The 115343-nt window shown below is 57.7% G+C and carries 84 protein-coding genes, 1 tRNA gene, 4 pseudogenes and 1 riboswitch (2 of these 90 cut by a window edge); of the genes and pseudogenes, 54 read left to right on the top strand and 35 right to left on the bottom strand.

Going from position 1 to position 115343, the window contains the following annotated elements; translation table 11 throughout:
• On the bottom strand, positions 1 to 768 hold the beginning of the coding sequence (gene betA / locus ACWORE_RS06730) for a choline dehydrogenase (protein ID WP_455303352.1). Its footprint begins 951 nt before the window's first position; only the first 768 of its 1719 coding nucleotides appear in the window; the start codon lies at positions 766 to 768; its stop codon lies beyond the left edge, outside the window.
• A gap of 390 nt (positions 769 to 1158) precedes the next feature.
• On the opposite strand from betA, the gene betT reads away from it, so the two are divergent.
• Together betT and ACWORE_RS06720 are read left to right on the top strand one after the other, a co-directional pair.
• Positions 1159 to 3528 (top strand): choline BCCT transporter BetT, encoded by a 2370-nt coding sequence (gene betT / locus ACWORE_RS06725; RefSeq protein ID WP_455303236.1) that lies wholly within the window; start codon positions 1159 to 1161, stop codon positions 3526 to 3528.
• Between the two features lie 30 nt (positions 3529 to 3558).
• A complete protein-coding gene (locus ACWORE_RS06720) occupies positions 3559 to 5103 on the top strand; it encodes an aldehyde dehydrogenase family protein (RefSeq protein WP_455303235.1) in 1545 nt (514 codons plus the stop codon).
• Here ACWORE_RS06720 and ACWORE_RS06715 read toward each other — a convergent pair.
• Positions 5087 to 7342 (bottom strand): glucose PTS transporter subunit IIA, encoded by a 2256-nt coding sequence (locus ACWORE_RS06715; protein ID WP_455303234.1) that lies wholly within the window; start codon positions 7340 to 7342, stop codon positions 5087 to 5089. The genes ACWORE_RS06720 and ACWORE_RS06715 overlap by 17 nt on opposite strands.
• A 390-nt stretch (positions 7343 to 7732) precedes the next feature.
• Here ACWORE_RS06715 and ACWORE_RS06710 point away from each other — a divergent pair, with 390 nt between their 5' ends.
• The 10 genes from ACWORE_RS06710 to ACWORE_RS06665 all read left to right on the top strand — a co-directional run bounded on the left by ACWORE_RS06710 (position 7733) and on the right by ACWORE_RS06665 (position 20242).
• Positions 7733 to 8674, top strand: coding sequence for a prolyl oligopeptidase family serine peptidase (locus ACWORE_RS06710; protein WP_455303233.1), 942 nt, complete (start codon positions 7733 to 7735; stop codon positions 8672 to 8674).
• A 259-nt stretch (positions 8675 to 8933) separates the two neighbouring features.
• A complete protein-coding gene (locus ACWORE_RS06705) occupies positions 8934 to 11003 on the top strand; it encodes a glycosyltransferase (RefSeq protein ID WP_448234664.1) in 2070 nt (689 codons plus the stop codon).
• A gap of 76 nt (positions 11004 to 11079) precedes the next feature.
• Positions 11080 to 11517 (top strand): phosphatase PAP2 family protein, encoded by a 438-nt coding sequence (locus ACWORE_RS06700; protein ID WP_236881787.1) that lies wholly within the window; start codon positions 11080 to 11082, stop codon positions 11515 to 11517.
• Between the two features lie 82 nt (positions 11518 to 11599).
• Positions 11600 to 12637, top strand: a complete 1038-nt coding sequence (locus ACWORE_RS06695; protein WP_406605472.1) for a decaprenyl-phosphate phosphoribosyltransferase — start codon at positions 11600 to 11602, stop codon at positions 12635 to 12637.
• A 338-nt stretch (positions 12638 to 12975) separates the two neighbouring features.
• A complete protein-coding gene (locus tag ACWORE_RS06690; protein WP_406605473.1) occupies positions 12976 to 14106 on the top strand; it encodes an alpha/beta hydrolase in 1131 nt (376 codons plus the stop codon).
• Positions 14107 to 14349: 243 nt separating this feature from the next.
• Positions 14350 to 16386: an alpha/beta hydrolase-fold protein gene (locus tag ACWORE_RS06685; RefSeq protein WP_455303232.1), complete on the top strand. Its 2037-nt coding sequence runs from the start codon at positions 14350 to 14352 to the stop codon at positions 16384 to 16386.
• Positions 16387 to 16506: 120 nt separating this feature from the next.
• Positions 16507 to 17169 (top strand): hypothetical protein, encoded by a 663-nt coding sequence (locus ACWORE_RS06680; protein ID WP_406605475.1) that lies wholly within the window; start codon positions 16507 to 16509, stop codon positions 17167 to 17169.
• Positions 17170 to 17193: 24 nt separating this feature from the next.
• Positions 17194 to 18141, top strand: a complete 948-nt coding sequence (locus ACWORE_RS06675) for a cutinase family protein (RefSeq protein WP_455303231.1) — start codon at positions 17194 to 17196, stop codon at positions 18139 to 18141.
• A 667-nt stretch (positions 18142 to 18808) separates the two neighbouring features.
• On the top strand, positions 18809 to 19138 hold the full coding sequence (locus ACWORE_RS06670) for a hypothetical protein (RefSeq protein ID WP_455303230.1): 330 nt from the start codon (positions 18809 to 18811) through the stop codon (positions 19136 to 19138).
• Positions 19139 to 19156: 18 nt separating this feature from the next.
• Entirely contained in the window at positions 19157 to 20242 is a 1086-nt protein-coding gene (locus ACWORE_RS06665; protein ID WP_455303229.1) for a hypothetical protein, read from the top strand.
• Between the two features lie 117 nt (positions 20243 to 20359).
• On the opposite strand, the gene ACWORE_RS06660 is transcribed toward ACWORE_RS06665, so the two are convergent.
• The 6 genes from ACWORE_RS06660 to trmB all read right to left on the bottom strand — a co-directional run bounded on the left by ACWORE_RS06660 (position 20360) and on the right by trmB (position 25194).
• Positions 20360 to 21082 (bottom strand): oligopeptide:H+ symporter, encoded by a 723-nt coding sequence (locus ACWORE_RS06660; protein WP_455303228.1) that lies wholly within the window; start codon positions 21080 to 21082, stop codon positions 20360 to 20362.
• Complete coding sequence (locus tag ACWORE_RS06655) at positions 21004 to 21861, bottom strand: peptide MFS transporter (RefSeq protein ID WP_455303227.1); 858 nt, start codon at positions 21859 to 21861, stop codon at positions 21004 to 21006. The genes ACWORE_RS06660 and ACWORE_RS06655 overlap by 79 nt, the downstream gene beginning before the upstream one ends.
• A gap of 72 nt (positions 21862 to 21933) precedes the next feature.
• A complete protein-coding gene (locus ACWORE_RS06650; protein WP_296137062.1) occupies positions 21934 to 22455 on the bottom strand; it encodes a DUF3054 domain-containing protein in 522 nt (173 codons plus the stop codon).
• Between the two features lie 78 nt (positions 22456 to 22533).
• A complete protein-coding gene (locus ACWORE_RS06645; protein ID WP_406605480.1) occupies positions 22534 to 23769 on the bottom strand; it encodes a lysylphosphatidylglycerol synthase transmembrane domain-containing protein in 1236 nt (411 codons plus the stop codon).
• Positions 23759 to 24445, bottom strand: coding sequence for an NYN domain-containing protein (locus ACWORE_RS06640; protein ID WP_406605481.1), 687 nt, complete (start codon positions 24443 to 24445; stop codon positions 23759 to 23761). The genes ACWORE_RS06645 and ACWORE_RS06640 overlap by 11 nt, the downstream gene beginning before the upstream one ends.
• The gene (gene trmB, locus ACWORE_RS06635; protein ID WP_455303226.1) at positions 24442 to 25194 is read right to left on the bottom strand and encodes a tRNA (guanosine(46)-N7)-methyltransferase TrmB; all 753 of its coding nucleotides are present in this window, start codon (positions 25192 to 25194) and stop codon (positions 24442 to 24444) included. The genes ACWORE_RS06640 and trmB overlap by 4 nt, the downstream gene beginning before the upstream one ends.
• 265 nt (positions 25195 to 25459) lie before the next feature.
• Between trmB and ACWORE_RS06630 the strand changes: the two genes are divergently transcribed.
• From ACWORE_RS06630 to ACWORE_RS06600, 7 genes are all read left to right on the top strand, one after another.
• Positions 25460 to 25666 carry a hypothetical protein gene (locus ACWORE_RS06630; protein ID WP_303124231.1) on the top strand — a complete coding sequence of 69 codons (207 nt, stop codon included), beginning with the start codon at positions 25460 to 25462 and terminating at the stop codon, positions 25664 to 25666.
• Positions 25663 to 27162 carry a hypothetical protein gene (locus ACWORE_RS06625; RefSeq protein ID WP_455303225.1) on the top strand — a complete coding sequence of 500 codons (1500 nt, stop codon included), beginning with the start codon at positions 25663 to 25665 and terminating at the stop codon, positions 27160 to 27162. The genes ACWORE_RS06630 and ACWORE_RS06625 overlap by 4 nt, the downstream gene beginning before the upstream one ends.
• Before the next feature lie 32 nt (positions 27163 to 27194).
• The gene (locus tag ACWORE_RS06620) at positions 27195 to 27851 is read left to right on the top strand and encodes a DUF6802 family protein (RefSeq protein ID WP_455303224.1); all 657 of its coding nucleotides are present in this window, start codon (positions 27195 to 27197) and stop codon (positions 27849 to 27851) included.
• 231 nt (positions 27852 to 28082) lie between these two features.
• A complete protein-coding gene (locus ACWORE_RS06615) occupies positions 28083 to 29948 on the top strand; it encodes a phosphoenolpyruvate carboxykinase (GTP) (RefSeq protein WP_204087933.1) in 1866 nt (621 codons plus the stop codon).
• A gap of 80 nt (positions 29949 to 30028) precedes the next feature.
• Positions 30029 to 30763: an acetolactate decarboxylase gene (budA, locus tag ACWORE_RS06610; protein ID WP_448234644.1), complete on the top strand. Its 735-nt coding sequence runs from the start codon at positions 30029 to 30031 to the stop codon at positions 30761 to 30763.
• Positions 30763 to 32331 carry a glycoside hydrolase family 32 protein gene (locus ACWORE_RS06605; RefSeq protein ID WP_455303223.1) on the top strand — a complete coding sequence of 523 codons (1569 nt, stop codon included), beginning with the start codon at positions 30763 to 30765 and terminating at the stop codon, positions 32329 to 32331. Before budA ends, ACWORE_RS06605 begins: the two co-directional genes overlap by 1 nt.
• A 105-nt stretch (positions 32332 to 32436) precedes the next feature.
• Positions 32437 to 34119: an FUSC family protein gene (locus ACWORE_RS06600; RefSeq protein ID WP_455303222.1), complete on the top strand. Its 1683-nt coding sequence runs from the start codon at positions 32437 to 32439 to the stop codon at positions 34117 to 34119.
• Here the strand turns inward: ACWORE_RS06600 and ACWORE_RS06595 are convergent.
• The 6 genes and pseudogenes from ACWORE_RS06595 to ACWORE_RS06570 all read right to left on the bottom strand — a co-directional run bounded on the left by ACWORE_RS06595 (position 34108) and on the right by ACWORE_RS06570 (position 42645).
• A pseudogene (locus ACWORE_RS06595) lies at positions 34108 to 36377 on the bottom strand (3-hydroxyacyl-CoA dehydrogenase NAD-binding domain-containing protein). The gene ACWORE_RS06600 and the pseudogene ACWORE_RS06595 overlap by 12 nt on opposite strands.
• A gap of 63 nt (positions 36378 to 36440) precedes the next feature.
• The gene (locus ACWORE_RS06590) at positions 36441 to 37673 is read right to left on the bottom strand and encodes an acetyl-CoA C-acetyltransferase (RefSeq protein WP_455303221.1); all 1233 of its coding nucleotides are present in this window, start codon (positions 37671 to 37673) and stop codon (positions 36441 to 36443) included.
• A gap of 202 nt (positions 37674 to 37875) precedes the next feature.
• Positions 37876 to 39042, bottom strand: a complete 1167-nt coding sequence (locus tag ACWORE_RS06585; RefSeq protein ID WP_455303220.1) for an NAD(P)-binding domain-containing protein — start codon at positions 39040 to 39042, stop codon at positions 37876 to 37878.
• Positions 39043 to 39130: 88 nt separating this feature from the next.
• On the bottom strand, positions 39131 to 40441 hold the full coding sequence (locus tag ACWORE_RS06580; RefSeq protein WP_455303219.1) for an anaerobic C4-dicarboxylate transporter family protein: 1311 nt from the start codon (positions 40439 to 40441) through the stop codon (positions 39131 to 39133).
• A 188-nt stretch (positions 40442 to 40629) separates the two neighbouring features.
• Positions 40630 to 41952, bottom strand: a complete 1323-nt coding sequence (locus ACWORE_RS06575) for a DUF3068 domain-containing protein (RefSeq protein ID WP_455303218.1) — start codon at positions 41950 to 41952, stop codon at positions 40630 to 40632.
• A gap of 150 nt (positions 41953 to 42102) precedes the next feature.
• On the bottom strand, positions 42103 to 42645 hold the full coding sequence (locus ACWORE_RS06570; RefSeq protein ID WP_406605494.1) for a universal stress protein: 543 nt from the start codon (positions 42643 to 42645) through the stop codon (positions 42103 to 42105).
• A gap of 80 nt (positions 42646 to 42725) precedes the next feature.
• Between ACWORE_RS06570 and ACWORE_RS06565 the strand changes: the two genes are divergently transcribed.
• The 4 genes from ACWORE_RS06565 to ACWORE_RS06550 all read left to right on the top strand — a co-directional run bounded on the left by ACWORE_RS06565 (position 42726) and on the right by ACWORE_RS06550 (position 48183).
• Complete coding sequence (locus ACWORE_RS06565; RefSeq protein ID WP_455303217.1) at positions 42726 to 44453, top strand: VanW family protein; 1728 nt, start codon at positions 42726 to 42728, stop codon at positions 44451 to 44453.
• A 10-nt stretch (positions 44454 to 44463) separates the two neighbouring features.
• On the top strand, positions 44464 to 45324 hold the full coding sequence (locus tag ACWORE_RS06560) for a PrsW family intramembrane metalloprotease (protein ID WP_406605495.1): 861 nt from the start codon (positions 44464 to 44466) through the stop codon (positions 45322 to 45324).
• Positions 45321 to 46571, top strand: coding sequence for a phosphatase PAP2 family protein (locus tag ACWORE_RS06555; protein WP_455303216.1), 1251 nt, complete (start codon positions 45321 to 45323; stop codon positions 46569 to 46571). Before ACWORE_RS06560 ends, ACWORE_RS06555 begins: the two co-directional genes overlap by 4 nt.
• Before the next feature lie 97 nt (positions 46572 to 46668).
• Positions 46669 to 48183 (top strand): MFS transporter, encoded by a 1515-nt coding sequence (locus tag ACWORE_RS06550; RefSeq protein ID WP_455303215.1) that lies wholly within the window; start codon positions 46669 to 46671, stop codon positions 48181 to 48183.
• Between the two features lie 17 nt (positions 48184 to 48200).
• Here the strand turns inward: ACWORE_RS06550 and ACWORE_RS06545 are convergent.
• A tRNA-Gly gene (locus ACWORE_RS06545) sits at positions 48201 to 48274 on the bottom strand.
• Between the two features lie 197 nt (positions 48275 to 48471).
• Here ACWORE_RS06545 and dcd point away from each other — a divergent pair.
• Positions 48472 to 49035 (top strand): dCTP deaminase, encoded by a 564-nt coding sequence (gene dcd / locus ACWORE_RS06540; RefSeq protein ID WP_012730942.1) that lies wholly within the window; start codon positions 48472 to 48474, stop codon positions 49033 to 49035.
• Between the two features lie 70 nt (positions 49036 to 49105).
• Positions 49106 to 50503 (top strand): UDP-glucose dehydrogenase family protein, encoded by a 1398-nt coding sequence (locus ACWORE_RS06535; RefSeq protein ID WP_455303214.1) that lies wholly within the window; start codon positions 49106 to 49108, stop codon positions 50501 to 50503.
• A 19-nt stretch (positions 50504 to 50522) separates the two neighbouring features.
• Here ACWORE_RS06535 and ACWORE_RS06530 read toward each other — a convergent pair whose 3' ends face one another.
• The 3 genes from ACWORE_RS06530 to ACWORE_RS06520 form a co-directional block, all read right to left on the bottom strand.
• Positions 50523 to 51998 (bottom strand): YibE/F family protein, encoded by a 1476-nt coding sequence (locus ACWORE_RS06530; protein ID WP_455303213.1) that lies wholly within the window; start codon positions 51996 to 51998, stop codon positions 50523 to 50525.
• A 195-nt stretch (positions 51999 to 52193) separates the two neighbouring features.
• Positions 52194 to 53402 carry a pyridoxal phosphate-dependent aminotransferase gene (locus ACWORE_RS06525; RefSeq protein WP_455303350.1) on the bottom strand — a complete coding sequence of 403 codons (1209 nt, stop codon included), beginning with the start codon at positions 53400 to 53402 and terminating at the stop codon, positions 52194 to 52196.
• Between the two features lie 161 nt (positions 53403 to 53563).
• Positions 53564 to 55102, bottom strand: coding sequence for a hypothetical protein (locus tag ACWORE_RS06520; RefSeq protein ID WP_455303212.1), 1539 nt, complete (start codon positions 55100 to 55102; stop codon positions 53564 to 53566).
• 388 nt (positions 55103 to 55490) lie between these two features.
• Between ACWORE_RS06520 and ACWORE_RS06515 the strand changes: the two genes are divergently transcribed.
• The 9 genes from ACWORE_RS06515 (at position 55491) to ACWORE_RS06475 (ending at position 65843) form a co-directional block, all read left to right on the top strand.
• On the top strand, positions 55491 to 55784 hold the full coding sequence (locus ACWORE_RS06515; RefSeq protein WP_296137109.1) for a GlsB/YeaQ/YmgE family stress response membrane protein: 294 nt from the start codon (positions 55491 to 55493) through the stop codon (positions 55782 to 55784).
• A 291-nt stretch (positions 55785 to 56075) separates the two neighbouring features.
• A complete protein-coding gene (locus ACWORE_RS06510; RefSeq protein WP_406605501.1) occupies positions 56076 to 56669 on the top strand; it encodes a hypothetical protein in 594 nt (197 codons plus the stop codon).
• Positions 56670 to 56780: 111 nt separating this feature from the next.
• On the top strand, positions 56781 to 57206 hold the full coding sequence (locus ACWORE_RS06505) for a DUF488 domain-containing protein (protein WP_296137406.1): 426 nt from the start codon (positions 56781 to 56783) through the stop codon (positions 57204 to 57206).
• A gap of 520 nt (positions 57207 to 57726) precedes the next feature.
• Entirely contained in the window at positions 57727 to 59604 is a 1878-nt protein-coding gene (gene dnaK, locus ACWORE_RS06500; protein WP_455303211.1) for a molecular chaperone DnaK, read from the top strand.
• Positions 59601 to 60338, top strand: coding sequence for a nucleotide exchange factor GrpE (gene grpE, locus ACWORE_RS06495; RefSeq protein ID WP_455303210.1), 738 nt, complete (start codon positions 59601 to 59603; stop codon positions 60336 to 60338). The genes dnaK and grpE overlap by 4 nt, the downstream gene beginning before the upstream one ends.
• Positions 60339 to 60941: 603 nt before the next feature.
• Positions 60942 to 61970 (top strand): PTS sugar transporter subunit IIC, encoded by a 1029-nt coding sequence (locus ACWORE_RS06490; RefSeq protein WP_455303349.1) that lies wholly within the window; start codon positions 60942 to 60944, stop codon positions 61968 to 61970.
• Positions 61971 to 62770: 800 nt separating this feature from the next.
• A complete protein-coding gene (gene dnaJ, locus ACWORE_RS06485; protein ID WP_455303209.1) occupies positions 62771 to 64018 on the top strand; it encodes a molecular chaperone DnaJ in 1248 nt (415 codons plus the stop codon).
• A gap of 171 nt (positions 64019 to 64189) precedes the next feature.
• A complete protein-coding gene (locus ACWORE_RS06480; RefSeq protein ID WP_296137408.1) occupies positions 64190 to 64600 on the top strand; it encodes a heat shock protein transcriptional repressor HspR in 411 nt (136 codons plus the stop codon).
• Positions 64587 to 65843, top strand: coding sequence for a hypothetical protein (locus ACWORE_RS06475; RefSeq protein ID WP_455303208.1), 1257 nt, complete (start codon positions 64587 to 64589; stop codon positions 65841 to 65843). Before ACWORE_RS06480 ends, ACWORE_RS06475 begins: the two co-directional genes overlap by 14 nt.
• 71 nt (positions 65844 to 65914) lie before the next feature.
• On the opposite strand, the gene ACWORE_RS06470 is transcribed toward ACWORE_RS06475, so the two are convergent.
• The 5 genes from ACWORE_RS06470 to ACWORE_RS06450 form a co-directional block, all read right to left on the bottom strand.
• Positions 65915 to 69316 (bottom strand): pyruvate carboxylase, encoded by a 3402-nt coding sequence (locus tag ACWORE_RS06470; RefSeq protein WP_455303207.1) that lies wholly within the window; start codon positions 69314 to 69316, stop codon positions 65915 to 65917.
• A 73-nt stretch (positions 69317 to 69389) separates the two neighbouring features.
• A complete protein-coding gene (locus ACWORE_RS06465; RefSeq protein ID WP_455303206.1) occupies positions 69390 to 72992 on the bottom strand; it encodes a proline dehydrogenase family protein in 3603 nt (1200 codons plus the stop codon).
• A 128-nt stretch (positions 72993 to 73120) separates the two neighbouring features.
• The gene (locus ACWORE_RS06460) at positions 73121 to 74698 is read right to left on the bottom strand and encodes an alpha/beta hydrolase (RefSeq protein WP_455303205.1); all 1578 of its coding nucleotides are present in this window, start codon (positions 74696 to 74698) and stop codon (positions 73121 to 73123) included.
• An 11-nt stretch (positions 74699 to 74709) separates the two neighbouring features.
• Entirely contained in the window at positions 74710 to 75156 is a 447-nt protein-coding gene (locus ACWORE_RS06455; protein ID WP_455303204.1) for a hypothetical protein, read from the bottom strand.
• 71 nt (positions 75157 to 75227) lie between these two features.
• Positions 75228 to 75998 carry a TSUP family transporter gene (locus tag ACWORE_RS06450; RefSeq protein ID WP_455303203.1) on the bottom strand — a complete coding sequence of 257 codons (771 nt, stop codon included), beginning with the start codon at positions 75996 to 75998 and terminating at the stop codon, positions 75228 to 75230.
• Between the two features lie 71 nt (positions 75999 to 76069).
• Between ACWORE_RS06450 and ACWORE_RS06445 the strand changes: the two genes are divergently transcribed.
• Positions 76070 to 76900 carry a carbon-nitrogen hydrolase family protein gene (locus ACWORE_RS06445; RefSeq protein WP_455303202.1) on the top strand — a complete coding sequence of 277 codons (831 nt, stop codon included), beginning with the start codon at positions 76070 to 76072 and terminating at the stop codon, positions 76898 to 76900.
• A gap of 272 nt (positions 76901 to 77172) precedes the next feature.
• Here the strand turns inward: ACWORE_RS06445 and ACWORE_RS06440 are convergent, their stop codons facing one another.
• Positions 77173 to 77346 carry a hypothetical protein gene (locus ACWORE_RS06440; RefSeq protein WP_406605511.1) on the bottom strand — a complete coding sequence of 58 codons (174 nt, stop codon included), beginning with the start codon at positions 77344 to 77346 and terminating at the stop codon, positions 77173 to 77175.
• A 384-nt stretch (positions 77347 to 77730) separates the two neighbouring features.
• Here ACWORE_RS06440 and ACWORE_RS06435 point away from each other — a divergent pair.
• From ACWORE_RS06435 to clpB, 4 genes and pseudogenes are all read left to right on the top strand, one after another.
• Positions 77731 to 78449 (top strand): annotated as a pseudogene (locus tag ACWORE_RS06435) (ABC transporter ATP-binding protein).
• A 356-nt stretch (positions 78450 to 78805) separates the two neighbouring features.
• The gene (locus ACWORE_RS06430) at positions 78806 to 79753 is read left to right on the top strand and encodes a hypothetical protein (RefSeq protein WP_455303201.1); all 948 of its coding nucleotides are present in this window, start codon (positions 78806 to 78808) and stop codon (positions 79751 to 79753) included.
• Positions 79754 to 79788: 35 nt separating this feature from the next.
• Entirely contained in the window at positions 79789 to 80379 is a 591-nt protein-coding gene (locus ACWORE_RS06425) for a hypothetical protein (protein WP_406605514.1), read from the top strand.
• A 310-nt stretch (positions 80380 to 80689) separates the two neighbouring features.
• Complete coding sequence (clpB, locus tag ACWORE_RS06420; RefSeq protein WP_455303200.1) at positions 80690 to 83263, top strand: ATP-dependent chaperone ClpB; 2574 nt, start codon at positions 80690 to 80692, stop codon at positions 83261 to 83263.
• Positions 83264 to 83324: 61 nt separating this feature from the next.
• Here clpB and ACWORE_RS06415 read toward each other — a convergent pair whose 3' ends face one another.
• The 3 genes from ACWORE_RS06415 to ACWORE_RS06405 form a co-directional block, all read right to left on the bottom strand.
• Positions 83325 to 83585 (bottom strand): hypothetical protein, encoded by a 261-nt coding sequence (locus ACWORE_RS06415; RefSeq protein ID WP_455303199.1) that lies wholly within the window; start codon positions 83583 to 83585, stop codon positions 83325 to 83327.
• 439 nt (positions 83586 to 84024) lie between these two features.
• A complete protein-coding gene (locus ACWORE_RS06410; protein ID WP_455303198.1) occupies positions 84025 to 85014 on the bottom strand; it encodes a hypothetical protein in 990 nt (329 codons plus the stop codon).
• A 3-nt stretch (positions 85015 to 85017) separates the two neighbouring features.
• The gene (locus tag ACWORE_RS06405) at positions 85018 to 85752 is read right to left on the bottom strand and encodes an ATP-binding cassette domain-containing protein (protein WP_455303197.1); all 735 of its coding nucleotides are present in this window, start codon (positions 85750 to 85752) and stop codon (positions 85018 to 85020) included.
• Positions 85753 to 86045: 293 nt separating this feature from the next.
• Between ACWORE_RS06405 and ACWORE_RS06400 the strand changes: the two genes are divergently transcribed.
• From ACWORE_RS06400 to ACWORE_RS06365, 8 genes are all read left to right on the top strand, one after another.
• A complete protein-coding gene (locus tag ACWORE_RS06400) occupies positions 86046 to 86774 on the top strand; it encodes a sulfurtransferase (RefSeq protein WP_169302936.1) in 729 nt (242 codons plus the stop codon).
• A 179-nt stretch (positions 86775 to 86953) separates the two neighbouring features.
• Positions 86954 to 87074: riboswitch (glycine riboswitch) on the top strand.
• Positions 87075 to 87272: 198 nt separating this feature from the next.
• Positions 87273 to 90452, top strand: coding sequence for an aminomethyl-transferring glycine dehydrogenase (gene gcvP / locus ACWORE_RS06395; RefSeq protein WP_455303196.1), 3180 nt, complete (start codon positions 87273 to 87275; stop codon positions 90450 to 90452).
• Positions 90453 to 90521: 69 nt separating this feature from the next.
• Entirely contained in the window at positions 90522 to 91661 is a 1140-nt protein-coding gene (gcvT, locus tag ACWORE_RS06390; protein WP_455303195.1) for a glycine cleavage system aminomethyltransferase GcvT, read from the top strand.
• Between the two features lie 84 nt (positions 91662 to 91745).
• Entirely contained in the window at positions 91746 to 92144 is a 399-nt protein-coding gene (gene gcvH, locus ACWORE_RS06385) for a glycine cleavage system protein GcvH (protein WP_012730971.1), read from the top strand.
• A gap of 140 nt (positions 92145 to 92284) precedes the next feature.
• Entirely contained in the window at positions 92285 to 94090 is a 1806-nt protein-coding gene (locus ACWORE_RS06380; RefSeq protein WP_455303194.1) for a hypothetical protein, read from the top strand.
• A gap of 189 nt (positions 94091 to 94279) precedes the next feature.
• Positions 94280 to 94762, top strand: a complete 483-nt coding sequence (gene pyrE, locus ACWORE_RS06375; protein WP_455303347.1) for an orotate phosphoribosyltransferase — start codon at positions 94280 to 94282, stop codon at positions 94760 to 94762.
• Positions 94755 to 95474: a TrmH family RNA methyltransferase gene (locus ACWORE_RS06370; protein ID WP_455303193.1), complete on the top strand. Its 720-nt coding sequence runs from the start codon at positions 94755 to 94757 to the stop codon at positions 95472 to 95474. Before pyrE ends, ACWORE_RS06370 begins: the two co-directional genes overlap by 8 nt.
• 115 nt (positions 95475 to 95589) lie before the next feature.
• Complete coding sequence (locus ACWORE_RS06365; protein WP_455303192.1) at positions 95590 to 96945, top strand: glycoside hydrolase family 76 protein; 1356 nt, start codon at positions 95590 to 95592, stop codon at positions 96943 to 96945.
• A 48-nt stretch (positions 96946 to 96993) separates the two neighbouring features.
• Here the strand turns inward: ACWORE_RS06365 and ACWORE_RS06360 are convergent, their stop codons facing one another.
• A complete protein-coding gene (locus tag ACWORE_RS06360) occupies positions 96994 to 97401 on the bottom strand; it encodes a MerR family transcriptional regulator (protein WP_455303191.1) in 408 nt (135 codons plus the stop codon).
• A 9-nt stretch (positions 97402 to 97410) separates the two neighbouring features.
• Positions 97411 to 98274: an aldo/keto reductase gene (locus ACWORE_RS06355; RefSeq protein ID WP_455303190.1), complete on the bottom strand. Its 864-nt coding sequence runs from the start codon at positions 98272 to 98274 to the stop codon at positions 97411 to 97413.
• A gap of 847 nt (positions 98275 to 99121) precedes the next feature.
• Here ACWORE_RS06355 and ACWORE_RS06350 point away from each other — a divergent pair.
• The gene (locus tag ACWORE_RS06350) at positions 99122 to 99775 is read left to right on the top strand and encodes a hypothetical protein (RefSeq protein ID WP_455303189.1); all 654 of its coding nucleotides are present in this window, start codon (positions 99122 to 99124) and stop codon (positions 99773 to 99775) included.
• A 127-nt stretch (positions 99776 to 99902) separates the two neighbouring features.
• Here ACWORE_RS06350 and ACWORE_RS06345 read toward each other — a convergent pair whose 3' ends face one another.
• The 4 genes and pseudogenes from ACWORE_RS06345 to ACWORE_RS06330 all read right to left on the bottom strand — a co-directional run bounded on the left by ACWORE_RS06345 (position 99903) and on the right by ACWORE_RS06330 (position 107291).
• Positions 99903 to 101060 carry a GIY-YIG nuclease family protein gene (locus ACWORE_RS06345; protein WP_455303188.1) on the bottom strand — a complete coding sequence of 386 codons (1158 nt, stop codon included), beginning with the start codon at positions 101058 to 101060 and terminating at the stop codon, positions 99903 to 99905.
• Positions 101061 to 103072: pseudogene (locus ACWORE_RS06340) on the bottom strand (DEAD/DEAH box helicase).
• Positions 103069 to 105901, bottom strand: a pseudogene (locus ACWORE_RS06335) (DNA methyltransferase). The pseudogenes ACWORE_RS06340 and ACWORE_RS06335 overlap by 4 nt, the downstream one beginning before the upstream one ends.
• 463 nt (positions 105902 to 106364) lie before the next feature.
• Positions 106365 to 107291, bottom strand: a complete 927-nt coding sequence (locus ACWORE_RS06330) for a DedA family protein (protein WP_455303187.1) — start codon at positions 107289 to 107291, stop codon at positions 106365 to 106367.
• A gap of 285 nt (positions 107292 to 107576) precedes the next feature.
• On the opposite strand from ACWORE_RS06330, the gene ACWORE_RS06325 reads away from it, so the two are divergent.
• A complete protein-coding gene (locus ACWORE_RS06325; protein ID WP_455303186.1) occupies positions 107577 to 108662 on the top strand; it encodes an FUSC family protein in 1086 nt (361 codons plus the stop codon).
• On the opposite strand, the gene ACWORE_RS06320 is transcribed toward ACWORE_RS06325, so the two are convergent.
• The gene (locus ACWORE_RS06320; protein WP_455303185.1) at positions 108659 to 108946 is read right to left on the bottom strand and encodes a WhiB family transcriptional regulator; all 288 of its coding nucleotides are present in this window, start codon (positions 108944 to 108946) and stop codon (positions 108659 to 108661) included. The genes ACWORE_RS06325 and ACWORE_RS06320 overlap by 4 nt on opposite strands.
• A gap of 764 nt (positions 108947 to 109710) precedes the next feature.
• Here ACWORE_RS06320 and shbA point away from each other — a divergent pair.
• Together shbA and ACWORE_RS06310 are read left to right on the top strand one after the other, a co-directional pair.
• Entirely contained in the window at positions 109711 to 110322 is a 612-nt protein-coding gene (gene shbA / locus ACWORE_RS06315) for an RNA polymerase sigma factor ShbA (protein WP_296137193.1), read from the top strand.
• A 168-nt stretch (positions 110323 to 110490) separates the two neighbouring features.
• Entirely contained in the window at positions 110491 to 111600 is a 1110-nt protein-coding gene (locus ACWORE_RS06310) for a hypothetical protein (protein WP_455303184.1), read from the top strand.
• A gap of 47 nt (positions 111601 to 111647) precedes the next feature.
• On the opposite strand, the gene ACWORE_RS06305 is transcribed toward ACWORE_RS06310, so the two are convergent.
• Positions 111648 to 112016: a DUF5319 domain-containing protein gene (locus ACWORE_RS06305; RefSeq protein ID WP_296137416.1), complete on the bottom strand. Its 369-nt coding sequence runs from the start codon at positions 112014 to 112016 to the stop codon at positions 111648 to 111650.
• Between the two features lie 119 nt (positions 112017 to 112135).
• On the opposite strand from ACWORE_RS06305, the gene guaB reads away from it, so the two are divergent.
• The 3 genes from guaB to guaA form a co-directional block, all read left to right on the top strand.
• Positions 112136 to 113650: an IMP dehydrogenase gene (gene guaB / locus ACWORE_RS06300; protein WP_455303183.1), complete on the top strand. Its 1515-nt coding sequence runs from the start codon at positions 112136 to 112138 to the stop codon at positions 113648 to 113650.
• 124 nt (positions 113651 to 113774) lie between these two features.
• Positions 113775 to 114929, top strand: a complete 1155-nt coding sequence (locus ACWORE_RS06295) for a GuaB3 family IMP dehydrogenase-related protein (RefSeq protein ID WP_448234568.1) — start codon at positions 113775 to 113777, stop codon at positions 114927 to 114929.
• Between the two features lie 67 nt (positions 114930 to 114996).
• Positions 114997 to 115343, top strand: the 5' portion of a protein-coding gene (gene guaA / locus ACWORE_RS06290; RefSeq protein ID WP_012730993.1) for a glutamine-hydrolyzing GMP synthase. Its footprint extends 1228 nt past the window's final position; the window shows 347 of its 1575 coding nt (coding positions 1-347); it begins with the start codon at positions 114997 to 114999; its stop codon lies beyond the right edge, outside the window.

Here is a 115343-nt window from a genome sequence, read left to right as displayed (position 1 = left end):
GTGAGTGCGGCCGTGCCAGTAGTACTCGACGCCCACGGCCTTCGTGCCCTCGAAGAGAATGCGACGAGCATTCGCGCGGGTGCGCAGTTCCAAGTTCTCGCGATCGAGGACGGGGTGAAGGTACGCGCGGGCCGCGGACAGGCGACGCCCGCGATCAATATTCGCGTCGAATGGGCCGAAACCTTCCTGGCGGTACCCGTTCACATCCGGCGTGTAGTTATAGCCCGCCTGCTCGATGGACTCGAAGAACGCCTTGAACAGGGGCGATGTTGCCGGACCGCGCTTCATACGCAGCGGGCCATTGTGCCCACGGCGAGGATCATCATCAGGGGAGCCCAACGCCGTTTCCATGCGCTTGAAGTAGGGGAGGCAGTACTTCCAATCCCACTTTTCTAGCCCATCGCGCTTGCCCCACTTCTCGTAATCCATCGGGTTGCCGCGCTGGAAAATTTGCCCATTAATCGACGACGAACCACCGACGACCTTGCCGCGGGCGTGGTAAATCCGACGGTCGTGCATCTCCGGCTCGGGGACGGACTCGTATTCCCAGTCGTAATGCTTATTGCCGATGGGGAAAGAAAATGCGGACGGCATGTGGATGTAGAGATCCCAGAGAGAGTCATTCCTCCCTGCCTCCAGCACCATGACCGACGTCGAAAAGTCTGATGACAGCCGGTTAGCCAACACTGAACCGGCGGAACCAGCGCCCACGATGACGACGTCGCGGTGTTCCACCGTTGAACCGGACTTGGGGAAAAGCTTGCCAATCTTTGAGCCAGCCGATGCGGCTGCGGACTCCAGCCGAGAAGCAAACGAACTCACGTAGAGATCCTCCTTGCCTAGAATGCATACGTAGGGCGCCGATGTGGCGCGTGATGGACATGGGCATCGGGAATCACGGCGGCAAAAATAGCGCGGTAGAAATAGTGCAGCTTATTTTCGCGCACATTTTGGCCGTGAATCCCATTGATAATGAGTAATCAGAATATCAAAAATAGACGAAAAAACCAAGTTGAAAATGTGTATTTAATACCCTGAAAAAGCGTTTGAACAGTAGCTATACATATTGTGAAAACTCTTTTGAAATGTGACCGACTACATTTTCTATCTAAATTGTTTATACTCATACGGTCCCAGAAAAACTGAAGGAAGAGACGCATGGGCCGATTGGAGAGTTCTATTTCAGCCAGAAAGACGTCGACAATCCCTGACCATGAGGACGCAGACGACAATGGCGCCGACAATGGCACAGGGAAAAAAGACCCGACGAAAAATCAGGTAGCCGGCGGGTCTCAACCAACCAGGACCGTAGACCCGCCAGATGTGAACTGGCCGGTGTTTATCATTTCCGGCGTTCTCATCATCTGCATTGCGCTGTGGGCGATACTGGCGCCCGATAATGCACTATCCGTGCTGACGGACATCGTCGGAACAGTATCGAAGAATGCTGGATGGTTCTATATCCTCACCGCTACGTTGGCTGTGCTGTTCATGCTCGGTGTTGCCATCACCCGTGCGGGCCTCATCAAACTCGGGCCGGACCATGCGAAACCGCAGTTCGGCCTTTTCTCTTGGGCATCGATGCTATTTGCCGCAGGCATCGGCATTGACCTGCTGTTCTTCTCGGTGGCGGAACCGGTTTCCCAGTATTACCACCCACCATCAGGTGACGGTGAAAGTATTGAAGCTGCACGTCAGGCCGTTGTCTTCACCCTGTTCCACTACGGGATCACTGGGTGGGCTCTCTACGCCTTGATGGGAATGGCGTTTGGGTACTTCGCATACCGCCTGAACATGCCCCTATCCATTCGATCCGCGCTCTACCCGCTGATCGGTAAGCGGATCCACGGGCCCGCCGGCGATGCCGTTGATATCGCGGCCATGTTAGGCACGGTTTTCGGTGTTGCCACGTCATTGGGTATCGGCGTTGTTCAGCTCAATTATGGGCTGAAGGTCCTTTTTAACTTTCCCGAAAACTTAGGCTGGCAAATAGGGTTAATCGTGCTAGCCGTTGCGGTCGCCACGATTTCTGCAGTGTCCGGTGTTGATAAAGGAATCAAACGACTCTCAGAGATCAACGTGCTCCTCGCGATCGGACTGATGCTCTACATCCTGGTCACAGGCCGAACAGCCTTCCTCTTCGACGCCTTGGTCATGAATGTGGGCGAGTATGTCTCGAAGTTCCCGGGCATGACGATGGATACCTACGCCTTCTCCGGTGCTCAAGAATGGCTGAACTCATGGACGCTGTTCTTCTGGGCATGGTGGGTGGCCTGGGCCCCCTTCATCGGCCTGTTCCTGGCGCGCATTTCGCGCGGGCGCAGTTTGCGGCAGTTCGTTGTCGGTACGATGTCCGTACCATTTTTATTCGTCCTGCTATGGGTGTCCTTTTTCGGGAATTCCGCTCTGGACAAAGTTATTCACGGCGATAGCGACTTTGGCCACATGGCAGTCGATAAACCAGAGCGCGCGTTCTATCTCCTGCTCGGTCAGTATCCGGCCGGCATGGTGGTCATGGGGGCAGCGTCGCTGATCGGTCTGTTGCTCTACATCACCTCTGCGGACTCCGCCGCACTGGTCATGAGTAACTTCACGTCGAAAATTACGGATTCCCAGCAAGATGGACGTGCATGGTCCCGTATTTTCTGGGCCGCCGCCGTTGGTGTGCTCACCATATCCATGCTGTTCGTCGACGGTATTCCCGCTTTGCAAAACGCAACGATCATCATGGGATTGCCATTTGCGATCGTCATGTATCTCGTGATGTACAGCTTGTTTAAGTCATTGCGTTTGGAACTATTGCAATCCAAATCGAGTGCGCGTGCTTTGCACGGCGCAATGTCTAGCCGTGCTGCGCCTGCGGAAGCGGGAATGAACTGGAGGAAGCGCCTCAACCGCGCCATGTCATTCCCGTCATATACCCAGGTGGAGACGTACATTGATAACGTTGCCGCCCCTGCCTTGGACAAGGTGGCGAAGGCATGCAAGGAACGCGGCGCGGATGTCGAGTACACGCGATCAATCGTGGAGGGCCTGGGACTGGCTCAGCTTGACTTCCGCGTGAAGTTTGGGAGCGACAAAGACTTCCGCTATCAGATTTATCCGACGCAGTACCCGATGCCGTCGTTTGCCGGCCGCATTCATCTGGATAGTGACAGTGAAGAACTGTATTACCGGTTGGAAATCTTCACGCTTACCGGTTCACTGGGCTATGACGTTTATGGTTATACGGAATCTCAGCTCATTGAAAACGTTTTAGATTTGTATGAGAGGCATATGGAATTCCTTCACCTTCAATCCGATCTTCCGGGTGGGTCCGACTTGTCGGATAACGCCGATCCGGTCGTCGAATGGGTGGACGATTATTCCGACTATGCTGCGGACAGTGCCGCTACAACAGGCAGTTCTGTGAGAAGCGAGAAACAAGAGGAGGCGGATACGTCGGCCTCCACGGAGGAATCGACGGCAGCCAGCGACTCGTCCTCAGCATCATCACAGAGCTCAGCCTCTCCACAGAGCGAAAAATAACGATCACGAGAAAGTGAGTGCAGACACGTTATGTCGCAATCAACGACGCAAATGAAAACTGCCCCTACGCCGGCAGCCGAGCCGGAATCACTGTTCATCAATGGTGAATGGGGTTCTGCAATCGACGGTGAGACGCGCACGATCACCTGTCCTGCTAACAATCAGGCAGTGGGCGTGGTCGCTGAGGCGTCGACGAAGGACACAGACCGCGCTATCGCCGCTGCTCGTGAGGCTTTTGACTCGGGCGTGTGGTCAGGCTGGTCGGGTTTTGACCGCGGTCAGCTTCTCCTCGCCGTCGCGGACGGTATTGAGGAACGCAAGGATGAATTCGCGCTTGCGGAGTCCTTGGACACGGGTAAGCGTCTCATGGAATCCAATGCCGATATGGATGATATCATCGGATGCTTCCGTTATTTCGGCAAGCTCGCCGGTAACGACGCCGGACGCGTCGTTGACGCTGGTGATCCGTCGATAAGCTCGCGTATTGTGCGTGAGCCCGTAGGCGTGTGCGGGCTGATTACCCCGTGGAATTACCCGCTCCTTCAGGTTGCGTGGAAGGTTGCGCCCTGTGTGGCGGCGGCAAACACGTTCGTCCTGAAGCCGGCCGAGCTGACGCCTCATACTTCTATGTTGCTGCTGGATGTGATGGACAAGGCCGGGCTGCCGAAGGGTGCAGGGAACCTGATCACCGGTGCTGGTAAATCGGCGGGCGCACCTTTATCGAGTGACCCGCGCGTCGACATGGTGTCGTTCACGGGTGGCCTGGAGACCGGACGCCATTTGGCCTCTGAAGCGTCTCTCACAGTGAAGAAGATCGCCCTTGAGCTGGGCGGCAAGAACCCGAACGTCATTTTCGCGGATGCCGACTACGATGCCGCGTTGGATAACGCGATGAATGCTGCATTCGTCCACTCCGGCCAGGTGTGCTCGGCGGGCGCTCGGCTCGTCGTCGAGGAGTCTGTTGCGGAGCGATTCGTCACCGACCTTGTTGCCCGTGCGGAAAAGGTTCGCTTGGGTGGCCCATTTGATGAGAAAGCGGAGACGGGTGCGCTGATCTCGGAGGCGCACCGCGAGAAGGTTTCGAATTATGTGGCCCATGCGCGCGAACAAGGTGCCCGCGTCCGGTGTGGCGGTGCTTTTGGTACCGGCCCCACAGCCGACGGCAGCGCGTCATTGGATGATGGCTGGTTCTACTTGCCGACGGTGATCGATCAGTGCACCCAAGAGATGGACTGTGTTCACGATGAGGCTTTTGGCCCGACGGTGACCGTGGAGACATTCTCGACGGAAGAGGAAGCCATCCGCATCGCGAACGACACGAACTACGGGCTGGCCGGGGCCGTGTGGACATCCGACGCGGGCCGCGCAGAGCGCGTTGCTCGTGGGTTGCGGCACGGAACGATCTGGATTAATGATTTCCACCCCTACTTGCCGCAGGCAGAGTGGGGTGGCTTCGGCCAGTCCGGTATGGGCCGCGAGCTCGGCCCCACTGGCCTGGAGGAATACACCGAGCCGAAGCACATTTATCACAACACGACGCCGGCCGTGACCGGGTGGTTTAGCCCCGAGGAGTAGGTTTTTCGACGGAGAACAGTGGCCGCATCGTCGTGACCGATGCGTTCTCCGCCGGCTCGGATGCCATGGTGATCTCCATCCGTCGGCTATCCATCACCACCACAGGAACGGTGGTGGGACGGCCGGCTGCGGCGACGGCGGGTACGTCGTATGTCACGATCGGCTGGCCTTGAACAACGTGGTCGCCTTTCGCGGCATGGACGGTAAATCCTTGGCCGTTTAATTCGACGGTGTCGATACCTAGGTGTACGAGAACGCCGATGCGGTCGTCGGTCATGATGGCGAAGGCGTGTGGGAAGAGCTGCATGATGCGGCCACTGACGGGGGCGACGGCTTCGAGGACTCCCTGTTCTGGGCGGATAGCGAGGCCGCGGCCCACCGTTTCCGAAGCGAACGTTTTATCTTCTACCTGCGAGAGCGGGATCACTGTTCCGGGGATCGGCGCGCGGACCTCCAGTGGCCCATGGTTTTGGGGTTGTGCTGCGGGCGAGTCCGTGGATCCTTCCGTGCGCGTGCCGGTGGCAGCCCCCGCGAGAGCTGCGTTGATTTCATCTTTAAGGACATCGGATTCTGTCCCGAAGACTGCTTGAACGCTGGTCCCGATTTCCATGACCCCGGACGCGCCCAATGCTTGAAGCTTGTTCTTATCGACGGCGGCGGGGTTGTTGACTTCCATGCGGAGCCGGGTAATGCATGCATCCACGTTGGCGAGGTTGTCTCGCCCGCCGAAGGCATTAATCAGGTCTTCGGCCTGCGACGAAGGCGACGATGGGCTAGGTGAACCGTGTGTCGCCGCGCCACCTGCGGTGACACCGGTTTTGGCAGGGGAGGTCTTCGTCGAGTCGTTGTTTGCCGTCGTAGAGCCGGTGGCTGAGCCCGACTCATTGGTGTTGTCAGCTGCACCGACCGTCGTGTCCGCTCGGCCTGGCGTGTGGAGATTCCAATGCACGATGGCGAATCGGAATATGAGGTAGTACAGAACCGCGAATGCGAGTCCTTGAACGATAAGAAGAGGAATGTTGTGTGCAGCGGGCGCCGTGCCGTAGAGGATCAAATCGAGTAGTCCGGCAGAGAACGAGAACCCCAGGTGGATATTCAGCAGCTCCGCAATGGCGAGGGATAGTCCCGTGAGTACCGCATGGACAACGTAGAGGGAGAACGCCAGGAACATAAACGCGAATTCGAGGGGTTCGGTCACACCGGTGAAGAACGCCGTCAGTCCAGCGGCGGAGAGGATACCGATCGCCGTCGCTTTTTGGCCCTTCTTCGCTGTGTGAATCATGGCCAGCGCTGCTGCGGGGAGGCCAAACATCAAAATGGGATAAAAACCGGAGGTCAGTAGCCCCGCTGAGTGGTCACCTGCGGCGAAGCGGGAGAGCTCGCCGGACACAGTTCCGTCGGGTCCGTTGTAATCACCGTAAATAAACCACACGTAGGTGTTCAGAATGTGGTGAAGTCCCAGCGGAATGAGCATTCGGTTAGCAAATCCGTAAACAAACGCTCCTAATGCGCCCGTTCCACCGATGAATCGGCCAATCGCCGTCAACCCTTCGTTAAAGATGGGGTAAATGTACGACAGAACGAATCCGGTGATCAGCGTCGTTACTGAGACGACAATGGGTACGAATCGACGTCCACCGAAAAACCCGAGGTAGGACGGCAGTTTAATGTCGTGATACTTGTCGTAGAGCCACGCGGTGAGTAGACCGACGACGATACCGCCGAAAACGCTGTAATCGATGAGGGCTTGTTCGCCTGAGGAATCTTTGACTCCGTGGAGGACGAGCGGCGACATTTGTTTGAACACAGCACCCATCACGAGGTAGCCGGCGACAGCGGCGAGGGCTGTTGACCCGTCGGCCTTCTTAGCGAACCCAATGGCTACGCCGACCGCAAAAAGCAGCGGGAGCTGGGAGAAAAGCGCTTGGCCGGCCGCGCTCATCGCCTCGAAGAAGGGGCCGATGACGGGAGTTTGGATCCTTCCGAGGAGGTCATCTTGGCCTAATCGGAGAAGTATTCCCGCTGCCGGTAGGAGCGCGATGGGCAGCATGAGGCTTTTGCCCAACCGCTGGAGCTGGGAAAAGTCGGTTCTATGAAACCTCCGTTTCGACGCTGAGGGGGATGCTTCCGGTGAGGACGACGGTGACGTCGACGGGGCATCAGCCCTGGTGGGGAGCGAATCTGGCCGCTGGGTGGCCACAAGATTTTTACGCGAGGACGAGCGCGCGGTACTTGTCATACAACCTATGGTGGTTGCACCTAACGCGTGAATCAAGTGAGGTCTTCGTCACTCGAAGTGGAGTGTATTGACCTGAGCCGTACCGATGTAAGAAGCAGTAAGGTTTTATTTCCTCTATCCTTTTAGGAAAGCGATCTATCAAGGGTGCGAAGTCGGGACGAGACCAGTACGAAGCTGGTGCGAGGTCAGTGCCACATCGCGCCACCCGGGCGACAATCGAGCCTGCATGGGCCAAATGTAAAGGAAGAAGGACGGTATGGGTCGGGTTAAACAAGTGTTGTCATACCGGATTACCCGAATTATTTTGTGTGTGATTATAGGACTAGTACTCGGCCTTCTGATTTATCTGGGGTTCAGGCTTTATTTGGATAATATGCTAGGAGGCCGATAGTGAAGAAAGTCGCCTGGGGTATTCTCTATGTGTTTATTGTTGTTGTCGTAGCTGCCGTGACCGCCTATTACTTTTGTACGCGTATTGATGTGTTGAGTAGAACGTTTAAAAATAATCCAGATTTATATTCAGTGGTGAAGGACCTTAAATATGGCGATGGGGTCCAGAACAACTTCGACTTATACCTTCCCAAGGATAAAAACGGCTCCCAGTTTTCTCTAGTGGTGTGGATCCATGGGGGCGGGTTTGTCAGCGGTGATAAAAAAGATGCTGCCTCGGCAAAGGACGCAGCAACCCGAGGGTACGTGTCGGCTTCTGTGAACTACACGACCAACACCGATGATCATCCCTCAAACCTGGACAAAATGTACACGGAGATCAAGAACAGTGTGAAGGCTGTAGTTGCACAAGCCAAGCAACACGGATATCCAGTGAATCAAATGGCCATTACTGGGGAATCTGCTGGCGGTACCCTCGCGATGATGTACGCCTTCCGTGACGGGAAGGACAGTCCCGTTCCTCTCAAACTTGTGTTTCAGGAAGTCGGGCCAGCAAGTTTCCAGCCGGAAGACTGGGCTGACTCAAATGGCGATATTAAGGGCTACGGGAAAGATAAAAAGAAGTTCTTAACTGAACTGACGGGCGTGCAGCTCAGCGATCATGACATGGCGGATGGTTCTTATCACGACCTTGCGGAACGCGTTTCTCCCTATCATTACGTTTCCGCTAATTCCGTTCCCATGTTGATGGCATACGGAAAGAAAGACAAAATTGTTCCCTTTAAGGTGCATAATCGCTTATTGAGCGCTCTTGATAATAACCACGTCCCCTACGACTATTTCGTCTTCCCCCGATCGGGCCACGGTCTGTACTCGGACCCCGGTCAAGCAAAGAAGTACGTCGACAAACTTGGGGACTACTACGACAAATACTTCGATTAACCGCCCCGCACAGCACGGGCCTCTCCGCCCCGTTCTCCACCACATCCGACGCTAAATAGCTCTGCGCGGACCCAGCCAGTACTCTAGGCATGGTGTTTGCGTCGAGGATGTGCCGGAGGCCAGCGTCGTAAGTTCAGTGCTCAAGTGCTGTAGTGCTGGACCATTTTGCTGGCATCTTGCTATTGGGGAACCTCGTCGCGCTGGTGAGCTGCGGTAGGCTCGGTATGTTGACGGAAGTGAAATGAAAGGGTTAGCGAGTATGAGCCAGGCCGGGAGTCAGGCTAAAAGTCGAGCTGTGGAGCGCCTTCAGCGCGTTATTCTGCCTCGCAGGGGGGAGCCGCACGATGTTCGGTCGTTGTACATGATCGAATCGAAGGCGAACAAGTCGCGCGCTGTGCTCCACAGTCGCACCGAGGCAACATTCCCGGCGGGCGCCGAGGTCAGCTTCGAAACCTATTTCAACGGCTTCCCGGCTTCATATTGGCGACGCTGGACTCAGCTGAAATCCGTCGTCTTGAAGCTCGAGCTGCAGGGCGACGCGCGTGCCGACGTCTACCGGTCAAAAATCGACGGATCCCGCATTGCTGTCGAAGGCAAAATGACCGACGTACTGGCCGATGACATTCACGCCACAACGGCCGATGAGAGCACGCAGGACACCATCGAGGGCGAGCCGTCATCCGCGGAGTCCACTGTATCGACGCTGGAATTTGAGATCCCTCTGGACCGCTTCGAAGACGGCGGCTGGATCTGGTTTGACCTGACTTGCGAAACAGATGTCACGTTGTTGGCCGCCGGGTGGTACGCGCCAGAACAGCCTGGTCCTCAAACGCTGCCCGACGGGTCGACGATCGGCCCGCAGGATAAATCCGTGACGGTGGGTATTCCGACCTTCAACCGTCCCGCCGACGCCGTTGCCGCTTTAGAGGCCATCGCTTCTGACCCAGAAGTCGATGCCGTTATCGACGCTGTTTTGATGCCCGACCAGGGGACGAAGCATCCTGCCGATGAACCGGGCTTCGATGACGCTGTCAAGCACTTTGGTGACCGGTTCCACGAGTTCCGCCAGGGCAACCTGGGTGGATCGGGCGGTTACTCCCGCATTATGTATGAGGCACTGGGTGGTGTGGGCTCTGACGAGGAGCGCAAAAAGCGAGCCACCAAAGCTCCGTTCATTCTCTATATGGACGATGACATCGCCATCGAACCTGACTCCATTCTTCGCGCGCTCCAGGTTGCCCGGTACGCACGCCAGCCCATGTTGGTCGGCGGCCAGATGCTAAACCTGCAAGAGCGCAGCCACTTGCACAGCATGGGCGAGGTTATTGATCGGCATTCGTTCATGTGGACCTCGGCACCTCACGTCCATTACGACCACGACTTTTATCAGTACCCGCTGCGTGACCGTAAAGATCACGGGCGGAACGCCAATGGCGATGTGATTACCTCGCGTGACCTTCACCGTCGTATCGACGTCGACTATAACGGCTGGTGGATGTGCATGATCCCCCGTGTTGTCGCAGAAACCATCGGCCAGCCGTTGCCCTTGTTCATTAAATGGGATGACGGCGAATACGGCCTCCGCGCCGGGCATGCGGGCTTCCCGACGGCATCGTGGCCGGGTATCGCGATTTGGCATATGGCCTGGTCCGATAAGGATGATGCTATTGACTGGCAGGCCTATTTCCACCTGCGCAACCGTTTGATCGTCGCTGCTATCGAGCAGGACGGATCCATTTTGGGCATGCTGCAGTCGATGGCCAAGGCGACGACGAAGCATCTCATGTGTCTCGAGTACTCGACGGTCGCTATCCAGAACGAAGCCATTAAGGACTTCTTGCGTGGCCCTGACCAGCTCTTTGACATCCTCGACACCGCGCTCCCGCGCATCAACGAGTTGCGCAAAGAGTACCCGGATGCCGTCGTGTTGCCCTCAGCGTCGGCGGTTCCGCCGGCTAAGGGTGGGCCGAAGAATCTCACAAAGATCCCGCTCAACCCCCTAGCTAAGGTGTCTACGCTGTCGAAAGCTGTGAAAAAGCAGTTCTCGCCCAGCGATGGTGACCCCGAGGTTCCCGACGTTAACCTTCCGCCGATCGAGGCTCGCTGGTTCTCCTTGTCGCGTGTCGACGGAGCTACGGTGACGACGGCCGACGGCCGCGGAGTTGTGTTCCGTAAGCGTAACCGTGCCAAGGCCGTGAAGTTGGCCCGTGAGTCGATGCGTTTGCAGAAAGAAATTTACGATCGCTTCCCGGAGATGCGCCAGCTGTATCGCAAGGCTCACCCAAGGCTGACCAGCCGCGAGGGATGGAGCACGATCTTTGAACGCTAAACACAAAGGGGATCCCTTCGACGAAACCCGGGTGCTTGAGTTCATCCAGGGCGCCATTGCGGATAAACCGGGTGTTATGCCTCTGGCCAGGGGGCTCAGCCACGCGGGTGAACATGCCGCAGCCTGGTTGGCGCTGGGCGTCGTCGGAATGATCGCGGATGAAAAGCGTCGAACCCAGTGGGGAATACTGACCGGGGCAGCGTTTGGGAGCCACGCAGCATCTGTGATTCTCAAGCGTATTGTTCATCGTCCCAGGCCCCATGGCCCCCGTGTGCGGATCGGGGTGAAGACTCCGTCGAAGTTGAGTTTTCCCTCGTCACATGCCACGTCGACGACGGCCGCGATGATTGAGCTCTCACGGATCACCGGTTCACGCGTGCCATTGACAGTAATTCCGCTTATGATGCTGTCGCGAATGACAGTCGGCGTGCATTATCCAACAGATGTTGCAGCCGGGGCCCTCCTGGGAGGAATATCGGCGGAAGCTATTCATCGGGCTGTGACGCACCAGTAAACTAGTGCGGTCGATAGCGTGGATAGGGTAGTGCGATTGATGGCGACTGCGAATGTCACCACAGAGGAGTTATAAAGACACGATGGCGGGCAATGAACACGATCCGTATCCCAGTAATGAATCCAATGGTGCGCTAATTGGGTCCGAGCCTCATACACGAGGTCTCTACCCCGAGGCTCCGAAAAACGCGGACGATAAAGCCTCCGCGAAAGTGCGGGCGCCCAAGAACCTGCCAGAGGCGATGTTCAAGGCCATCCGCCCCAAGCAGTGGGTGAAGAATGTCTTGGTGGTGGCCGCTCCTGCAGCGGCCGGTTCGGATATGTTCACTGGTCGCGTCGCCGTGGACGTCTTCATTGCGTTCGTTGCCTTCTGCTGCGCGGCGTCGTCGATTTATTTGATTAACGACGCTCGCGATGTTGAAGCCGACCGCGCTCACCCGACGAAGCGGTACCGCCCTATTGCCGCGGGTGTGCTCCCGGTGGGAGTGGCTTATGGAATGGCCGTTGTCCTCATTCTTGCTGCATTAGCTGTCTCTTTCTTATCGACGTCTGCCTGGGCTTTGGCGACGGTGATCGGTGTCTACATCATCCTGCAGTTGGGATACTGCTTCGGATGGAAACACCAGCCCGTGATTGATATTGCGTTGGTGTCCTCGGGATTCCTTTTGCGTGCAATGGGTGGTGGCGTCGCTGCGGGGATCGACCTCTCACAGTGGTTCCTCTTGGTCGCGGCGTTTGGTTCCCTGTTCATGGCGGCTGGCAAGCGGTATTCGGAAATTCTGCTGGCAGCTAAATCGGGGGCGAAAATTCGTAAGTCCCTTGAGGGATATACCCCGACTTATTTGCGCTTTGTATGGACTTTGTCTGCGACGGCGGTCGTGCTGACCTATGCCCTATGGGGCTTTGAGATGGGCCAGAAAGATAGTTCCGCGTCTGCCCTGTGGTACGAGATTTCGATGGTGCCGTTTACGGTCGCTATTTTGCGGTATGCAGCCGACGTGGACCGTGGTGATGGGGGCGCGCCAGATGAATTAGCTCTGCGTGACCACGTACTTCAGCTACTGGGACTCCTCTGGGCGATTGCGATTTTCGTCGCGGTGTATGTGGCGCCGTCCTTCTAGGGTGACACTTCTCGGGTGCGGCTTGTCAGTTGTGGCGTGAGAACCGTCGTACCTGGTGAAAATCGCGAAGTAACGAGGACAGAGTATTATTCGATTACTATTGTGTGTCATCGTTCCACCGAGTGTGATCGGTGATCGTTCATTTCCGGTGCGCTGGCCGATTGTGAGGATCTGCCTCGGGGTGAATGGACGGCTACTGAAGGGCCGACCGCGTTCGTACCGTGAATGAGTGAGATAGGGAACTTCCCAGGCTCTTGAGGAAAGAGGAAAATTTTATGATGAGCTTCTCGCGACGTGTGGGAGCTATACGTAGGCCCTGGCTTATGGTGGCCGTGCTGGTGAGTGCCATTGCGCTCATGCTGGGCATGACCACCGCCCTGAGCTCAAATAAAGCTCATGCGGAGGGGAGCCGAGACACCCTACGGCCGGGCTGTACATGGGATGCTGCCGCCTACTGGGTGCAGAAGTGCACAGTCCACTCGAACGCCATGAACAAGGACATTCCGGTCCAAATTCAGGCAGCCAATGGTAACGGCAATGCAGGCCTCTACATTTTGGGCGGATTCGCCGGGCCAACGAACAGCAGTGGCTGGATTGACTGGGCACACGCTCAAAACATTTTCGTTGACGACAACATCACGAAGGTCTTTCCCCTGGGTGGTAAAGCTTCCTTCTACACGGACTGGGAGAAGCCCTCTACATCAGCTGATGGCACCCAAACCTACAAGTGGGACACGTTCTTAAGCTCTGAGCTTCCCGCGTATCTCCAGGCTAACTTCGGCGTTTCACCGACCAACAACGCGGTTGCCGGAATGTCGATGGGTGGTACTGGCGCTATGAACTTGGCTGCTCATCACCCGAACCAGTTCCGTCAGGTTTCATCATTCTCGGGCTACTTAGCTACCTCGAACCCGATCATGCGCATGGGCATTGCTGGCTCGATGCTCGGAAATGGCGGGTACCGCATCGACCAGATGTGGACCGGTGACCGCATCCGTCAGAACGATCCGACGAAGAACGCAGCCGCATACCGCAACACCGACGTGTACATTTCCGCGGCGACCGGCTGGTGGAACCCGCAGGATGACTTCTTCGCTAACCCTGTCTACTCCGTATCCGTGATGGGTATGGAAGCTGTGTCGCGTGTGACCACCACCCAGTTTGAAGGTGCTCTTCGTGCGCAGGGTATTAACCCGACCATTGATTACCCCTTGGCTGGTGTTCACAACTGGACCAACTGGCGTGAAGAACTGATCAAGGTTCGCCCCCGTATCCTCCAGGCAACCCAGAGTGCCGCTGGTCAGGGCGTTCCTGAGGGTGATAAGCCGCTGACAGGCGATCCCGGTTCACGGTCTGCCACCGTTCCGGGGGTTCGTGGCGACGATGTTTCTCCTGCCGCTCAGAATGACGCAGCTGCCACCGGTGGCGACGTCCAGCGCGCTGTTGAGAACAGCCACCAGGAACAGTAGGTCACCACTGAGCCACCACAGAGGGGGCCTGGGAAAATAACGTAAACATTCCTTCATAAGACGCAGGTACCGGTTAGGGTGCCTGCGTCTTATGTGTATTCCTCCGTTATCAAGCGAAGTGTCGGTAAAAAACCACATAAACAACACCGTTATCCGCGCGTCGCATAGGTAACATGCGTATAACACGGTAATAATGATGTCGGAAGAAAATGTTTACCGGCACAGAACTAAGGAACTACAGGTATGCGCGCCTCTTCGAAGCTCTCCCATCGTCGGACGTGGCCCACCACGATCGCTGCAACAGGTTTTGTTGTCATGCTTGGTGCAGCGGCTATTCACACGGGCGCGAGAGCCGAGGATGCCCCCGCAGAGAGCCAGAGCCCCAGTGCCTCTGTAAGCGCTGCTCCACGAGGTTCTGAGAACGGCGATGGGGCCGCTCCAGCAGAGCATGCCGACGTTCCTGATTCAGTTCAGAGAGAAGCTGCCAAGAACGCGTTCCCTCTCAGTATTCCTTCTGAGCCGCTTCCGATGCGCACAGAGCAACAACAGCTCGATAACCTTCCCGATGGGGTATCCATTGACCACGTCGATTGGTTAACTGACCGACGGGTGGCGCTGTATATCAACTCCAAGGCGATGCCTGGAAATCCCATTAAGGTTGAGATTCTTCTCGCCCGGGATTGGTACTCCCAGCCGGATAAAACATTCCCGACGGTTCTTGGGCTCGACGGTATCGTCCCCAACCAAATTGAGAACGGGTGGACCGCGGGGACGAATATTGTTCAGCAATTCGCGGACCGCAATGTCAACGTCGTCTTGCCGGTGGGTGGCCTCGCCTCGTTCTATACCGACTGGCTGAATGAAGATAGTGGCGTGCTCTACAAGTGGGAGTCCTTCCTCACTCAGGAACTTCCCCCGATTCTTAAGGAAGGCTGGCGGGCTAATGACAAGACTGCCGTCTTCGGTATGTCGGCCGGTGCGACAGGTGCCATGAACCTTGCCGAACGGCATCCGGACATGTTCAACTTCGTCGGTTCCTACTCGGGTTATCTGGACACGAGTTCTCCGGGGATGAGCGAGGGGATCGGTCTTGTCATGAAGACAGTGTCTCCTTTCAATGCTGAGAACATGTGGGGGCAGTATGGGTCTGAAGGTTGGAAAGAGCACGACCCGAAGCTCAACGTCAGCAAGTTGAAGAACACCGGTGTATATGTTTCCGCAGGATCTGGTGCAGCCGGATCCTATGACGACGAGAGCCAGGTCCTTCCAGGGCTTCCGAAGAAGGGGCTCACGTTCGGGCAAGAAGCACTAGCTCGGATGACGTCGGAAACGTTCGTGAGCCACGCCAAGCGCGCGGGTATCAATGTCACGACGGCGTTCCGCAATTCTGGAACCCACACCTGGCCGTATTGGCAATTCGAACTGGGTAAGTCCTGGCCGTACATGGCGGATGCTCTTGGTCTGTCGCAGAACGATCGCGGCGCGAACTGTGTGCCCATGGGTGAAATTGCCAGTGCCGCACTGAAAGACCAGGACAAGCTTGGTGGGTGCACTTCCGACGAGTACGACGGCGCCAACGGAGGAAAGATCCAGGATTTCCGGAATGGACGCACGTTCTGGAGTCCGTCGACAGGAGCGCATAACCTGTGGGGCCGTATCGGCGCTCATTATGCCGAGATGGGCGGACCCAAATCATTCCTGGGCTACCCGACGAGCGAAGAGATCACCTCTCCCGATGGCAAAGGGCGGTTCGTGACGTTTGAGCACGGATCCATCTATTGGAACGCTGAGACCGGACCTCACGCTTTGAAGCCGGAGATGTTCGACGCCTGGGGAACAACGGGCTACGAAACCGGAAAGCTGGGTTACCCCACAGCTGATGAGAAGTCAGTGGCGGGAGGTGCGGTCCAAGAGTTCCAAAACGGCCTGGTGGCGAGGGCAAAAGGTGGAACAGCGCATTATGTGCAAGGTGAGATTGCCAAGAAGTTCAAAGACGTTGGTGGAGCAGACAAACTCGGCTTCGCAAAGACCGACGAAGTACCCGTTGATGGTGGAGCGTTCACCGAATTCGACAAAGGCTACATTTACTGGTCCCCGGATACCGGCGCCCACGTCATCATGAAAGGCGGAATTTTCGACGCCTGGGATAAGAATGGTGCCCAAGGTGGGAAGTATGGGTTCCCGACCTCAGACATGACAAATATCCCAGCCGGCGGTCTGACCATTGATTTCCAGCACGGCACTATTAAAGAGATCAACGGTCAGGTTCAGGAACCGTAAATCCGGGTAAGGATGATCGTCAACGCTGCGACCCATCCATCACTATGATGGCGCGATGACGGCAACGTGAAACAGCGACGAGATAACAGTGTCGATGGGAACGACGGGAAGGACACACGCATGACTTCACGCGGTGGATTCACAATGAGCTCGAATGCTGCTGATGACGCTGAAGGCCACGAGGTGAACCAGCCGTTGGCTTCCCCTCGTCGTCGGAACCGTCAAGCCTGGAACCGTCGCTCGTCAGTCACGCGGGGTGCTGCCCTAGCTTTAGCATCTGTGCTGGCCGGGGGGGTTCTCGCGGCGTGCGGTGATGGCTCCACAGCCACGCAAGACGATTCCGATTCCGCCACGACCACTCAAGCTCGGTCATCCAGTTCATCGAGCAGTTCGACAAAGTCATCCGCGAGTTCGTCGTCGGCAAGTTCTAAAAAATCGGCGGATTCCAATAACGGCGTCGGCGATAATCCTGATGCCAAGGACGATGAAACCCCGGTTGAGGTGTCACGAGTTCCGGCACCGAACCGTGGCCAGCGCACGGACGAAGAAAAGAAATTCTTGTCGACGATTCAGAAGGACAAGATCAACGTTGATGGCTCCGCGGCTGACCAAGTGATTGCGTCCGCTATGGAATACTGCCAGGCAAAGGCTGAGGGGCAGGACAGTTTTTCGGTGAGAGCGATGGCCGGACAGCTGATCGAGCAGAAGCTCACGGACCAGCCCTTGGACCAGGTGGAACGCGCGATTACTGAGTCTGCCGACAGCGACTTGTGCGGTGACTAGACCCTCGACATGTAACCTGTTGCTATGGCGCAGAAAGGGTCTCGATCAGTATTTCGCAAACTACTGGTCATCGTTGGTGTTCTCATTCTTCTGGGAGCAATCGCCGTCGGAATAGCGCAGTGGATGGGGTCGCAAGGCCAAGGCCCTGGAGCTCCGTCGAACAATGGTGAAGGGCCTGGTAATCCGGAACAACCCGCAGATTGTCCGTCCGTCGAGGTTATTGCCGTGCCTGGAACAGGGGAGTCCTCGACGAGTGACGATCCGCTTCACCCGACACAATTCCCGAACGCGTTGCTTCAAGGCGTTACAGGGCCTTTGACGCAGAACAATGATTCATCGTCTGTGAAGGTCTGGACAGCGAATTATCCCGCTCAGATGAAAACTCTGGCGACGTTGGACCAGATGAATTATGCGGACTCGGTTAACGAGGGAATCCGCATCGTCAACGCAGAACTATCCGCAACCCGTGATCATTGTCCTGCGACGAAGTTCGTCATCATGGGGTTCTCCCAGGGAGCGGCCATAGCGGGCGATGTTGCGAGTGACATAGGAAATAACCGTGGTGTCGTGCCGAGCGACACCGTCGCGGGAGTCACCGCACTTGCTGATCCACGTCGGATGACCGGCGAAGGACAAACGGTCGGGGCTCAACCGAAAGGCGTCGGATCCGAAATTGCCTTGCAACCCTTCGCAGCGGTGCTGGGCAATGTGGTACCTGGGTTTACTCCCCGTGGTCCGCGATCTGGGGGAATGGGAGACCTGAACGACCGCGTCAATGAGATTTGCGCGCCGGGCGATGCCATGTGCGATATGCCCACCAGTTTGAAGGTTGAGCCAGAGAACGTGGACGCGCTGTTCACAGGCAACTCGCTGCATATTCAATACGGCACGAACCCGAACGTTATCGAGGGAACGACGTCTATCGCGTGGATGCTTCAGTGGGCTCAAGGGCTAATTAACAACAACACATAGTCCACGCTGTGTAGGCCGCGCCGCGTAAATCCCGCCGCGTCGGGTAGGGTCGCGTAGATCGCACGCACGCGGACACGAAGCGGATATGAAAAACCCGCACCTTGCTCCCCAGCAGGTGCGGGCTTCTCTGTCCCATTGCTCCCTCAGATTCCTATAGATCACCCTTCTTTCCTAGTAGCTTCGGCATAAAGCCTGAGTCCGTTTTTCAGTGGCTAGCGGTGTACAGGTGGTGTGACGCTGTGTACCCGTGGCACCCTGCGTCGGTAGAAAACTGAGAATCCTGTTGTGGTCTCCGTCAGCCACTGACATGAATGAATCTACGGACATTCTCTGGTGGTTCCATCGAGTGAAGCTGTTAGTTTCCTTAGAACTGTGGTCACTATCACCCATCAATCTTCCCGTAAAACAGAAAGAAGATGCCGACCGTTCTTTTCTTTGGCACAACAGCCATGTATTTTATGGATAGGACATGGAAGTCCTGAGTCATTCCAGACATGCCTGTGAGAGGATCGCAGGTCATCACTGGACACAATGAGGATGCATTGTCACCTCAAGGCTCATAAGCATATGACGGTGGGCATGGTGTAGCTCAGAGCCTCAAGCATTTCACGCTTTGGGCTGGGGGATCCAACCCGTGCCACCAGGAAATAAAGGGGAATTACATACAATGGGGGATAACCAAATCTCTTCGCGGGCAACTCATCGGGGATACCGCGGAAAGCACAGGGATAGTGAAACGCGCATCGGGGACCGCGCATCCTTCGCGGTTCCAGCAATGAGCTTGGGCATTGCGTGTGTGGGCATCACCGCAGCAGCTCCCGCTGCATTCGCCGGAGGATTTGTCGAACCGCAGTCGGTATCCGTTAAGCCACAGCAAACGATGAATCAGCAGGTGGCAAAACCCGCGCAGGCAATACCCAAACAATCGCAAACGGTCATCTCAGCGTCCGAACGCGGAGGCACACAACAGTCCATCGCTCAGGGAATCCGCGTATAGCAAAAGCAGATCCCGCGCATGACGCCGCAATCGACTGCAACTCTCCCGAAGGCTACTGCACCTCAGCGTGCTGCTGTACAGATTGATCAGCAGACACGTAACGACGCGCAAACTGTCCAGGTTAACCGGCAGTTATCGCAGAAAGAGATTAGTGGGAAAGATCTTGTCGCGGGAGATAGCGCTCGCGGTGTTCGTAATGACCACGCGCAACGCATCGGTGTCGGCCCGTGCTCTGTTGGAGTGTCTAAGGCCGGAGCTAAGTCGGAAGCCGCCTCTAACGAAAGCGCAATCGGCGTGACTGCGGTAGCGAAACTCGCCATGGACTACAAGAACCGGATCGCTAGCCATATCGCCGCGCCGGGAGCTTCTCTGGCTAAGAGTGCCGATTGCTCATGCCCACCGGACCGTGGCGCAATCCAGCAGAAGGATGCTCAGCGCATCGCCGCGTCGGCCCGCCATGCATGGAAAGCGGATGGAAGCACGACGAATGAATCCGCTGTCGCAATCAGTGGCATCGGTAAGTCGGGAATTGTGTGGGGCGTCAAGGGCAGCATCTCATCTACGACCGCTGAACAATCTGTTGAACAGCAGCGTACGAGCATGCAGAAGCGCATTATTGAGCAGAACCGTAGCACCCAGGTGTCTGCCCCGGTAGAGAAGGGGACGCCGATTCAGAAGGGCACCCCGATCGAAAAAGGCACGACCATCCAGAACGTGTCGCGGACGGTAGAGAAGGGCACACCCATTGCCCAGAGGAATCTCATTACCGAGAAAGACATTCGGGCCACTCAAGAAACAGTGAATCAGCACATTGCCAACGCTGCAGCAACCGTCAAGGCCAATGCTGCAGCAGCGGTTAACGCTAACGCGTCAAACCTGATCAACGCTGGTCTGTCAATTGCCGGCAACGTTTCGGCATCCATTAACAGCGGTAATGTCCCTAATGTGCAAGGGAACTGCCCTGTTCAGCAGCAGGTGAAGCAGGACCCATGCCAGAAGCCAGCACCGGAAAAGAAGCCGTGTGCGTCAGCGCCACAGGGCCAGCTAGGGGTCAGCATTAATGCGCAGGCCTCCCTCGGTGTGAATCTCAACCTGTCAGTGTAAGAACTGCCAGAACAAAGAGGATCTAGAACACAGAGGATGAGGGCTCTTAGATGCCACCGTTAGGCAGTGGACTACCACGACACCATGTGGGCGGACACTGCCGCGGTGGCGATACGCCTATTTCACACCATCGAAGAGCTTCACAATGGGCTTCGATACCGCCAGAATGATGGCTCCGATCATCACGCACACGCAGATCATTGTTATGAAATAGATCGTGGAATCATGTGCGGACTCCGGATTGTAGAAGCCAGCCAGCGTACCTGCTAAAGCCGTACCCACAGCGGAGGTCAGATTCCACATCGCCACCATCCGTGCCGGATACGCACGCGGGGCAAGCTTCGTAGACATCGACAACCCCACCGGAGACAGCAACAGCTCGGACACAGTGAAGAGGAAGAGCACTACAACAATCATGTAGTAGGGCGTCGAATGGTCGGCATAGCTAACAAAGAAGAGGAACGGAACTAGGCCAAGCCCCAACATAATGGCCGACATACCAAACTTCACCGGAGTAGACGGCTGACGTGTACCAAGACGATCCCACAGAATCGTGAAAAGCGGCGCTAAAAGAATAATGAAGATCGGGTTAATCGACTGAACCCATGAGGCCGGAGTGTTCATGAAGCCCCAACTCAAGTTCAGCTTCTTATCCGCATACATTGCCACCATCGTGAACTGCTGTTGGTAAATCGACCAAAACACGCACGCAGCCAGGAACATCGGAATAAACCCCAGCAAACGATGGAGTTCCGTCCGGTTCACCAATGAAGAACGGTACATTTCCTGCCAGAAATAAATAGCGGCAACAATTGCAATGACCGCAACATACGTCGACACTGAGAAGTGGGGAAGAGCAAAGCAAGCCCCACAATGATGACCGTCAACGCGATGACTCCGCCCCACGACTTCACGCGTTCATCAGGCCGCAAAGGATTCGGTGCCTTGGCGCCAGCATTCTGCAACGTGGTCTTCCGCATGAGAATGTACTGAATAAGCCCCAACGCCATACCAACCGCAGCTGCCCCGAAGCCCCAGTGGAACCCCATCTGCTTCCATAACGCGCCAGTCACCAGCGGGCCAATCAACGCCCCGATGTTCACGCCCATGTAGAACAACGAAAATCCGCCGTCGCGTTTGGGGTCGCCCTCTTTGTATAAGGTCCCCACCATCGCGGAGTTCGCCGTTTTCAGAGCACCTGATCCCACGGCAACCAGGACAAGACCAATAATCAGGCCAGTGAACCCAGGCAGGAGGGCGAGCGACATATGCCCCAACATGATGAGCACTGCCGAGTAAAACAGTGTCTTTTCCGCCCCCAGGACACGGTCAGAAATCCACGCGCCACCGATCGAAGCGAGGAACACCGCACCGCCATAAGCACCAACGATCGACGTCGCCAGGCTTTCGGACATGCCCAGCCCGCCGTCGTCGGTACTGTGATACAGGTAGAAGAGAACAAGGCCTTGCAGCCCGTAGAAGCTGAAGCGCTCCCACATCTCCACGCCGAAGAGGTTCGCCAACCCCCAAGGGTGGCCGAAGAATGTTTTGGAGGTGGTTTCGCCGCGTTCAGCGAGGCCGGATCCGGTGGATCCTGAGGCCAAGTCGGTATGTGACATACAACTATTGAATCACTCCGCTATTTCTCGTCATGCATAGCGGGGGCCATTTATTCATGTTTTACTTGTCTGTTACTTATCGGCTTTGCGTTTTTCTTCGGCATCGATAAGAGCTTGCCGACGCTCACGCCGCTTGTGCGCGCGTGACGCAGAGAGCCGAGTCAGGCCCCTCCACCCGAGGATAAAAATCGCCGACGTGACGGTCGCCACGATGATGAATGACCAGTGCGGGAATTTGCTGTGGTGGAAACCCCAAATCGTGAGGCCCACAACGACGGCGGGAATCCACACAGTGATACCGAACGGAACCACGGCGCCGGCAGGGCGTCGGAGAATGGCCATGACACCGAACCCGGCGGCCGCGCCGAGCAGGAAAGGCCAGGCAGTAGCGAGCACACCACCCCAACTAAACGGCAATTCCGGTGAATTGTGGGCGATCCGCGCAAGCAGTGCGAAGAGCAGAACTGCGATGATGTCCATAACCGCTGCCTGCACGTAGCTCACCTGCGTGCCTGGTGCGCGGTCCTCGCCAGTCTCGGGTCCGTGAGAAGCGGACTGCGACATGATGAACTCCAATCCTTGGTCGTGCGCCATGATGTAGCGCCTATGTTGTCAGTATTGTCGATGCGTTATTCGTGTTGCCCGTGCTGCATGAGGGTGACGTGCGATTCCTCAGGACCGCCCCAACATCATCGCGCGTTTCGGGCCCGCATATTGAATGAGGAAAATAACCCAGCCCACCGCGGCGAGGAGAATGAACGAAATCATTCTGAAAATAATGGTGGCAGCAAGCGCGGTTGCCGACGTCATACCGGTGGCGACAAGGGTGCCCACGATCGTCGCCTCGACGGGCCCCAACCCGCCCGGCGTGACCTGTGCAGTTCCCACAATCTTGGCGGTGACGAACGCGAGAACAACCGACGCCACATTCGGGTGCGCCCCCACTGCCCACAGGCAAACGAGGAGGCAGAGGCAATCGGCCCCCCAGTTCACGGCTGACCACACGGCCGCCAAGGCGAGCTTCGGTAAAGGCAGGTCAACACTGCTGAGGGTCTTGATGCTTTCGCGCGCTTTGTCGATTCCCGTGTTGAGAGGCTTGCCCCGGTAATGGTTCACCTTCCGAAGGATTTTGACGACGATGCGTTCGACGTGAGAGAGGTGCGCTGCCAGCCACTTCACAACAAGTAACACGACGACGACCGCGGTGAGAGAAATCACGAGCGTCCACGGGTTCACCTTGGCGCCCAAAAAATAGAACGCGATGAGGCCATAGAGGGCAAGCACTCCCGACGCGATCACACCGGAAATCACCATGTACCAGCTGGCGATCACTGATGATGCTCCCCATTTATGCTGCTCACGGAAAATCATCGCTAATGAAATAGCAGGACCGCCCGGGAAAGTGGCGGACACGGAGTTCGACGTCAGAGTGAGGGCGTAGACACTGGACCGTTTACACGGAACCCCAGCGCTGCGTAAAAGGACGTACATGAGTTCGCCCATGGCCAGGATGGATACGCCGATAAACGCGATCCCGACGATGATCCACGTGGTGTTGGCCGACCTGATGTAGCCCAGACCCTCCGACACGAAGTCAATGCTCCCCCGCCCGATCATCGTGAGGGCGACGACCACAGCGAGGAAGAACACTAACCGGACAAGAGGGTGACGCATGAGGGAAAGCGCTCGCCGCCACCAGGGGAGAGGCTGCACCTTGACGCTTCCGGGGGTGCGGGATCTGCGCGATGCCTGTTCCTTGGGGGCGACGGTGGTCTCCCCGGCTGACTGCGCGTCGGCAAGCACTGTATCTTCAGCGGTGTCCTCCGTACTCGCAGTGGCCTCGGTTTTCCGTCCGGGGGTTCCCGCTTCGATAGTCATGGCCTCAGCTCCCTCACGACTAGCTGTCATGATGAGACGACTTCACGGTACGGAGGGAGCGGTACGGCTGCAGCCACGCGCCGTCATCGGGGAGGCGGTCGAGGTTCACCCGCGGCAGCGGCGTGGTGAATATATCCGGGATGTCTTCGAGGTCGACGAAGCGTATCGCCTCGCTCATCACCGCCCAGGTGGCGTGTTCATAAAACCCCAGCACGGCAACGTCGATACCCTCGGCGGCTAGTTCCTCCAAGCGTGGTTGAAAATTTCTGCCGTCCGCGCTCGCGACATACACCGAGCGCAGCACACCCTCGTCGTACCGACGGTTGATGTGCGCCAGCATGTCCGGGTCGACGTCGGTGTCGTCGAAAAGCTTGGGTTTGGCAAACACGGCGAAACCGAGATTGCGGAGCGCGTCGATCCATGGGCGGATTGAGTCCGCAGACCCCGGCATGATGTTGGTAAAGACCGTCGCCTCCGGTTCGATCTGCTCGTCGCGGGAAGCGCTGAGCTGGTCTGCCTCGTTGATCAGCCATTGTCCCAGCGAGTCGAAGCGTGGGCGGTAGGCAGAGCTTGGTCGTCCACCGAGAATCGATCCCAGGCCCATGTCGATATTGGGTGCATCCCAAATGAGCAGTGCCGACGGGGTTTCGTCGGGGACTGCTGAATATGAATGGCCCCGGGATGTGGTGTTTGCGTGGTTGGTCACTTCCGCCTCCACAAGTATTCCCTGATTGTGTGATCCATGCTAAGCCCACGGTTTTCAAATTTCGTGGTGAGCTGCCGGTCGGTCAGGATCGGGGACTCATCCCACGGCCAACCCTTGTACTCAAGGAGTGGTTCCACGTCGACGCGTTCGTCGATCCACTCGGCATAGCCGGCGTGATCGGTGGCGACGTGGAGTACCCCGCCGGGTTTGAGCCGGGACGCAATCAAATGCAGCGTTCCTGACTGTATGATGCGGCGTTTGTGATGGCGCGCTTTGGGCCAGGGGTCTGGGAAAAAGATGCGCACCCCTAATAGCGACTCGGGCGCAATCATGCGATGGAGGACTTCCACGCCATCGCCACGAACCATCCTGATATTGGTGAGGCCTTCCCGGATGAAGGCGCCGAGCAGCTTCGCGAGCCCGGGTTTATAGAGGTCAACCGCGATGACATTAAAGTCAGGTTCGCGGGAGGCCATAGCTACTGTCGACGTTCCCGTCCCCGATCCGATCTCGAGAATGGTGGGGGCAGACCGACCGAACCAGCTGTCGGTATCAATAACAGCGTCATCGAGGACGCGGCCGTAGGTTGGCCATTTATCGTCCCACAGTTCTTGCTGACGGGGTGTCAGTGTTCCTCGTCGGAAGCTCACGGTTCCTAGTCGGGGGTAATCGCGACCATCATTGACGACGGTTTGCGGGGGCCGACCGTGGGAGAGCTCACCAATTGGGCCTTCAAGATTCGTGGACATCGGGCTTATTTTGCCAGGGAGGCCTACCTTTAATCAATCTTTCGCCGACTGTGTTTCGGGCATCATGACCACTTTTTCTGGGGAGTTGCTCTGAATTATCTGAGGATTGTGTGGGGATTATGTGGGGAATTTTTCTCATTAGGGTTGATCGCCGTGTGGATCCTGGTCATAATATGGGCGCACACAATTGAGCATTATGCTGCGCCAGGGGATGGGCGCGGCACATTAATCACTCATAAATCAGGGGGACAATATGCAGCCGGAGATGTCGGTCTCGTCGCTCATCCGTTTTATTCAAATGTCGTATCCGCATAGCAATAGCGAGGCCCGACGCTTTTTTGACCACGCTGTAACTCATGTGAACTCCCCATCGGAGGTCTCGACCGCATTGGAACAGAGTGCTGCGGTAGATCCTGCGATGCGTGATCGAATACAAGAGATTATCGACGGTCAGGTGGGTGATGCTGCGTGAGCGCGCCTGCGGTTCCTCAACAAACATCGTGGACGGGTGTTCCCGAATCGGACGGCGTCGGGCCGAGTGAGAGAAGACACGATGGGGGAGAACGGCATTTTGTCGTCAGCATTATCGGGCCAGACGTGGCGGCGCTCCCTCGAGTAGCTGGTGTGGTGGAGGCTGCCGTACGTGGTGGTTTTCCTGGTGATCCTGAGAATGTGACATGGGAGGTCGCTATTGCGGCTGGCCCCGAGGTACAACCTGATGTTGTTGTGGCCGTGGTGCCGCCGGCCGCGCACACGATTATTCCCGATAAGGATCAGCGGATTCTTGAGGCTGTTCGTCGTGCCGTGGATCATGTTGTGATTCTCTCGACGCCCGATGGAGCGCTTTCTGCAGGTTCGGCGGGCGCCCTGTTTTTCCCCGGCGATGGCAAGCCCTTGCCTCGTGACTGGGAGGGCATCCCGATTTGTTATTCCGATTATGAGTTGATGACGGTATGCCACCGGTACGCGCAAGAACTCGTGGCATCGTCGACGGCGGACAATCCAGGTAGAAGTGATAGAGCGAGCAATCCCGGAAACAGTGATGTAGTTCGCGGGGTGGATAGTTCTGATCGTGCCCCGGCCGCTGAGGCCACTGATGATGTCACCGACGACGTGGAAGAGTATTACACGTTGCCGGTTCCGCCATCGGGGGTATCGACGCCGACGCCGAGTTCAGCGACGACGGCTGTCCTCTCTGATATTGGTGTCGTCCGCGTTCCTGAGAAGAAACTCACGTACAACGTTTCGCCACGGGTGTTGCTTCCCTCGAGCACGTTGAGAAATTGGTTGCATACGGAGGAGAAGCAGCGCCGGGACAGTATGGCTGTGACGAATCAGAATTGTCGAGCGATGATGGATCGCGCTGTTCAGGATGCCTATCGGTCGGCATCGTCGGCCTGGCGCTCGTGCCTTGACCCGAAAGAATTGCCCGAGATCATTGATGCCGCCACGGATCAGCTGAATGATGATCGGCCCGCCGGCACGGAGCCCGTCCCATATATAGATGTGCCTTTTGATCCGCCTGAAGCGAGCGTGACGGAACGGATTCTGATCATTTCGGTCGGGATCAGCCTTGGTCTCGGGGTGGCTCGAATGGTGGTGATGCCTCTTGTGGGGACCGCGTTCGGTGTCTCAATCAGTCTGGGAATTGCGTTCGGGTTGTTCTGCGCGATTGTGGTCAGTTATATGCGTCACCAGCAGCTTCAGAATAATTTTCGACGGGTGGGCGGCGCGGATGCGCTGGCATTAGCACGCGATCAGTGGATTGATCATGCACGTCGGGTGACCAGTCATGCGGAGGAAAAACGAGTGAAACGCCTGCGGTCAGGGGGGTTGCGGACAGTGGCGTTGCAGGAGGCTTTTGCTCATATGGAGATGGCGTCGTCGTCGCGCCCGGGCGCTTCACGTGCCGGTGCTCCACGGTCGGATTCTCTCCGGCAGGGTGTTCCGCGGCCGATTGGCAAGTGACGTCATCCGATAAGTAGCGAGAGGCGACGGACATGTCGGATGCATTTTTCTTATTTGACGACGACGAGATGTTGGGCGACTGGTGGGGTGGCCACTCGACGGTCGGGCCCCCGTCAGCGTCGGCGCTCTGTGGCTTGACGGACTGTGAGACGGGCCCGCCGGGGGTATCGGGATTGACGTTGTCGCTCGAGGGAAGCTTCTATGACCTGGGAGATGCTCGGCTTGATGCTGATGGTGACGGAACCAGTGACTCGGTGACGCTTTCTGACGATGATGGATTGACGGTGTACACCGACTCAGATGGCGATGGCATGGTCGACCGGGTGACGACCGTCCGGTTTGATGGGGGATATGCCTCGTGGGCGATGAGTTCCGGTGGGGAAGTGGATGAAGGGCGTGCTGCTCAGGAGCACGATTTAGAGAGAGGATCGTCGACACGTGGGCCCCACGGCTCCAACAATGAAATTTCTTATCAAGTACATTCCTTGGGTGGGGCTGTCACCCACCTCACTAGTCGCAGTGAGAAGAGTCACAGCACAGCGGGTGGGGAGGAGGATTCTTCCCGTGATGAAACAAACCGAGATCGCGGGTTGGTGACAGGTGATAAGAGATCGTCCAGATCAAAGCAGTGTTTAGACACGTGGACTCGGGGTCGGTGGGAATGTATCGAGCGTGGTAGTTGGGATTGACGCCGGAGTGAGTGTCGGAAATACCCGGGAAAACAAGTAAATCAAACCGCGAAAACAGGCGTGATTAAACGGGTGAAAAATACCCCCCAAAATGTGAAATTCGTCGCTACACGAATTGGGGTAAAGAGCCTCTTTTTCCCCTGCTTCCGGTTACAGTGGTACCAGAAGCCGGGAGCGCGAACAGACCGCGCGGGCGACCGGCACTGTACATCGATGTGAGGAGAAAATCCTATGTCAGCACCTACGATCCCGGGGCTCGAAGGCAATGCCCCAACGACAAACCAAGACATGCTTAATTGGATCGCGGAGTGCGCTGAACTGTGTCAGCCGGATAAAGTCGTTTTCTGCGACGGCTCGGACGAGGAGTGGGAAGCACTTGCAAAGGACCTCGTCGACAAGGGGACCCTCGTCAAGCTCAATGAGGAGAAGCGCCCCAATTCGTACTTAGCCTCATCAGACCCCGCCGACGTTGCTCGCGTTGAATCCCGGACGTTTATCTGCTCGAAGACCGAAGATGGCGCCGGCCCGACGAACAACTGGCGCGACCCAGACGAAATGCGCGCTGAAATGAGCGAGCACTTTAAGGGATCGATGAAGGGCCGGACCATGTATGTGGTTCCGTTCTGCATGGGCCCGATTACCGACCCCGACCCCAAACTGGGGATCGAGCTCACCGACTCCGGTTATGTCGTGATGTCGATGCGCATTATGACCCGCATGGGCAAGGAAGCCCTCGACAAGATCGGCGACGGTCCCTTCGTGAAGGGCTTGCACTCGGTAGGTGCACCGCTGGAGCCGGGCCAAGAGGACGTCAAGTGGCCGTGTAACGAAACGAAGTACATTACGCAGTTCCCTGAGGACCGCGTGATCTGGTCCTACGGCTCCGGCTACGGCGGCAACGCCATTTTGGCGAAGAAGTGCTACGCCCTCCGCATCGCATCTGTCATGGCCAAGGATGAAGGCTGGATGGCAGAGCACATGCTGATCCTGAAGCTCATCTCCCCCGAGGGCAAGGCGTACCACATTTGCGCCGCATTCCCGTCGCAGTGCGGTAAGACCAACCTCGCGATGATCCAACCGACGATCCCCGGCTGGAAAGCTGAAGTCATCGGCGACGACATCGCTTGGCTCCACTTCGGCGACGATGGCCGGCTCTACGCAGTCAACCCAGAAAATGGCTTCTTCGGCGTCGCCCCCGGCACCAACTACAAGTCCAACCCCAACGCCATGAAGACAATGGAGAAGGGGAACAACATCTTCACCAACGTTGCGCTGACCGACGATGGCGACGTGTGGTGGGAAGGCCTCGAAAACGAGCCAGACCACTTGATCGACTGGAAAGGCAAGGACTGGACTCCCGACGAGGACTGCTTGTCCTCGCACCCGAACTCCAGGTACTGCGTTCCGATCGAGCAGTGCCCGGTCGCCGCGCCCGAGTTTAACGACCCGAAGGGTGTACCGGTCGACGCGATCCTGTTCGGTGGACGTCGCCCCGACACTGTGCCGCTGGTCACCGAAGCTATCGACTGGCAGCACGCAACCTTCATTGGCGCCACGCTGGCCTCCGGCCAAACCGCCGCTGCTGCCGAGGCGAAGGTCGGTACTCTCCGCTACGACCCCATGGCCATGCTTCCGTTCATCGGTTACAACGTGGGTGATTACCTCCAGCACTGGCTGGACATCGGTAAGAAGGGTGGAGACAAACTTCCCAAGGTCTTCCTGGTTAACTGGTTCCGCCGCGGCGACGACGGACGTTTCCTCTGGCCCGGCTTCGGTGAAAACAGCCGTGTCCTCAAGTGGATCGTGGACCGCATCGAGGGTCGCGTCGATGCCAAGAAGACGGTGGTCGGATACACCGCTTACTCGAAGGACATCGATATCGATGGCCTCGACACAGATCCCAAGGACGTCAAAGCTGCGCTGACCGCACCCGCGGATAAGTGGCAGATGGATCTCTCCGATACCGAGGATTGGTTGAAGAGCTTGGGTCCGAAGGTTCCGCAGGAAATCTGGGACGAGTTCGACTTCCTCAAGACCAGGATCAAGACAGCCAATAAGGATGGCAACAAGGCCCTGGATGATATGAAGGCGAAGTAAAACCTTTCTCTTCTGAAGGAAGCAAGCCAAGGGCGCATATCATCTCTGGTGTGCGCCCTATGCGTGTAATATTGCTGGTCATGAGTCATGATCATCCAGTAGTACGACACACCATCTTCCAGAACTCTCTAATGACTGCTTTGTTGGATGGTATTTACGACGGAGAAATGACCATCGGCGAGTTACTGGGCAAAGGTAACTTCGGGTTGGGGACCTTCGATGCCCTCGATGGGGAGATGGTCATTATCGACGGGGTCTGTTACCAGTTGAAACACGACGGAACAGCCCGCCCCGCGGAACTCGAGCAGCGGACTCCTTACGCGGTGGCAACGAACTTCGTGCCCCGCATCGTCCGCGAGGCGCCATCACACATTAGCCGGGCGGATTTGTCGTCGTTTATCGACAGCATGACACCGTCGGAAAACTACATGTATGCCCTGCGTATTCGCGGTAAATTTACTGAAGTGCGAACTCGCACAGTGGTTCGTCAAGAGCGCCCCTATCGGCCCATGCACAAGGTGACCGAGGAGGACGCCGCCCAGGTGTTTAACGACGTATCGGGCATTATCGCTGGCTTCCGCACCCCCATTTATGAAAAAGGAATTTCGGTTCCAGGCTGCCACGTGCACTTCATTGACGACGATCGCACCAGCGGCGGCCACGTCTTGGACTTCGAGCTCGAAAAGGGCGTCATTGAGCTATGCCCCGGCACGGACCTCGAGCTCAAGCTCCCCTTGACGCAAGATTTCTCCCGTGCGAACCTCGCCCCGGAGGACTTGGACGAGAAACTCCACACAACTGAGGTGAAAGACTAGTGTCTACGGCCCGTCGAGGAGCGAACGTGGTAGAGGCATGGCGTCCGCGATTTCATGTGACGCCGGCGGGTGGCAGGCTCATGGCACCCCATGGTGTAGTGACAGATGACGGGCGTCTTCATGTCTTTTTTGCCCACGACCAGCGCTTCCCGGTGCAAAACTCACGCCTCCGCTGGGGGCACGCCAGCGTTGTGGTGACCCCGGCCCCCGATGGTCACACTCCGCGGCTGCGATCCGAATGGCGCTTCCACCCGGACGTGCTCGTCCCCAATCACGACTATGACCGGGACGGGTGTTTATCAGGCAGCGCCATTCGTGACGACGACGGCACCGTGCGCCTGGTGTACACCGGGATTGTCGCTCCACAAGGGGAGGGACGCCGCGTCCACAACTCGACGCCGACCGAAGACCCGGCCTCCGCCCATTTTTCTGCCGACTGGTGCGATACGTCGGTGAACATGGCCGCCCTGTTTGACACCAGTGGCCGGCATGGTGGGTGGTGCCGCCCCAGTAGCCATAACCCCTTGTTAGATAGCGCCGCCTCCCCGGACGGAGCCTGCGGGCCGTTCGTGTTCCGCGATCTCGATTCGCCCTTCGGGGGCTGGCGGATGGTCGTGGGCTCGGTGAAGGAGCCGTCGCTAACCCTGTATCGCTCGGATAATCTGCGGTCATGGACGGCCGACGGCCCGTTGACCCTCGACACGACGGATGCCGTCGAGGGCGACACCTTCGATATCGTCCCGGAGGCGTCGTCGTGGGAATACCCGAACCTGCTTCGTATGCGTGATTGCGCGACGGGGGAGGACAAGGATGCCCTCGTGGTCAGCATGCGGGGTGTTTCGCCGAATGCTTACTATTTTGCCAGCTCAGCGCAATGCGTGTACTGGGTCGGCCGGCTTGAGGGGACAACATTCCACGTTGAACGCGGGTGCAGTGAACTGGACCTCGGCCACGAGTTCTATGCCGCCCGGCTCGCTCCGGTAACGGGCGATGACACAGCCGTCGACGACGCCATCATGATCGCCTGGGCCGGTTTGCCAAACGCGGACGACCAACCGACGGCCGACGATGGGTGGGTGCATTGCCTCACCATGCCGCGCCGGGTTCGCTTGTGTGGCGGCCGTCTCGTTCAAGAATTCGTGACGACGTCGTCGGCAGCGGCAGATGTGGCGTCGGGAGTGATTGATTCCACGACCATCCCCGAAACGAATGTGTACGGCACCGTGGTGGGCGTGCGTCGGGATATTCCCGAGCCACGTCACCGCTCCCACCTGGGGCTGGTGTCGGCGGACGGAGTCCATGTTGATGTGGACATGATGCGCAACAAGGCCGGTGACCTGCTGGTTCGCATTGACCGGACGGAGCAGTTCTACCACGACGGCCCCGATGTTCGCGGCGTCATGATCCTGTCTGAGGCGATCGACAATTATCGCAACCACATTGGCAAGCCAGAATTGTTGTTGAGCGTAGATGGGTCGATAATGGAAGCTGACGTTGCGGGGTACACCTTGACCTCGCGACTGTTCTTGAATCGTGGGGATCATTGGGCCGAGGAGACGTGGTCATAGCTGGTGAAATGGTGGAATAGGTTTTGGGAGCTTTCCGGGCGGGAAGTCCGTAACTTTTTCTCTCTGCCGGAATCTCCAGGGACGGGTCGGTACACGATCCACGGGATGATTACGGGCCTCGTCACCCTTTTCACCTTGGCCATTGTTTTTTCGCCAGTGCTGGCCATGCCGGGCCTGACGGGCGTATTCATCGCGATGTCCGCCCGCGATATGCCCCCACTGCGCCGGCTCCGCATCCTCGTGGTTTTCGGCGTGTGTTTCGTTGCGTCGCAGGCTCTGGGGGTCGCGATCTCCGGCAACATCATGCTCATGGTTGTGGTGATGGCATTGATGGGCTGCCTCGGCAGCATCGTCTACCACAGCTTGATCACTTTCCCCCCGGGCGCCATGCAGTACGTCATCGCCTGTGCTGTGGCAACATATCTCCCTACCAGGGGTGTCGACGGGGTCACTCTCGTGACGGCGGGCGCCTGCGGGTTCGTCCTGGCGCTGTGCATTTCGATGGGGCTGCAGCTCGTGGACCGCAACAAGGCGATGCGCGATGACATCACCGCGGCGGAGGACGCCGTGGAAGCGATGCGTGAAGAAATCCTCACCCACACCGAAGCCGCTCGACGTCGCGTGGCCGCGCACGCAGCGGTTTTCACGGCACTGGAGGATGTGCGCTTGGGATACGGCTGGGGGCGTCAGCTCAAGCCATTCTCAGCATTCGGCCGGTACGCGGAGAAAAAGACGCGGGACATTCACACGCAATTCGTCGAAGCTGTCGTGTGGCGTCGGTGGCATACGCTCCGCAGGATGAAGTACCGCGTCAATGCAGATCACGCGCCGAAACTGTCGCGCGTGTCGCCACATTTGGGCCCGCCGTCGGCTCTTCGTCGTGTGAAATGGTCGCTGAGTTTCCGCTCGGCGGCGGTGCAGATTGGCCTGCGTATGGGCATGTCGATCTTCTTGACAGGCGCGCTGACCTATGGTCTGGGTTCTGGCCACCCGTATTGGGCGGTGATGACCTCCGCGATGGTGCTGAGTTTGGGTAAAGACCGGATTAGCACCACGCACCGCGGGTTCGATCGCGTCGTCGGCACCCTGGTGGGTATTGCACTCTTCGGCGTGATCCACGTGATCGACCCGCCGACGGTACCCCTGCTTCTGATCTGCGCCCTGTTGTATTCAACCACCCTCTTCACCATCGGACTCAACTACGCGTTGGGGTCGGTGTGGATCACCGCAATGATCCTCCTGATCCTCAACACCGCGCCCACCAACAACTTGACCGCCACCCAGATCGTGTCCCAGCGCGCGGGGGAGACGATTATCGGCGCCATCGTGGCTCTCTTCGTGTTGTGGGTGACAGGATCCTCCCGGGCGCCGACGTCGATCGTGCGGAGGCAGGCTCGTCGCGTTCTTCTTGCCGACGGTTTCCTCCTGGATTATGTGGCGGAGCGGACGGACCTGACGCGCCCGGGCATCGTGGCGCGACGCCAAGTGCTGCTGGAGCTCAGCGCATCCCGCCGGATGGAGGAGCTGTATGCCCGTGACCTGCCCAAGGGATTGGCCGAGTGGGAGGACCTCTCAGCGCTGATCAACGAGTTCTCCTATGTCGTGTTGTGCGGCTGCTGGGTGGAAAACCCGGACGAGGTGATCGATGCGCGGCGGGCGCGCCGGGCGCTGAACGAAATGATCCGACGCTTGCCCGCGATCGATGGCGTCCCGCTGGACACGCGCAACGCCAGCGACCTCATGAAACGCGTGCTGGTGGCGGCCAGGCCTACATCACTACGTCAATGACTCCATAGGCTCGAAGCGGTCCCCGTATTTTGCGGCGAGCTCACGGGCCCGTGCGACGAACCCGGGGATGCCGCGGGTGGGGTAATCGTCCCCGCATCGTCGGGGAGGTCAGCATCCTCAGGCCGGGCGTAGTTCTTGATGAACTGGCGCGTTCCACCTGTCCACGCCGGGAATCCGATCCCCATAATCGAGCCGATGTTGGCGTCGGCATCGTCCATCAGCACGCCCTCGTCGACGCACTTTTGTGTCTCCAGGGCTTCGGCGAAAAGTATCCGTTCCCGCAGGTCAGCGAAGGTGGGAGCGCCCTCGGACGGCTGGTTAGGGGCATCGCCGCGCCGCCCAACATGGTCCCCGTCGGACACTTTCGTTTCGTAGTCGCCAATGGACACACGACCGGCACCCAGCTCAGTCCACAGGCCATCCCACAGTCCGGTGCGCTTCCCATCGGTGTAGGTGTAGAAGCCTCGCCCTTCGAGCTTGCCCGGCCGGTCATAGTCGTCGAGCATGGCATCGACGATCCCAGCGACGCCTCCATCGTCAATCTGAACACCGGCTGCTTGGGCGGCCTTGGCGTTCTCGGTGTTGATTTTGCGTACGAGCTTGAGGTTGAGTTCGTCGGTCAGCTGCAGTGGCGGTGCCGGGTAGCCGGCTTGGCGGCCTGCTGCTTCGATCACGGCCGGGTCGATGCCCTCGGCGAGCATGCGCAGCGATTCGTCCAGCATGAACCCGATCACGTGCGATGCGTAGAACCCGCGAGAATCATTGACGACGATGGGCGTCTTGCGGATTTGTTGCGCGAAGTCGAGAGCTCCGGCGAGAGTCTCGTCATCGGTCTTGTCGCCTTTGATGACCTCGATGAGCGGCATTTTGTCCACGGGGGAGAAGAAGTGGATGCCGATGAAGTTCTGGGGGCGAGTGACGCCTTCAGCGAGGCCCGTGATCGGCAACGTCGAGGTGTTGGATCCGAGGAAGCAGTCGTCGGGGACGGCCTCTTCAATTTCGGCCCACACTTTGTGCTTGAGCTCGGTGTTTTCGAAGACCGCTTCGATGACGATGTCGCAGTCGGCAAGGTCGGCGTAGTCGGCCGTCGGGGTGATGCGGTCCAGGAGGGCTTGCGATTTTTCGGCGGTGGTACGCCCCCGGTTCAGCGCTTTCTTCTCCAGCCCCTCCGAGTAGGCCTTTCCGCGTTCGGCATTGGCGAGTTCGACGTCCTTCAGCGCGACCTCGAGCCCCGCCTTCGCCGCGACATAGGCAATGCCGGCACCCATCATTCCCGCGCCGACCATGCCCAGCTTTTTAAACTTTTTCTTCTCGACGTTCTTGGGTCGCGAACCTCCACCATTACAGTGCTGCAGATCGAAGAAAAACGCCTGCATCATGTTGGTTGCTGTGGGCCCGGTGACCAGCTCAACGAAGTATCGAGTTTCTATGTCGAGGGCGTGATCGAAATCCACCTGTGCCCCCTCAACCGCTGCGGACAGGATCGCTTTCGGCGCGGGCATAGGTGCGCCCTTGATCTGCTTGGTCACCGTCGCGGGGAATGAGGGAAGAATGCTCGCTAGCTTGGGCGATGTGGGCGTTCCACCAGGGATGCGGTAGCCCTCCCGGTCCCATGGTTGTGAGGGTTCGGGGTTGCTGGCTAGCCACTCGCGTGCGGCGTCGATGAGTTTCTCCGGAGCGACGACATCGTCGATGAGTCCGAGACCTTTTGCCTGCTCAGGGCGCATACGCTTACCAGTGGTGAGCACCGACATGAGCGCTTCCTGAATGCCCAGCATCCGGACGGTACGTGTCACTCCACCACCGCCAGTGAGGAGCCCCAGAGTCACTTCGGGAAGGCCAATCTTGGAGCCTTTAGCATCGGCGGCGATGCGATAGTGGCAGCTCAACGCGATTTCTAACCCGCCTCCGAGGGCTGCACCGTTGATCGCGGCGACGACGGGCACCCCGAGTGTTTCCAGTGTGCGAAGGTCCTTTTTCATGCTGGTCAGCATGTCGTAGGTGGCTTGGGCGTCCTCGGGGCCGGTGTTAATCATGGAGGTGATATCACCACCCGCGAAGAACGTTTTCTTCGCAGACGTAATAATGACGCCCGTGACGGTCTTGTCCTCGACGGCGGCGGTGAGTTTCTCCACCGTGTCGTGAAGGCTCGCGCGGAACGCGTCGTTCATCGTGTTGACGGGTGAGGCGGGATCATCCATGGTCAGGGTGACAATCCCGGAATTGTCGGTGTCCCAGTGGATCGTTGTGTTGGTCATCGTTGGCTCCTTGGGCTGGTGAGTGTGGTCATTCTTGTCGACGTTGGCCTGGGTAAAAGTGGGCTAGACGCGTTCGATGATGGTGGCGACCCCCATGCCACCAGCGACGCAAAGTGTGATCAGTGCGTAGCGGCCGCCAGAGCGGTGGAGTTCGTCGACAGCGTGTCCGATCAGCATGGCGCCGGTCGCGCCGAGTGGGTGGCCCATGGCGATGGCCCCACCATTGATGTTGAGCTTTTCGTCGGGAATGTGGAGCTCGCGTTGTGCGCGGAGGATGACAGCGGCGAAGGCTTCGTTAATTTCCCACACGTCGATATCGTCGGCAGTGAGTCCGGCCTTGTGGAGTGCGCCACGTGCGGCGGGCGCGGGGGCGGTCAGCATGATGGTGGGTTCGACGCCGGTGGTCGCGGTGGTCACGACGCGAGCGCGAGGGTTGAGCCCCATGTCCGTACCAGCTTGTTCCGTACCGATGAGCGTCATAGCGGCACCGTCGACAATGCCCGAGGAATTGCCTGCGTGATGGATGTGATTGATGTGCTGAACTTGCGGGTACCGGGTCAGTGCCGCGGCGTCGAAACCCCCGATCCTTCCCATTTTGGCGAACGACGGTTTGAGCCCGGAGAGCGATTCGACAGTAGCGTCAGGTCGTATCGTTTCGTCCTTATCGAGAAGCTTGAGGCCATTCTGATCTGTGACGGGGACGATGGAGTTGGAAAAGCGGCCCTCATCCCACGCGTGAGCAGCGCGTTGGTGGGAGCGGGCCGCGTAACTATCGGCGTCGTCACGCGTGACACCATCCAGCGTGGCAATGAGGTCGGCGGAGATTCCCTGGGGAACAAAGTCCGTGTGGAAGGCGGTTTCGGGGTCCATGGCGAGCGCTCCGCCGTCGGATCCCATAGGCACCCTGGACATGGATTCCACCCCACCAGCCAGGACGAGATCATCCCAGCCGGAACGAACCTTAGCGGCGGCCAAGTTGACCGTGCTCAAGCCCGACGCACAATAGCGGTTCACCTGGACGCCGGTGGCGGAGTAGGGGAGGTCCGCCATGAGGGCCGCTGTCCGCGCGATATCCATTCCCTGATCCCCGACGGGGGTCACGCAGCCGGTGATAACGTCGGAGATTCGTTGTTCGTCGATGTTGGGGTTGCGGCGGCGAATTTCTTTAATGAGTGTGGTGAGCAGGGTGACCGGTTTCGCGATGTGCAGCGAGCCCGTGCTTTTCCCTTTGCCGCGGGGTGTTCGAAGTGCCTCGTAAATGAATGCTTGGGGCTGGGTCTCGGCGGCAGGTGCCATGTGGTTTCTCCCTGGTTGATCATTTCCGTACAAGTGCGTGCGCACTCACATACCCGTTCAAATGTGTTATGAGTCACTATATGTGAGTGGGGCGGAAATGTGGCGAGAGAACAGGAATAAATTTTTCATGGGGGGTGACCGACGGCGACGCTGGAAGCTATGGCCTCCTACATAGCTCACTATTTCCCCAGCTGAGCCGTGCTTACGACGAATGATCGGTCAGATACTTCATGGCTGCGCGTCCCCCTCGATGGCCCGCGCGTGTAGCGCCCACGGTCGAGGCGGTTGATCCGTAGCCAAGGAGGAAAATCCGCGGATCTCGCTCAACGCGCACTTCATCGCGCATTTTTATCCCGCCGCCGGGCATGCGTAATTTCAGCGGCGCAAGGTGCTCGAGAGCATGGCGGAACCCCGTGTTCCAGAAGATGACGTCGACTGTTTCGTGGTGGTGGGCGTCGTAGGGTTGCCAACTTTCGGGAACGACGAGGTGATCGGAGGAACTGGGGCCAAGGCCGTCGGCCGATTCGGTTGTTGGTGGCTCAAAGTCAACGCCGTCGCTGGTTATTCGGGTGAACATTCCACGGCTCACCAGGACGCCATCGCGGACGCCGTCGAGGTAGGTGTCCCACAGCGGAATGCCGGTGGTTCGTACCACGCTGGCGGGTTCGTCGCCGGCATAGGTGCGGTCGCGAACAGCCTGTTCAACATCGCGGCCCCACCGGGTATCGAAAGTGCGGTCGGTGAAGTTTGGCGGCCGCCGGGTCGCCCACACCGTTTCTGTCACAGAGGCAAGCTGCAGAAGAAACTGCACCGCACTTAAACCGCCCCCAACGACCAGCGTTTTCTTGCCCGCGAAGTCGTCGGCAGTAGTGAAATTCACCGTGTGAAGCTGCGTGCCCCGAAAATCCGCAATACCGGGAATATAGGGGATGTACGGGTGCGTCCACGTTCCCGTCGCATTTAACACGACATCGCAGGTCACAGAGGTGCAGGTCCCGTTTTTCATCCACACCACGGTGAGCAATTCCGTGTTTTCGTCGTCGTTGCAGACACCGATGACCTTCGCGGGGCGTTCCACGGCAAGTCCGAATTTCTGCTCGTAGTTGCCGTAATACTGGGCGACGACGCGCGACGCGGGGATGTCCGAGTCAGGGTCGCCGAGTGGTAGGCCGGGGAGGTCGGCAATGCCGTGGGCTGCGTCGAAAGTGAGGGAGTCCCACCGGTTTCGCCACGCACCGCCGGGGCCGTCATTGGAGTCAAGAATGAGGAAGTCGTCCCCGGGCGTGAGGCCGCGGTGGACGAGTTCATGAGCGCCCGCGAGACCAGCCTGTCCTGCACCAATAATGACTGCCCGGTAGTGGTCTTTCATGCCTCCTCAGTGTAGCTAAGCGCGGGGGAGTGGCAGGGCGTGTTTACCGACTGCCTGTTGACCGCCCGCGCGTTCATAGCCCGGGCGTTTACAGCAGGATCGGAGCCACAAGGAATCCGAGAAGAACGCACACCGTAATGGATACTGTGCCAGGCAGGACGAAGGGGTGGGAGAGCGGTGTTTTGCCCACGCGGGTGGAACCGGTGTCGTCCATTTCCATCGCGGCAACCGTCGTCGGGTAGTTGGGGAGCAGGTAGTAGTTAGACACTGCAGGGTAGCTGGCCACCAATGCCGTTGCCGGGAGGCCGAGTTTCACGAACAGCGGCATGAAGGCGGACGTTGTCGCAGCATGGGAGAACATGAGCAGCGCGGCGAAGTAGAAGAACACGGCAGAGAGCCATGGTTGCGAATGCAAAGCGCCCGACAGGCCGTGGGAAATCGTGTCGGCATAGTGGCTGACGAACATGTTTCCTAACCATGCGAGGCCCATGATGCAGATAGCCGCGGTCATGCCGGAACGGAAGGTTTCCTGAGTGGTGATGTCGCCGAATGGTTTCTTCGCTAGACCGCAAATGACGGCTGCCGCGGTGAGCATGACGGCCATGATCGCTAGCGTCGCACTCAGCGGCGGGTTATCGACAATGCCCAGCTCTTTCGAGGTCACCGTCGCGTAGGTGACCACCAAAATAAGAGCAAGCAGGAAGACCCACAAACTAGGAACTGCGCTCTTCGCCGGAGTGTAGTTTTCAATACCAGCTGCCGACGGCTTCACAAGGCCCTGCTTCTTCCGCTCCTGGTAAACAGGGTCATCGGCCAGTTCCTTACCCTGTCGAGCGGCCACAAATGCGCCGGCCGCGCACCCGATGAACGTCGTCGGGATAACAATCGCTAAGCACTGCAAGTATCCAACATGGAAGGGATCCAAAGCGACAACCAACGCGGCCATAGCAGCAGAAATCGGCGATGCTGCCACACCAATTTGCGACGCCACGACGGCTATGGATAGCGGCCGGGAGGGACGAATTCCGCGCTCTTTAGCGACGTCGACAATGATTGGGATGACGGAATATGCGGTGTGGCCAGTTCCGCACAGGAGCGACATGACGAACGTGACCAGGGGAGATAAGTAGACGATGTGTTGCGGGTGCTTACGCAAGAGCCGTTCGGTCAGATGAACCAAGTAATCCATCGACCCGGCCACTTGCAGCGCGGCCACGGTGCAAATAACAGCCATGATGATTCCGATAACAGCCCACGGAATATCGTCTGTCGATGTTGAGACCCCGGTGATCGCGAGTACTAGGACACCTGCTGCACCCGCGAACCCAATGCCAATTCCCCCGAAACGAGCCCCCAGAATAATGAAGGCAAGAACGATAAGGAGATGAAACCAAATCATCAGTCACTCCGTTCAGCGCAATTTAATTTTATGATGATAAGCCGAAAACAGATTAGGACTACCGGCAGGCCCGACGCTATTCTGAGCCCACTTATGCCGGTGTGATATTTCTAATGGCTGTGATTTTGATCAAGTAGCAGAGCGATCAAAATAGCTCACGCGATCAAATAGTTAACGTGCTCGCGCAATTAGGGCGAATCAGGGGCGTCCGGGGACTTCCCCGCAGGTCGGCGCCCGGCTTGGCGCGCATCGAAATACAAGTACAACCCAGTCAGGATTAAGATCATCCCGCTCACGCCGGTTATCCAGGGCACTGCCTTGCTCCAGATATTGAGCGGCTTAATCACTCTCTGAATATCGTGTAGCCGTGCTTCTTTCGTACGGTCATCCCACTGAGCATCGAAGTGAAGCATAGTCCGAGAAGGAGAGGCTAATTCTTTATCCTGATTTTCCTTAATCGTTTTTGCTTCATTGTAATTTTGGGCATAAAAAACCCATAACGTAACCGAATTATTCGTTATTATTCCGGTAGTTGGTTCAACATTTATCGTTCGGGTAGCCACACAATAAGGATCCATTTGAATGGGGGCACCAGAACTCAATCCCCACGAGGACGCAGGAATGTTCCGCCGAAGTCTGTCTAATTCCTGCCGCTGTTCTTCCGACACATTGCCCGCATTGTCCATGAGCCGCCGTTGCGCATCATAAAGGTTGACGGGGCCTAAGTCCTGGCTGAACTGATAAACATCAATTCCCTCCGAATACACATCTTTTCCGCGCTGCTGAATCGCGTTCACAAAATCGATGGGGGTCGCGGTACCGGTGGCAGCATCAAAGAACCGATACGACCGTCGTTCAGACCCGAAGGGAAAGCGAAACTGGTAGCCATTGCGAACGAAATCATTGATGGATACCTTCACATCGTCGCCCACCCCCAGCGCGGATAAATCCATCGCTACAGAGGACTGAGGCTTTTTCGAGGGGAACGCCGTGTGGCGGTTCATCACGACCTCATCGTGGATCGACCCGATCTCATTATCCGCGTCTACCTGGCCCTTCGCGTCCGACCCGCTCTCTCTTTCCGGGGTATCTAGGTCTCCGGCGTAGAGCGTCGATACTGCGCGAAGCTTCGTCGTTTTTTTCGACGACGACGCCGTCGTCACTTTTTCGCTCGCACGCAGCGGCACATCTGTTTCGATGTAGCAGCGCGTCGGCATGGCTTGTCCGACGCAGGCGGGGTCCGAGGAATGCGACGCAGAGGGGTGGCCGGCCTTAAACGCTGCCGAGTCGATGAGGATCCCCCGGGTTGGCGCCGTGGACACGTCGTAGTCGATGTTTGCCGGCAATTCCTTGAGCGAGGGGACGATGAACGTCGGCGCGGCAATGGCAATGACTAATAAAATGGTGCCGACGTATAAGGAGCTGCGGGTGATAGCTCGGCGGTGCCGTGCACCGAATGCGCTACCGGGAAGTCTGGACAAGACGCTGCGGCCACCCGCGTTCGCATTCACGGACTCTCCTCATCGACGGTGTGATGTTCTAACCCTAGGTGGGGGATACGATCTGCGTCTACCTCCTGCCTCAGTCGACGGGGCACCGGGCAGGCACCGGGCGGGCGTTGGCGGGAATGAACGCGCCTACATATGTGCGCCGGGTCGCAACTATTTGGTGTCGGGAAGTGGAGGAACGATAAGCACTGGCTTGCCGGAATGACGCAAAACGTTATCCGACACACTGGCCTGGAAGAGCGACTTGAACCCGGTGAGGCCACGTGTACCGGAGACGATGACGTCAGCGTGCAGCTCTTCGGCGGCGTCGACGATCGCGCTCCAGATGGTGGTGGCGGACTCCACCAAGAACGGTTCTGCCTCAAAGCCGTTTTCACGGGCGATCTGCACCCCTTCTTTGCACGTCTGGAGGGCTTCGGCATGGGCGGGGTCGCCGTCCTCGGGGTTGTCGGCCGGCTGGTAAATGGCACCAGCCATGGAGGCGCCGACGCCACGGTTAGCTTGGTGCTGCAGCGGCTCCCACGCTGTCAAAATGTACGCGCGGGGGGTGCTGAGGAAGCGGCCTGCGTATTCCAGTGCCCTCTTCGCTTCGACTGAGCCGTCGTACGCGATGAGCATGGTGTCTTTGTGGTCCCCATTGGTGGCGTCGGGGGCTTGATTCGTCGGTTCTGTGTGAGATGAAGTGGTGTCAGACATTGGAAATCCTCTCGGTCGATACGGTCCCAGTGTAGGTCTCTTAGTTTAGGTACGGGGTTAGTGCATATAAGCTAATCGCTGTGTCTAGTAGTAAACACGCGCGTACGTCCGCTGGCCCCGGACGAAAACATCACCGTGCTGCCTGGTGGTCACTAGGTTTTCTGCTTTTCCTGTTGCTGATGGCGGGAATTGCATATGCCACTGATTTAGTGATGAGCCAGGGGCAAGTTCCCCGTGGCGTCAAGGTCGGTGGCGTCAGCATTGGTGGGATGAGCAAAACGAGTGCGGATACTATGCTCCGCAATGAACTAGGAGATAAGGTTCGCGAGCCTGTCTCTATTAATGCTGGCGATATGACATCGTCACTTGATCCGACGATGTCCGGTCTACGGGTCGATTGGGATCAGACGATTGAGAATGCCGGACATCAACCGAAGAATCCGTGGACGCGGATTGAGTCATTTTGGAAAACCCGCGAAGTCGGCATTGTTAACGATGTTGATGAGGGTTCCTTAGGTAATGCGCTCCAGCGCGTTGATAAAGAACTCACTCGTGAGCCCGTTAATGCTGAGCTCTCTATAGGTTCCGACGGTAAAGCCGATGTTAAAGATCCGGTCACTGGTCAAAAGATTAACCATGATGAGCTGGCCGAGAATGTCTCTAAACATTGGTTGAACACCACTCGCGTTGTGGAGATTCCGGCTGAAGAAGTTGAGCCTGAGATAGGCGACAAAGCGGTTAAGCAGACTGAGCGGGATGTTCTCAATAAAGTTGTCTCTGGCCCGTTAATTTTTAAGGGCCGCGATGATGTGAGCGGAATTATTGCTCCAGAAGATATGGGGCAAATCGTCACCTTCCGGGCCGATGGTGACCATTTCACAGCCGATTACGACGACAGCGCCGCGAAGTCCATTCTTTCCTCGCAATTAAGCTCCACCGAGCGAACAAAGAAGGATGCGGACGTCCTTATTGGCGACGACGGTTCGGTCACGGTGACTTCGCCTAGCCAAGATGGTGTGAGTATTAACTGGTCAAAAACTCTCGATGATTTGCAAGGGAAATTGACGAATACCACTGTTCGTGACTACGACGTCGCCTACACGGACGATAAAGCGACGTTTACCACGGAGATCGCGGAAAAGGCCGACTTTCGCGAAACAATGGGGGAATTCACGACGGGGGGATATGCGGCGGATTCCGGGGTCAACATTCGCCGCGTGGCGGAAATGGTGAATGGTGCCATCGTTTCGCCGGGCCAAACGTTTAGTCTGAATGGATTTACGGGCCCTCGTGGGGAAGCACAGGGATTCGTGAAAGCAGGCATCATTAAAAACGGCCACTCGGATGAAGGCGTCGGTGGGGGAATCAGCCAGTTTGCTACGACGCTTTATAACGCCACCTATTTCGCGGGAATGACCGATGTGGCACACACGCCCCACAGTTATTACATTTCCCGATACCCTGCAGGCCGGGAAGCCACCGTCTATGAGGGTGCTATTGACTTAAAATTTAAAAACCCTTTTGATACGCCGGTCATGATTAAAGCATTCACCGGTGACGATGACATTACTGTGCAGATTAAGGGCATTCCACAGGTGAAAGTGGATTCTATTCAGGGGGAGAAAACAAACTTTACGAGCCCATCGTCACAGCAATTGTCGGGCCCTGATTGTCATCCGTCGTCGGGGTCTCAGGGATTCACTGTGACGGATACGCGGGTGGTGACGTCGTTATCCACCGGGCAGGAAATTTCCCGTAATACAACGACAACCAAATATGATCCGTCGCCAAAAATAACCTGTTCTTAGAGAGATACGTGTGAGCTTTTCTTCCCCCGGTCCGTATTCCGGAGGCCGATATCCGGGCGGTGTCAGTAGCCCCTCGGGATCGTCGCGCCGTCGAGGCGTTGGGTGGGGGCTGGTGACCCTCGTCGTCGGCGTTATTGCTTATTCCGTCGTGATGCGCGTCATGGTTCGGACGGATAATCTCAATCTGTTCCCGACGCTGCTCCTCATCGGTGCGGTCACGGTTCCGCTCGCTGTGCTCTTCGTTGCCTATGCCGCTGACCAGCGCGTTCACGGCCATGAGGGGCTGGTTGCGCTTACCGCCGTGTTCGGCGGAATTGTCGGCACAACCACTGCAGGTTCGCTGGAGTTCGACGTACTCCACCGCATGCCTTGGTTAGGCATGCTGGCTGTGGCCGTCATCGAGGAAACGGCCAAGCTCATCGTTCCCGGAGTGATTTACCTGTGGGGTCGCCGTCGAACCGCGGGAATGGGCGTCGTCTTGGGTGTCGCCTCGGGTGCGGGATTCGCCGTGCTGGAAACGATGGGATACGGCCTCAACGCGCTGATTGCCACGCACGGGAACGTGGATGCCGTGAGCGCGACCCTACTGTTGCGTGGGCTCTTGTCCCCGGCAGGACACGTGGCGTGGACGGGCTTCACAGTGTGGGCATTGTGGCGGTGCGCTGATACGCCCAAACCGAGCAATGGCCGACGGGTGTTTGTCTGGGCGTGGGTGACCGCGGTCATTTTGCACGCTGTGTGGGATGGGACATCCCTGTGGATCCTGCACGTCGGCGTCGTATTCATAAGCGTGCTCGGATTGTTGTCGCTGATCGTGTGGTCACGGTCGACGTCGCGCCAACAACCGGTGTCCCCGTGGGAGGTTGTGTGACAGCGACTGACATTTATCCCGACCAGAAGAATGATCAGGCCCGCCAGGACCGATCCGACGGAGATCGATCGGTGAAAGAGCGGTGGACTGATCATTGCCGACGCCGGTTCGCCGACAAAGGTACGTATCGCTATCGGCTTCCGTGGTTACGGTCCCTCTCGCAGGAGCAATTAGTCACGACGCGGCGTGTGGGAATGAACCTATGGGCAGTGGCGGTCTGTGCGATCGGCGTACTCGCTGGCTGGTCGGAAGTGGGATCGTTCCTGGTTCCACTACTTTTTGTCGGTTTCGCAATCTATTCGTTGGGGCACAGCCGCCTGGCCTACATCCTGGTCGACTGGGGCCCGTTCATTCTCTTCTTGCTCGCGTACCGCGGCATCAAAACCGTCGTCGGTTGGATGGGGATCCCGGTCCAGTGGCACTTGGCCCCCGACGTTGATCGCTGGCTCTTCGGTGGAACCTTGCCGAATGTGTGGCTTCAGGAGCATTGGCGGTATGAGCATGCGCCCTGGTGGGAATTCATTCTCATGGCCGTGTATTCGTCATATTTCTTCATGCCCTATACGGTGGCATTTATTGAATGGCTACGGTCGCGCGTGGAATTCCGGCGCTACATTGTTGGTTTGCTCGCCGTTTCATTTATTGGTTTGGGAATTTATGTTTTTGTTCCCGCGGCTCCTCCGTGGGCGGCCGCGCGATGCACCCCTGCCGACGTCGCCGACCAACCGTCCCACACGCCGTGCATGTTCTCCGCCGAACACGCTGGTGAGGGCTCTATTTTGGGGCCAGTTAACAATAAGAACGACTCGCCTGAGCCGTGGGTTGAGCGCCTTACCGCCCATGCCTGGAGCCAGATTGCCCCCTTCAGGCTGGCTGAGGGCGTCAAAGATTTTCAGGATGGTGCTCGACGTGAGGAACGCGCTGATGGTCCGACCTTAGGTCCTGTGGAGCCTGTTCCGGTGGGCGAAGGCCCGCTCGCTAAAGCACAAGCGTCGTCGAATTTGGTCTCGGCGATTCCGTCCTTGCATGCCGGAATAACGATGTATTTCGCTACTTTTCTCTTCAGCCGTCGTCGGTGGAAATGGGGAAGTGTTGCGTTGATTTACGCGCTATCAATGGGATTTGCGTTGGTTTTCTTCGCTGAGCACTACGTTTTCGATATTATTCTCGGATGGACCTTGGCTGCCGCGGTGCCGCTTGTTCAGACATGGTGGATGTCCCGTCGTCGTGAATCGATTAATAAATAATAAGTAATAGATAAGCTGAACACTTTCGGGTGGGTTCCCTTTTCAATTGGTGTGATGGACGCTATTGTCCTGCGTAAAGCTCTCACGGAAGATCACTATGCGCGCATCACAGACCGTTCATTCCCAGCTCCCCACGCGTTCTGACCGGCTCGATTCATTGCCGTTTGGCCGCGAGCATCGCAAACTTCTCGTTGGCTCAGGTGTCGGGTGGGCCCTGGACGCGATGGACGTCGGTTTGATCAGCTATGTGATGGCCCCGCTTGTGGCCGAGTGGTCACTGTCGAACACTCAAGCGTCGTGGCTGGGGTCCATCGGTTTCGTGGGCATGATGATTGGCGCCTCCGTCGGCGGTTTGCTCGCTGACAAGTGGGGGCGCCGCAATGTTTTCGCACTCACTTTGCTGACTTACGGCATTGCGACGGGTATCGCAGCGTTTTCTGTCGGCTTAGTCATGCTGCTTATCCTGCGGTTCATCGTGGGCGTTGGTCTGGGTGCGGAACTGCCGGTCGCGTCGACGCTGGTCTCCGAGTTTGCCCCGCGCAAGAACCGTGGCCGCATCGTTGTGGCGTTGGAATCGTTCTGGGCGGTTGGCTGGATCATGTCCGCGCTGCTCGGTTACTTCCTGGTGCCGAAGGAATGGGGCGGCTGGCCCGGCTGGCGGTGGGCACTGCTGGTGGGAATCGTCCCCGCCGTTTACGCGCTAGTCGTTCGTCATGGGCTACCTGAGTCTGTGCGGTTCTTGGAGAGCCGGGGTCGCCTTGCCGAGGCCGAGCGCAGCGTTCGGCTCTTCGAAAAGGGATCGTCACGTGATTCGACGGTTCCTTTCGACGAAGCAGTGGCGTTGACGCCGACGTCCGTCGCTAAGGGAGATGCGCCGGAGCGTACGTCGGAGAGGGACACGTCGTCGGGCGATACTCCAACGGGTAACCGCCCTGGTGAAGGTGCTGCTGGGGACGCTGTAGGGGAGTCGTCGATATTCAGTGCCCACATGCGAGGCCGCACGACTGCCCTGTGGGTGGTGTGGTTCTTCGTCAACCTGGCCTATTACGGAGCGTTTACGTGGATGCCGACCTTGCTGTATCTGCAGGGGCACTCACTGGTGAAGTCCTTCGAGTTCACATTGATGATGACCTTGGCGCAGCTGCCCGGTTACGCGGCGGCGGCATGGTTGATTGAAAAATGGGGCCGACGCCTGACGCTGTCGGTGTTCTTGTGTGGTTCTGCGGTATCGGCGATTCTGTTTGGTCTGCAGTCCGGGGCGACGGGGATCATCGTCACAGGCCTGTTGCTGAGCTTCTTTAACTTGGGCGCGTGGGGTGCCTTGTACGCGATCGGCCCGGAGATCTATCCGACGGCGATGCGGGGGACCGGAACTGGTGCAGCTGCAGCCGTCGGCCGAGTGGCCGGTGTGGTCGCGCCCTTGATCGTCCCGATAATTCTGGAGTGGGGGTCTACTCCATTGGTCTTCATTGGTCTTCACTATTTTCGGCGCGTCATTCTTCATCGCGGTTGCTGGTGCTGTGGCTCTGCCGGAGCGACACAACCTGGACATGGTGGAGTAAGCGGGGTTCTGCGGGAATACAACGACAAGCCCCTGGCCACAACCTCGTGACCAGGGGCTTGTTGAAATGGAGCCGATGACGGGAATCGAACCCGCGCCGCTTGCTTGGGAAGCAAGAGTTCTACCATTGAACTACATCGGCATAGGGGACTACTACGAAAAATGCGTGATACGCATGATCTGCACGTGATCAGCGGACACTGTAACGCATGTTCCCCCTTTACCGTAGCATTGCCACTTTTGAGCCAACAAAACTCCCGGTCAACGTGCTGGGGATAGCTCAGCGAATAGAGTCATATGCTTGTGGGGTTCCGGCAGTCCCGGGGTAAACTATGGCCTGTGATTCTCTCCGACCGTGACATTCGTTCTGCAATAGATTCTGGACACCTAGGCATTTCTCCCTTCGATCCGACGATGGTCCAACCCAGCAGTATTGATGTTCGCCTGGACCGCTACTTCCGCGTCTTCAACAATGCGCGCTACACGCATATTGATCCCAAACAAGAGCAAGAGGATCTCACGTCGTTAGTGGAGGTGAAGGAGGGTGACGCATTCATCCTTCACCCCGGGGAGTTCGTGTTGGGGTCGACGTTGGAAGAGTTTGCCCTGCCAGCGGATTTGGCTGGCCGTCTTGAGGGGAAGTCGTCCTTGGGCCGGTTGGGGTTATTGACGCACTCCACGGCTGGGTTCATTGACCCTGGCTTTAACGGCTACATCACGTTTGAATTGTCGAATGCCTCTAATCTCCCGATCGCCCTGTATCCAGAGATGAAAGTAGGCCAGCTGGCGTTGTTTATGATGTCCAGTCCTGCGGAAACACCGTACGGGTCCGGGTCATTGGGCTCGAAGTATCAGGGGCAACGCGGGCCGACGGCGTCGAAAGCTTATATGAACTTCCGCTGATCACTCGCATTCTCGCAGCGAGCGACGGCTGAACATGCTTCGGCGGTAGCTTCCGCGTAAATTCATGGGCATGCGGATGTCTGTGATTGGAACGGGATACCTGGGGTCAACGCATGCGGCGTGCATGGCGGAATTGGGGCATGAGGTCATCGGGGTGGACGTTGATCCGCAGAAAATCGAGCTCCTGTCGCGCGGAGAGACGCCCTTTTTCGAGCCCGGTTTGGACGGTCTTATTCGGAAACATATTTCCTCGGGGCGGCTCCATTTCACGACGTCATACCAGGAAGCGGCCGATTTCGCTCATGTTCATTTCTTAGGTGTCGGCACTCCGCAGCAGAAGAACTCGTATGCAGCTGATATGACTTTTGTTCGCTCTGCTGTGACGAATTTGGTGCCGTTATTGCGGGGACGGCACATTATTTTTGGGAAATCGACGGTTCCGGTGGGGACCGCGCGTGCGCTTCAGGAGTTGACCGATCGTTTGGTTGCTTCGCAGGATTCGGATAGCGCGTCGACTGCCGCGGGTAACGTCCCTGGTGCCGCGGATAGCTCCACCACTTCTGCTAAGGAGACGTCGGTGGATATTGCGTGGAATCCGGAGTTCCTTCGCGAAGGCCACGCTGTGCAGGACACGATTCATCCGGATCGCATTGTCCTCGGCGTGGAGAATTCGCCTTCCGAGGTGGAAGACGTCGCTAGGAAGATTTATGCGCAACCCTTGGCAGAGGGAACACCGTTGTTGGTCACTGATTTTGCGACGTCCGAGCTGGTGAAAGTCTCGGCGAATGCGTTTCTCGCGACAAAAATTAGCTTCATTAACGCGGTGTCCGAGGTGTGCGAGGCGTCGGGGGCGGATATCACGGTGCTTGCCGACGCGATCGGCGCGGATGAACGTATCGGGCGGAAGTTCCTCAACGCCGGGCTCGGCTTCGGCGGCGGTTGCCTGCCGAAGGATATCCGGGCGTTTATGGCCCGCGCCGGCGAATTGGGCGCTGACCAGGCGTTGACCTTCTTACGCGAGGTGGACGCGATCAATCTTCGGCGTCGGGAAAAATTGGTCAGCATGGTGAAAGATGCGTGCGGCGGCTCCTTGCACGACGCGCGGGTTACTGTGCTGGGGGCGGCGTTCAAGCCGGAGTCGGACGACGTTCGCGACTCGCCGGCGTTGGCGGTTGCGGGGGCGTTGAGCCTCGCGGGTGCACAGGTCAGCGTGTACGACCCTCAGGCGATGACGAATGCGTCCAAGGTTTTCCCGACCCTCATGTATGCGGACACGGTGTGGGATGCGCTGCACAATGCCGATGTGGTGGTCGTGGCGACGGAGTGGACGGAGTTCAAGCAGTTGGACCCGTCGGAGGCGAGGGCGTGTGTCGCGTCGCCAACTATTATCGACGGCCGGAACTGCCTGGATGTTGACGCGTGGATGCAGGCGGGTTGGTCTGTGCGGGCGCTGGGGCGCAGTTTGTAGCGCCGGGCTGACGCGACTTCTAGTGATGGTGGACATGAACGTGGCCATGTCCACCCGCGTTGCTGGCGTCGGGATCAGGTTTGACGGTGACCGCCGCGATGATCGTCGTGATTGGAACCGCGAGCGCAAGTGCAATAGCGCCGACGGCCGACCTGACGATTTCAGTGGCGATGAGGTCCGAGGTCAACACCTGCCCCAGCGGCCGCTCCGACGCAGTGATCAACAATAACATCGGAAGTGCTGCGCCCGCGTAGCTGAGGATCAGCGTGTACAACATGGACGCGATATGGTCCCGCCCTACTTGCATACCGCCCGCGAAGAGTCGCCAGGGTGATGCCTTGCGGTCGATGATGGCCAGCTCGTTGACGGTGGATGCCTGCGCCACGGTGGCGTCGTTGAGCGCACCGACCGCGCCAACGATGAATCCCGCCAGCATCAACCCGTGGACGGTGGCGTCGGGAAGATAAAGCTGAACCAGGAGGTTATCCTCTTCGCCGAGGCCCCGGAGCCGGGTTCCGTTGATACCCCACCCAGCCATGATCGCGGCCAGGCCCAGCGCGATGATTGTTCCGGCGAGCGCGGAACTGGATTTCCAACTGATTCCGTGGACCAGGTAAATCACGACGAACATGATGAGGGCGCACGATGTGACGGCAAGCAGGAGCGGATCGCCGCCGCGGAGGAGGGCGGGGAGCATGAATACGCCGATAATCGCCATCGTGATGACGAGCCCGACGAGTGAGCGCGCGCCTCGCCATGAGCCGATCGCCACCATGGCGATAGCCGTGATGATGAGCCACGCGATCACGGGTACTTTGCGTTGGTAATCGTTGAACGCGTAGCCCATGCTGCCATCGTCGGTGGCGTGGCGGGTCATTCGGATTTTGTCGCCCTCGCGGAGGTCGGGGTCGCCCGGTTTGTGGGACGTCTCAATGAGCGTGCGTTTCCCCTTGTCAGGGCCACTCGTGATGTCGACAATCGCGCGGGTGCACGTGCCCGTCGATGTGGTGGGCTCGCGTGGTGTGTCGTCGAATGTTCGGCCGACGCTGGGGGATCCGCATGCTGCCTCAGTTGTGACGGCGACGGTTCCGTCGGCAATGTTTTGGGGGAGGGACGACGTTTCTTGGAAGGACTTATCGACGCGGGCCGGGGTGTTTGATGGCCACAGGGCGACGGTGGAGATGGCGCTGAGGATGAAGCCGATGAGCAAAAACCCGGCGAGGATGCGTTGGCCTAGTGTCCAGTCTTTGATGTGTGGGCGGAAGCGTTTGTTGGTTTTGCTGGCCTGAGCTTGTGGGGTTGCGGGTTGCGACGGTTTTGGTTGCGACGCGGCTACCTGTGGCGCCGATGCCTGTTGCTGAGTTTCTGCGCGCGCGGCGTTGAGTTGTGACCTTCGGGTTTTCGTCGGAATGGGTGCCTGCTGGGGCGACGAGTCGGCCGTGTGGGTGCCACGCGGCTGGTATGGTTCGTCGCCTGACGCTGAGTGTTTACCCACAAGAACTCCTCATTGTGAACGGATCTGCCGGTAAAAAACGCAGCTCAGGTCGCAGATGTGCAGGCCAGTTAAAAGGGAGCGTAGGCCGAATAAATCTGAGCGACGACGCCTAACCGACAGTATGTTCCAGTAACAGTAACGTGTTTTCACAATAGCGTGCGTGGGTATGCCGCTGGCGATGGGTGCCCGTGGATTTTACTGGTGATAGCTGGACAGGAAATTGCCGAGTCGCTCGATCGCATCTGCCAGATCACGAGCCCACGGGAGAGTGACAACGCGGAAGTGGTCAGGCTCCGGCCAATTGAATCCGGTGCCTTGGACGAGGTGGATCTTTTCTGCGCGCAAGAGATCAAACATGAATTGCTCGTCATCATGAATGTCGTAAACATTCCGATCCAATTTGGGGAAGGCATACAAAGCGCCCATGGGTTTAACAACCGAAACGCCCGGGATCTCATTGAGCTTTTCGTACGCTACATTCCGCTGCTCTAGCAGACGGCCACCGGGGAGCGTGAGGTCGTAGATGGATTGCTTGCCCCCAAGCGCCACCTGAATCGCGTGCTGAGCAGGCACGTTGGGGCACAAGCGTGTCGATGCGAGCAAGTCCAGCCCCTCGATGAACCCGTGGGCGTGTTCCTTCGGGCCGGTGAGGACCATCCAGCCCGACCGGTATCCGGCCACGCGATACGCCTTGGACAATCCATTGAATGTGATGCACAGCAGATCAGGTGCTAGGGAAGCAATGCTGATGTGTTCGGCATCGTCGTAAAGAATCCGGTCGTAGATTTCATCGGCAAGAATGAGAAGTGAATTCTCGCGGGCGATATCGACGATTTTCTGGAGTGTTTCCCGGCTATAGACAGCCCCAGTGGGGTTATTCGGGTTAATAACGACGATTGCCTTGGTTTTCGGAGTGACCTTGGCTTTGATGTCCTCGATGTCCGGGTTCCAATTATCGTCCTCGCGACAGAAATAATGCACAGGTTTTCCGCCGGCCAACGAGGTCGCCGCCGTCCAGAGGGGATAATCGGGAGCAGGAATGAGCACTTCATCACCATCGTCGAGAAGAGCCTGAGTAGTCATGGTGATGAGCTCGGAAACCCCATTACCCAAGTAGATATCGTCGATATCGGCGCTGGGGAATCCGGGAACTAATTCGTATCGCGTGGCAATGGCACGGCGCGCCGGGATGATGCCTTTTGCCGTGCTATACCCCTGGGTGGTGGGCAGAGCCGCGATCATGTCGCGCATGATGACATCGGGTGCTTCGAAGCCGAAGACCGCAGGGTTACCCGTGTTGAGCTGCAGAATTCTGTGACCATCGGCGATCATGCGTTCTGCTTCGGCATTGACCGGCCCGCGGATTTCGTAGAGGACGTTGCGCAGTTTGCTGGACTGATCCAGGTGCTTGAGCCGCGGGCGCCCAGTGACCTGGGGCGGGTTTGCGCTGCTGGTGTTGGTGTTTTCGGGTGCGGGTGTCGCGTTTTTATCGGAAGAGCTCACCCGACCACTATGCCACGCGGGAGGGGCAAAAGTGTGAATTCGTTTTTAATTACCAATGGTGGCTAATTGCCGATGTAGATGTGGATATCGTCGTCTTTATTTTCGCAGCGCACGAGCTCGGGTTTAAATTCTTGGCATTCCAGTTTGAATGTCGAATCAGAAATGGGGCTATCTATGGTTATGCTTCCCCGATTAGCCTTCGGGGTGTCGTTATAGACCTGGCGTGCCGTGTCCGCCACGGAGCAATCCCACCCGACCGGGATCGCGGAGCGCGTGTATTCGCCCGTGCTGCTGCCACATATTTGAACTTGGCGTGCGTCAAGATCGATATTTTGCCCGATCGATCCTTTGATTGTCTTTCCACCGGGAGTCGGGAAGTTCTGTTGGGGTTGATCAGCTTGATTATCTTCCGACGGAGCGGTGGTTGTTTTTTCCGACGAACCAACGGTGAAATTATCGTTATTAGCCATCCAAATAGCGCCGAATAGTGCCGCAAGAATTAAGACAGCGACGACGAAGACCAGTGCTCTTGCAGGTGTGGTGGCAATCCAGTTCTTGAACTTTTCTTTCCGCGAGTTTTCTGTGGACTCTTGGTCGGCGTCGGTCTGATCGTTGGAGTGATCGGTATCTGCTTGAACGTTGGCTGCCTTCTTGCTCCCGTCGGAGGCGCCGCGTGAACCTGCGGAACGGCCAGAGACAGAGGAGCCAGAGGCAGCTGCCGATCTCTGAGCTGCAGCGTGAGGCGTCTTGTCTCCTGTTGCGTTTTCCGACGTGTTGGATGCTGCGGGAACCTGTCGTCCTTGGTTGTTATCTTCCTTGCCGACGCTTCCCCGACCGGCGTTTTTACCGACCGAGCCGTTTTGGGCTTGAGCCTGGGATGCGCTCCCAACGGGGCGTGATCCGTGCGTCGTGGTGCTAGGCGACAGGTTATATGCGTCGGACGTCACCGTCGACGGTTTGCCCGTTGCTGAGTTTCCCGTCGTCGGGCTACTAATTGCGCCATCCTGATGACGCTCAGAATCCGGCTGTGTGGAATCCGATTGCACAGAGTGGTTCGGTTGCGCAGAGTTGGCCGGTTGCGCGGACGTATCAGATTCTGCGGAACCGTCGGCCGATGACGTCGTGTGGCTATTAGCCTCACGCATCATTTCCGGAGTGATGACAGGAAAACCCGCCGCTCCATTCGTCGAAAATCCGCTTTTTGTGTCCGGATTGTTTGACTCAGCGTCGTGTGATTGAGTCTCGTGCGATTGGGCTTCGTGCGTCTGTGGCTCGTCGAATGCGCGGTCTTCACCGAGTGAATCGTTTTCGGGGAGGACATCGCGAGCAGTGGGAACGTCGGAAAACTCAGCATCGATAGGGGCAGAGCTCGAAGAGCTGTGTGAAGAGCTGGTCTCAGTGGTGTCCTGACCTCGTTCTTCCCCTGGGTGCTGAGCTCCCTCGGAACGCTGTTCTTGCCCTTGGCGTTGTTCTTCTGCACGATGTTGTTCGAATGAGCTGCCCGACGTGGGCCGGTTTTCTGTGGAAAACTGGTCATTGGGTTGGGTGGAATAGCCTTCCGAATCAGACTGTGAAGTCGGGTCGGAGGGGGTTGTGCTCATTCGTCATCCTCAGGCTGTAAAAGTGATACGGGACAATATACATGCGGGCGTACAGGCCCACAGTAATAATGCGATAACTAGCTTAGTGTTTTTGTATGCGCGGCGTGAATGGGCGGGTGCGGTCCTGTCCCCGTTCGCTGCGCTGGTCGTCGCGGGAAAATGGCATCGCTTATCGAACGTCGGCACGTTTCTGTTTTCCGATTGCTCGCTGTGCTTTCTACCGGCACATAAGATTTCCTAGTAAGCTTTATTGTGACGAGGCTCGTGCATGGTTTTTCACTAGCCCATGTACCAGCCATCCGGTATTCCTCGGGCATGACTGTGGTGGAAGAGCAACGCAGTTTCCTCATCAGTGGCCCGTTGTAAAAATATGAGAAAGGTTTGACTGATGAACGAAGTTATTTTGGCTGCGGCATCCGCTCCACCGCTAGGAATTATTGGGTGGATCATTATCGGTGGCCTCGCCGGATGGATCGCATCGAAGATCATGGGTACCGACGCTCAAATGGGCGTCCCGCTCAATATCATCGTTGGTATTATCGGCGGTTTCCTCGGAGGATGGCTGCTTGGTGCAGTTGGATTTGATGTCGAAGGTGGAGGAAAGTTCTTCAGCTTCCTTACCTGTTTGCTTGGTGCGGTAATCCTCTTGTGGATTGTTGGCCTAGTAACCAAAAAGAAGTAGAGAATAAAAACGTAGGGCGTTGGCTCTACAACGTGTCGCGTTAGGGCGTAAGCGTAAGGCCTTAAGTGAGCGCCCGAGTACATGCTCAACGAGCCCGGAGCTAGAGCCGATCTAGTTCTGGGCTCGTAGTGTTTGCTTATGAGGTATTACATAGTCAACGGAATTCAGTACTCACCGTGACTCAACACTGGGTGATCCAGATTGGGAATTATCTCAGAGTGGAGCATAGTGAATTTTTCTTCTACCAAACGTAGGTGAGGGAATTGGTTACTACGATGTCTGGTGAATGCTATGTCTAAGACGAGAATGTACCGAAACGCGGGCGCCCGCTATCTCGTCGACTATTTCTCGTTCGCGGCCAAACAGTGCTCCTTCCGTTCCCACCACACGTCGGGCCATCATCACGCTTCGGGCGTTCGCCGTCGAGTTGATAGTTCCACGATTAAAAAATGGCTGGTGAATAAATTCGCATTCAATAAGGATCATGATTGCTTTTCACACGAGAAAAAGCGTCACAGGTATTTAGGCGCCGGCCGTCGTGCCGATTGTGTACTGGCGGGAATCCTGTTCGTCATGGGCGCAGCCCTCATCCCGTGGATGGCCATTCTGCTGTTCACGATGCCATTCCCCGGCGTTCTCGACTGGATTGCGTTAGATTGCGCAGAGATAGCCGCCCTATGGACCAGCGCCTGGTGGGTGCTCAAGCGTCGGCCTCACGCCGCTGCGGGTTTGTGGGGTGTCGCTGCTTTATTGCTTGCCGACGCGATTGCCGACGTGACAACGTCGTTTCCGAATATCGGCAGCGCGGTTGTGACTATCCCGGTCGAGTTGTTCGTGAGTGGTTGGGCCGCATGGTGTGCTTATGCGTGGGGAAAGAGCGTGTAAGCGTGCGGTCGGAATTTTACGTGTGGAATGAAACCCTTCGCGTGGAATGAGATCATTTACGGCCGCGATAAAAAGGCGTAAATGTGGAATGAGAGCGTAGGAGGTAAAGCCATGATCACGACGGAGAAGATTCACGACCAGCCGCCGGAGGGTGAGGGGACGCGGATCCTTGTAGATCGGCTGTGGCCGCGCGGAGTAAAGAAAGCCACGGCACCGGTTGATGAATGGTTGAAAAGCCTCGCCCCCTCGCCCGAGCTGCGAAAAGACTGGGGACACGATCCAGCGCGCTTTTCCGAATTCGCCGACAGATATCGCTCTGAGCTGGATGAACGCCTGACCGCCTATAAAGACACCGAAACATCGAGTGACGACGGCGACAGCTCGGAGGCCGATTCCGATTCGGAGGCTGCTCAAGTGGGGAAGTTATGCGAGCGGGCAGCGTCGGGAGAAAACATCATTTTGGTCTTTGCAGCGAAAGATCGGGTGTTTAACCATGCCGTCGTTTTGAAAGCGTGGCTTGACGAGCACACGCGTTAATGCTGCGCGCGTAATACGTGCGTTAATGACGAGATCACGCCGGGTTTAGTGCGTCAGCTTTAGGCCGCCGACGACAGCATGCCGTTACGTACTAAAACCTTCCCACGGAGGCTCAACCGTGCGCAGGAGACGTCGCTTATGTGTGTCAAGGAAACGCGCGGGAAACGTCGGTTAGGGGCGTCGGCTATACATCGGTTATACGTACAGAAAGACACATCCACACACCAAAAACACCACCTTGACCAGCGTCGATAAGAAAAGTTGAGTCGTGCGGAATAACTTTGAGCACGCCGTCGTTACATCTAATGTCGCAAGGTTGAGCGAGGAAGACTCAAGTTAGCTTGACAAGCCTGAGCCTTCTGGGTCAGACTGTGACAGGTCGTTGAGTCTGATTCACTCAGTCTCACCAAATACGTAGATGCTCCGGGTGAGATCACGGGCAGGACAGCAGACGAAAGCCGAGAGTGCCCGCCGAATGATCCGCCGGGCACAACAAATGTAACGAAAGGAAACACAGATAATGGGACGTGCAGTTGGAATTGACTTGGGTACTACGAACTCAGTGGTATCCGTTTTGGAAGGTGGAGACCCCACCGTTATCGCTAACTCCGAGGGTTCGCGGACGACGCCGTCGGTTGTAGCTTTTTCGAAGAACGGCGAGGTGCTCGTTGGACAGTCGGCAAAGAACCAGGCCGTGACAAACGTTGACCGCACTATTCGCTCGGTCAAGCGCCACATCGGCGACGACTCCTGGAATGTCGATATTGACGACAAGAAGTACACGGCGCAGGAAATTTCCGCCCGTATTCTTCAAAAACTGAAGAGAGACGCTGAGAGCTACCTCGGCGAGGACGTGACCGACGCCGTTATTACCGTTCCGGCTTACTTCTCCGACGCTCAGCGTCAGGCAACGAAGGACGCTGGCCAGATCGCAGGCCTCAACGTGCTTCGTATTGTGAACGAGCCGACGGCTGCCGCGCTGGCATACGGCCTTGAAAAGGGTGAAGACGACCAGACCATCCTGGTGTACGACCTCGGTGGCGGTACCTTCGACGTCTCCCTCCTGGAGATCGGCGAGGGTGTTGTTGAGGTCCGCGCAACCAACGGTGACAACAAGCTCGGTGGCGATGACTGGGATCAGCGCATCGTTGACTGGCTGACCGACAAGTTCAAGTCCTCACACGGCATTGACCTGACCAAGGACAAGATGGCTATGCAGCGTCTGCGTGAGGCCGCTGAGAAAGCCAAGATTGAGCTGTCCTCCTCGCAGCAGACCAGCATCAACCTGCCGTACATCACGGTTGACGAGGACAAGAACCCGCTCTTCCTCGACGAGACACTGTCCCGCACGGAATTCCAGCGCATTACCCAGGATCTCCTGGACCGCACCCGTAAGCCGTTCCAGCAGGTTCTTTCCGACGCCGGCATTTCCGTTTCCGACATCGACCACGTCGTTCTCGTCGGTGGTTCGACCCGTATGCCGGCCGTGACCGACCTGGTCATGGAACTGACAGGTGGTAAAGAGCCTAACAAGGGCGTTAACCCGGACGAGGTTGTCGCTGTCGGTGCTGCTCTGCAGGCCGGTGTGCTGCGCGGCGAGGTCAAGGACGTTCTTCTTCTGGATGTCACCCCGCTATCCCTCGGTATTGAAACCAAGGGCGGCGTGATGACCAAGCTCATCGAACGCAACACGACCATCCCGACGAAGCGCTCCGAGACCTTCACCACGGCGGAAGACAACCAGCCTTCCGTGCAGATTCAGGTCTTTCAGGGTGAGCGCGAGATGGCGTCGGCTAACAAACTGCTCGGCTCTTTCGAGTTGGGCGGAATTGCGCCGGCTCCGCGTGGTATCCCGCAGATCGAGGTCACGTTCGACATCGATGCCAACGGCATTGTCCACGTCACCGCGAAGGACAAGGGCACCGGTAAGGAAAACACCATTAAAATCCAGGACGGTTCTGGCCTGTCCCAGGACGAGATCGATCGCATGGTGAAGGACGCCGAGGCTCACGCGGAAGAGGACAAGAAGCGTCGCGAGGAGCAGGAAGTTCGCAACTCTGCGGAGTCCATGGTTTACCAGACACGCAAGTTCGTCGACGACAACAAGGAGAAGGTCTCCCAGGACATCCAGGACAAGGTTGAGGAAGCTGCCAAGGGTGTCGACGAAGCCCTCAAGGGTGACGACATCGAGGCCATCAAGTCCACTGTTGAGAAGCTGTCCGCAGAGTCTCAGGAGATGGGCAAGTCCCTCTACGAATCCGAGGCTGCTAACAGTGGAGCTGCCGGTGGCGTAGGTGCTGCAGGTGCCGCGGGTGCCGACGCAGGATCTGACAACTCCGACCCCAACGTTGTTGACGCCGAGGTAGTTGACGAAGATAAGAAGGATGATGACAAGTGAGTCTAGGCAACGACATGCCCGATGACCCGGGTGCGCCGGCCAACACAGACCCCGAAGGCGCATCCCCCAACGAGGTTGAAGCTGCGGTTGACGAAGCCCGCCTTACGCAGGAAACGCCCGACGGAGACGCTCCGGAAGGGGCTGTCGACGGTGAGAACGTTGCCGAAGAGCTTGACGACATCGACGCTGAAGTAGATGGTCTTCAAGACGACCCCGACGTAGCAGTCGAATCCGCCGAGGACGACGCCGCCCGCGACCTCCAGGACGAGGGGCAAGAGCCCGTCGATGATGGTGCTGGTGCTGGTGCCGCGTCCCCCGTCGAGAAGCAACTCGAAGAAATGACTGCCGACCTGAAGCGAGTCTCCGCCGAGTACACCAACTACCGGCGTCGGGCTGAGCGCGATCGGGCAGCCACATTCGAGCTGGCCAAAGCGCAAGTCGCGAGTGACCTTCTGCCCATGGCGGATGACTTCGACCTCGCGGAAAAGCACGGCGATTTGAAAGAGGAAGGGCCGCTCAAGGCCTTCTCGGACAAATTCACCAAGCTGATTGCGGATTTGGGCGTTGAAAAGTTCGGCCAGGAAGGCGATGCTTTCGACCCCAACTTCCACGAGGCCGTTCAAGACATGTCATCTGGCGACGAGAAAATCGTGGCGACGGTTCTGCGCGCCGGGTACCGAATGGGCGATCGTGTATTGCGAACCGCGATGGTCGTGATCGGCGACCCAGCGTGATTGGGTCGGCCCTGACCAGGGGTCATCGTGAGTAACTCTTATCTTTAGCCCGGGTGGTTAATAGCCGCCCGGGCTTTTTCATGCGTTGATTAGCGTTGGGGCTGGAAGAGTGCAGTGCGTTGCCCGTGTCTGTTGTCCTCCCTGTCGTCCTCCTTATAGAGCCCTGGGGGCCGACGCCCTGCGGAGAGCAAAATTGCAGCCTCAGTAGCTTACTGAAACAAAATATCCTCCACTGGCGAATTAAATAGAGTCCCGGGCATACTATGTGCACAGCTGACCCAATCGTCGGCAGTACATATAGGTGTCTGCGTGGAGCGCAATTCCTAGGTGCGAGGCCGATCCCGCGATGGCCGCCATGAAACATGGCGTAGTCGTCGTACAAAACGGGTGAAGCCACCGTCCCTTTTGGTATGGTCACCTTTCACAATTAACTCCGCGCAGTGAGCCACTAGTTCTCCGCCTAGTTATCAGTTCCCCAATGATGGAAGCTTTATGAAAGAAGCAGCAGCCCCTGAGCAACGTGTTCAGCTTGACGAATCACCTATTAACAACACTCAGACAGGGAAGCGGTATTCGCCCCGAATGGGTTTGGGCGAATTTACCATGAATGTCCTCAACGGCATTTCGGTTGCCGTGGTTGTGGCATTGGTTCCCCAAGCGCTGTTAGGAGAGCTATTTAAGGCCCTTCTTCCCGTTTTCCCGCAGGGGAAGGAAATCATCGGGATGGTGTCCGTCGCCTCCAGTATGTTGCCGATAGCCATCGGCCTCCTGGTTGCGATGCAATTCAAAATGACGCACATTCAGACCGCTACGGTCGCGATCTCCGCTGTCATGGGGTCAGGCGTCGTCAAGGGGATAAACTCCGACGGAATCCTCCAGCTCAAAGGCACCGGGCTGGTGATCAACACCGGGCTGACCGCTGCCTTCGCCGTCATCATGATTCTCCTCATTGGCGACAGGCTTAAGAGCTACACCATCTTGGTGCTTCCGCCGACGGTCATCGTGATAGCTGGAGGGCTCGGTAAATTTGTGACGTACCCGGCGGTGCTGGTCTTCACGAAGTGGCTGGGGGATCTCGTCGTCGGGGCGGCGGATCTACAGCCCATTGTGATGGGGCTCATCCTGGGCATTGCTTTCGGCCTGATGATGGCGTCGCCAATTTCGACGGTCGGAATCGCCACCGCTATCTTCCTGTCCGGTATTGCCTCGGGCGTGGCGAACGTTGGATGCTGCGCCGTTGCGTTCACCATGATGTGGGCCGGGTGGAAAGTGAATGGGCCGGGTGGATCGCTTGTGCACGTGGTGGGATCCGCGAAAGTTCAGGTTGCCAACATGATGCGACGGCCTGTTGCGCTGTTGCCGGCGATAGTTGCGTGTGGCGTTAGTGGCATTGTGGCAGGCATTTTCCGGGTGCAAGGTACGCCCATTTCGGCCGGCTTCGGGATTTCCGGGCTCGTTGGGCCGCTGGCGGCGCTGAATGCCGAGGGCTGGGGATGGAGTGTTCGGAACATCCTGGTTGTCGTGTTTGTTTACGCGGTCGTGCCGTGTGTGTCGGCGTATTTCGCGGTCAAACTCTTCGATAAGAAGCTCGGCATGACGAACCAAGACATGTATGCCCTGAAGTTCGACTAAATCTCTATTGGGGGAGCGATCTGAGATTTGGTTGGTGGGGGGCGGGGCCTGGTGTTGGTGGGGCGCAATCAGTCTGGGTAGCGCCTGGTGTCCGGTGTCCATGGGGGGCTGAGCTGGGCTTTTTGGGGTGGGGATCTCCGGGCCCAGACTGCCTTCCGTGCTTAGCGCCTAAAACCGCGGGAGTATATCGCGGGTCTATGTGAAAACTGTGGGGGATATGGTCAATTTTCGGCCGATTTTCGCCCATATACCCCCGCACTTTTAAAACGTCCCAATATTCCCCCGCAGTTTTCACGCTTCACTCAGGTCGCGACGATGCCTGACGGCTCTCAGGCGTGTGACCCGCCGGTTCTGAGGCTCTCAGCCGCGCCTTATTCACCGGCTTAGTGACTCGCGCCGCACTTTATCTAGGTCTGAATTATGAGATGGACCGGTTCAAGGTCCAGCCTCGAAAACGTGGCTCGGGCCTGGAATATTTTCCCTGTTTAAACCGTTATTCCCAATGTAAAGTTAAGTCTACTAGACTCAACCTTGAGGCTTGGTGGGCGATCCACGTGTGTGGTGGCGTTAGTTCGCCCGGCAGTTGTGGCATGCGCCGACGGTTACCGCGCGTCTGGAACCACGGACACGAACCCGACGCCAGCCGGGCGGCTCTAAATAGCCGGAAGCGAGTGGCCAAGGCGCCACGTGGCACCCCACACGCCACCACAGCGCACCGACGACACCAACCAATACAAGACAACAACACAGTAGCAAGCAAGAGCAAGCAACAAAGCGACAAATAGCGGAAGAAGGCAAACATGACGGCTCAACGAGAATGGGCAGAGAAGGATTATTACAAGGACTTAGGAGTTTCTCGCAGTGCCAGCGAGGACGAGATTAAGAAGGCGTACCGCAAGATCGCGCGGGATAACCACCCGGACAGCCACCCGGGCGACTCCGCCGCGGAGGAGCGGTTTAAGCAAGCCAGCGAGGCGTATTCCGTCGTCGGCGATGCCAAAAAACGCAAGGAATACGACGAATTGAAGGACATGCTCGCTTCCGGCGGCCTCGGAGGCTTCGGTGGCAGTGGCTTCAATAACGGCGGCTTTAACTCGGGCGGATTCGGCGGCCAGTACGGGTCGTCGGGAGGTTTCCGCACCACTTTTAGCAATTACGATACGGGCAGCGGATTCTCCGCCTCCGACCTGTTCGGCGGCGGGTCCGGCGGAGGAATCGGCGATATCCTCGGCGACCTCTTCAACGGCCGGGGTAGCGCGTCTGCTGCCGCTAGCCGTGGCCAGCGTAACCTCCGCGGTGCCGACGTCGAAACGGAAATTACGTTGGGTTTCCGCGAGGCCACCAAAGGCGCCACCGTGCCGATCCGTTTGACGAACCCCTCGTCGTGCCAGGAGTGTCACGGTTCGGGTGCGAAACCTGGGACGTCGCCGCATACATGTTCGGCGTGTAATGGCAAGGGTGTTGTGTCCGACAATCGGGGCGCGTTCGGGTTGTCGCGGCCGTGTTCCGATTGCGGCGGGACGGGCACGAAGATCGACGATCCCTGCTCGGCCTGCAAGGGTAGCGGTGTGGCCAACCGCACTCGGACGGTTACCGTGCGTGTGCCGTCGGGCGTTGTCGATGGCCAGAAGGTTCGCTTAGCTGGTCAGGGCGAGGCGGGAATGCGCGGCCGTCCGGCGGGCGATTTGTTCGTCACGGTCCATGTGCGGCCGGACAAGCTCTTCACTCGGAAGGGCGACGACTTGCGCGTCACCGTCCCGGTTAGTTTTTCTGAGCTCGCGTTGGGCGGGGTCGTCACAGTGCCGACGCTGGACAACAAGGTTCGCGTCAAGATCCCCGCGGGCACTAACGACGGCCGTACGCTGCGTGTTCGTGGCCGCGGTGTGCCGAAGCGCAATCAGAAGAATGGCGACCTCCTCGTGACGGTGAAGGTGGCGGTCCCGCCGAAGTTGGACGAAGGGGCTGCCTCTGCGCTCCGTAGTTACGTGGCCGAAGAGAAGCGCCTGGGCTTTGACCCGCGCGCTAACTGGCCAGAGAAGGAGGGGTAAGTCATGGCTTCGAACTCTGATCGACGACGCAACACGACGGACCCCTCGAGCGCTGGCGGAGCTGGCGGAACGCGTGGGGCTGGCGCTGGCGCGACCGGCGGAATTGGCGGCGAAAACCGCGCGACCAGCGACAGGTCTCGGCAAACACACACCAGAGGACGTGGACAGCCGCTGGGCGAGGTACGTCGGGAAGAAGTTTATGTCATCTCGGTGGCAGCGGAACTGACCGGACTCCACGCTCAGACGCTCCGCACCTACGACCGCATGGGGCTGGTCACACCCGAGCGGACGCGCGGAGGTGGGCGTCGATACTCGCCCGATGACATTGAGATGCTTCGCGAAATACAGAAGCTTTCTCACGAAGATGGTGTTAACCTCGCGGGGATACGGGCGATCATTGACCTGAAGTCTCAAGTGGATGAGCTGCAGGTGGAGAACCATCAGCTTCGGGAGCGGTTGGCTCGTATGGAAGCTCAACATGGCAGGTCACGTGGGGAAATTGTGCATGTGCCTCGGTCTACCGCTGTTGTGATGTGGGAACCGGGGGCTCGCCGTAGAAAGGATAGGCGTGATAGAAGGTAGCCGGCCGCGCGGCCATGACTCTGTGACGCAGGATGGCGACGCCACCTCCGGAGTTCATGAAGCATCTCTGGTCCCCGTGGTCACTGTCCTTCAAACTGACGGGTCGCGCTTCGTTGATGCCGTGTTTACTCACCTGTTCGCTCGCCGTCCCTCGTTTATCCGGCGGCTCCCGGCGGACTTGTCGCAGCTTAAGCCCAGTTTTCGGCGTGCGCTGGTACATGTGTACGCCAAGCAGGCGACAGGCAACGGGCTGGATCGACGCACCCGGCGTTTTCTCCGGCACCTCGCCGAAGACCACCGCAGCTTCGGCGTCGAAGCCCCCGACTATGTTGCGATGGGGGACGCCATTATCGACGCCGGCCGCGAGATAATCGCGCCGCAGGTCACGTTGGAAGAATTCGAGCTCTTCGCGATGGCAACCGGCCAGATCATCGGCCTTATGGAGGAAGGTGCCGCCGAATACAGCGAAGTCCCCGTGCGCTGGGGCGCCACTGTCCTGGATGTCGATCACCGGTCCGACGCCATCACGGTCGTCCGGCTCGCCGCGGATTCGCCGATTCCGTACCGCGCCGGGCAGTTGGTGTCGGTCCTGGCGCCGCAGTCGTCGGGTAAGCGGAAATGGCTGGCGCCCGCCATCCCGCACAGCGACGATGGGCTGATCGAGTTTCATCTGGAAGTGCCGCGGCTCGAGGGGTCCCGGCAGCAGGCGCTAACGGGCAGTTCAGCGCTGGTTTTTGACCTCGCGCGCATGACTCGCCCTGGCGACGTGTGGGAGATCGGCGCCGCGCGCGGTTCCATGACGGTTGATCTTCTCGACGGTTCGCGCCCCGTATTGATGGTGGCCCACGGTGCCTATCTGGCGGCGATTCGCGCGATAATCCTCGACCTTGCGTCGAAACCGTCGCCGCCGCAGACGTACCTATTCTTCGGCGCCGAGTACCCCAGCGACCTGTACGAACTCCGGACGCTCTGGTCATTCGACACGGCCATGGACTGGCTGACCGTGCACCCGTCGACGGTGCATGCGGAGGAAGACCAGTTCGCCCGCATGTCGGCCTACGCTGTCGCGCCACGCGATTTCACTGTTCGGGAGGGTATTTCACTTGCCGACGACGTTATGGCGCGCGGCCCGTGGCTCGGCCATGAAACGCTGTTGGCGGGGCCGAAGACGATAGTGGGGGACATCAAACGGAAGCTTATGGCGTCGGGCATGAACCCGGCGCTGATCACCATGACCTCGTAGACACTTCCCGGCGCGAAAACGGCGCTGCGCTAATCAGCGAGGCACGTGCGCCGCGCCCACGCACAAGTGCGCTACGAAATAACCACCACGAGGTCGCCACCATCAACGTGGAAGGTCCCGTCGGAAATAATGCGCTCGATGGTTCCATCCACGGGGGCCGTGATGCTCGCCTCCATCTTCATCGCCTCGATCACCGCGATCTTGTCGCCGGCGTGAATAGTGTCGCCTTCGTTCACGGTCACCGTGACATTGCCCGCGTAGGGTGCGGCGACGTGGCCGGGGTTGGAGCGGTCGGCTTTCTCCGCGGGGTTGACGTCGGCTTCGACGGATTCGTCGCGAACAAAGACGGGCCGCAGTTCACCATTAAGGAAGCACATGACGGTCCGCACGCCGCGCGCGTCGGGCTCCGAAATGGACTGCAGCTGCACGATAAGGTCGATGCCCTTTGCCAGCTGAATCTTTTGTTCTTCGTTGGGGTACAGGCCGAAGAAGAACTGGTTCGTGGAGAGGCGGCTGACCTCACCATATTCGTTGCGGTGGGTATCAAAATCGGCGGCGGGCCCGGGGAAGAGGAGCCGGTTCAGCGTGTTCCGACGATCCTCCGACGACCCATTCAAGTGGTCCTCATCCTCGGCCGATACCGGCGTGATCTCCGGTGTTTTCTCCCGACCCTTGAGCGCCTGGGTACGGAACGGCTCGGGCCACCCACCGGGCGGCGTTCCCAGCTCACCGTTGAGGAACCCGATGACCGAATCCGGGATGTCATAGTCATTCGGATTTGCAGCGAAGTCCGCCGGATCAATACCCGCACCGACCAGCTGTAACGCGAGGTCACCGACCACCTTGGACGACGGCGTCACCTTCACCAGGTGCCCGAGCATCTTATCGGCCGCGGCATAGGCGTCCTCGATTTGCTCGAAGTTGTGCTCCAAGCCCAGCGCCGTCGCCTGCGCACGAAGGTTCGTCAGCTGGCCACCAGGAATTTCGTGGTTGTACACCCGGCCCGTCGGGGCAGCTAGCCCCTTGTCGAACGGTGCATACACCGAGCGCACTCCCTCCCAGTACGGTTCCAATGCGCTCACAGCCGCAAGGTCCAGGCCAGTGTCGTACTTCGTGTTCGCCGTGGCGGCGACGATGGCCGACAGTGACGGCTGCGAGGTCGTCCCCGCCATAGGAGCCGATGCGCCATCGATAGCATCCGCACCAGCTTCCCACGCCGCCATGTACGTGGCCAGCGATCCGCCGGCAGTGTCATGCGTGTGAATGTGGATGGGTAGGTCGAATTCCTTACGCAGCGCGGTGACAAGCATGCGCGCCGCCTCGGGGCGGAGCAGCCCGGCCATGTCCTTGATCGCCAGAATGTGCGCGCCCGCATCCACGATCGTGTGCGCCAGATTCATGTAGTAATCCAGCGTGTAGAGCTTTTCGTTGGGGTCGGCGACGTTGCCGGCGTAGCTCATCGCCACTTCCGCCACAGCGGTTCCGGTTTCCCGGACGGCGTCGATCGCGGCCTTCATCTGGCTCACGTCGTTCAGGGCGTCGAAAATTCGGAAAATGTCGACGCCAGACGCGGCAGCTTCCTTCACGAACGCCTTCGTGACGGTCTCGGGGTACGGCGTGTATCCGACGGTGTTGCGCCCGCGGAGCAGCATCTGGATACACACGTTGGGCATCGCTTGGCGCAGACGATCCAGCCGCGCCCACGGATCCTCCTTGAGGAACCGCATCGCGACGTCATACGTGGCGCCGCCCCACGCTTCGACAGACAACAGCTGAGGTGTCGTGCGCGCGACGTGGCCCGCGGCGGCCACGAGGTCGTTGGTGCGGACGCGGGTGGCCAGTAATGACTGGTGCGCATCGCGGAACGTCGTATCGGTCACCGCAACACCGCGGCGTTGGCGCAGATCCTGCGCGAATTTCTCGGGCCCGAGCTTCAGAAGGCGGTCGCGCGATCCCTCGGGCAGCGGAGCCGACGTGTCCAGGGTCGGCAATTTATCTGCCGGGTTGAGAGTGGTAGCGCGCTCACCGTTCGGCTTATTCACCGTCACATTGCCCAGGTACCGCATGATTTTGTCGGCCCGGTTGGCATACGGCTTGGTCGTGAGCAGATCGGGGTGATCCGCAATAAATGACGTGGTGAAATTGCCGGCGCGGAAATCCGGGTTATCCAGAACACCGCGAAGGAAGCGGATGTTCGTCGCGACGCCCCGAATGCGGAACTCATCGAGCGCGCGTCGGGCACGATGGACGGCGGAGTTGAAGTCTCGACCGCGACACGTGAGCTTGACCAGCAGCGAATCGAAGTGCCCGGTGACCTCGGCACCCGTGGCGGTGCCCCCGTCGAGGCGAATACCGGAACCGCCTGGCGACCTATAGGCCGTGATGTACCCGGTGTCGGGGCGGAAGTCGTTGGCCGGATCCTCCGTGGTGATGCGGCATTGCATCGCGGCACCGTGGAAAGAAATAGTGTCCTGGGTCAGCCCAATTTCGGGCAGCGATGCGCCCGCCGCGATCTGCAGCTGTGCCCGGACAATGTCGATGTCGGTGATTTCCTCGGTGACCGTGTGCTCGACCTGCACGCGGGGGTTCATTTCGATGAACACGTGGTTGCCGTCTTCATCAACAAGGAATTCGACGGTTCCTGCGCCGCAGTAGTTGATGTGCTGCGCGAAGTTCACCGCGTCGGTACAGATGGCCTCGCGCTGTTCAGGTGTTAGGCTAGGCGCGGGCGCGAGTTCCACAACTTTTTGGTGGCGACGCTGCACGGAGCAATCGCGCTCAAAGAGGTGGGCGACGTTGCCTTGCCTGTCAGCGAGGATCTGGACCTCGATATGCTTCGGGTTAACCACGGCCTGCTCAAGGAAAACGGTGGGGTCGCCGAAGGCGGTTTTGGCCTCGTTAGATGCGGTTTCGCACAGCTCGCGGAGTTTGTCGCGGGAGGGGATGAGGCGCATACCGCGCCCGCCACCACCGGCAACGGCCTTGACGAAGAGCGGGTAGGGCATATCTGATTCGTCGGCCAGGCGTTCTAGTTCGTCGAGGTCATCGGTGGCGGGGGTGTCGCCGAGGGTGGGCAGCCCAGCCTCTTTCGCGTTGTGGATCGCGGTGGCTTTGTTGCCCGTCATATCGAGGACGTCGGCGGTGGGGCCGACGAACGCGATGCCCTCGCGTTCACAGGCGCGTGCGAGCTCAGGGTTTTCGGAGAGGAACCCGTAGCCGGGGTAAATGGCTTCGGCCCCGGAGTTTTTGGCGACGGAGATGATTTCGTCGACGTTGAGGTAGGCCTTGACCGGGTGGCCTTCTTCCCCGATTTCGTAGGCTTCATCAGCCTTGATGCGGTGGGAGGAGTGTCGATCCTCCCAGGGGTAGACCGCGACTGTGCTGGACTCGAGTTCGTGTGCTGCGCGGAACGCGCGGATGGCGATCTCGCCGCGGTTGGCGACGAGAACTTTAGAGAACTGACGTAGTGGCATAGCTTCCTATCTCAACATTGAGGCGAGCTGGTCGTGTCGATGAGTTTAGCGGTAACCACGCCAACAAACGATGTCAGTTGGTCAGGCCCTTGATGTAACCAAACCGGTGGTTCGTGATCGATACCGCTTGTTCCAGCAGGAATGGAAGAATTTCACGACGTCCATCGGCAAGAACCGGATGATCAATAACAATCGATCCCGAGTGCGCCGCCGCTTTGTACAGCGCCGGGTCGACGTCGCCGAGGGTGCGCACACGAACGGACTCCGCGTTTTCCACTTCGGCCGCGTAGGTGGCGTCTTCCACACGACGGATGCTGAATCCCATGGCACCCAGCTCGGTGGCGGTCTCTGCGGTGGCGGAAACGTCCATCGGAGTACCAGAGATTTCCGACGCCAGCGTCAGACGAACAAGGTCGCGAATGAGTGTCGGTGACGAGCTGGGCGATCCAACTCGGACACGCAACGGTGCCAATAGAGGCCGGTAGCGGAAGATATTGGACTCCGCGATCAGCGCGGTGTTGTCGTGCTCAACGCCGAACTCGGTGCTCCACGCGTAGGCGTCAGACTCGGCAGCACGACGCAGCCAATACAGGTCGGCTGGTGTGAGCGTGTTGTCCAACTGGCCTTTGATCCGACGGAGTCGCTGGGCAACGTGGCGCTGGAGCCCTGCCCGAGGTAGCTCGTCGACGTCCCCTTCGGACCATGTTCCCTGTTGTGCCACGTAGTTCGGGCCGCCAGCTTTCGCACCCGATCCGAGCGCGGAGGCTTTCCACCCGCCGAAGGATTGCCGCTGCACGATGGCCCCAGTGATACCCCTGTTGACGTAGGCATTGCCGACTTCCACGTGGTCAATCCACCAGTCGATCTCGTCCGGGTCGAGGGCGTGCAGTCCGCCGGTGAGCCCGTAGCCTGTGGAGTTTTGCCATTCGGTGGCTTCCTCCAGGGTGGCGGCGTGCATGATGCCGAGAACTGGCCCGAAGCACTCGTGGGTGTGGTACCACGATCCGGGTTTGACATTGTCGCGCAGCCCGGGGGACCAAAGCGTCCCTTCTTTGTTCAGCTTCCGCGGCTTGACCAGCCATTTCTCACCGCTTTCGAGCTGGGTCAGCCCCCGCATGAGTTTGTCGGGTGGGGGCTCGATGATTCCATTCATGGTGGTGGAGATATCGGTTCCCGGGCCCACTTTGAGGGTCTCGACGGCGTCGATCAGCTGGTTCATGAATCGCTTTGACTTGCCGACGCTACCCACCACGATGACTAGCGACGACGCAGAGCATTTTTGCCCTGCATGCCCGAAGGCGGACCGGTAGACGTCGGAGACGGCGAGGTCCGGGTCGGCAGACGGGGTGACGATGATGGCGTTCTTGCCGGACGTTTCCGCGTTGATCACCATCTGTGGTTTCCAACTCCGGAAGAGTCGCGCTGTGTCGGATGCGCCGGTGAGGATGATGGAGTCCACCGCCGGGTGGGAGACGAGGTGTTGGCCGGCCTCATTCTCGGCAACGTTGACGAGTTGGAGGAGTTCCTCGTCGATGCCTGCTTCACGAAGTATCCCCACCGCAACTTCGGCGATGCGGACGACTTGTGGTGCAGGTTTGATGACGACGGCCGCGCCGGCAGCGAGGCCGGCGAACACGCCACCCATGGGGATGGCCAGCGGGAAGTTCCACGGCGGGGTAATGAGGACAACAGAGTACGGGGTGAACCGCGATCCCTTGACGCCATCGAGCGCGCGAGCGGATTCTGCGTAGTAGCGGGCGAAGTCGATGGCCTCAGAGATCTCGGGGTCGGATTCCGCCACGGTCTTGTTCGCCTCGTGCGTCATGGCGGCCAGCAGTTCGCCGCGGTGCGCGGCCAGTGCGTTAGCGGCGGCGTCGAGCACCTCGGCGCGGTCGTGCCCGCTGGTGTTGCCCCACGCGGAGGAGCGTGACCGTGCGCGGGCGACGATGGCGCCGATATCCGACTTTTCTGTGATCAGCGGGCTGGTGACGGGCCCCGGATCGTGGTCTAGCCACCGCAGGGCCCACTCGCGGTTGGCGGGCAGCGACGGGTCAGTGTCCGGCTCGTTGACGAAGTGCCCGGGGACGGACTCGACTCGCTTGGACACATCTGCGGCAGATCGTTCTTGCCGACGGTCCTGCTGGCGCCGTGGCCCCGCGAACGTGGTCCACCGGTCGTTGACGGCGTTGAGGTAGCGCTTTTCTTGCTCCTGCATCGGCGTCATATCGTCATCGCCGGCGACATCGGGCGCGAACAGCGCGTAGAGGAAGTTTTGGTGCGCGCCGTTTTCTTCGAGCCGTCGGACCAGGTAGGACACGGCAACGTCGAAGTCTTCCGCGTGGACGACGGGGGTGTACAGGATGACCGTCCCCGTGATCTGACGCACGGCCCGGGCCTGGGCGGGCGCCATACCTTGGAGCATTTCGATATCGAGCTGATCTTCGACGCCACGCTGCACAGAGAGTTCGTGCGCGGTGGCCACCGTGTAAAGGTTGTGAGACGCCGCACCAATGCGAATGGCGGTCGCGTGCTCAGGCTGCAGCGCAACATCCAGGAGCCGCAGGTAGTTGGCGTCGACCTCGGCCTTCGTCAAGTACGGGGTCTGCTTCCAGTCGTGAATTTCGGAGTCCACGCGCTCCATGGACAGGTTCGCGCCCTTCACAATGCGCACCTTGATGGGCGCACCGCCCTTGTTGACGCGCTCGTGCGCGAAGTCGATGAGTTCGTGCAGGGCATCCAGGGTGTCGGGAAGGTAGGCCTGGAGCACAATGCCGGCTTCCAGGTCCATGAACTCGTCTTCGCTCATGAGCTCCTTGAAGAGCTTGATGGTGAGGTCGAGGTCCCTATATTCCTCCATATCCATATTGATGAAGGGGTGCGGTGTGCGTTTGACCGCTTCTCGATAGAGAGGACGGAGGCGTTCCTTCAGCCGACGCGTGTTTCCTTCGATATCCCACGGGTTGAGCTGGGAGCATACCGACGACGCCTTGATGGACACGTAGTCCACCTTGGGGTTGCGGAGGAGCTCGATGGTCCGGTCTAACCGGCGTGTTGCCTCGCGCTCGCCGAGGACAGCCTCGCCGAGGAGGTTGATGTTGAGCCGGAACCCGTTGGCGTGCGCGTCGTCGAGCAGTTTGTCAAGAGCCTTGCCATTGGCATCGAGCACCAGGTGCCCGACCATTTTCCGCAGGTAGCCACGGGCGATGGGCATCACGATGCTGGGCAGCACCTGTCCAGCTAGCGCTCCGAGGGAGACTAGTGCCGTATTCAGTGGCCCGAGAAAGTCGGGGAGGGGTTCTTTCCGTCCGAATGGGCTGCCCAAGGAGGCAAATTCCTTCGCGGCGACGGCGTTGTCTTCTGGTCGTGCGACGCGATCGACGAAGCCCATAGTGAAGTCGATGCCCTGTGGATCGTGAACGAGGGCCGCGAGTTGTTCAGTGGACGACGATTCCTTGCGCGTCTGCTCCCCGTTGGTCGCCTCGAGCCATTCGTGTGCGCGGGCGATGGCGCGGTCGGTGATGTCGTCGAGGTCGTGGGAGTTCGGCGGTGGCTTAAGGAAGTCAGGATCGTCGACGTTGCTGGCGGTTGTGGTGGTGGCGGAGATTTCGTCACCGGTGGCGTTCAGCTTCTTATCTTTCTTGTTTTTCTTACCGCTTTTGTTGTGTTTGCTGCTCATGGGGTGCTCCCTTGTGGAGTGTGGGTGGTTGGTGTGCGTCCTGACTCAGTGTGTGGCCGAAAGTCACAATTGCGCTGGTCAGTATGTGTGAAAACCACATTATTGCGCTGTTGCACCTCCTGCAATGATCACCCCTGAGATGTGTGGGCATCGGCCGGCACCCCGTCGGTAATGACCTGCGCAAGCGCCGCCGAGTAGTCCCTGTACCGGTGGTTTTCCATCAGCTCACTGAAATCCATCTCAGAAATAACGACGCCTCCCAGGTCGCGGATTTTCTGGTCACTGGGGGGAGTAGCCGCCAGACCGTTGGGGGTGAGCCACGCATCGGCACCCCAGCGTGCGTAGGACGGGTCTGGGCCGTGCGCACCGACGTCTGGTCCGGTTGCGAACATGATGGGATCAGCATCATTCCTACCGACGACGATCTCCGCGTGCCCGTCCAGCGCGTGTGGCGCTAATTCGTGCGCATGATTCGCGCCGGTTCCTGGGGAGCCGACGATGACGACGGTGTCGGCTTCGAGTGGCGGTGTTGTGTCTGACGGTGTTGCGTCCGAGGATCGTGCCGCATGCCCGACGACGACGCTGCCGTAGCTGTACCCGGTGACGGTGAGTTGCGCGGACGGGTTGCGAGTCCGGAGCGATTGTTGGAATGAACGCAGGTTTTGTGCTCCGCGGGTGGCGTTATCGGTGCTGGCTGCAGCGGGTAGCGATCTGGGCGCTGGGTAGGCAGACCATGCGATGACGCTGGCTTTGTTGCCACTGGCTTGCCTGATTTTATGTGCCCAGTCTGTGTGCCCGTGAATACGCCCGGGTTCACTCGAGCCGACTCCGCCGACGAGGGTGGCGACGGCGGGACTTGTGGTGGGGTCTCCTAGCGCGATGACTACTCCGTCATGGTCGAGGTGGACGAGGTAAGCGTCGTCGTTGTCGGCAAGTGTCTTCAGTATTCCCTCCAAGTACTGCTTTTCTTTGTCGTTGTGCGCGGTAGAAAGCCAAGTGTCGAGGCGTTCTCCGAGGATACGGTCGGTGTCTTCAACGGTGCGTCCGTCGAGCCAGGGTTGTGAGTTGTCGCGTTGGGGGTCCGGGTCGGGCACGGTAGTGGGTAGGAAGGCGTCGGTGATCCCGGCGTCGGCGAGGACATGGGCGAGTGGTTTGAAGTTGGGGCTATTCCATACGTCGACCAGGAGGTGCGCGAGCACACCGTCGATAGTGTCCAGGAACTTGAGTAGGAGGGCGAGGTCGGCCTTGCATGCCGTTTCGATGATGTACAGGCCGGTGCTAATGAACGGGTCGGCGGTGGCGTCGCGTTGAGCTTGGAGCTCTTTGATGGTGTGCTCGAGGGATTGCGCGTGGCAGAGGGGGCCGCGGAGTGCCGACGAGTGCGCGCGCAATAGGCCGACGGACTGTGTGATGTGGTCGATGACCGCGCGCGTCTCCGCATTAATCGATTTCAGTGATGCATTGGCGGCGTCGCCGTTGATTCCGCCGATGATGTTGGCGGGGATGGGGCTGTCTGAAATGCGGCTGGTCAAGGGCCCGATGAGTCCGGCCATTGAGGCGGCGACGGCATTGAGCTCGTCGGGGCTCCACTGAGGGACATGTGTGAGCGGGCCTCCTCCGAGCAGGCCGTGTGTCAGCGGTCCTCGCATTACCGACGCTTGAGCTGCCAAGGTTTTGTTCACCGTCGAGGTTGCATTAAGTGCCATGAGCTGCACCTTTAACCGATGTTGTCCGCAGGCGTGGCAGTGTCACCTGCACGCATCGGGGACAGTTCGCTCAAGTGCGTTGATGAGGCATCGTCCGCGGCGCAGACACGGCGTCGTAACGAATCGACGGATTCCGCGAACCGCGTATGCCGTGCGCTCAGTTCGTGGACCTGGGCATAGGCGGCGTCGGCCATAGCGAGCAAAGCGGCGTGGGTTCGTGATGAGTGGAAGCTGGGCGCTTGTTCATGCGCGGCGTCGCATACAGCGCCGACGTGCTCGGCGTGTTCCGCATGGTCGTGGTGGTCGTGCATCAGGGTGCGCAGTGCGGACGGAGTGATCGTGAGAGTCATGCGCCACATCGTGCCAAGAACATGAGTGTTGTGTGCGTCGTCAATAGTGCTAAACGCTTTTTCTGTGGATAACTCCGCGCCTGTGGATAACTGGGGGTCGGCGGCCAAAATAGCCCCTAACGTGTCACACCCTGCCGTTAAACTGCCACGGGGGGCTTCTATGCCCTGACAGCAAGCCCCTATGCCGTTACCCCAAACTGATCGAGCGCCAACTTCCCGGCCATCAATACAACCACGACAAGCAAAACAATGCGGACGAATCCAGCACCTTTATAGAGGACCATTCTTGCCCCGATCTGCGCCCCCACAATGTTGGTGACGGCCAGCCCAAAGCCCAGCAGCCACCAGATATCCCCATTGATCGCAAAAACAACCAGAGCACCTAAGTTCGTGAAAGTATTGAGGATTTTGGCCCACGCGGCACTGTTCAAAAAGTCCTCACCCAGCAGCGATGTGATCGTAAGGATTAAGAACAAACCGGTACCGGGGCCGAACGCGCCATCGTAAATTCCGAGCCCCGTGATCAGTACCAATGTCACCACCCATCGCCCACGCGTGACGGTCCGTCGGACAGTGACCTGCCCAAACGATGGCCGGAGCAGGACGAACGCACCGATGGTGACAAGGAGCACGACAACTATCGGCCGCATAATGTTCTTATCAACGGACGACGCGAGAATCGCGCCGAGCGCCGACCCTATGAACGCCAGGGGAGCGTAACGGAAAGCGGTCCGTGCGGTAGGGACGCGCCGAGCCATGGTGATCGCAGAACTGCCGGTGCCGCAGATAGCAGCGATTTTGTTCACCCCGAGCGCCTGAGCATACGTGAAGCTGGGGTTCAGGATCATGATGAAAGGAAGGAGGATAAGCCCACCACCGCCGACGACGGCGTCGACCCACCCAGCGAAGAGTGAGGCGGTCAGCATGAGGACGATCACGGCGGCGGACATGCGAAAATCGTATCGCTTTCCTTCCTGCTCTTCGCTTATAGCTACTGCAACCCGCTGCTAGTCTGTGGCGTATGCGCATTTCACTGGCCCAGATTTGTTCCGTCCCCGATGTTTCTAGGAATACGGATGCTGTGTGTGAGTTGATCATGCGTGCGTCGTCGGAGAACTCTGATCTCATCGTGTTCCCGGAGGCCTCGATGTACCCGTTCGGTCAGGGTCGGTTGGACACGATCGCGGAGCCCCTGGATGGTCGGTTTGCAACGTCTGTTCGTGAGACTGCCGAGGCTGCCGGCATCGTTGCCGTGGTGGGCATGTTCGTGCCGGCCGATTCTGTCGAGACCGAGAAGGGTACGCGCCATCGGGTCGACAACGTTGCGTTGGCGGTTGGCCGTGATGGGGCCGACGGTGACCGCGTCAACGCGGCGTACCGCAAGATCCATTGCTATGACGCGTTCGGCTACCGCGAGTCGGACACGGTTCGCCCAGGTGATGAGCTGGAGTATTTCCAGTGCGCGGGTATGACTGTCGGACTGTCGACGTGTTACGACATTCGTTTCCCGCAGCAGTTTAAGGATCTGGCACGGGGTGGTGCGCAGGTTATTGTCGTGCCGACGTCGTGGTCGGATGGCCCGGGCAAGCGCGACCAGTGGCGGACATTAACTGCTGCACGAGCGTTGGATTCGACGACGTGGATCGCGGCTGCGGGGCAGGCCCGCCCGGGCGGATATGACAAGATCGGCCAGTCCGACGGACCGACCGGGATTGGCCACAGTGTTGTGGTTGGGCCCGACGGAACGAGGGTCGCGGAATTGGGCTACACCTGCGGATATGTCACCGCCACCATCGACACTGATCGTCTAGACTCCGTGCGACGAAGCATCCCGGTGCTTGGCGACGATTAGTTCCGACGGTTGTTTAACACCGACGGCTATTCAGTGCCGAGGGAAGATTAGTGCCGACGGCCGAACCGAGGTAGACGTCTAGGCGGTGATCTAGTGTGATCGCTTCCGTACGTAGGTGGCGAATGAGGTCAGTAAAGCGCCTCCACCGACATAGGCGATTAGGGAAGGTGAGAAGATTTCGTCTTCCTCTTGCTGGGTAACCCCGTACCAAATTCCGAAAATAATTAAAACGGCGCCCGCAATCCAGACAAAGTACTGATGTTTTGAATCAATCAACGTGACGGGGAAAAGAGGATTAGCCCAATAACGGCAACGATGGTTAAGCCGATTCCCACCATACCGACTGGCCACGCGCCATTTATCACGGAGCCAACCACAATTAAGAGAACACCAATGCCTACCGAGGCGAGTTCAATAATTGGCAATTTGCTGGATTGAGCATTCATCTTTGTCCCCTGTAACGAATATAGAAATTTTTCTTTTTAAGTCTTTAAGTCGGTTAGTTTTGTAATCTTTGGCAGTGACGGTATCAGTGTTGCACGTGTGGTTCTAGGGTAGATTAGCGATCGTAACCCTTTGATACCCCTTAATTGGGGTGAAAAAGTTAAAAATAACTGGTCCAAATTGAGTGATCGAGCCCGAGTGGAAGGTGAAATCATCAAGGTTTGGTAGTGGTTTCTATGTCATCATTTTTGCTGGGCCCAGGGTATGGACCTCTTTTTACGGTAAATGCTAAAGGTGTCCTTTGGTGAACTCCGACGGTTGGGTGGGGGTGTCCAGCTCCGCGGGACCACTTTTCTGAAGTAGTAGCATCTGTACACTAAGAAACTATGCTCATAGAAGTAACCGAGTTACGTTTTTCGTATAAAAAGGCTAAGTCCGTGTTGGACGGAATTTCGTGCTCTTTTTCCGGCGGAATTAATATCGTGCTCGGTTCTAATGGCGCGGGGAAAAGTACCTTAATGAGGCTTCTCGCGACAGAGCTTAAACCCCGGTCCGGCGTGATCAGGTATGACGGCAAAACAGTGGAACGAAAAAACCGTCCTACCATCGTCTCGCGCTTAGGTTGGGTGCCACAGCATAATGCGGTCGATACATCTCAAACTGTGCGGGACTTAGTTCAGACGGCAGCGTGGCTTCATGGTTATTCCAGGAGCGAGGCCCGGAGAGCAGCGTCCGAGGCCATTGCGCTCGTCCATTTGTCCGATATAACGAAGGCGACCGTTTTTCTTCGTTGTCCGGTGGCATGCAACGTCGGGCGATGGTTGCTGTCGGGATAGCGCACCGTCCCGACGTCCTTATTTTGGATGAGCCGACATCGGGATTAGACCCGAACCACCGGGCGTCGCTCCTGAATATAATTCGTCGCCTCAGTGAGAAAACCTCAGTCATTATGTCGACTCACATTTCCTCTGATATTGAGCCTACTGATCGTGTTCTTTTCCTTGATTCCGGACACATTGTCGCTGATGTGCGCTCGGAAGAGCTCGAAAGGAAATATGGAAGTATTGATGCTGCTTTCGGTCAATTGACTGCGGGAGTGATCTAATGGGGTGGCGACGACATCTCCGTTATTTTGTCCCAGTGCCCTTCGTTGCTTTTCTTTTATTCTCCGCGTGGCGAGTGGGCTACATTATTGGCTATTGGCCGGACGTTAACGAAGTACATTGTGAAACACTTGCCCTTATCGGAGTGTGCTTAGCGGGGTGTACTGCCTATGACATCGCGCGTCATGATGTTGACTATCTCCGCACGATATCGTCAACCTCCATAAGACTAAGCTGGTATCTCTGCGGGCTCGGTGCATTGTATGCATTGATATACAACATCGTAACAATAGTTGTGTTGTATGCCGTGTGTTTATCCGGAGATCCCGGCGGTTCTCCATGGTGGTCGATTCTGATTATGGGACTGATCTGGTCCCTGTTCTCCGTGGGGCTCGGCGGAGTTATTGGCCGATCACTCCATGCCAAACCGCGTTTAGCGGCGATTGTCGGCTTCATTGCGGGGATGGCCGTCGTGGTTCTCACTTTGATGGCAGGGCTGCTACGCGTAGTTCCGAAAATTCTATTCTTGAGGCCGTATTCATCGGGGAACTACGTGGGGTACGTAGAGCAATCAGTCCAATTACGTCCAGTTGTTGTTGGTGTTGTTATAGGAATTGCACTGGTAGCAGTACTCATTTTCGTCACCACGGCCGATTTGGTAAGGGGTAAAAAGCTTTTATCGTTAGCTCTACCTGGAATCGTTATCGTCTCTGTGGTGGCAACTCTCGTCGGAATAAATGGGCCTCTGGTGACTGCACGTGAGAAACCATCGAATCCTTCATGCACTCATTCAGCCGACGGTGCTCGGTATTGCAGTTGGCCAGAAGATGAATCCACTGTGCGTGAAGTGGATAAAAACTGGTCTGCCTTTTTGTCTGAATTGGACGAGTTGGGGTTCGGGGTCGACGCTGGTGAGTATGCTCCCAAAAGAGTTGGTGGCGACGTCACTTTGATGGCGGCTGACGCGGGACGATCCTCAACTCTTGTGTTCCATGACGTGGCTGAAACCGTCATTGCACAAGACAGCGATAAATCGGGGTGTGAGCTTTCCGAAAAGGATGGAGTATCGACTATCTATATCGTCGCAGAATGGATTGCCGATCATTTCGGAGACAAGCCAGTTCGCGACGTCATCGGTGGGGCGAATGGCCCGGGTACCAGTGATGCCCAGAAGTGGATGGACAAGAACGCTGAGGGGCGGCCATTTCAGGAGCAAGAAGAGCGAATTAAAAACATCACGGGGGATCTTAAGGCCTGTATAGCTTCTTCTGAGAAAGGCAATGCCCAGGATAATCCGGGAAAATAAAGCACCCTGAAGTGAAAGAAGTGTGAGGATTACATATGAGTAATAGCGTCTTCCCCTATCTCTGCCTTCGTGGCTGGCGTGAGGCGCTATTGCTGTGTTGCGTCGTCATTCCTCTGGTCTGGTTTCATGATTTTTCGCTCCCGCAATTGTTTGGTCCAGAACTGAGCATCCCTGTTTTCCTTCCGAATCTGGTCCCGGTGGTGATGGCAGGGGCGATGGGTGTTCTGCTGGGGAGTCAATGGTCGGAATCGTATGAGCGCGCCGTGACGTCCCGCTCGACGCAGCGCCCGCGCCTGATTCTGTCTGTCATATGTGTTCTCATCTTGGTTGCTGTAGACGGCCTGATGAGGGCTCGTTATCTGGGGTGGGAAACGGTTAGTTTGATCACCGCTCACAGCATTGTGGCTATTGGGTGTGCGGCTTCAATTGGTGGCCGTTGGGGGTCGGCCGTGTCTTTGCGCCTAGTGCCGGCTCTTTCTCTTATCCTTTGCCTCAGCCCGTGGTTTGTGGGGGAGAGCACGGCGTTGGGGAATTCGGTCGGGATCGGTACGAGTCCCGCGGTGTTGATAGGTGAGGCTGTTTTGGGGGTTATAGGTTTGGTCGTCTGGGTCCGTCAGGGCCGCTAGTTCATCTGGGTGCGGTGGCCCGTCACTGCCGACGTTCCTATCACGAGCACATCTACCCAAAATTTTTCTAAAAAATCTGCCTTGAGTGGAATAGACTCAACTTCGCGCTAGTTGTACTAGATGTGATTAAAACTTGCGTGACGTACACTCAACAATGATTATAGCAACGTTCGTCGTCGGCTAGCGGTCATCAACCCGGTCGGTTCCGCCGACTGAGCCACAAAGCTTCCGCCGCACAGGCCGCACACAGAACGGTCAACATAGAAACAACAAACACAGAACAACGAACAAAGAACAGAAAGGTGACATCATGAGCTCTTTTACACCCACAACACGCACAGCTGAAGCCCTCCAGGCTGCACTTCAGGACGCCTCGAAACGAGGTAACCCGGACATCCGCCCAGCGCACTTACTCGTCGCTCTCCTCGAGCAGGTCGATTCTATTGCGTCGCCAGTTATTCAGGCTGTCGGCGCCGACCCGAACCAGGTCCTCACTCGGGCACGAAGTCTGGTTGGCGGCTACCCCACCGCCAGCGGCCAACAAATGGCGAACCCGCAGTTCAACCGCGATTCCCTCAACGCGCTAACCACCGCGCAGGAATTAGCAGGCCAGCTGGGTGATAGCTACGTGTCCACCGAGGTTTTGCTCGCCGGCATCGCATCCGGCGATAGCGATGCAGCGAAATTGCTGCAGGAGTTCGGTGCCACCGCGGACGCGCTCAAGGCAGCGTTCCCGTCGGTACGCGGAAACCAAAAGGTGACCACCGAGGACCCAGAAGGCCAGTTCCAGGCCCTCGAAAAGTACTCGACGGACCTCACCGCCCGGGCACGCGACGGCAAAATCGACCCCGTCATCGGCCGCGACGCCGAAATTCGACGCGTCGTCCAAGTTCTGTCACGGCGGACGAAGAACAACCCGGTGCTCATCGGTGAGCCCGGCGTCGGTAAAACCGCCATCGTTGAAGGCCTCGCACGGCGTATCGTCGCTGGTGATGTGCCTGAATCGCTGAAGGATAAGAAACTCGTCTCGCTCGACCTCGGGTCCATGGTCGCAGGTGCAAAATACCGTGGCGAATTCGAGGAACGGTTAAAGGCCGTCCTTGACGAAATCAAGAACGCCGACGGCGAAATCATCACCTTTATCGACGAGCTCCACACCATCGTCGGTGCGGGTGCGACCGGGGAATCCGCAATGGACGCCGGCAACATGATTAAGCCGTTGCTGGCTCGTGGTGAGCTCCGGCTCGTGGGCGCAACCACCCTGGAGGAATACCGCAAGTACATCGAAAAGGACGCCGCCCTTGAGCGTCGGTTCCAGCAGGTGTACGTGGGTGAGCCCAGCGTCGAGGACACCGTCGGCATTTTGCGTGGGCTCAAAGAGCGCTACGAGGTTCACCACGGTGTTCGGATCATGGACTCCGCGCTGGTCTCGGCCGCGACGCTGTCCGACCGCTACATCACAGCCCGGTTCCTTCCCGATAAAGCCATCGACCTTATCGACGAAGCCGCCTCGCGGTTGCGCATGGAAATCGACTCCCGGCCAGAGGAAATCGATACCGCTGAGCGCGTCGTGCGTCGGCTAGAGATCGAGGAAATGGCCCTGGAGAAGGAGACCGACGAAGCGTCGAAAATCAGGCTTGAGCATTTGAAAGAAGAGCTTGCCGACGAGCGCGAAAACCTGAAGGCCCTGACCGCCCGGTGGGAGAACGAAAAGTCTGCCATTACCGAGGTGCAAAGTGTCAAGGAAAAGCTGGAGAAGGCCCGGTCTGATTCGGAAATCGCGGAGCGCGACGGCGACTACGAGCGGGTAGCAAAGCTGCGCTACGGCACTATTCCTGAACTGGAAAAGAAGCTGCACGTGGCCGAAAAATCCGTGAACTCCACCGAAGAGAACGCCATGCTCTCTGAGGAAGTCACACCCGAGACTGTGGCCGAAGTTGTCTCCGCATGGACCGGCATCCCCGCCGGCAAGATGATGCAAGGCGAAACCGAAAAGCTCCTGGCCATGGAGAAAGTTTTGGGTCGTCGCGTGGTCGGCCAGGACGAAGCCGTGAAGGCCGTGTCCGACGCGGTGCGCCGTGCGCGTGCTGGTGTTGCGGACGAGAATCGCCCGACAGGGTCGTTCCTTTTCCTCGGCACCACCGGCGTCGGCAAGACCGAGCTGGCCAAGGCGTTGGCGGACTTCCTCTTCGACGATGAAAAAGCCATGGTCCGCATCGACATGTCGGAGTACGGCGAGAAGCACTCCGTGGCGCGGTTGGTCGGTGCCCCTCCGGGATACGTCGGCTACGACGCCGGTGGTCAGCTGACCGAAGCAGTGCGTCGTCGGCCATACACGGTGGTCCTGTTCGACGAGGTCGAGAAGGCTCACCCCGACGTCTTCGATGTCCTCCTGCAGGTGCTCGATGAAGGCCGCCTGACCGATGGACAAGGCCGCACGGTGGACTTCCGGAACACCATCCTGATCCTGACCTCGAACTTGGGCGCAGGCGGGACCAAGGAGCAGATGGAAGCGGCCGTCAAGGCCACCTTCAAGCCGGAATTCATCAACCGACTTGACGACGTCGTTATGTTCGACGGTCTGACCAGCGAACAGCTGACCAAGATCGTGGACATTCAGATCGACGCCCTGGCCAAGAGGCTGGAGTCTCGACGCCTCGTGTTGGACGTTCACGACGATGCGAAGGAATGGCTGGCCAACCGCGGTTACGACCCCGCGTACGGTGCCCGTCCACTGCGTCGGTTAGTGCAGCAAGCCATTGGCGACGAACTGGCGAAGGAACTCCTCGCCGGGGATGTTCGCGACGGCGACGTTGTCGAGGTCACGGTGGCCGAGGGCGGAGACAAACTCGACGTCCACGGTGGTGGTGTGTCGACGCTGTAAGCGAGAATTTTTATAGCCCTTCCGGAGTGGTGTCCGGGAGGGCTTTTCGGGTTTCGTAACACTATTGGCCGTTAAGACAATGCTGGAGTTGGATGAGGTCTTCTTCAGGTGGTGGAGGATTGTCCGGACTCCCTGGAGCGGGAGTAGCTAGATAGAGCGCTGAACTCGCCTGCACATCTTTGCAGGAGTTCCCTATCGTTTGGCCAAGTTCGGAGGAAATATCCGTGCTCGGCAAAGCTTGGGGGACTGTGGGCGAGCGTTTGTGGTAGAGACCAAACTTAGCCATCGGGCTATCTGAGGGAGCGAAGGCATTATCGACCAAGTACAAAGTCTGCGGAAGGTATTGCTTGGCCGGTGCATCAGCATACAGATCACTTAGTGTGCGTGTCGCTGCATATAGAAATGGTGCATTCGTTTCGCTTGAACAAACTTGGCGGTTGAGCTCTGGAATTGATGCACAAGCAGTCAGTTTGTCCCGTCGGTCGGTGGAAACGTGATCGATCTGACTATGTCCCGCTATCAGCATGATGAGGGTGAGGATAAAAGCGACAGATGGGACCCAAATCCCTTTGCGTATGTGACCAATTGCGACTCCCGCTAGTGCTAACGCGGCGACAATAATAAAGAAAGCGCCAATAGTTGTTGCTGCTGAAATTGCCTCAGCGGTGACACCGGATGAGGGGACATCATGTGAAATAAGGAACCAGCTATTGGCGGCCAGAGCGATAACACTGACTGTGATGATAGGGATGAGAACAGCGTTAGTTACGGAAAGCGCTGGTTTTTTTAAGGAGTGCAATGGTGGGGTAGTTACTTAGTTTCTCCCAGACTGCGATCCCAGTGCGCCAGCGAGTTTGCCCCATAAAGGCTCCAATGGCCATAGCTACGGAACCGAAAACAAAAATGCCATTGAGACACGTGGAGGCTAATTCAGCTGGGCTGCCGCCCCAATTCTTTTTATCCTGGAGCAGGTAATACGAATAGCTTATAGTTATTATCAAGCCGATGGCGATTTGTTGCGTAATTCGTCGCCACCCGCGAGCTCGTAATTGTGCGACAGGAATATTACCTGCACGGTACACAGTGGAACGGCTAAAAATATTGGACTGGTGGTTGGCATGAAAACGACCCCGACCGACAGTGTCCTGACGTAAATATATGACGCTTAAAAGGATAAAACTGCCTAGGCAGAGGGGAATACTCAGGTCGATAGTGCCATCCGAGTAGAAAGACCCAGGACTTCGCAAAGCGCCATATACGGTGTCCCAAACAGTTGGATACTGTGGCCAGGAAAATAGCATGGATCCCGCTGCTGCGATGAGCGGGAGAACCCATATCCGAGTTTGTCCTAGAAGTTCGCGCCCAAGCAATCCAAGTGTGAGAAAGCCAAGAATATTTCGAAATATGGCAACAGATCCAAAATCGGTGAGATTAGTGGGATAACAGACGATCGAGACAATAGCTCCGGTAATAACGGCAGATGCCAACAGAATAAGTCGACGCCGGGTGAGCGATCTAGGGGCACAGAGATCAGGTTTTGTCTCGTGACTGAAGATGAATACTAAAGGCAGGCTTGCAATAAAACTCAGCCACAATGGTTCAATTTCAATGGTGCCCCCGTTAGACTCCAAGGTAAGAAGGATAGCCATTCGCAGCGCGAGCGTAGACACCACGGCGATAACAATATTGTGTGGTAGCCGATGAAAACGTGCCCATAACCACCAGCCTGGTGTTTTTCGTTGCAGTACCATGAGCTAGCGCTCACCTACTAGGTCTAAGTACTGGGCTTTCAGCTCGGGAAGCTGGCGGGTATGGCAAAACTCATCCCACCCTCCGGAGAACATGAAAGCGCCCCGGGACATGACGGTGAGGGTGTCGGCGATGTCAATAATGTCTTCGACAATATGAGTCGAGGTAAGGACGACGGCATCTTGAGCAACAGCCGCAACGATTCTTCGAAGTGAATCACGCTGTGCCATGTCAAGTCCGGCCGAAGCTTCATCAAGTATGAGTAGACATGGGGAACCTACCAGCGCAGAAGCGATTCCGACGCGCCGTCTCATGCCGCCGGATAGTGACGCAATGGTGGCATCCGCTTTGTCTGATAGCTCTGTCAGATTTATCAACCGATCAACTTCGGCCGACACGTTCCCATCCGGTATTTGTTTGAGCCAGCACATATAAGCCAAATGCTCCCGGACGGTAAAACGTGATTTCGGCAGGTTCTCTTGTGGTAGATATCCCAGAATGTGCCGCAGATCCATGCCTGTGTAGTCATTCCGATTAGCCAAATCGGGAGCATTGTCAGTAAAACGAAAACTTCCCGACGAAGGCTTACGTAATGTAGCGATTACCTCAAGTAGTGAAGATTTACCCGCACCATTGGGGCCCAGCAGGGCATGAACACCAGTTCCCAAAATTAGATTGGCATCCTGCACCGCCACCGTGGAGCCGTATTTCACGGTCACATTGTCGATGCATAAATGCATGTCAAACTCCCTTGTCTGAAATTAACTCAGCTTTGGAAACTAATACTATACGAAGCCTACCCTCAATACGTGGGAGCAACCGGACGGCAGGTTGTTAGAAGGTAACCGTTGTCGTTACCAGGAGCATCTCACAACCTGCCATACTGCAGTCTGGAGCTCGTCCGCATAAGCTAGTGCCCATGACCGTGTACGTTTCTCCAGATATCTTGTCCAAAGCTATCAACAAATCGAATCGTACTAGTATCTTGAGCACCCACTGGTCCAGTGGAAGCCGCACCGCGTATTCGAGGTTCGTGTCCGAACACATTCCGGACGCTCAGTTCTGCCCGCCAGAGTTGGCCCTCACGGGGCTTCCTTCGCGCGAAGCCGGGCGTAACCCGCTTCCGAACAAAGGGATCCTGCAGGACTGGGTCTACAAGTGGGGCCTGGACAAGAAGACGCCGATCATCATTTACGGCCAGCACCACGGCATTTTCTCCGCCCGCGCCTGGTGGATTCTCAAGTGGGCTGGGTTCACCGACATTCATATTCTCGACGGTGGCCTTCCGGCGTGGGAAGACGCCGGCCATCCCGTCATCGCCGGGCCGGGGAGCCTCCCGCAGCGGTTCCGCACAGAGATCACCGTCGGCAATATGCCCACCATTGAAGCCGATGAGATCGACCAGTGGATCAAGGATGGTGGTTTTCTCCTTGATGCGCGCGACGAGCGTCGTTTCAATGGGATCGCCGAAAAGTTGGACTTCCGCGCTGGCCACATCCCGGGTGCGATCAACATGCCGGTCCAGGACTTTTATAACGAGGACCGGACGGTGCTGTCGCCCGACGAGATTCGGGCACGGTTCAACAGGGCGGGAATTACCGACGGCTCGAAAGTGGCTGTGTATTCCGGATCCGCGCTGCACTCGTGCGCGATGATTGCCGTGATGGAGCATGGTGGGATCGACGGTGCCACGCTGTTCACCGGTGGTTGGTCGCAGTGGGCGGGGAATCCTGAGAATCCCATCGAGCGCTCGGGCGATTAAGCATTGCGCGACCCCGTCACCGCCCGAACCATGTGACGTTCGTGTAAATATTTCTGCCCGTCGGGGGTAACCTACCGGCGTCGTGCCTGGTCATTGCCTCGAAATGAGGTGAGTAGATGACGAAGTGTGCTCGACATGTCCGGGGTTGCAGATATAGTCGAGTGACGAACATGCCGTTACGAGTTGCAACGGGAGAGCTTGCTTTCCGCGCCGGGCGCATTGTGCTTCCGGCCAGGAAAGTAGCGCCGTAGGAGCAAACCCTCCCCGGGAATCTCTCAGGCCCAGTACCGCTGCAATGAGGCACCACTGGAAAGAGCTGTGCATGCAGCCGCCGAAGGAGAAAAGCAGACCGAAACAACGCCACCTGGAGGGTTCTATACATCTGTAGGGCTCCATGCAGGGCCAAACACAGCGCGTTGCTCAGGCTGCCGAAGCTCTCAGGTACAGGAGACAGTGCGGGGGAGGCGACCGGTCATCGCCTTCGACGAATGGGAAACAATGTCTCATCCACAGTCTCAGCAGCAGTCCCCCCAACAGGCTCACCCGAAATTCGATCCGCAGAACACGCAGGGTGCGGCCCCCGCGTCTATTAAAACCACGGCCGACCTCACCGCGCCGTTGAGTTCACCGCGTGTGTCGGCCGCGTCGTTCCCGGCGCGCCACATCGGCCCCAACTCGTCGAGCATTCAGCAGATGCTGCAGACTTTGGGGTATTCGTCCGCACGCGAACTTGCCGAGGCAGCGTTGCCTGATTCCATCAAGAACCGGGATCTCAATCTGCCGCCTCGTCGCACTGAGCAGGACGTATTGTCCGCGCTGCAGGTGTATGCCGATAAAAATGTTCAGAAGAAGCAGCTGATTGGCGCGGGTTATTATGACACCGTCACGCCGTCTGTGATCAGGCGAAACATTGTGGAAAACCCGGGGTGGTACACCGCGTATACGCCGTATCAACCGGAGATCTCGCAGGGCCGCCTGGAGGCGCTGCTGAATTTCCAAACCGCGGTGGGGGATTTAACCGGGTTCGACGTCGTTAATGCGTCGCTGCTGGATGAGGCCACTGCCGTCGCGGAGGCCGTTCAGCTGATGATCCGCGGTGGGCGTCGGCGTAAGGGTGGGGAGTCGGTTGTGCTCCTCGATAGCGCCTGCCACCCGCAGGTGATCGCGGTTGTACGGTCGCGTGCGAAGGCTGCTGGTATTTCGCTTCGCGTATCGACGATTACCACCGACACGATTGCCGACGAGGAGAATCTTGCCGGCGTCGTTATTGCTCAGCCCGGGACGACGGGTGAGGTGCGTGACCTGAAGCCCCTGATCGACGCCGCGAAAGAGAAGAAAGCGCTGGTCACGGTGGATTGTGACCTTCTTGCGCAGACGCTTCTGGCATCGCCGGGTGAGCTTGGCGCGGACATCGCGGTGGGTTCTGCGCAACGCTTCGGTGTGCCGCTTTTCTTCGGTGGGCCGCATGCGGCGTTTATGGCCGTGACAACCTCGCTGACCAGGAAGATGCCGGGCCGCATCGTCGGTGTGTCGAAGGATGAAGAAGGAACTCCCGCGTATCGCTTGGCCCTGCAGACCCGCGAGCAACATATTCGACGCGACCGCGCGACCTCTAATATCTGCACGGCGCAAGCGCTGTTGGCTGTTGTGGCCGGCATGTACGCCGTGTGGCATGGCCCGGATGGTTTGAAAGAGATCGCTGGCCGTATTCACGCGCATGCTGCTGCACTGGCCGACGCCGTCGTCGCGGCTGGTCTTCGCATTGAGCATGAGACGTTCTTCGACACTGTGACCGTGAAACACAGCACTGATAATGCAGCGCGTATTGCCGTCGCGCGGGCCCTTGAAGAGGGCTTTAACCTGCGAGAACTCGGTGGCCGGCTGGTTGGCATTTCCATTGGTGAATCCACGACTGACACGGATATTCGTCAGTTGGCCGCGATATTGATCAGCGCTGAGGGGCGCGATAGCGGTTCCGGGCCTGACAGTTTGGATGAAGTGCGTGAGCTCACCGCCGGGCTACCTGGTGATCACCGCGATGTGGCGACGGCCGGGACAGCGCATCTGCCTGCGGATCTTCTTCGTCTCGATGAGATTTTGACGCACCCGATCTTCCACGCCATTACCTCAGAAACCGAAATGATGAGGTATCTGCGCATGCTCTCCGACCGCGACCTCGCCCTCGACCGCACCATGATCCCGCTGGGATCGTGCACGATGAAGCTGAACTCTGCAGTAGAGATGGAGCCGATCACGTGGCCGGGCTTTGCTTCGATTCACCCGATGGCTCCCGACGACCAGACGGCGGGGTGGCGTGAACTTATCCACGACCTGCAGGACAGTCTGGCGGAGATGACCGGCTACGCGGCTGTGAGCGTGCAGCCCAACGCGGGGTCGCAGGGCGAATTCGCTGGTCTGCTGGCTATTCGCCGCTACCACCAGTCGCGCGGCGATAATGAGCGCACCATCTGCCTGATCCCGGAGTCCGCCCACGGTACCAATGCGGCGTCGGCGGCATTGGCTGGTCTGAAAGTTGTCGCGGTGAAATCTCGCGACGACGGATCCATCGACCTCGATGACCTGGACGCGAAGCTGGAGAAGCAAGGCGACAAAGTTGCCGCCATCATGATCACGTACCCCTCCACACATGGCGTCTACGAAGAGCATGTTCGTGACGTGTGCGATAAGGTCCACGCGGCCGGTGCGCAGGTGTACATCGACGGCGCCAACCTCAACGCGCTGGTCGGCTTGGCGAAGCCCGGGCAGTTCGGTGGCGACGTCAGCCACCTTAACCTGCACAAGACCTTCACGATTCCTCATGGTGGCGGCGGCCCCGGCGTCGGCCCGCTGTGTGTTGCTGAGCACCTGGTGCCGTTCCTGCCTACTGATCCGATGGAAACAACAAGTGACGACGCGGAGCGCCCCGGTGATGATGCGGAAAGCTCTTCCGACGGCGCAGAAGGCTCCGACGAGGCCGCGTCCGAGGCGCACGGCGTGCCGATTGCCGGTGCCACCTACGGTTCCGCCGGAGTCGTCCCGATCTCCTGGGCATACATCGCGCTCATGGGGGGCGACGGCCTGGCAGCCGCGTCGGAAATGGCCCTGGTGAATGCCAACTACATCTCTCACCAGCTCGCCGACGATTTCCCGACCCTGTACACGGGCAAGAACGGTTTGGTTGCGCACGAATGCATCCTTGACCTGCGCGAGATCACGAAACGCTCCGGGATCACCGCGGAGGACGTTTCCAAGCGGCTCATGGACTTCGGCTTCCACGCGCCGACCCTGGCCTTCCCCGTGCCTGGGACTCTCATGGTGGAGCCCACCGAGAGTGAGGACAAGGGCGAACTCGATCGCTTTATCGAAGCGATGCGCACTATCCGCCGCGAAATCGATGAGGTGATCGACGGCACCGTCGCCGAGGAAGATTCCGTGATTCGCCACGCCCCCTATACGGCCTGGTCAGTGACGCGCGACGACTTCGACGACGCCGTGTCCCACGGCCACTTCACTCGCGAGAAAGCGGCATTCCCCGTCCCTGGCCTGCGTCGGACCAAGTACTTTCCACCAGTTCGCCGCATTGACAATGCCTACGGCGACCGCCATGTGGCGTGCTCGTGCCCGCCCTTGGAGGATTTCGCCATCACCGACGATGAATTCAACAGCCTGGATAAATAGGCACCCACACCAGCACCAATTCCACATACCGCAGCACTAACCCCAGCGATGTTGACAGGAGAACGCGACGTGACAGACCAACTCGCCACAGGATCCGGCGCAGGATCATCCACCCCGCAGAAGACCGCATTGCACGATGTCCACGAGGAACTCGGCGCCCGCTTCACCGATTTCGGCGGCTGGGATATGCCCCTCAAATACGGCAGTGAACTGGACGAACACAAAGCCGTTCGCACGGACGCCGGCATTTTCGACCTCTCCCACATGGGCGAGGTCCGAGTCAGCGGCCCACAGGCAGCCGAAGCGCTCGACCACGCACTGATCTCACGGTTATCCGCTGTGGCCGTCGGCAAGGCGAAGTACTCCATGATGTGTACCGAGGACGGCACCATCATTGACGACCTCATCACCTACCGCTTCGGCGACGACGAATTCCTGGTCATCCCCAACGCCGGCAACGCCCCCACGGTGGCCGCGGAATTAGTTTCCCGCGCTGAGTCCTTTGACTGCACCGTGGCCGACGAATCCAGCGAAACGTCGTTAATCGCGGTCCAAGGCCCCAACGCGGAGCGCGTCTTGGCCTCGCTCCCCGGCGCGGATGTCCGCAACCTGGCCGAGGTGAAGTACTACGCCTTCTTCCGCGGCACCGTCGCCGGGCACGACGTGATCATCGCCCGCACGGGATACACCGGGGAGGATGGGTTCGAGATCTTCGTCCCGAACAGCGGTGCTCACGACGTATGGGCCGCGATCATGGGTACCGACGCGGTGACGCCATGCGGGCTGGCTAGTCGCGATACGCTCCGCCTGGAGGCGGGCATGCCTCTCTACGGCCACGAACTGGACCGGTCACACACCCCGGTCGACGCGGGCCTCGGCGTGTTGGCGGCGACGAAGAGCAAGGACGCCTTCGTCGGCCGGGACGCCATCGTCGCTGCGAAGAAGAACGGTGCGGCACGGAAACTCGTCGGGCTGAAAGGGGACGGTCGACGAGCTGCCCGCGCTGGCTACACCGTTTTGACCAGCGAAGATAAAGAGGTCGGGGAGGTCACCTCGGGCGCATTGTCGCCGACACTCGGCTACCCCGTGGCTATGGCCTATGTGGACGCGGACGTCGCGGAACCGGGAACCGCGCTTTCCGTGGACATTCGTGGTAAGCATTATCCCTACACGGTGGTTCAGCTTCCGTTCTATAAGCGCGACCGCTAGCCCCAACAATCGACCCCATCAATCGACGGTAAAGACCATTCATCCGCAGCGACGAATGCGGATAACAATGCGAAGGAGATCCTGATGTCCAACGTTTCATTGCCCGCTGACTACCTGTACTCCAGCGACCACGAGTGGATCGACAACGACGCCGCCGAGCCCGGCGACACCGTCCGCGTCGGCATTACCCATGTTGCCGCTGATCAGCTGGGCGAGATCGTCTATGTTGACCTGCCCGACGTCGGCACGGAGGTCGAAGCCGGAGAGGCTTTCGGTGAGGTGGAATCCACCAAGTCAGTCTCCGACATTTTCGCTCCCGTCTCGGGCGAAGTGGTCTCGATCAATGAGGACCTTGGCGACGACGCCGGCGTGATCAACTCCGACCCCTACGGCGATGGCTGGCTGTACGAGGTTCGCATCTCTGACCTTGGGGAGTTGTTAGACCAGAGTGCCTACGCCGCCGAGAACGATATTGACGTGTAGGGTCTGTCAGCGAATAACTGGTCAACGACGGCTGCCACTACTCCCTGTCGGGCTCGACGGCATGATCCCCAGGGGCAGGGGCGGCGGCCTTTGTGTGCGGGTGGAGGCATTGTCCGCGTAAGCGGATAGACTATCTAACGATGAATTCCGCAGTTTTCCTGATTCTTGGCGCTCTGCTGCTCCTCGCGGCCGCAGCGCTGCTGTGGGCTGCCAACCGACCGGCTGATGATAGGGAGTGGCGTCGAGTTCTCAACCGCCGCGCCGGCGTGCACGAACGGTCGACGTCTTCCCTGGTGGGGCGGGGTGACCGTTCGTTTGAAGGGGAGAGGGCGTCTGGCGATTCGCGCGGTGCGTCTGATGACGTCCCGTTTAATGATGCCAACGCTGGCTCTGGTGACTCATTGCCGCGCCGTCGCAGAAACCCGCGCTTTAATCCCCAGCAGACCCAGACTGCGGATGAAGCATTCTCACATTTCGGTGTGCACCCACATGTAGGGGCGGAAGACGAGCGCGCTGATCAGGAATGGTCCGACGCTGGCCTGCCTGGTAACGACGTCTCGATGACGCACGCGGATGAGCCAGTGGATTCCCCGCGCGGAATGGACTCCCACGATGACGGCGAGGACAACTCGTTTGCTGTGACGCATAATGACGGGAACGAACGTCGGGACACAGTTTCGTCATCCGGTAGCGTCCCCGCAGGTAACGCGGTTGCCACGTCGGAATCGACGGCGGATTCATCAGAAGATGCAGCTGCAACTACAGATACACCAGCAGAATCACCAGAAGACACTGCCGAGGAGTGGTTCGCGAACCCCACGCGAGCGACCCGTCGGGCACGTCGATCATGGGCAGCTGAGCATGGATGGCAGTTTGATCGCACCGATCCCGACTTGGCTCACGAGTGGGCTGACCACGTCGGCACGTCTCCGAGCGAAGCCAAAGACGTCGTCTCGGGACGGATGCGCGCACGCCGCGCCCACGTCGCCGACGTAAACGACAACTCCTACCTGGGATTACGCCGATCCGGATCCTCCGACATACTCATCGACTTCCGAGACCGCGACCGCTGGGCACCGCAGAACCAGTCCAGCGAAGCCCCCGGCCACATCAAACCTCCTCGGCCCGACCAAGAATACGTGGGATCGTGCGGAGGATTCGAGGTGTTCTCCTCGGACCCCCTATCCGTCCGGCTCATGATGGATTCCCGCGCCGACCGCGCACTCGCCCACCTCCGCGGGGCAACCGCAGCCATCGTCATCGACCCGTGGTGGATCCTCGTCCGGTGCAACCGCCGCCCCACCATCGACGATATCCCCAGGATATTCGCCTATATCGCCGATCTTGACGACGCCACCCGCGTCCTACCCAACCCGACAGCCGAATACTTGGACATGACGGATGGGGACCCCGGCCGTGCATATTCGTACGACATCTTCACCCTGGGCGACGGCCCACGGATGCAGGCCGTGCCCGACGCTGGCCTCGCCGATCAACCCGGTACCGCCAGCCAATCCGGCAGTGCCGACGTCGGCAATAATGATGAGCCGGCCGGCCAGGAAGAGCGCTCTGGCACGGATGCTCACATCGGATGGTCGGATCGGCCCGAGTTCCGCCACGAGTATGTTGATTTGCCGCGCCGGGATCGAAGCCGACGAGAGGGGACCACGACGGACGACGAAGTGTGGGATGAAGTGGGGAAATCCACCGGAGATATTCCCGTTGTGGGTAGCGATCCTGACCACTCGGGGGCGCATGAGCGGTCCGGGCGAGTCATTCGTGTGGAGTCTGATTACGACAAGTCCACCATTTTCGGCGACCCGCCGTCGGAGGGGCGGCACCGCAAGAGCTCGGCCCGGCGAGGCGCGTCTCACCGTCGGGAGGATGACGATGTGCCCATCGTCGATGGTGAACTCGAGCCCGAGAATCGGCTAGACCAGGATTAAACGGAACTACAAGCCGGGCGATAACAACCCAGCAGCCAAAAGGAGTTTCTTTTCATGACGGATCACACTAACCCAGGAGCGAAGGATGCCCAGCCTACGTCTGTTGCTCAGCCCACGTCCGCCGCGCAGAATTTGGACCCAGAGCGCCGGACCCGGCTGGCAGAGCTGGTCAAAGAGCTGGCAGTCGTAATGGGGAAAGTGACCTTATCCTCCGGCAAAGAGGCCGATTATTACGTCGATTTGCGCCGGGCGACGTTGCATCACGAGGCATCGCCATTGATCGGCGCTCTTCTGCGGCAGCTCACCAAGGATTGGGATTTCGACGCCGTCGGTGGTCTGACCTTGGGCGCAGACCCCGTCGCCGACTCCGTTTTGCACGCACCCGGCCGGTCCATCGATGCGTTTGTCGTGCGCAAAGAGGCGAAGAAACATGGCATGCAGCGTCGCATTGAAGGCCCCGACATTAAGGGCAAGCGCGTCCTCGTCGTCGAAGATACGACAACCACAGGAAATAGCCCATTGACCGCGGTCAAGGCGGCACGCGAAGCGGGGGCCGAGGTTGTCGGTGTCGCTACCGTCGTGGACCGCAACACGGGCGCGGCCGATGCCATCCACAAGGAAGGGTTGGAGTACCGATCCATCCTGGGGCTGAAGGATCTCGGACTTGAGTGATTCACCCCACGCGGCGGATCCCCACGCGTCAGGCTCAGGCACGGTCAAACCACCAGCTGGCGTCGGTGCCACCGAGTGGAATCCGCACCCCGTCGGCGTTGGCCCGTGGGAGGTTGAGCATCCTGGCCAACCACGTCCGACGGATGATCGTTATGATCCCACGCTCTTGGACGAGGGCGACCGGCGCAATGTCGTTGACGCGTACCGGTATTGGAAGCGCGAGGCCATCGTCGCGGACCTGGACACGCGCCGCTTCCCGTTCCACGTTGCGATCGAGAATTTCACGTCGGACCACAACATCGGGACCGTCGTGAGGACCGCGAACGCGTTTGCAGCGGAGGCGGTGCACATCGTCGGCAAGAAGCGGTGGAACCGTCGCGGAGCCATGGTGACCGACCGCTACCAGCATCTTTATCATCACTCGACGGTTAACGACGTGCTCCAGTGGGCGCATGAGCATGATCTCACCGTGATTGCTGTGGACAATGTGCCTGGTTCGGTTCCTGTGGAAACGGTCGGGTTGCCGGAGCGGTGCGTCCTCCTGTTTGGCCAAGAGGGGCCGGGGGTGAGTGAGGAAGCGCAGCGCGGTGCTGTGCAGACGGTGTCGATTGCCCAGTTTGGTTCAACGCGGTCAATTAATGCGGGGGTTGCGGCGGGGATCGCGATGCATGCGTGGGTGAGGCAGCACGTGGACCTGTCGCGAGCGTGGTGAGTCGCGCGGGTTCTCGGCGGCGACCACCAGCGGGGCCGCGCAGTACCTGCACAGCGCTCGCCCAATCGTGTGGGTTCAGTAGCGCCTACACCGTCGATAGGGCACGATTAATACAATGCAGGGTAAACGAAATAGCAATCAGACTGACGCGTCCGCAGACGTTAGCGCGGACGCTACCGCCGGCGACACTCCCGACCACGAGGGCAGTTCGCGAATTAACCGCGCCGAGCAGGTCAACCATCGTGGCAGCTCGTTGCGGCCGCAGCGTCGCCAACAGGAGCTGTGGGAGAAGTGGGACCACCGCGCCGATTTAGCCGAGGACGCCATCCATGAGCGCCATGCGCGCCGGGTCTGGGGCCTGCCGGGGACGAACCTCGCTGTGGTCTCGTGGCCGGCCTTGACGCGGGATAAATTCTTCTTGCGCTGGCATTACTGGTGGCAAGCCCACTATTTGGATTGCTTAGTGGACGCGGCGTCGCGCCGTCCGCTGAAGTCCCGCTCGCGCCGAATCAGCCGGACCATGCGGGGAATCCGCCTCCGCAACGGGGCGCCGCTGACCAAGAACCGCTACTACGACGACAAATCCTGGTTAGCGTTGGCACTGGACCGCGCGGAGGGCCTGGGCCACGGCCACCAGGCGAGGAGCCTGAAAGACCTCCAGCAGAACATTATCGACGGTGTCGACTCGCTGACCGGGGTTGTTCCCTGGCGCGTGGGGGAGGCGTTTTATAACGTCCCGACGAATGGCCCGGCGGCGATCATGATGGCGCGGATGGGTCGCGTGGACGAGGCCGAGGCCCTCACCGACTGGATGTTCGAGAACCTGATCAACCAGGACGGTCTCTTGATCGATGGCATCCGCATGAAGATGGATGGCCCGGAGCCCTCGACGGCTGTGTACGCCTACAACCAGGGCGTTGCTTTAGGCGCGTGCGTCGAGATTGCTCAACGACGCCGCGAGGAAGTTGGCATCACGGATGATCCGTCCAGCGCCGGGGCGCACGCCGGTTCCGACGTGGCGATGTCCTCGATCACCAGGGTCCACAACCTAGTCCACGCCATCGCGGTCAACTTGGCGACGGACACCGGCGTGATCAAGGGTTCCGGCAGTGGTGATGGCGGACTCTTCCGCGGCATTCTGGTGCGGTACTTAGCTTTAGTGGCGACGGACCTCCCGGACGATCAGAAACTATCGCGCGCGACAAAGCGCTTGGCAGCGAAACTTGTCGTGTCGACGGCAGACGCGGTGTGGGACCAGCGCCTGGAAGTCAACGGCCTCCCCGTTTTTAGTGCGGATTGGACGCGTCAGGCGGAAATCCCGCGCTCGGGTGGCCGGATTGCCGGCTCGAGCGGTAGGGCAGTAGCAGGTTCGGAGATCGCCGAGCGTGATCTGTCCGTACAGTTGTCGGGCTGGAGGGCGATTGAAGCTGCTGCCCGGGTGGTTAATAACGAGCGGTTGCGAGGGGCCTAGTGGCTATGGCACGCCACCCCGCTGACGCATCGTGATAAACCTGGGGCGTCAGCGGTCTTTGACCGGGGTAAGCAGGCTGGATTCGTATTTGATCTCACCGGCGCGAACTTTGTCGTAGTAGCTGAGCTTCGAATCGATGAAGGCCAGCATGTCCCGCAAGCTTGCGATCTTGTCTTCGACAACGTGGCGTTGGTTATGGAGGATGTCCTTGCGCTGAGGAATACTGCTTTCCCCCTTCAGGCACAGCTCCATGTACTCACGCATCTGCTCAATCCCCATGCCGCATTCTCGCAAGCAGCGAAGCCCCCGCAGCCAGGCAATATCGTGTTCATCAAAGACACGATAATTGTTTTCATCGCGCATGACTCGTGGTACGAGCCCGATTTTGCAGTAATAGCGCACGGTGTCAATGGAGATTCCGCTGGCTTCGGAGGCCTCGCTAGTCGAATACAACATGGTGTGTTCTTAGTTGTTGGAGCTCCGCTGGTCGATGAGATCCTTGAAGAAATCGACAGTCTCGACCGCCTCGTGATCGAAGAACAGGGAGGAACCTGAATCCAGCTTAGCGATGGCGGCCATGTCGTCGTCGGTCAGGCTGAAATCCTCGATGTCAATATTCTGCTGGATGCGCTCGGCGTGGACAGACTTTGCCAGCCCAACGATGTTGCGCTGGTAGAGCCACCGTAGTACCACTTGGGCGACTGACTTCTCGTATTGCTTACCGATCTCGGTCAGCACAGGGTTTTCGAAGAGCCCATTACGACCCTCGCCGAAGGGGGCCCAGGCTTCGACGGTCACGCCGAGTTTCTGCAGCTGAGCAACACGCTCGGTTTGCTGATTGAACGGGTTAATCTCAATCTGGTTTACAACTGGGTAGGCGGAGTTGAAGGATCCCAAGTCGTGTAAGCGTGATGGGGTGAAGTTCGATACACCGATCGAGCGGATCAGCCCTTCTTTCTGAGCGCGCTCGAGCGCCTTCCAAGCTCCATAAACATCGTTGAAGGGCTGGTGGAGCAGCATGAGGTCAACGTAATCGGTGCCCAGTTTGTCCAGTGAGGCTTTCACGCTTTCGTACGTGGCATCCTCGCCGTAACTGTCCAGCCACACCTTGGTGGTGAGGAACAACTGATCGCGAGCAATACCGCTACGGCTGATTCCTTCGCCGACGGCTTCTTCATTGAAATATGCCTGGGCGGTGTCGATGTGGCGGTAACCAGCCTCGATGGCGTGGGCGACCGCGTCGGCCGTCTGGTCAGCGGGAATCTGATAGACGCCGAATCCCTGAACAGGGATCGTGTGGCGGTCGGACATAGTCAGTGGTTTCAGCATGATGCACTCCTTTGAGATTGACTAGGTCCAATTCAACAACTTGGGAGTGACTCCCAAGTTGTTGAATTGGGATGTGTAGTGGTGTATTTTTTGGGTGCTGAATAGGTCGCCTTAGTCAGCCTGGTAGGCGAATCAGGACGTACCGGCATCGTGACGAGTTCCCCTCGGAATCGTGATTTTCCTCCGTGTGTGGTGCAAGATCGTCTTTGCATGGGCCACATTTAATTAGCTGGGCTTGAGTTTGTTAGTTTCCGTGGGTGATGGCTGAGGGTAAAACACCAGGTTTTGAGTCTTTCTGCGGACCCTTATGCAGGGGTCTAGTGGGGCTTATTCTGGCAAGAGCTATGGTTGATTTAGAGAGCCGGTCGCGTTGATAGCGTGAATAGCAGGAATAAGGGTCCTGTTTGTCGGTCATATTTTAACTAATTGGATAGGTTCGGTACGGTGCTTTAGGAGGAATCTGAGTCGACTACCTTTGCAGTTCACATTCCGAATTATTCTTTGTTTTCCACTTTGTAGTAGGTCTGAATGGGCCTAGTCGGAGCGAGTAGATAGCTGGATCAACAAGAGTGCCTTAGAGTGTACTTTTACTTTCTGCTATGCGGTGACCAGGTAGGAGAATGGAACGTTCAACTTTGAGAGCCGGGTAGTTGCCGGCGGGATACAGAAAAGAAGAATGCTGGGTAGCTTAAGCCGGTATCCTCAAGGTTGCTTCGGGTTGTTTTACCGGGGACGGCGTAGAACATAGCGTGGAGTTTGTTCTCGATCTGTCGGCTAGGATTTTCACTGTAGTCTTACGAATCCCGAGTTTTTGATTGTCGATCATCTCTTCGGAAGGTGCTTGCGGATGTTTTCTTTTGACGGTTTAGGCTCACTATCTGACTTTCTCGGCGCAATGGCATCGCTCGCGGGGTTGGGTATCAGCCTATACGCACTGAAGCAATCTTACGATGCTGAGAAAGCCTCTAGGGAAAACAGTGAGGCCTTGCGTTATCAGCAAGAACAGCAACAGAAATTCGAACAAGAACGTGCCCATCGAAGAGAGGAGCATGATAGATGGATGAAGGAAAACTCCCGTATTCAGAGTGAAATCGAGCTAGAGCGTCACGAACGGGAAAGGACTAATGAAGCTCGGAGCATGGCTCGCTCTGTAATCTCCTGGTGGGCTAAAGATAATGACGATCATTGGGGTCTTATTGTTTTAAATGATGGCAGTTCGGCAGGAGTTGTTCGTGATGTAGAGATTAAAGCAAGTACTAAGAATTATGAAAAAGATCCATTAAAGATTCAGTTTTTACCACCGGGCCAGTTTTTCGTTAAAAGTCTCGGATGGGGAAAGCCTCATATTAGCTGGGATTTTCCGAAGGCCATCAATAGCTTAGAGGAATATTCTCCTATAGTGACTTCGAATGATTATTGTGTGTATTCTATTGAATTTGAGGACTCTGTGGGGGAAAGATGGAGATGGACGCCCGAGTCTAGTCTTCAAAAAATTCAATAATCCCGATAAAGCTTTGGTATTTCGAGGATGAAGCTGTCATGCGCTAGAGGTGGTTTATCTTCCACGGCTGGCAGGCAGGTATTGAACATTCCTGCAACAGCTAAGTCCCTGTCCTCTGTGAACGATTTTAATAGAAGAGCTCTTCTATCACTTTGTCGATCGAGTCCAGAGGAGCTACAAAACACTCGGTGACATGAGTAGCCTTTGCTGAACTGTCTAAGGAATTGGGGTCTTGAGCAGTAATTTCTAATCGGGCGTGGGAGAACGCTCTATGGATCGCAGCTTCGACAGCCGACGCCTTGACGTTATACAGCCTGTAGGTTGCGGCTACTTCGACAGGCGCAAATAGATAGGTAGCTGATTTTTCTGCGCCTCGAATGCGTCCTTCGACGGTGTCAGTAGTGAAACCGATTTTGTACAGGTTCTTGATCTGTTTGATGTCAGGATCATCGCTCAAGGAGCGCAGGACATAGATATACCCAGAAGCAATCTCTTCGCCATCGATTTCCGAGGTTTGGATAGGTGTCGTCCGGGCAAGCACTTTTCCATCCTCCTCGTAAAGGCGAATCGCGAAAGACTGTACATACATGGCGCTCTCGGTTCCGTTTTCAAAAATCAGCCGCAAGCGGGCTTTCGGCTTGCCTTTAGAATCGAGTGGCGCATTGGGCTCGGGGTCGTGAACTTCCGCTACGAATACGAGAGCACCTTTGAGCAGAAAGAACTTGCCTTCGGCGATAGACGTTTCGCCGGAGAACTCTGCGAGTGCAGCGGCGCCGTTTCGCAATTCTTCGTGCTTTTTCTTGAAAAAGTCACGGAATTGGTCAAAGTCCTTCGCTTTTTTACGCTTGGCTACAGAGTCGGCACTCTTACGCGTCGTCTTCGGAAGGATACTGACATCGTAGAGGTCAGATTCTTTCTCCCCATCAGACAGGATGTTGCCGAGTATATCATCGCCGAACTCTGGGTCTTCCAGAAGGGCATCGACGGAGTCCGGTACCTCAGGAGGATCTAGCAGTCCTACATCATCGAGGTGGGCGAGGGCGGATCGTTTCTTGTCGTCGGCGCGGATACCAACAAGGCGAGCCCCGAGCTTCCGCTCTGCAATGTTGAGAGTATCCGGTGATGGCTCACGACCGTTCTGGTCATAGAACTCGAGAACTTCTATAAAAGCCCGCTCAAGCCGATCATCACTGGTGAGTTTGCGTGGCTTGGCCGGCTCATCAAAGAGCCCCTCCGTGTCATTTTCCAGTAATTCTAAGAGTTCAGGAGAAAACTCCTCTGACATCTATCCTTCACCCCTCTGGGGCTCCTGCTCGCCTTCCGTGTTCTGTTTAGTGGCATTCAGTTGCCGCTTCTTTGCTTGCAACCACAGCAGAATCTCGCCTAGCCGCTTTTCCTGCGGACTGTCAGAGCGTGAGTCGGGCCTGCGCTTGTGCATTTCCACGAACGCCTTAATCTTCGGCGCCATCTGTAGCGCCTCAGCTTCTGTCACTTCGACTTTAGAAGCCGTGATCGCATCCTGAATCGTTCGCAACACTGTGGTGTCCACGTTTTTGCTCATGATCTCAAACGCTTTTGGAACGGGTTGATGGAATCAATGAGGTTGATATTGATTTCCTCGATATCCACAAATTTGTCCGCCATGCGGATAAAACGATCGTCGCCTACTTCCCTTACTTCGCCGTTCTTAATCACAGAGTCAACCACTACCTGCTGTCGGACTTCTTCGACTTCCGCCTCATTGAGGTCTGGGTAGCGCTCTCGGATAATCCGCGGAATCAGCACCTTATTGGTGGTCTCAGGCTCCATTCCACCGGCGGCAGCTTTAGCGAATGTGACGTCTTGCAGAATTGTGGCCTTGAGATCGCTTAAATCTGTGTCCACGATCTGTTTGACTCGCGCTGTAGAGGGCTCCTGGAAGCCCTGGATCTTGACTACGCCTCTGTCCGTTTCGTTGTTAGAATCATCAGTTTTCTTTGCTTTGAAGGTGAAATTCGGCGCGAGAACTTGTTCCATCAGCAGGGATGCAGTGATGGCTTTGAGCATATTGTTCACTGCTAGGGTCACATCGCCGGTATCCGCGTCAGGCTGAGCGACCAGGTTGGTGAATTGCGCGTGCGATTTCCCTTCGCAGTCTCGTGTAACCCGTCCGATGATCTGAATGATCTCCGTCAGGGAAGCGCGGTAGCCGATGGTCAGAGCGTGTTCGGCATAAGGCCAGTCGAAGCCTTCTTTTGTCATGCCGAGAGCAATGATGATGTCTACTGCATCTCTGTCCTTAGATGCCACGGTGGAAAGGTAGTGAAGCACCTCTACACGCTGCTTTTGGTCTGTGTCATCCACGAGATCTGCTACGCGGATGAGTTTGCCATTATCTCGGCGGCGTACAACGTGTATTCCGTGCTCATTGGTTTCGACCACCTTACCGATGGCGTCTATTATCCTGCCGACCTCTTCATATTTGTCTTTGGTGGAATCGCCAGAGTTTACCGACGGGATATGAATGATCGTTTTGCGGTCAAGATCGAGAGCTCCGCCGATGCTATCGGTGTATTGACCTTGGTAAAAGTGGTGTCCGATGCCTAGGGAGTGTAGGTATCGGTATCCGTTGAGCTGGTCATAGTAGTTGAAGGTAACTGGTGTGAATTTGGCTTCATCTTCTGCAGTGAGCACGGGCACACTGTCGCCACGAAAATAAGAGCCAGTCATTGCGATTACATGGACATCGGACTTGGCCATGACGTCGCGCAGCACTCCGTCCAGGCGGTTGTTCTCTAGGTCGGCGGAGACGTGGTGGAATTCGTCGATCGCCAGCACACAGCCGTTGAAATCCTTGGGGGAGGGCGCATCGAAGGCATAGCGCAGTGTGGCATGGGTACAAACGAGTATGGCATCTTTGTTTGCCATAAAACGCCTAAAGGATTCCACCATGGATGCCGTGGATCCCGGTCTGCATAGGTTGTTTTCCGGTTTGACGCTCCAGTTGGCGAAGAACCCGTTAGCCTGCAGGTCAGTATCACCGAAGGATCCGCCGATAGATCTTTCTGGGACAGCGACGATGACTTTCTTGCGCCCCTGGTTGAAGAGCTTATCCAGCGCTACGAACATGAGCGCGCGCGATTTACCGGAGGCCGGGGGCGCTTTAATGAGCAGGTATTGTGCACCACGCGCTTCCCACACACGTGCCTGCATTTCGCGCATGCCCAGCTCATTCATGGCCACGGACTTCCCTGATTGCTGGTAGGTCACATCCACGATGTTCATGGCGTTGATGTCAGGCTTTGATTGCTCACTCATTTATCTGCCTCTTTCTTGGTTTTCCGACGCCGCCGCGTGGTGGTTTTAGCTGCTTTCTTGGCTGCTCTTTCGGCTTCGAGAGCTTTTGCTTCTTCTGAGGCCAACTTCTCGTAGAGTTTGAAGAGAGCTGCAAGTCGTTCTTCATCGGAGGCGAACCCTGATTTGCGGTAGATGCTATCCACGAGCGCGTCATTGTCGGCATGAGCTTCATGCAACATGTGCGGCATCGTGTCTGGGTCATACAGCTCAGCAAGGGTGAGTTCGCAGAAGTATTCCCGCACATCCAGGATCCTCAGTGCCGTTCGCGTGAGCTTTTCTTTCATCGGGCCCGTGAGGTGCGGGACGGGGAAGTTGTTGTAGACGATGGTGTTGGAATAGCGGTAGTCCGTCTTCATCTTCCCGCCAACGGCGCCCAGCCAGACCATGTGGATCTTGGAGGTGAGTAGGGCGAAGAGCCACGGTTCGGCGTTGTAGATAGCGAAGGCCAGGTTCGAAATGACGGTATCGGGGCCAAGAAAACCAATCGGGACGTATTCGCGCCGTTCAGATGAGACGCTGGGCACGATGATCGAGTCCGTGGGCTTGTAGCGGTTTTCCGTAAAAGCCCACGGTTTTGAAGCCCACTTTTGAGTAGCAGCTTTTGGGCTAGCCAATCTTTGAGCTTTAACAAGTTCGAACCGTTGGGAGAGCTCTGATAGCTGATAGGCATCCTCAGCGTATTTATCGGGTACCCAGATGCAAAACGTTCACTTCTATCGATAAACTCATCTGAGCCGATAAAAGGCTTAATATACCGAAAAGATTCAGGAGAGTTACTTAATAGACTAATTCGTTCTTCCGCTGAAAGCGTTAAGTACGCTGCGCCAGTCGCCTGCGATCCCTTAACTATTGATGGTAGGTTAGTTGAAATTTGTTTATTTTTTCTACTTTTAACGATAGGAATCTCGGAGTCAAGCAAATAACAATTTATGTGATTGACATTCCGACGTATTGAGTCATCAAAAACCCATTTTGGCTTATTGGAAGTGTTTCTGATAGAAAGAACCACCACTGTAACTCCTGCATTGTACTTTGCTGAGTTAGTCCACTTGAACGAAGTGTATGTATAGCCGATCTCTAAGCCTCGACCAAATATTTCCTCATAAAGAATATTTGCTTGTTCACCTTGCGTAACAGAGTTAGTGGAGACGAATGCGATCTGAGCTTGTGTCCCTTTGATGTACTTTGTTCCAAGAGTGAACCAACCAAAGATGTAATCAGCTTTTTTAGGATGGCTTGATAAATTGAAAGCAATTCTTAGATCTTCTTTTTGCTCCTTTGTTTGCCCATTTGAACCCAGATAAGGCGGGTTGCTAATCAGATACACCTCGTCCTCAGGATTATGGGGACAAACTTCATCCCAGTCGATGCGACAGGCATTTGCGCAGGTAATTTGCCCCATGCTTCGTAGCGGAATCATTGGTAGTTGAAAGCCGAACTTATCCAGATACTCCTGGTTCATCTGGTGTTTGGCGATCCACAGAGCCAGAATGGCAACCTCGGCTGCAAAATCGTCGATCTCGATTCCATAGAAGTGATCGACCTTCACGACGGAATCAGAAAATAGCGTCTGGTGCTTGGGACTCAGATATGCGAGCCGGTCCAGAATCGCATGCTCTAGACGTCGCAGTTCCTTGTAGGCGATGACAAGGAAGTTCCCCGATCCACAAGCAGGATCGAAAACTTTGATACCGGCGATCCGATTCAGCAACTTCTCCAGTTTCGGGACGGAGTTGTAGGCGGCGTCGAACTGTTCCTTGAGGTCATCGAGGAACAGCGGCTCGATGGTTTTCAGGATGTTGGGCACAGAGGTGTAGTGCTGTCCCAGCTCGGAGCGAGAGCCCGTTTGCACTACAGCTTGGAACATGGAACCAAAGATGTCGGGGTTCACGTCTTTCCAGATCACCCGTCCCAGTTCGATCAACAGATCCCGGGACTCTCGGTCAAAACTGGGAACCTGGTAGAGAGCGTCGGCAGAAAAGAGATGTCCATTGACATAGGGGAAAACCTGGAGGTGTTCAGGTAGGCGGGACTTATCGTCCATATCTAACGCAGCAAAAATCTCGGTGATGACGCTCGCAACATCGTAGCCGTCCTCCTGCGTGTAGGACGCGATCGCCTTGGTAAAGGCTCCCTCGGGAAAGAGGTTGGTATCTTCCGCGAAGTAGCAGAAGAGTAGTCGAGTGAAGAAGATATTGAGTCCGTGGCGGTCCGCATCTGTGGCCAGCGTGACTGCATTGTTGGTGACGAGGGCGTCGAAGAGCTTCCCCATTTTTTCTGCAGCTTTAGTATCTGCATGTTTTTCGGGCTTGAACTGTGCCTTTTCCATTCCCGCCCAGGGGAGGAAGAAGGCGTAGTGCTTATTGATCTGCGCGATGGGGAAGATTCGGTTCTCGTTAGTCTTTGTATCTATAGCCGCTAACCACTCATTGTCCGAGGCGATGACGAAGCGGGTAGTGAAACGAACGACGCGCTCGTGCTGGCGGAGTCCTTGGACCGCCTTTAGAAGGCGAGTTTCCCGCTCAGCGGGGGAAAGCTGTGTGATTGACCGGTTAGCATCCGAGGTCTCACTGGGATCGGCGATATTCTGGTAGTACACGACATTTTCTGTGCGTATTCCCGCGAGGGATCCTCGGCTATGTTGATAGAGCCGTTGCGGAGCCGGGTGATGCTGCTATTAGAGCGGCCATATGCCGAGAGAAGTTCGAAGAGCAGCTCATCATCGTACTCTTCGCGTCCGGCGAGAGCTTTGACTCGTTCTTCGATTGTTTTGATGTTGAGCAGGGGCACGGGTAGAGCCTTCTAAATGTCACGGCGGGAGTTACGTGCTGCCAGTTTATCGGACCGCACTGACCTTGAGAATGGTTTCCTCACGATATGGGTGTACTTCTGACTGTCATCTCTCTCCCCGGCTGGTAGTGCTTTTTGTTTGCCGTCAGCCACGGAAAGTTGCACAAAGTTACACTTAAACCGACAAAAAGTGACACTTTTGACAGTTTAGTGACAGTTTCGCGGTCTGGAAACTATAAACGAGCAGTTCAGAGTGCATTTTTAAACTACAAATGTTTGTAACTTTTGTGACTGTTTGTCACTCACAAACTCCCACTAAGTGGCGTTGAGCGCCGCAGTTCACGCCAAATATCCAAAACTTTAAGACTTAACTCGAAGTTTTCGTCAGTTTGTTTGTGACTTTGGAGGCAGCGGGCACCGGTTGTAACGCTCCCCGCGCGATGCGCTTCATAAACCGGTGAGATTACGACTCGCTAGCCTCGCGCTCGTGCAGGGTCTCTTTAGCATCACGCGCAGCCAGCGGAGCAGCAGAGTCGTCGCTAGTAGCAGCCCCCTTCGATGCACGTGACTTCTTAATCGCACCGATAATCCCCGGCAGGATAGAGATGAACACGATCGCCAGGAAGATAAGCTCGATATTCTCGCGCACGAAGGTGAAGCTCCCCAGCCACACGCCGAGAACCGTCACGCCACCGGCCCACAGGAACCCGCCGCAAATGTCGAAAAGGAAGAAGCGGGCATAGTTCATCCGCGCCATGCCGATAGTCATAGGGGCATAGGTGCGGACAATAGGCACGAACCGGCACAGGATCACAGCTAGCGCCCCCCACTTCTTAAAGAACGCCTCGCCTTCAGTGATATAGGCCTTCTTAAAGATGCGACCGTCAGGGCGTTTCCGGATTCGGTCGCCGAGCTTCCGACCAATCCAATAGGAGGACTGGTCGCCAGCGATAGCGCAGGCAATGGAGACCAAAAGCACCTGCCACACGGGGGCGAAGCCGTTGTGTTGGTTAGCCAGCATGCCCGCGGTGAACAACAGGGAATCACCGGGGAGGAGGGGGAACCCGAGCCCGGTTTCCACGAAAATAATGAGCCCGAGGCCGGGAAGAATGAGGTGCCCGAAGGGGCTATCGGCGCCCAGCCAGTACATCGGGTCCAGCAGTTTCGGAGCTGCTGTCACCGTCTCGCTCGCCTGGGCGAGGACGCTGGTGCGCAGCTGCGGTACCAGGTCGGCAGAGGCCGCTAGCGTTGCTCGTGCCGACGTAGCAGCGTCGGCAAGCATGTTTGTGCCGTTAGCAAGAGCGGCGGAAGCGAATGTTTTTACCCCTGTACCACCCATGGTGAACGCTTGGGTAAGAACAGTGAGGTCGACAGCGGTCAGTGCACTCATGATCCCACAGCATACTTGGTACCGATCCATCCTTTTGACTCCGAAACCGTGAGTTTCCTGTGAAATTCCTTAATGGGGCATCACGATGCAGGTCATGAGTGGTAAAGGACGTGGTGTACGGGATAGGGGCGGCGAGTTGCTATGGGTAGTGACGTAGCTAACATTGGTATCCAATTCCGTTTGCTATGGCCAAATTCCCCTCACCATGCACGGCTTTTCTCGCCGTGCCGTATCTTCTTACGTGTGAATCATTTCCACGGTGTAGAGCGGCTTAGCGACGGCAAAATGATAGTGATCCAGGGCTCCGTTGCCGCCGGGATTGCATTTTGGTTTGCGCACCATGTGATCGGTCACCCTCAGCCGTTCTTCGCTCCCATGGCGTCGGTGATTGCGCTCGGCACCAGCACTGTCGGCCGGTTGCGCCGCTCGGTCGAACTTGTTGTGGGAGTGGCCTTAGGGATTGGGATCGGAGACATTATTATCTCCCGAATTGGGACGGGATCTTGGCAGATCGCCATCACCGTGGCCTGTGCCCTGGCGGCCGCGTTATTCCTCGATAAGTCCCCACTGGCTCCTATCCAGGCAACGTGCTCGGCTGTTTTGGTAGCGACGATTATGCCTCCGGGGACAATGGGTGGCATCACCCGAATGATCGATGCCCTGGTCGGCGGCCTCATTGGGATTATGGTGATCGCCTTGGTGCCTAATAGCGCCGTTCGTCCTGCGCGCCGTGAAGTAAGCCGAGTGATTGGCCATGCGGGGCGTGTTCTTGGCACTGTGTCGCGCGGACTGAGGAGCAACGACGTGGGAGTGGTCTCTGACGCGTTGGTATCTGCCCGAGGAACTCAGGCGCGGATTAATGCCATGATTGCCGCTGTACAGGGCGGTACGGAGGTCGCTGCACTGTCCCCATTCTATTGGGGTGCGCGTCGTGACATGCGGAAGATGAGTCAGATTTTGTCGCCAGTGGACAATACGATGCGCAATTCTCGTGTTCTAGCGCGCCGGGCCGCCACGATCATTTCGGACCAGAAAGATGTTGATGAGCGTATTCCAGTTATTTTGCATGCGTTGGCACATGCCTGTCAGGAATTAGAATCGATCTTTGCTGAGCAGGGGAAATCGGGAAAGGTCCATGAGGCCCAGCGCTTACCCGCTGTGATTGAGCAGCTGAAGAATACAGCGGCGGTGACGTCCGGAGATCATGGTGAGAAATCCGGTGTTTCTGGCATTGTTGTGATGGCGCAGGCAAGGTCCATCATCGTGGATCTGCTCCAAGTGTGTGGTTTGTCGCGTGAATCGGCTGTAGTTGTGTTGCGGCCGGAAGGCAAGAAAGGTGACGGCTCTAACCTACAGATTTGGGAAGGTTAAACGCGGGCGTGGGTTCGCGCGATGGCGTCGCGCTCGCTTTCGCTCAGTCCGCCCCAAATGCCGTAGGTCTCGCCTACAGAGAGCGCGTGTTCTCTGCATTGGTTAATAACTGGGCACGTTGCGCATACTGATTTTGCAGCGTGTTCGCGGGCGGCACGGGCGCGTCCGCGTTCGCCTTCCGGGTGAAAGAAGAGGGATGCGTCGGTGTCTCGGCATGATCCATGCCGTTGCCATTCCCAAGACTGGATGGTGGGGGTGGGCAGGTTGTGGATCTGAGGAAGCATGTTCTCCTCCGTCGGGTGTGATGTGGGTCGTGGTATGTAGATGTGTGGTGCCGCTCATGTTTGTTTTGGTTTCTACCGGGTGCAGTAGCAGTACCTCTTCATCTACGGGGCGGGTGGTTGCCCATTCTTCAGTCAAGACCGCGTTGGTGAACGGAACGTAACGAGAACACGACTTTTAGGTTGCAAAAGTAATTGACGTATCTGGTTGTAGGTGGCCTGCCTCTTGTTGAGCAATCGTGAGCGTTCTACGCAGAGACTTGTTGGGGATAGTTCCAATCAACGGCTCGTCGGATGATCGTCCACTAAGAACGCGGTTCGTTGGGCGATTGGCAAAAACCGACTCTGCGACGGACAGGTACCCCCGTGCTGAGGGGTAAATAATCGCCAATTCTGTGCATTTAATACATAGGATTGTTTTCTCTGTTTTGTCGTAGTTTTGAGTGGCGGACGGTTGTAGGCGCGGTCATGTAGTCTGGTTTCTCAGGTTCTATAGTGCTCATCCGCGTTCTATAGAATCGCAGCAATATTTTTACGACACATCGTCGTATAAATTGTCCATTTTCAATAAGCGAAAACACCGCCGATCAGGCTCTTTGTCTGTTTATATATTCATCGACGCAAATAAAATTGTCTTTTTCTGATCTTCACGTCAGAATAAGGCAAGAGGAATCGCGGTGTAGTGCCCGAGGCTGCGATTGGGTGTGTTCTCGTCGGTGGTGACGGCGCCGACGAGCCGTCGTCGGCAGTGAAAGAAGAGAAAGTTAATGTCTGCAGCAGCTAGCGATGGGGCCATTAATGGCCTGGTTGCCGCAGCTGCACGCGGGGATCGGGATGCCTTGCAGAAAGTCATGGATTACATCCACCCAAAAGTGGTGGTGTACTGCCGACATCGTCTGTCAGATGATTCTTTCCCTGGTCCGGAGGATATGGCTCAAGAGATTTGCATGGCCGTATTGAGGTCGATAGATCGCTTTGTTGACCGTGGAACGTCGTTCATGTCCTACGTGTACGGAATCGCTAGTCACAAGGTCAAAGATGGCTATCGTTCGATGGGGAGGGACCGCAGTCAACCGACGGATGAGATCCCTGAAGCCATCCATGATGTTGCGGGTCCAGAAGAGTTGGCTATTCAGTCGGATGGCCGTAACAAACTGCTGCGTCTGCTCGACATACTGGGTGAGAGACCGCGCGAGATCATTATTTTGCGAGTTCTTGAAGGGTATACTTCGGAGGAGACAGCCAAGATTGTTGGTTCCACGCCGAATGCCGTTCGAGTAGCTCAGTTCCGGGCGATTGCTAAATTGAAAAAGGCAATGGCTGAGTCGCCTGACTATGGTGAGGCGATTGCTTTGGCCAACAAGACCAAAGAGGGCTGACAGTGATCACGGGGGTCAACTCACAAAGGAAATACATACGTCGCGGCGGCAACACCGTGCCCATGATGGTGATTATTGCCGACGACGGACGTAGTGCGGTGTCGCCCGCAGGCGGGGCCGTACAGTAATAACCGGTTTTGGTGTGGATGGAACAGCAGGAGCGAACAGATGAGTGGTTTTGATAACTGGGATCGTGAGGGGGTTGAGCACGATCCAGAATCCCTAGCTGCTGTTGACCGCTACCTTGATAATCTTTCCCGGGGTACTGCCTCCGACGATGACCTCGGTCAGCTGTTCATCCAAGCTCGGCAGGATGCGGAACGTGATATCCCGGCAACACCTCAGCTCAGCGACCTAGGCTTCTTCGATAGTTTCTCCGACGACGAGGCGCTGGACGATTCCCCCGTTGCTAGTGCTCCGACGACTGTCTTCCGCCCCGTGAATGCGGATGGGCAAACCACTCAATCTGGTGACGACGCAACTCGCGATGGCGGCGGTGACGCCACGGTGCATGACTTCGCGGCCTGGAAGAACCAGCGGGACGCGTCGGGTGATGATGCCGCCAAGGGTTCGCGTTCGGGTCGTCCCCGTCACCGGTCGTGGCGTCATGGCGATAACCACAATCCTGTCCCGCGGTGGATGTATGCCCTCGGCGGCGCTGCTGCGTCCTGTGTATTTATTGCCGGTGGCGGAGCTGTTATCCACGCCTCGACCCCCGGTTCGCCTCTGTGGGGCCTGAACCAGCGGTTCTTCGGTGATCACGCTGCCGTAGTTGAGTTGGCCTCGACGCTCGATCAGGTCCGCGAAACGCAGGAGGCCGGGGACACCCCAGGTGCTGCTGAGTTGCTGGAAAAGGCGCGCGAAGTTGCCCACAAGGCCAAGGACTCCGGCTCGAAGGATTCGAAGAAAGACGAATCAACGACGACGGTTACTGTCACCGATCAGTCTGTCGTGAAGGGGTCCGACGGCAAACCGACCACCATCGAGAAGACGATGAGCAATGGTGAGCCGAAGAAAGCTGAGCCGCGCAAGGATCCGACGACCACGAATGATCGCGATACCAAGGACACCAAGACGACCACTGAAACGTCGACGGTCACCGTGACCGTGACGACGACGGTGACGCCTGCTCCTGTGCCTGGGTCGAACAGCAGCAAGAGCGGTTCGAACTCAGGGAGCGGGAGCTCATCGCGTGGATCGTCGTCATCAGATGGTTCGAGCGACGATGTGCTCCAGTCTCCGTCGTCGGGCGACTCAAGCACTTCCTCCGAGGAGTAGAAGCCGGTCGGCGTCGCCACACCGTGCGGCCCGGTGCGACCGCGCCTCTACCGGTACCCGGCGATGCCGTGGTTGAGCCCATCGAGGAAACCGAGGCAGTAATCCCACGAAGCGTACTCGTCGGGATTGGGGTTGGCACTCGGTTCATGAATGGGTGGCTGCTCGTGGTTATACAGCGCGAGCAGGTTGTTAATAAGTATCCCCCAGTCGTAGTAGTGTATCTCTTCGCAGTCATCGCACAGCATCTCCACACCGCGAATGCCTAGCGGGGTGAGAACACGCTGCATCTCCCGCACGTGGTGAAGTTCGATAATGACTTCGCCTTTTTCCTCGTCGGTAAGGGGTTCCATAGGCTCATCGGGGTCGAGGAAAGAGACGGGATCATTGGGATCTCCCGCGAATGGGTCCGGGGGCATATGGTCTGCGAAGTTCACCCCACTAGGCTAGCTCATGTGCCACAAAATCTTTGCGGTAGCATATGACAAAAGAGTGCGTGGTGGCACTTCGCTTTCGTCATGGTCCTAGGAGATAAATAGTGGAACGCACAGGTGGCGACGACCCCAACAAAGTTGCTCTTGTAGGTCTAACTTTCGATGATGTCCTTCTAATTCCTTCCGCCTCCGATGTGATTCCTTCCGAAGTGGACACATCTGCGCAGCTCACGCGCAATATCCGGCTGGGTATCCCGCTGGTATCCGCGGCGATGGATACGGTGACAGAGTCTCGGATGGCCATTGCGATGGCTCGGCAGGGCGGCATCGGCATCCTTCACCGCAACCTTTCTATCGACGACCAAGCCCAGAACGTGGAGGTAGTGAAACGTTCCGAGGCCGGTATGGTCACGAACCCCATTACCTGTTCGCCGGGCGACACAATCGGTTACGTCGACGAGCTGTGTGCCAAGTTCCGTGTCTCCGGTTTGCCCGTGGTTAACGACGAGGGCACGTTGGTCGGCATTTGCACCAACCGTGACATGCGGTTTGAGTCTGATCTGTCTCGCAAGGTTGCCGACGTTATGACGCCGATGCCGTTGATCGTTGCCCAGGAGGGTGTCTCGGCGGAGGCTGCTCTGAACCTGCTGTCCACCCACAAGGTGGAGAAGTTGCCGATTGTTGATTCGGCGGGCAAGTTGACGGGCCTGATCACGGTGAAGGACTTCGTGAAGCGTGAGCAGTACCCGAATGCATCGAAGGATAAGGAAGGCCGCTTGATCGTCGGCGCCGGGATCGGTACGGGCGAGGATTCATGGAAGCGTGCCGGCGCTTTGGTTGATGCGGGTGTTGATGCTCTCGTTGTCGATACTGCTCACGCACACAATTCCGGTGTTCTGAACATGGTCGCGCGGGTGAAGAAGGAATTCGGTGACCGCATTGATGTCATTGGTGGCAACCTGGCGACGCGTGAGGCAGCCCAGGCCATGATCGATGCGGGCGCCGATGCCATCAAGGTGGGCATTGGGCCTGGTTCTATTTGCACGACGCGGGTTGTTGCGGGTGTGGGCGCGCCGCAGATCACGGCGATTATGGAAGCCTCCGTTCCTGCGCATGACGCCGGGGTTCCAGTTATTGCCGACGGCGGTATGCAGTATTCCGGCGATATCGCGAAGGCCCTGGTTGCTGGCGCGAGCACGGTGATGTTGGGCTCGCTGCTGGCCGGTACTGCTGAGGCTCCGGGGGATGTTGTCACCGTGAATGGTAAGCAGTACAAGATGTATCGCGGTATGGGTTCGCTGGGGGCTATGCAGGGTCGCAGCCTGAAGGGTGAGCAGCGGTCGTACTCAAAGGATCGCTACTTCCAGGCGGATGTCCGCAGCGAAGAGAAGCTCGTTCCCGAAGGCATTGAGGGGCGTATTCCGTTCCGCGGGCACATCGATGGCATTGCTCATCAGCTCGTGGGTGGTTTGCGTGCCGCCATGGGGTACACCGGTTCCGCAACGATCGACGATCTCCACGACGCCAAGTTTGTGCAGATCACTGCGGCGGGCCTTCGGGAGTCGCATCCGCATGACATCCAGATGACGGTGGAAGCGCCCAATTATTACCAGCACTAGAGGCGTCGCCCGTGTCGGCCACGCGCGGCCTTCGTCGTCAGGCGTGTTGGGCGCCGAGTGAATTGTTTTTGTTGTCGGCAGCCCGTTCGGGCTGCCTGTCACTGTGAGGAAATACAGAAAAATCATGCGTGAAGTTGTGGAAATTGGTTTGGGGCGGGAAGCTCGCCGGACATACGGGCTCGATGACATCACGATCGTGCCTAATAGGCGCACGCGGTCGTCGAAAGATGTGGATACGTCGTGGACGATCGACGCGTACCACTTCGGCATTCCTGTCCTGGCACAACCGAGCGACGCATTAACCAGCGTGGATTTCATTAGTGAAATGGGCCGCCTGGGGGGCGCTGCGGTTATTAACGCTGAAGGCTTGTGGGGCCGAGTGGCGGACATGGGCGCTGCTGTGGAGCAGATCGTGTCGACGGCCTTCGACGAAGAGGGCTATGACGATGGGCAGATGACCAATCGGGCTATCCCGCTGTTGCAGAAGCTGCATGGTCTGCCCCTGGATAAGGATTTATTGTCGGACCGTATTCGCGACGTTCGTGCTTCGGGCGTGACGACGGTGGTCCGCGTTTCGCCGCAAAATGCTCGTGAGCTGGCTCCGGTGGTGGTCGCGGCGGGTGCTGAGATTGTGGTCATTCAAGGGACGTTGATTTCGGCCGAGCACGTGTCGGCTGATGGAACACCTCTGAACCTGAAGGAGTTCATCGGCTCGCTGGATGTTCCTGTCATTGCGGGGTCCGTATTGGATTACACGACGGCTATGCATCTGATGAGGACCGGTGCAGCCGGCATTATCGTCGGCGGTGGATCGACGACGAATGCAGACACGCTGGGTATTGATGCTCCGAAGGCGACGGCCATTGCCGACGCGGCCGCTGCTCGTCGTGATTATTTGGATGAGACCGGCGGCCGGTATGTCCACGTGATCGCGGATAGTGAGTTGGAAACCTCGGGCGAGATGGCGAAAGCTATCGCGTGTGGTGCTGACGCTGTGATGTTGGGTAGCCCGTTGTCGCAGGCCAAGGAGGCTGCAGCGACCGGATACTACTGGCCTTCGGTGGCTGCGCACCCGCGTTTCCCGCGTGGGGTCATTGAGAACCTTGTCATTGAGCGCGATGAGGCTCCGTCCTTGGAGAGAGTTCTCATGGGGCCGGCGACGGAACCATTCGGCAGCTTGAACCTGATCGGCGGTGTTCGTCGTTCGATGGCGAAGGCTGGGTACACGAATTTGAAGGACTTCCAGAAGGTTCAGTTGAGCGTTCGGTCCTGGCTGTAGCTGGTGATGACCTTGGAGTGTGAGACGGGGTCGAGGTTTGTCCATCTGACGCGGTAGAGTCTTCTGCGTGAGTGAACAGCAACAAACCCCGTCTCCTGTTCTTGTCGTTGACTTTGGTGCCCAGTACGCCCAGCTCATTGCTCGGCGCGTGCGTGAGGCCCGCATTTATTCCGAGGTCATTCCGCACACCGCGTCGGTGGAGGAAATCAAGGCGAAGCACCCGGCTGCGCTGATCCTCTCGGGCGGACCCTCCAGCGTTTACGCTGATGACGCTCCTGTTTTTGACCCGTCGGTGCTGGACTTGGGCGTTCCCGTGTTCGGCATTTGCTACGGTTTCCAGGCGATGACGCACGCGTTAGGTGGAGTGGTCGCGCGCACGGGGGACCGCGAATATGGCCGGACGACGATGTCCAT

This window comes from Corynebacterium sp. c7Ub_26 (assembly GCF_053760365.1).
The sequence above is the reverse complement of the archived record's forward strand: the minus strand, read 5'-3'. Positions and strand labels throughout refer to the sequence as shown.

What these genes read in the sequence shown, in the direction of transcription:
- betT (WP_455303236.1), top strand. Translation starts at nt 1,159, where the DNA reads ATGGGCCGATTGGAGAGTTCTATTTCAGCCAGAAAGACGTCGACAATC.
- ACWORE_RS06720 (WP_455303235.1), top strand. Translation starts at nt 3,559, where the DNA reads ATGTCGCAATCAACGACGCAAATGAAAACTGCCCCTACGCCGGCAGCC.
- ACWORE_RS06715 (WP_455303234.1), bottom strand. Translation starts at nt 7,342, where the DNA reads ATGACAAGTACCGCGCGCTCGTCCTCGCGTAAAAATCTTGTGGCCACC.
- ACWORE_RS06705 (WP_448234664.1), top strand. Translation starts at nt 8,934, where the DNA reads ATGAGCCAGGCCGGGAGTCAGGCTAAAAGTCGAGCTGTGGAGCGCCTT.
- ACWORE_RS06700 (WP_236881787.1), top strand. Translation starts at nt 11,080, where the DNA reads ATGCCTCTGGCCAGGGGGCTCAGCCACGCGGGTGAACATGCCGCAGCC.
- ACWORE_RS06695 (WP_406605472.1), top strand. Translation starts at nt 11,600, where the DNA reads ATGGCGGGCAATGAACACGATCCGTATCCCAGTAATGAATCCAATGGT.
- ACWORE_RS06685 (WP_455303232.1), top strand. Translation starts at nt 14,350, where the DNA reads ATGCGCGCCTCTTCGAAGCTCTCCCATCGTCGGACGTGGCCCACCACG.
- ACWORE_RS06680 (WP_406605475.1), top strand. Translation starts at nt 16,507, where the DNA reads ATGACTTCACGCGGTGGATTCACAATGAGCTCGAATGCTGCTGATGAC.
- ACWORE_RS06675 (WP_455303231.1), top strand. Translation starts at nt 17,194, where the DNA reads ATGGCGCAGAAAGGGTCTCGATCAGTATTTCGCAAACTACTGGTCATC.
- ACWORE_RS06670 (WP_455303230.1), top strand. Translation starts at nt 18,809, where the DNA reads ATGGGGGATAACCAAATCTCTTCGCGGGCAACTCATCGGGGATACCGC.
- ACWORE_RS06665 (WP_455303229.1), top strand. Translation starts at nt 19,157, where the DNA reads ATGACGCCGCAATCGACTGCAACTCTCCCGAAGGCTACTGCACCTCAG.
- ACWORE_RS06655 (WP_455303227.1), bottom strand. Translation starts at nt 21,861, where the DNA reads ATGTCACATACCGACTTGGCCTCAGGATCCACCGGATCCGGCCTCGCT.
- ACWORE_RS06650 (WP_296137062.1), bottom strand. Translation starts at nt 22,455, where the DNA reads ATGGCGCACGACCAAGGATTGGAGTTCATCATGTCGCAGTCCGCTTCT.
- ACWORE_RS06645 (WP_406605480.1), bottom strand. Translation starts at nt 23,769, where the DNA reads ATGACAGCTAGTCGTGAGGGAGCTGAGGCCATGACTATCGAAGCGGGA.
- trmB (WP_455303226.1), bottom strand. Translation starts at nt 25,194, where the DNA reads ATGTCCACGAATCTTGAAGGCCCAATTGGTGAGCTCTCCCACGGTCGG.
- ACWORE_RS06630 (WP_303124231.1), top strand. Translation starts at nt 25,460, where the DNA reads ATGTCGGTCTCGTCGCTCATCCGTTTTATTCAAATGTCGTATCCGCAT.
- ACWORE_RS06620 (WP_455303224.1), top strand. Translation starts at nt 27,195, where the DNA reads ATGTCGGATGCATTTTTCTTATTTGACGACGACGAGATGTTGGGCGAC.
- ACWORE_RS06615 (WP_204087933.1), top strand. Translation starts at nt 28,083, where the DNA reads ATGTCAGCACCTACGATCCCGGGGCTCGAAGGCAATGCCCCAACGACA.
- budA (WP_448234644.1), top strand. Translation starts at nt 30,029, where the DNA reads ATGAGTCATGATCATCCAGTAGTACGACACACCATCTTCCAGAACTCT.
- ACWORE_RS06600 (WP_455303222.1), top strand. Translation starts at nt 32,437, where the DNA reads ATGATTACGGGCCTCGTCACCCTTTTCACCTTGGCCATTGTTTTTTCG.
- ACWORE_RS06590 (WP_455303221.1), bottom strand. Translation starts at nt 37,673, where the DNA reads ATGGCACCTGCCGCCGAGACCCAGCCCCAAGCATTCATTTACGAGGCA.
- ACWORE_RS06585 (WP_455303220.1), bottom strand. Translation starts at nt 39,042, where the DNA reads ATGAAAGACCACTACCGGGCAGTCATTATTGGTGCAGGACAGGCTGGT.
- ACWORE_RS06580 (WP_455303219.1), bottom strand. Translation starts at nt 40,441, where the DNA reads ATGATTTGGTTTCATCTCCTTATCGTTCTTGCCTTCATTATTCTGGGG.
- ACWORE_RS06570 (WP_406605494.1), bottom strand. Translation starts at nt 42,645, where the DNA reads ATGTCTGACACCACTTCATCTCACACAGAACCGACGAATCAAGCCCCC.
- ACWORE_RS06550 (WP_455303215.1), top strand. Translation starts at nt 46,669, where the DNA reads ATGCGCGCATCACAGACCGTTCATTCCCAGCTCCCCACGCGTTCTGAC.
- ACWORE_RS06535 (WP_455303214.1), top strand. Translation starts at nt 49,106, where the DNA reads ATGCGGATGTCTGTGATTGGAACGGGATACCTGGGGTCAACGCATGCG.
- ACWORE_RS06520 (WP_455303212.1), bottom strand. Translation starts at nt 55,102, where the DNA reads ATGAGCACAACCCCCTCCGACCCGACTTCACAGTCTGATTCGGAAGGC.
- ACWORE_RS06515 (WP_296137109.1), top strand. Translation starts at nt 55,491, where the DNA reads ATGAACGAAGTTATTTTGGCTGCGGCATCCGCTCCACCGCTAGGAATT.
- ACWORE_RS06510 (WP_406605501.1), top strand. Translation starts at nt 56,076, where the DNA reads ATGTCTAAGACGAGAATGTACCGAAACGCGGGCGCCCGCTATCTCGTC.
- ACWORE_RS06505 (WP_296137406.1), top strand. Translation starts at nt 56,781, where the DNA reads ATGATCACGACGGAGAAGATTCACGACCAGCCGCCGGAGGGTGAGGGG.
- dnaK (WP_455303211.1), top strand. Translation starts at nt 57,727, where the DNA reads ATGGGACGTGCAGTTGGAATTGACTTGGGTACTACGAACTCAGTGGTA.
- ACWORE_RS06490 (WP_455303349.1), top strand. Translation starts at nt 60,942, where the DNA reads ATGAATGTCCTCAACGGCATTTCGGTTGCCGTGGTTGTGGCATTGGTT.
- dnaJ (WP_455303209.1), top strand. Translation starts at nt 62,771, where the DNA reads ATGACGGCTCAACGAGAATGGGCAGAGAAGGATTATTACAAGGACTTA.
- ACWORE_RS06470 (WP_455303207.1), bottom strand. Translation starts at nt 69,316, where the DNA reads ATGCCACTACGTCAGTTCTCTAAAGTTCTCGTCGCCAACCGCGGCGAG.
- ACWORE_RS06465 (WP_455303206.1), bottom strand. Translation starts at nt 72,992, where the DNA reads ATGAGCAGCAAACACAACAAAAGCGGTAAGAAAAACAAGAAAGATAAG.
- ACWORE_RS06460 (WP_455303205.1), bottom strand. Translation starts at nt 74,698, where the DNA reads ATGGCACTTAATGCAACCTCGACGGTGAACAAAACCTTGGCAGCTCAA.
- ACWORE_RS06450 (WP_455303203.1), bottom strand. Translation starts at nt 75,998, where the DNA reads ATGTCCGCCGCCGTGATCGTCCTCATGCTGACCGCCTCACTCTTCGCT.
- ACWORE_RS06445 (WP_455303202.1), top strand. Translation starts at nt 76,070, where the DNA reads ATGCGCATTTCACTGGCCCAGATTTGTTCCGTCCCCGATGTTTCTAGG.
- ACWORE_RS06440 (WP_406605511.1), bottom strand. Translation starts at nt 77,346, where the DNA reads ATGAATGCTCAATCCAGCAAATTGCCAATTATTGAACTCGCCTCGGTA.
- ACWORE_RS06430 (WP_455303201.1), top strand. Translation starts at nt 78,806, where the DNA reads ATGGGACTGATCTGGTCCCTGTTCTCCGTGGGGCTCGGCGGAGTTATT.
- ACWORE_RS06425 (WP_406605514.1), top strand. Translation starts at nt 79,789, where the DNA reads ATGAGTAATAGCGTCTTCCCCTATCTCTGCCTTCGTGGCTGGCGTGAG.
- clpB (WP_455303200.1), top strand. Translation starts at nt 80,690, where the DNA reads ATGAGCTCTTTTACACCCACAACACGCACAGCTGAAGCCCTCCAGGCT.
- ACWORE_RS06410 (WP_455303198.1), bottom strand. Translation starts at nt 85,014, where the DNA reads ATGGTACTGCAACGAAAAACACCAGGCTGGTGGTTATGGGCACGTTTT.
- ACWORE_RS06405 (WP_455303197.1), bottom strand. Translation starts at nt 85,752, where the DNA reads ATGCATTTATGCATCGACAATGTGACCGTGAAATACGGCTCCACGGTG.
- gcvP (WP_455303196.1), top strand. Translation starts at nt 87,273, where the DNA reads ATGTCTCATCCACAGTCTCAGCAGCAGTCCCCCCAACAGGCTCACCCG.
- gcvH (WP_012730971.1), top strand. Translation starts at nt 91,746, where the DNA reads ATGTCCAACGTTTCATTGCCCGCTGACTACCTGTACTCCAGCGACCAC.
- ACWORE_RS06380 (WP_455303194.1), top strand. Translation starts at nt 92,285, where the DNA reads ATGAATTCCGCAGTTTTCCTGATTCTTGGCGCTCTGCTGCTCCTCGCG.
- pyrE (WP_455303347.1), top strand. Translation starts at nt 94,280, where the DNA reads ATGGGGAAAGTGACCTTATCCTCCGGCAAAGAGGCCGATTATTACGTC.
- ACWORE_RS06365 (WP_455303192.1), top strand. Translation starts at nt 95,590, where the DNA reads ATGCAGGGTAAACGAAATAGCAATCAGACTGACGCGTCCGCAGACGTT.
- ACWORE_RS06360 (WP_455303191.1), bottom strand. Translation starts at nt 97,401, where the DNA reads ATGTTGTATTCGACTAGCGAGGCCTCCGAAGCCAGCGGAATCTCCATT.
- ACWORE_RS06355 (WP_455303190.1), bottom strand. Translation starts at nt 98,274, where the DNA reads ATGCTGAAACCACTGACTATGTCCGACCGCCACACGATCCCTGTTCAG.
- ACWORE_RS06350 (WP_455303189.1), top strand. Translation starts at nt 99,122, where the DNA reads ATGTTTTCTTTTGACGGTTTAGGCTCACTATCTGACTTTCTCGGCGCA.
- ACWORE_RS06345 (WP_455303188.1), bottom strand. Translation starts at nt 101,060, where the DNA reads ATGTCAGAGGAGTTTTCTCCTGAACTCTTAGAATTACTGGAAAATGAC.
- ACWORE_RS06330 (WP_455303187.1), bottom strand. Translation starts at nt 107,291, where the DNA reads ATGAGTGCACTGACCGCTGTCGACCTCACTGTTCTTACCCAAGCGTTC.
- ACWORE_RS06325 (WP_455303186.1), top strand. Translation starts at nt 107,577, where the DNA reads ATGATAGTGATCCAGGGCTCCGTTGCCGCCGGGATTGCATTTTGGTTT.
- ACWORE_RS06320 (WP_455303185.1), bottom strand. Translation starts at nt 108,946, where the DNA reads ATGCTTCCTCAGATCCACAACCTGCCCACCCCCACCATCCAGTCTTGG.
- shbA (WP_296137193.1), top strand. Translation starts at nt 109,711, where the DNA reads ATGTCTGCAGCAGCTAGCGATGGGGCCATTAATGGCCTGGTTGCCGCA.
- ACWORE_RS06310 (WP_455303184.1), top strand. Translation starts at nt 110,491, where the DNA reads ATGAGTGGTTTTGATAACTGGGATCGTGAGGGGGTTGAGCACGATCCA.
- ACWORE_RS06305 (WP_296137416.1), bottom strand. Translation starts at nt 112,016, where the DNA reads ATGCCCCCGGACCCATTCGCGGGAGATCCCAATGATCCCGTCTCTTTC.
- ACWORE_RS06295 (WP_448234568.1), top strand. Translation starts at nt 113,775, where the DNA reads ATGCGTGAAGTTGTGGAAATTGGTTTGGGGCGGGAAGCTCGCCGGACA.